The organism is Flavobacterium tibetense (genome assembly GCF_003293845.1).
Taxonomy (GTDB): Bacteria; Bacteroidota; Bacteroidia; order Flavobacteriales; family Flavobacteriaceae; genus Flavobacterium; species Flavobacterium tibetense.
Genome location: NZ_QLST01000010.1, coordinates 1 through 115343, shown reverse-complemented (window position 1 = coordinate 115343; position 115343 = coordinate 1). Strand labels below are relative to the sequence as shown.

Here is a 115343-nt window from a genome sequence, read left to right as displayed (position 1 = left end):
TTGGAACGCGCCAAGCAAATCCGTCGTTTCTTAATTTATAATGGCATTCCTATGGGCAGAGTAACAGTAACAGGTTTTGGTGTAACGCAACCTATTTATCCAATTCCAGAGGAGAATGAAGAACAAGCCGCAGCGAATCGCAGAGTGGAAATGGAAATTTTAAGTAAATAAAACAAATGAGAAAATTTGGTTACCTTTTATTAGCAGTAGTAACGTTTGTGAATTTCAGTTGTTCTGATAAATGTAGTGATGCCGATGCGCCACCATTAGCGTCGCTGTTTGTAACATTTGTTGATGAAGCTACCGATGAAAATGTTTTTGAAAACGAAAGATTTACTGCGAATCAAATTTCCATACTTTTAGAAGACGAACAAGAAGTTCCGTTTAATTTTTTGATCAATACCAATTCGATTCACATTGTTCCTTTGCGACCATTGGCAGAAGGAAACACCATTTTCATCATCCTAAATAATCCCGAAACGGATGATGCTGTGACGATAGAATTGCAATTTGATATTGAAACCCAAAATCAAGAATGTTTCACATTGAATAAAGTAGTGAACGTGCAAACACCAAATAACGATTCGGAAGTTGATAATGATATTTATCAAATAAAAATTTAACAAATTCTAAAATCAAACTTCTAAATTCTAAATTTTAGAACTATCTTTGCGCCACAACAACAACACACTACATTCATGAGTTCTGATACGAGCAAACGCTACAATTTAAGAGGAGTTTCGGCTTCTAAAGAAGATGTGCACCAAGCTATCAAAAACATCGACAAAGGCTTATTTCCACAAGCATTTTGTAAAATCATCCCTGATTATTTAACCAATGACGACCAATATTGCATCATTATGCATGCGGATGGCGCAGGAACTAAGTCTTCTTTAGCCTATATGTATTGGAAAGAAACAGGCGATATTTCAGTTTGGAAAGGAATTGCTCAAGATGCCTTAATCATGAATATTGATGATTTATTATGTGTTGGTGCAACGGATAATATTCTACTTTCCTCAACCATTGGAAGAAACAAAAATCTAATTCCAGGTGAAGTTATATCGGCTATTATCAACGGAACAGAAGAATTAATTTCAGAATTAAAAAATCACGGCGTTACCATTCATTCTACTGGTGGAGAAACGGCTGATGTAGGCGATTTAGTGCGAACTATCATCGTAGATTCAACCGTAACAGCTCGAATGAAACGTGCTGATGTAATTGATAATGCCAACATTCAAGCGGGTGATGTTATTGTAGGATTGGCTTCTTTTGGTCAAGCTACTTACGAAAAAGAATATAATGGCGGAATGGGAAGTAACGGTTTAACATCGGCACGTCATGATGTTTTTGCCAAATATTTAGCAGAAAAATATCCAGAAAGTTTTGATGCTTCAGTTCCCAATGAATTAGTGTATTCAGGTCAAACTAAATTGACAGATGCAGTAACTAATAGTCCAATTGACGCTGGAAAATTAGTGCTTTCTCCAACGAGAACATACGCTCCAGTTATCAAAACCATTTTATCAAAATACAATTCCAATCAAATTCACGGAATGGTACACTGCAGTGGTGGTGCGCAAACAAAAGTGCTTCACTTTGTAGATAACGTTCACGTGATTAAAGATAATTTATTTCCAGTACCACCATTGTTCCAATTAATTCAAGAACAATCCAAAACCGATTGGAAAGAAATGTACCAAGTATTCAATTGTGGTCACCGCATGGAAATATACGTTCCTGCAGAAGTAGCGCAAGACATCATCGAAATTTCGAAAACATTCAATATCGATGCACAAATCGTAGGAAGAGTGGAGAAATCAGATAGTAAGAAATTAACAATTACATCCGAATACGGAACGTTTGAATATTAATCTGTAGAGACAAGTCATGACTTGTCTTTCTGTTTTTAATAAAATTAAAATTTACAACACAACAACAATAAAATGCAACACAACGTATTAATTTTAGATTTCGGTTCGCAATACACCCAATTAATTGCACGAAGAGTTAGAGAGTTAAACATTTTCTGCGAGATTTTTCCATTCGATAAAATTCCAGCAGATTTATCATCATACAAAGCCGTAATTTTAGGAGGAAGTCCATGTTCGGTGCGTTCAGAAGAAGCATTGCATCCTGATTTATCTCAAATTAGAGGGAAAATGCCATTGTTAGCCGTTTGTTACGGAGCGCAATATTTAGCGCATTTTTCAGGTGGAGAAGTAGCAGCTTCCAACACAAGAGAATACGGTAGAGCGAATTTGTCTTACATCAAAGAAAACGAAGTGTTTTTGGAAGGTGTGAGTCCAAACAGCCAAGTTTGGATGAGTCATTCTGATTCAATCAAACAATTACCAACAAACGGAGTTAAAATTGCTAGTACCAAAGACGTAGAAAATGCAGCCTACAAAATCGAAGGCGAAACAACTTACGCCATTCAATTTCACCCAGAAGTATATCATTCTGTGGATGGAAAACAGATGTTGGAGAATTTCTTAGTAAAAATTGCCCAAGTGCCTCAAAATTTCACACCAAATGCCTTCGTAGAAGAAGTGGTTGCGGAATTGAAAGAAAAAATTGGAAACGATAAAGTGGTTTTAGGACTTTCTGGTGGAGTAGATTCCACAGTAGCAGCGGTTTTATTACATAAAGCTATTGGTAGTAATTTATATTGTATTTTCGTAAACAACGGATTGTTGCGTAAAAATGAATTCCAAAATGTACTAGACCAATACAAAGGAATGGGATTAAATGTAAAAGGTGTTGACGCTTCCAAACGTTTTTATGACGCATTAGCAGGATTGGATGATCCAGAAGCGAAACGTAAAGCTATTGGAAAAGCTTTTATCGAAGTTTTTGATGATGAAGCACACCAATTAACCGATGTAAAATGGTTAGGTCAGGGTACTATTTATCCTGATGTTATTGAATCGGTTTCAGCTACGGGCGGACCTTCGGCAACAATCAAATCGCATCACAATGTGGGTGGATTACCTGATTTCATGAAATTGCAAGTGGTAGAGCCTTTACGAATGTTATTTAAAGATGAGGTTCGTAGAGTAGGAAGAACTTTAGGAATTGATGATGAATTATTAGGTCGTCATCCGTTTCCTGGACCAGGATTAGCGATTCGTATTTTAGGCGATATTACACCAGAAAAAGTAGCTATTCTACAAGAAGTAGACGCCGTTTTCATCAACGGATTAAAAGAACACGGTTTGTACGATAAAGTTTGGCAAGCAGGAGCTATTTTATTACCAGTAAATAGCGTAGGAGTAATGGGAGATGAGCGTACTTATGAAAAAGTAGTTGCTTTACGCGCTGTAGAATCAACAGATGGAATGACCGCAGATTGGGTACATTTACCGTATGAGTTTTTAATGAAAATTTCCAATGAAATTATCAATAACGTTCGTGGTGTGAACCGAGTTGTTTACGATATCAGCTCAAAACCACCAGCAACTATTGAGTGGGAATAAGATAATAAAAGAATAAATTTCAATGCCAAAGGCAACTTTCCGAATTTCTTGTTTAAATTTGTAATACCACTTCTGCTTTGTGATTATTGTAAAAGAAAAGGATGATTTTTTTCTTTATACAACTTAGAAAAATAAAGCATAGCCTTAGCTATGGTTTATTTTTATAGGGAAGTAGAAAGGGAAAAAGTGCGTTTTATTGCAGTAATCTCAAAGCAGAAGTGGTATATAGTTGAATTTGGCATTGTTATTGAAATAAACTTTGAAAATTGTAGTTTATGAGACTAGTTAAGATTGTATTTTTAGTTTTCGCCTTGTGGAGTTCGTTTTTTGTAACCGCACAAAACAATGGAAAACATACTGTAAAAAAAGGAGAAACCGTGTTTTCGATTGCTAAGCAATACCAAATCACGCCTTTTGATATTTATCGTTTGAATCCAGACGCTAAAAATGGTATTCAAGAAAATACAGTATTGTTACTTCCTCAAAAATCAACAGCAACAAAGCAAGTAAAAGAAGAAGTTACCACGCATGTTGTGGCTCCAAAAGAAACTTTATTTAGTTTAGCTAAAAAGTATGAGGTTTCTGTGGCTGATTTGAAAGAATGGAATCCAACGATTGCCAAAAACGGACTAAAAATTGGAGAAGAAATTATCGTTAGAAAAGACGAAGTGGTTCAAGAAACCGGTTATGTTGAAGTAGCCGCTGTAAAAAGTAAGACAGAAACCTTTTCTTATAAAGTGCTTCCACAGGAAACCAAATACGGAATAGCAAAAAAATTCAACATTACGATTGAAGAATTAGAAAAAGCCAATCCGCAAATCAAAGAATCGCTAAGTGAAGGTGAAATTCTTACCATCAAACGTGCCGTTGTAAAAGAAGTGACCAAAGTTAACGATCAAGAAAATTTTTATACGGTAAAACCGCAAGAAACGCTATTCGGACTTTCCAAAGAATTGAATCTTTCTCAAGACGAATTAATTCGATTGAATCCTGAATTACAAGAGGGTTTGAAAGAAGGAATGGTTTTGAAATTACCAAAGCGCGTAACTTCAAGCGGATTTACTTTATCCAATAAACCTTTGGCAGATTTAACCAAATCGGTGAATAAAAGCCAGACTAAAGATTTGGTATTGCTGTTACCATTTGGGTTAAATAAAATCCAATCGGATTCCACAAAAACGCAAACGGAAATTTTAAAAACCAATAAGTTTTTGAACATGACGCTAGATTTTTACGCTGGAGCCATGATGGCAATTGATTCTGCAAAAGTATTGGGATTACCAGTAAACGTGAAAATTTTAGATATTGAAAGTACCAAAAACACGTCAAATGTAGCGTCTGTGATTGCTAAAAACGATTTTTCTACGGTTTCGGCTGTAATTGGTCCTTTTCAAACTTCTCATACTGAAACGGCAGCACAATTACTTTCCAAATACAACACGCCAGTAATTTCGCCATTGTCAAAAGAAGTTGGTAGAATGTTGCCTAATTTGTATTATTCTGTGCCTTCGCAAAAACATATTACTCAAATGTTATTTACGCATTTTGAAAAAAATAATGGGAATGTTATAGCTATTATAAGTGCTAAAAAAGGCAGTTCAAAAGATCATATCAGTGCCAATTATCCAAACGCAAAATTCGCTTCATACAATGAAAAAGGCGGTTTGGATTTCGAATATTTACGAACACTTTTTGTGAAAGGACAGAAGAATTTCGTGGTTTTAGATTCAGAAAATAGAGGATTTGTATTGAATGTGACCAACCATTTGATAAAATTAAAATCTGAATTTGATTTGCAATTAGCGGTATTGGAATTATATGATACGTTAGATTTTGAAGAAATTCCAATTACGAATTTAACCGAATTGAACATGTTGTTTCCTTCTACCAAAAAAGAAGTAAATACACCAGAAGGTTTTATTTTTGAGAGTAAATTTAAAAAAGCAAATGGCGTTTCTTCTAATTCAATTGTAAACAGAGGATTTGATGTAACATTCGACACCTTATTACGCATTTGCCAAGAAGACGGATTTACTATCACTACAACCAAGTTCAGAACCGAACATGTAGAAAGTAGTTTTGATTATACCAATGAAAACGGAGCAAATGTAAACACAGCAGGATATTTATTATATTACGATACTGATTTAACGATTAAACAAGTACAATAATGGCAACTTCCAAAGTAACTTATTTAGGTGATTTACGTACCTCTTCTATACATTTACAATCGGGTTCAGAAATTATTTCTGATGCACCACTTGACAACAACGGAAAAGGAGAAGCATTCTCTCCAACCGACAGCGTTGCCAACGGATTAGCCAGTTGCATGTTTACCGTAATGGGAATCAAAGCACACGATTTAGACGTAGATTTCTCAGGTTCAACAGCAGAAGTAACTAAGGTTATGGGAACAGAACCAAGAAGAATCACAGAAATTCACGTAACTTTTAATTTCTCCATCAATCCCGACGAGAAAACAAAAAATATCCTAGAAAGAACCGCAATGACTTGCCCAGTTTTCTATAGTTTGCATCCGGAAATTAAAAAGGAAATTGTTTTTAATTGGAAGTAATAGATAAAAGAATATAGACGGTTTTAAAAAGTCTTTCTTCTTTTATCTTATTTCTATCCTCTCAAAAAAAAAATGACCAACCAAGAACTCCTAATCAAACTTGCTCATACCAAAATGCCATTTGGCAAATACGAAGGCTATTACTTAATCGACCTTCCGGAGTATTATGTGGTTTGGTATGCCAATAAAGGTTTCCCAAAAGGACAATTAGGCGAACAATTAAAATTGGTTCACGAACTCAAGTTAAACGGCTTAGAAGAACTGGTTCGAAACATCCGCAGAAACTTTCCAAAAAAGTAATTCTTAAAAACACAAAATCATCTTTATTAACATTGTGTAAATCGGTATAAAATTTCTAAATTCTAATTTCTGAATTCTAATTTTAAAACCTATCTTTGCACGATTTTATTACAGATAAATCATATTTATCGCAACAACAACACAACAACAACACAATGAACCAAACTAAGTACATTTTTGTTACCGGAGGTGTGACTTCTTCTTTAGGAAAAGGAATTATCGCAGCTTCGTTAGCCAAATTATTGCAAGCCAGAGGATACCGAACAACCATTCAAAAGTTTGATCCATACATCAACGTAGATCCAGGAACATTAAATCCTTACGAACACGGCGAGTGTTATGTAACAGACGATGGAGCAGAAACCGATTTGGATTTAGGTCACTATGAGCGTTTTTTAAACGTTCCTACTTCTCAAGCGAACAACGTAACTACAGGAAGAGTCTATCTTTCGGTTATTGAAAAAGAGCGTAGAGGAGAATTTTTAGGAAAAACGGTTCAGGTAGTGCCTCATATCACAAACGAAATCAAGGAACGCATGCAGTTACTTGGAAAATCGGGTGATTTTGATATTGTAATTACTGAGATTGGTGGAACTGTTGGAGATATTGAATCATTACCTTATATCGAATCCGTTAGACAATTGATTTGGGAATTAGGTGAAAATAACGGAATCGTAATTCATTTAACGTTAGTGCCATATTTGGCTGCTGCCGGAGAATTAAAAACGAAACCAACCCAACATTCAGTAAAAACCTTAATGGAAAGCGGAATCAAAGCTGATATTTTAGTTTGTAGAACTGAACATGAAATTTCGCAAGATTTACGTCAGAAATTAGCGTTATTCTGTAATGTGAAAAAAGAAGCGGTAATTCAATCTATTGATGCTTCCACTATTTATGAAGTTCCCAATTTAATGTTGGAAGAAGGATTGGATAGAGTAGCGTTGAAAAAATTAGATTTACCAGAAAAAAATACACCAGATTTAACCAACTGGAACGAGTTCTTATTCAGATTGAAAAATCCAAAACATGAAGTAAACATAGGTTTGGTTGGAAAATATGTGGAATTACAAGATTCTTACAAATCGATTTTAGAAGCGTTTATTCATGCTGGAGCGGCAAATGAGACAAAAGTGAATGTCATTTCAATTCATTCTGAATATTTAGATGCCAATTCGGCAGCAAGTCAGTTAAAAGATTTAGATGGTATACTTGTTGCACCAGGTTTTGGCGGTCGTGGAATTGAAGGTAAAATCGACACCGTTCGTTATGCAAGAGAAAATAACATTCCGTTTTTCGGAATTTGTTTGGGAATGCAAATGGCTGTAATTGAATATTCGCGTAATGTTTTAGGTTATACTGATGCGAATTCAACCGAAATGAATGAAAATACAACTCATCCAGTAATTAATTTAATGGAAGAGCAAAAAAACATTGAAAACAAAGGAGGAACTATGCGTTTAGGCGCATGGAAATGTAGTATAAAAGAAAATACGTTGGCACAAAAAATCTATGGTAAAACAGAGATTATGGAGCGCCACCGTCACCGTTACGAATTCAATGGTGCGTATTTAAACGAATTAGAAAAAGCAGGATTAGTAGCTTCTGGAGTAAATCCAGATACGAAGTTGGTAGAAATTGTTGAAATTCCTACACATCCTTTCTTTATCGGCGTGCAATACCATCCTGAATATAAAAGTACAGTTGCTAATCCGCACCCACTTTTTGTGAGTTTTGTTGCCGCAGCCGTACAACACAAGAATAAATAAACCGTTCACAAAGTACTGAATACTTAAAACTGAACACTGAACACTATTTTAGATGGAAGAAAAAAAATTAGACCTTAATTCGATTATTGGATTTGTATTAATCTCAGGATTATTAATTTGGATGTTGTATTCCAATGCACCAACTCCAGAAGAATTAGAAGCCGAAAAAGCCAAAAAAGAACAAGTAGAAAAAGCCAAAGAAGAAGAACCTGCAAAAATTGTAGCACCTTCATCTCCAACTGAAATTGTAGCTGTAGATTCATTGAAACAAAATGCGTTACAAGCGCAATTGGGTTCTTTTGCTTACTCAGCTTCTTTACCATCAGCAACAAATGAGGTTACTGAATTAAACAACGGTTTATTAACTTTAAAAATTGCTAATAAAGGTGGTTATATTGTTTCGGCAATTGTAAATGATTTTGAGCAATTCAAAAAAGGATCTGGTGAAACCATCGAACTAATTAAAGATAACAATGCTAAGTTCAACCTGACTTTAAATACGAAAGACAATAGAACTTTGGAAACCAAAGACTTGTATTTTGAACCAACTTTAACCAAAGAAGGTGAGAATCAAGTATTAACCATGCGTTTGAAAGCAAGCGACAACCAATTTTTGGAATACCGCTATGTTATGAAACCAAACGAATACATGTTGGATTTTGCTATTCGTTCGCAAGGATTAAATTCAGTTGTGAATAGCGAAAAACCAGTTGGTTTAGATTGGCAAATGAAAACTTTTAGAAATGAAAAAAGTGTGGTTTACGAAAACCGTTACACCGATATTCATTTTGAACACAAAGACGGAAAAACAGATTATTTAAGTGTTAATGGCGAAGATGATGAGGTTTTAGAAAACGCAACTTATATCGCTTATCACCAATTTTTCTTTGTTTCTATTTTATTGACAGATACGCCATTCAAAACGGTAAGTTTAAAATCAGAAAACTTAGTTAAAGATGAAACTGTTGATACGTTGTATACCAAAAATATGGCTGCTTTTATTCCATTGGAATTTAAAAATGGAGAGTTAGATTACAGCATGAATTGGTATTATGGACCAACAAAATATAAAGTTCTTAACGATTACAACCGTAATTTAGACGATATTCTTCCTTTAGGTTGGGGAATTTTCGGTTGGATAAACCGTTTTATTTTTATTCCTGTTTTCGGTTTTATCTCAGGATTTTTACCTTACGGAATTGCTATTATCGTATTTACAATTTTGGTTCGTATTGTGATGTCGCCAATTACGTATAAGTCGTATTTGTCACAAGCTAAGATGAAGGTTTTACGACCAGAAATTGCAGCATTGAACGAAAAGTACAAAGACAACCCAATGAAGAAACAACAAGAAACTATGAAGTTGTATTCAACAGCAGGCGTAAATCCTATGGCAGGATGTATTCCAGCGGTAATGCAAATTCCAATTTTCTATGCTTTGTTCCAATTCTTTCCATCGGTGTTTGATTTACGTCAAAAATCATTTTTATGGGCAGATGATTTATCTTCGTATGATAACATTTACCAATTGCCATTTACGATTCCATTTTATGGTGATCACGTAAGTTTATTCCCAATTTTGGCTTCTGTTGCTATTTTCTTCTATATGAAAATGACAACGGGTGACCAAGCTATGAGCACGCCACCACAAGAAGGAATGCCAGATATGGGGAAAATCATGAAAGTGATGATTTATATTTCTCCAATCATGATGTTGTTTTTCTTTAATAATTACGCTTCAGGTTTGAGTTTGTATTATTTTGTGTCTAACTTAATTACTATTGGTATTATGTTAGTTATTAAAAAATATATCGTTAAAGAAGATAAGATTTTAGCTAAAATTGAATCGAATAAATCAAACCCCAAGAAGGAAAGTAAATTCCAAAGAAAAATGCGTGAAATGATGGAGCAAGCAGAAGCTCAAAAAGCGCAACAAAAGAAAAAATAATTTTTTTAATAATTATATAGTAAACCCCATCTGCATAAGTTGGGGTTTCTTTTTAGTATATATGAAGATTTCAATCATTGGTTTTGGCAACATGGGGCAAACCTATGCCAATAGTTTTTTAAATTCAGGTTTTGTACAAGCAGATAGTGTTTTTGTTCTCAACAAAACTGAAGTGGAAAAGAAGAAAGTTTTTGGTATTCCAAAAGAGAATTATTTTATAGTTCCCAATGCCACATTTTTTGAATCAGATATTATTATAATTGCGGTTAAACCTCAAGATTTTTTCGAGTTAGCTGAAACAATTCAACCTTTTCTTTCATCTGAACACATTGTTTTGTCTGTAATGGCAGGAATTTCTATAGCTACAATTGAAGAGCAATTAAGTATTACTAAAATTGTGCGTTCTATGCCTAATATCCCAACACAAATTGGCGAAGGAATGACCGTTTTTTGTGCTTCTCAAGCCGTTGATAGAAAGGAATTATTCATTGTCCAAAATCTTATCAATACTACAGGAAAATCCATTTATGTGGAAAAAGAAACGATGTTGAATGCGGCAACAGCCATTTCAGGAAGCGGACCTGCTTACGTGTTTTATTTCATGCAGGCTATGATTGAATCGGCAATTCAATTGGGTTTTTCACCTTCTGAAGCAGAGTTTTTGGTAAATCAAACATTTGCTGGTTCTGTACAATTGCAAAAAAGAAGTAAAATTGGGAATGAAGAATGGATTGAAAAAGTAGCTTCCAAAGGAGGAACAACAGAAGCTGCATTGGAAGTATTTAGTAATTGGAATATGAAATCAATTATTGATACTGCTTTAAAAGCTGCTAATGAAAGAGCCATTGCATTAGGGGGAAAATAAAAAGCACCGATTTCTCGATGCTTCTTACTTTTCATAGCAATTTTTATATTTTAAAGTTTAATCAAATGCGGGTAATAAAACATTATTTACAACATGAATTACACCATTTGAAGCTTGTACATCAGTAGCAATTATGCCAGTTTGTCTATCACTTTCATCTGTAATTGTAGTCCCAGCAATTGTGAAAGTACCAGTTTCGAAAGTTGTTATTGGAGTTGTAGGTATTCCAGTAGATAATACATTAGCACCAGCAACAACATGGTAGGTTAAAACAGCTGTAACTTGAGCTGAAGTTAAACCTGCAAGCACACCTGGGTTTTGAGTTTCAAATGTAGTGAATGCGTCATTGTTTGGGGCAAAAACGGTAAATGGTGAACTTGCTGTACCATCTAAGGTTGAAACAAGATTTTGTTGTGTAAGTAAACTAACTAAAGTACTAAAACCTGGATTTGCGGCTGCATGTGTAACAACTGTTGGTAAGCCAATCACAGCATCAACAACGTGGATTACTCCGTTTGAAGCGACTATATCTGCTGTAGTAACACTTGCAACACCATTTAAGCGAACACCGCTAGTTGTGTTGATAAACATACTCAATGTGTTTGAATCAGAAGCACTACCTTTACCTAATGTTTTTACATAACCAGTAGATAAACTAGTTGATAGGTTAGTACCGTTAACAACATGATTTAATAAAACTTCTCTTAGTACATCAACAGGAATGTCGTTTAAAGAAGTAAAGCCGTTATCTGCTAAAAAGTCATTAAAAGCAGCATTTGTTGGAGCAAATACGGTAAACGGACCATTTTGGTCTAATGTTTGTACTAAACCTGCTCGGTCAAGTGCAGCAACTAATGTAGTAAAGTTTGGATTTCTTGATGCAATAGCAGCAATAGTATTGCTCTCTGGTGTTACATTGTCATCATCCGAACACGAAAACATTACAGTAGAAGTTGCCACTAGTAACGTTAATTTGATTAATTTTGCAAAGTTTTTCATAACAGTTAATTTTTTTGTTCAAGCAAATTTAAAAAAACATTAAACAAATAATAAAATTATTTATAGCTAAATTTAATAGAAATATAAAAGTTTAACTTTATAAAGAGTTTTGTTTAATCAAGTAATAATAAAAATAGCTTTTAACCTATAAATCAATAGACAAATGTTAAAAATTAAGTTTTTAATCCTTTTTTTAAGTGTAGTATTTGTTTCAAATGCTCAGGAAATCAATCAGTTGAATTCAAAAGGGAATCGAGAAGGATTGTGGAAAGGAATTCATGAGAAATCGAAACGACCACGTTATGAAGGTTTTTTTAAAGATGGAAAAGAAACTGGAGTTTTTAAGTATTTTGATGATACCAAAGCAGGAACTGTAATTGCCACAAGAGATTTTTCAAAAGGAGATGGTTCTTGTTACACCACTTTTTTTGATCAAAAAGGAAATAAAGTGAGTGAAGGCGTACTTTTGAATAGACTACCAGAAGGCGAGTGGAAGTATTATCATTTCCAAAGTAAAGACATTATGTCTATTGAAAATTATAAAAAAGGAAAACTACATGGTACAAAAAAGGTATTTTATAAAAATGGAACTTTAGCAGAAGTTTCCAATTATGCCAACGGAAAATTAGAGGGTTCTTATAAAAAATATGCCGAAAACGGAAATCTATTAGAAGAATCGGGTTATAAAGAAGGCGATTTACATGGAGAAGTTATTTATTATGACGGAGATAAAAATATTGTTTTCAAAGGCGAATATAAAAATGGTAGAAAAGTAGGTTATTGGGAAATCTATGAAAACGGAAAATTAGTTTCTAAAGAGAAAGTAACGCGTTTTACCAGAAAAACATTTAAAATTGAAAAATCTGAAGACGGAAAATTAATTCCATCAGAACCTAAAACAAAACACGAAAAAAAATAAATAAAATCAATGAAAAGAGTAGTAGTTGGTTTATCAGGTGGAGTTGATTCCAGTGTAGCAGCCTATTTATTAAAAGAACAAGGTTACGAAGTCATTGGCTTATTTATGAAAAATTGGCACGATGACTCGGTAACTATTTCCAATGAATGTCCGTGGTTAGAAGATAGTAACGATGCACTTTTGGTTGCAGAAAAATTAGGAATACCTTTCCAAACGGTTGATTTATCCGAACAATACAAAGAGAAAATCGTTGATTATATGTTTCACGAATACGAACAAGGACGAACTCCCAATCCTGACGTATTATGTAATCGTGAGATAAAATTTGATGTTTTTATGAAAATTGCTCTTTCATTAGGAGCGGATTATGTAGCAACCGGACATTATTGCAGAAGAGGAATCATCGAAGAAAACGGAAAAGAAATTTACCAATTATTAGCCGGTAAAGACGGAAATAAAGACCAATCGTATTTCTTATGCCAATTGTCACAAGAGCAATTAGCTAAAGCTTTATTCCCAATTGGTGAATTAACCAAACCTGAAGTTCGTGAAATTGCTTCCCAATTAGATTTAATCACAGCTGAAAAGAAAGATTCGCAAGGTTTATGTTTCATTGGAAAAGTGCGTTTACCTGAATTTCTCCAACAAAAATTACAACCAAAGGAAGGAATTATAGTTGAAATTCCAGCCGATGCACCAATTTATTCGGAAGAAAAACCAAATTTTTCGTCTGAAGAAGAAGCTTTTGCACACGAAGCCAGAAGAATTAATTATTTACAAGTTCCTGGTAAAGTCGTTGGCAAACACCAAGGCGCTCATTATTTCACTAAAGGACAAAGAAAAGGCTTGAATGTTGGTGGAACCAAAGAAGCGTTATTCGTTATAGAAACTGATGTGGATAAAAACATCATTTACACCGGTCAAGGAAACAATCATCCCGGACTTTTCAAAAAAGCATTATTCATCAAAAACGATGAAGTGCATTGGATTAGAGAAGATTTAGCTTTAAAAGTGGGAGAAAAAATGGGAGTAATGGCTAGAATTCGCTACCGCCAACCGTTGCAAAAAGCGACTTTGCACCAATTTGAAACTGGAATGTATGTAGTTTTCAACGAGCCTCAATCTGCCATAACAGAAGGTCAATTTGTAGCTTGGCATAAAGACGATGAAATTTTAGGAAGTGGCGTAATCACATAATTTTATGGATGTACTATTTATTGTTTTAGGTTTAGCATTATTGGTTTTAGGAGGAAATTGGTTATTGAAATCAGCTGTTGGTTTGTCTCTAAAACTCAATATTTCTAAAATTGTTATTGGTTTAACCGTAGTGTCATTTGCCACATCAGCTCCAGAATTAATCATTAGCGTGAAATCGGCTTTAGATGGATTTTCAGATATTGCTCTTGGAAATGTGGTAGGGTCAAACATTGCAAATATAGGTTTGGTTTTGGGAGCCGTTTTATTGATTAATGCGGTTAACGTTGAGCGAAGTTTCTATATTACAGATTGGCCAATGAAAATACTGGCTTCGTTTTTACTATTTGGTTTTTTGCTACTCAATAATGATATTAGTAGAAGCGAAGGAGTTATCTTTTTACTTATCTTGATTTTTTTCATAGTTTATATCATTAAGAAAAACAAACAAATAACAACGGAATTGCCTTCAGGAACTGAAAAAATATTGCCCAACCATTTAATTATTCTTTTCATGTTTTTAGGTGGATTTGCACTTTGGGCAGGTTCGGAATTATTAGTAAAAGGTGCTGTAAATTTAGCTGAAAGTTTTGGTGTAAGCGAGCGAATTATTGCGGTAACTGTAGTTTCTATTGGTACTAGTATTCCAGAATTAGCATCTTCTATTATTGCAGCGATTAAAAAAGAAGCGGATATTTCCATTGGTAATATTATTGGATCTAACATTTTTAATATACTGTGTGTTTTAGGAATTACAGCTATTATAAAACCAATAGAAAATATTGACGAAAAAATGCTTTCACAAGACATTTATTGGATGTTAGGTTTTGCTTTGCTTTTGATGCCATTGGTTATTTTACCCAAACGAGGTAGTTTGTTTTTTAAAGAAGGAATTTTACTTTTAGTAGCGTATGCCGCATTTTTGTATTTCACTTTAACTTAAATTTTCTTCCAATTTTAGCCAATAAATAGTAACTTGCCCAAGCTTAAAACAGAATTAGAATGAACAGAATTACCCAACTTTTCAACATACAATATCCCATTATCCAAGGCGGAATGATTTGGAATAGCGGTTATAAATTAGCAAGTGCCGTAAGTAATGCAGGCGGACTTGGTTTAATTGGTGCGGGTTCTATGTATCCAGAAGTATTGCGTGAACATATTCAAAAATGCAAAAAAGCTACTGATAAGCCTTTTGGTGTAAATATTCCAATGTTGTATCCCAATATTGAAGAAATCATGCAAATTGTGAAGGAAGAAGGTGTAAAAATTGTCTTCACTTCAGCAGGAAATCCAAAAACTTGGACACCGTTTTTAAAAGAAAATGGCATAACTGTTGTACATGTAGTAAGTAGCACAAAATTTGCCTTAAAAGCACAAGAAGCAGGAGTTGATGCTGTAGTAGCAGAAGGTTTTGAAGCTGGCGGACACAATGGAAGAGATGAAACCACTACGTTAACATTAATTCCAATGGTAAAAGAGCAAGTTACCATTCCATTAATCGCCGCTGGAGGAATTGCTTCTGGTAGAGGAATGTTAGCCGCAATGTGTTTGGGAGCCGATGGCGTTCAAATGGGAAGTCGTTTTGCTGCTTCAACGGAAAGTTCGGCACATGATAATTTTAAGAAAACAATTGTAGCAACCAAAGAAGGTGATACCCAATTAACATTGAAAGAATTAGCACCAGTACGATTGATTAAAAATAAATTCTACAACGACGTTCAAGAATTGTATGCCAAATGTCCTTCGAAAGAAGATTTAGAGAATTTACTAGGAAAGCGTAGAGCCAAAAGAGGCATGTTTGAAGGCGATTTAGTAGAAGGTGAATTGGAAATTGGTCAAATAGCAGGTATCATTCACGATATTTTACCGGTTCAAAACATTATGGAAAATGTGATTCAGGAATTCAATCAAGCGAAACAAGAAATGATTACATTTGAATTTTAATTTTACATTTATGAAAATATTTAAATACATCTTAATCCTTTTTTTCCTTTTTGGAGCAACTACTTATGCCCAACAATTTCGTTTTAAAACTACCAGTGTTTCGGTTTTACAACAAGGTACAAAAGGAAAATCGGCTAAATGGTCAAAACCAACACCAACAGAAATAATCATTTCATTGGACTACGATAAAGATAAAATTGTAATTTATTCTTCGGAAATTCAGCACTATAAAATTTTGGAATACTTACCAAAAGAAGTAACCAAAGTAGATGAAATCAATTCGTTCATCTGTAGAAATCATGAAGGAATTGCAGTGAAAATTGCTATCATTTTGCGCTTAGACGTTAAAAAAGCGCAATTATACGTGTATCATAAGGATTTTACTTTTGCGTATGATATTTTGGAGATGGAGTAGAAGACTTAATCTTTACAAAATTCCTCTTATGAAGTTTGTTTTCTTATCTCTATTTCTAATGTTGTTTTCTTTTACAAGAGGACAAATTCAAGTTAATGTTTTAAGTGAGGATTCCAATTTGCCAATTTCTTATGCAACTATTTGGTTATCAAACAAAGTTTATGCTACAACAGATTCATTAGGTGTTTTTTATGTAAATGAGTCAAATTTAAATTCTACTTTTAAGGTTGAAGCCACGGGATTTAATACACTTTATGAAGCTAAAGTCATTAAAAATAACACAATTTTTCTAAAAGAAAAATTAATTACTTTAGAAGAAGTAACTCTGAATTTAAAAAGAAAAAAAGTTATTAAAGAAACATTAGGTAAGCTCAAAAGCGGTAATGTTGGAATTGTAGCCACAAAAGACAAAGAAATTTCTAGGATTGGAAAATTTTTTCAAGACAATTCTAAATCGAATTTAATCATAGACAAATTTAGATTTAAAGCTTTTTCCTCAGAAAATAATCGTATTGTTTCGGTTTTATTGTATTCCGTTTCAGAAGATGGAGTGCCAAATGAGATTATAAATAATGAAACTATAATTTGTAAACTCAAAAAAGGAAGTCATACAAGTGAAGTTGATTTAAGTAAGTTTAATATTGAATTTCCTGAAAATGGAATATTTGTTATGGTTAATTATTTATTCTTAGATCAAAATAAAAAATTTTCAGAATATGACCCGAATTGGTTTTTTTACGAACCTTCTTTAGATGCAATCACTGTTAAAGAGTTTGTAGATACTTGGTATAATGTAAACAACGAATGGCAGAAAAATGAAAAGATTTCATTGAGCTTTCAATTATTACTTAGAAATTAGTTTTTTATCTTAAACCACATAGAAACATAGCTTATAAATTTTCAGAGACGTAATACTCAGGTTTAGAAAACATAGCTATGTGCAACAAATAATTTTGACTATTCTAATCTCTTTTTTCTATGTTTCTATGTGGTTTAAAAATGAAAGTTTTTTAAACTAAACATCTTTAAAATGGTTCATTTAAATTTTATTTACTTCATTATTTTTAAATTTTGCTTTTTCATCTTCCCTTAACATCATTTCCAATTCAAAACTGTATTTTTGTGATAAATACAATTCGAAATGAAAAAGATACTTTTTTGCCTGATTTCCTTATTAATTTTAGAAAGTTCAGCACAAGATAAACCCAAATTAGTTGTTGGTATCGTGGTAGATCAAATGAAAATGGAATATTTATACCGTTTTTCAGATGATTTTTCGGCTAATGGTTTCAAACGCTTAATGCAAGAAGGTTTTACTTATCATAACATGCATTACAACTACATGCCAACATACACTGCGCCTGGTCATGCTACGATTTACACTGGAGCCGTTCCTGCGGTTCATGGTATTGTGGGAAACGAATGGTTCAACAAAGCCACAGGAAAAGAATTGTATTGTACCGATGACGAACAAGTAAAAACCATAGGCGATGGCACGGAAAAAGAAGGCATGATGTCGCCAAGAAATTTGCAAAGTACTACCATTACTGATGAATTAAAATTGGCAACCAACTTCAAAGGGAAAGTCATTGGAATTAGTATCAAAGATAGAGGTGCCATTTTGCCAGCTGGACATTTTGCGGATTGGGCATTTTGGTACAGTAAAACTGGTGCTTTTATTTCAAGTACGTATTACGGTGAAAAATTACCAGATTGGGTAACACAATTCAACAACGAAAAAAACTATTTGACCTACTTAGAAAAAGGTTGGGATTTACTAAAACCTAAAGCAACCTACAACGAAAGTTTAAGCGATAACAATCCCTACGAAGGAAAATTGTTCAAGAAAACGCCATTTTTCCCTTATAACATGAAGGAAATGTATGAAAATAACGATGCTGGCGTGTTGCGTTCAAGTCCGTATGGAAATAATTTGTTGGCCGATTTTGCCAAAAGAACCATTGAAAACGAGAATTTAGGGGTCGACAACATTACCGATTTTCTAGCAGTAAGTTTCTCTTCAACTGATTATATTGGACATACAATGGGACCACGTTCGGTTGAAATTCAAGATACCTATTTGCGTTTGGATGAAACTATTGCTGATTTTTTAACGTATTTGGATAAGAAAATTGGAAAAGGAAATTATTTGGTTTTCCTAACAGCTGATCACGGAGGAGCAGAGAATGTCAAACATTTAAAAGACAGCCGTTATGATGTAGATAACATCAATAGAAAAAACTTCGAAAATGATTTAAGACGTTTTTCAGAGAAAATGTATGGTATTGACGTGTTGTTGGATTATTCCAATTTCAATTTGTTTTTCAATAAACCATTATTAACAGCAAATGGTATTGATTTGAACCAAGTAAAGCAAGATTTTAAAAACTATTTGTACCAACAAAAAGCGGTAAAACGCGTTTATACAGAAGAAGAAATTTTGGTAGGCTCAACAACTGATACGTATTTGAATTTTATTTCCAAAGGATATGATCCGGTTCAAAATGGAGAATTGGTTTTTACGTATAAACCTGGTTATATTGAATATTCAGCTGTTGGTACTTCACACGGAACGTCTTATACGTATGATACGCATGTGCCGCTAATTTTCTTTGGTTGGAAAATCCCAAAAGGAGCTTCTTATGCTAAAAAAGAAATTACTCAAATAGCACCAACATTAGCATTTCAATTAAAAACCACATTACCAAATGCAACCGATGCTGAGGTTTTGGAAGAAGTAATTAGATAATATGGAATTCGTAACTTTTAGAAAATATCCACAGTTAGGAAATACATTTTTTTGGTTCAATTGTCAGAAAGCAGATTAGCTTTTTTTATTGATTTTAACTGAATTTATTTTAAGAAGGAAATTTTCAACTTTTGTTCTAATATTGGAGTAATTTTCTGGTTCAATGGGTTTAGTTATAAATGCATTTGCATGATTGCTAATTGATAAATTAATATCTTCTTCGGATGAAGAGGTTGTTAGCATTATTACAGGGATTTGTTTAGTTTTTTCGTTATTTTTAATTATTTTTAGTACTTCATAACCATTTTTTAATGGAAGATTTACGTCTAATAAAATCAAATCAGGACGATTAGCCATTACGTAATTTCCTTCTTTCATAATAAAATCAACAGCATCTTTTCCGTTTTTAACAACATTTATATTTTTTATTAGTTTACTATCTTCTAATGATTCAATAGTAAGAACAATGTCCCCTTCATTATCCTCAGCTAATAAAATTTCAAATGTTTTCATAATTGATGAGATTAAGGTTAAGTTTTTGTATGAAAAGTGCTGTTGTTTTTCAAGCATGTTCTGTTTTTTATTGGAGTTTTTGCATATTAATAAAAGGTAATAAGTCTATCTGTTGCTCTAAACTAAAACGGGTTCTTCAATAGTAGAAGGAATCACCTGATTTTTCAAAATATCTTCAAAGGTTTCTCTTTGTCTAATTAAATGCGCTTCGCCGTTATGCCAAATTACTTCGGCTGGTTTTACTCTCGAATTGTAGTTAGACGCCATTGAAAAACAATAGGCTCCCGCATTTTTGAAACATAAAATATCACCTTCTGTAATTTCTGTAATTCTTCGGTTGGAAGCAAAGGTGTCGGTTTCACAGATGTAGCCCACAACCGAGTAAAAACGTTCTTTTCCATTGGGGTTAGAAATGTTTTCGATGTGATGTTGGGCTCCATATAACATCGGACGTATCAAATGATTAAATCCACTATCTACTCCAGCAAAAACAGTTGAAGTCGTTTGTTTTACCACATTGACTTTCGTTAGGAAATATCCAGCTTCACTTACTAGAAATTTTCCAGGCTCAAACGCTAACGTCAATTCGCGACCGTATTCTTTTTCGAAGGCTAGAAATCTTTTGGTTAATTTTTTACCAAATTCTTCTACATCCGTTTCAATATCACCTGCTTTGTACGGAACTTTAAATCCGCTTCCAAAGTCAATAAAATCTAATTCTTTGAAGTTTTTGGCTGTATCAAATAAGATTTCAGCAGCATATAAAAATACTTCTACATCCAAAATATCCGAACCGGTATGCATGTGAATACCGTTGATGTGCATTTTGGTATTTTCCACAATTCTCAAAATATGAGGCAATTGGTGAATAGAAATTCCAAATTTACTATCAATATGTCCCACAGAAATATTAGCGTTTCCACCAGCCATAACATGAGGATTAATACGAATACAAACCGGAATAGTAGGATGCTTAGTACCAAATTGCTCTAAAATCGACAGATTGTCAATATTGATTTGAACGCCCATGGCAGCTACTTGTTCAATTTCTTCCATCGAAACGCCATTAGGTGTATAAATAATTTCGCTTGGAGCAAAACCAGCATACAATCCTAGTTGAACTTCTTCAATAGAAACCGTATCTAAACCACCGCCTAAATTCTTTATGATTTTTAAAATACTAACATTTGACAATGCTTTAACCGCATAATGAATCTTAAAACGTGGAACCTTGGCAAACGCTTGAGTTAAACGGTTGTATTGACTCTCAATTTTTTCAGAATGGTACACATATAAAGGCAATCCAAATTGTGCAGCAGCAGTGTTTAAATTTTCAGTATTCATTTTTTAAAATTTTTTGCAAAGAAACATTGGGATTCATGCATAACCAAATAATTAACAGAATATAACAAAAAGTAACAAAATGTTATTTAAATAACAAAACGCCAATTTTAATCGAACTAAAAAACAAAGCTATGTATACCAAATAGCCAAATTAAATGAAAAAAAATAGTAGTTTTCAAAATATGTTTGTTATTTTTGTGGCACTTTTAAAAAAAGAAAAACGTATCAAATTATGAACTTACACGAATATCAAGGTAAAGAAATATTAGCTAGTTACGGCGTTCGCGTTCAACGTGGTTATGTTGCTAATAATGCTGAAGAAGCAGTAGCAAAAGCAAAACAATTAACTTCTGAAACAGGAACTGGTTGGCATGTAATCAAAGCTCAAATTCACGCAGGTGGTCGTGGAAAAGGCGGTGGCGTTAAATTAGCTAAGAATTTAGATCAAGTAGCTGAAATTGCTGGTCAAATTATTGGAATGGACTTAATTACACCTCAAACTCCTCCACAAGGAAAAAGAGTTCATAAAGTGTTAGTAGCAGAAGATGTTTACTATCCAGGTGAAAGTGAAACGAAAGAGTTTTATATGTCTGTTTTGTTAAATAGAGGTGCTGGTCGTAACATGATTATGTATTCTACTGAAGGTGGAATGGATATTGAAGAAGTTGCTGAACACACGCCACATTTAATTTTTACTGAAGAAATTGACCCAGCTGTTGGTTTACAAGGTTTCCAAGCAAGAAGAATTGCTTTCAACTTAGGACTTTCAGGTGATGCTTTTAAAGAAATGTTGAAATTCGTTGACGCATTATACAAAGCTTACGTAGGTTCAGATGCTTCCATGTTTGAAATTAATCCAGTTTTAAAAACTTCAGATAATAAAATTATTGCAGTTGATGCTAAAGTAGATTTAGATGACAACGCTTTATTCCGTCACAAAGATTTAGCTGAAATGCGTGATATCCGTGAGGAAAACCCAATCGAAGTTGAAGCTAAAGAAGTAGGATTAAACTACGTTGATTTAGATGGAACTGTAGGTTGTATGGTTAACGGTGCTGGTTTAGCAATGGCAACTATGGATTTAATTAAGTACGCTGGTTTTGAACCTGCAAACTTCTTAGACGTAGGTGGAACTGCTGATGCAAAACGTGTAGAAACTGCTTTCCGTATTATCTTAAAAGATCCTAATGTAAAAGCTATTTTAATTAACATTTTTGGTGGAATCGTTCGTTGTGACCGTGTTGCTCAGGGTGTTGTTGATGCTTACAAAAACATGGGTGACGCTATTAAAGTGCCAATCATTGTGCGTTTACAAGGAACAAATGCTGAAATCGCTAAAGATTTAATCGATAATTCAGGAATGCCAATTTTATCTGCTGTTCAATTCCAAGAAGCAGCTGACCAAGTAAAAGCGGCTTTGTCTTAATTAGAACATTTTAGTTTATATATAAAAAACTCCTAAGTTAACCGCTTAGGAGTTTTTCGTTTAACCAATTATAAACAAACTAAACTAAAAATTAATGGATAAAATTGTGCGCCTCTGTTTGTGCCAATTTTATATTTTCTAATCGGTTGAAGAATTTGTAATTCCTTTGAAAATTCTTATCCAATTTTATTTTGACAAACATACCATTGGCATGAATGCTTAAGGTTTTACTTTTATAAATCACCAGTTGGTAATAGGGTATCGCCCAAGTGTAGTTAGCCAAACCCTTATTAATATGTAACAAAACACCATTTGGTCTAAGTTCTAAATTACAATATTGCGTATCAGCAACTTGATTTAAACAGTGTTCAAAATGTTTACTTGCTTCGCTTATTATCATACGATGTGAACCAGTTCCGCCTAATTTTATGCTTTGAACGAAATTATAAGGCTTGCCAGTAATTTCACTAATTCTATTACTAATTTTATCATCTTTATAAGTGGTGTTAAAAAGCATTTTACTACTAATTAAAATTATTAATTTTTATATCTTTAGCTTTTAAATCGTGCATTAAATTATACAAACCAAAGAAGGTTCGGTTTATATAAATAAAATGCTGAGAACCTCTGTTTCCATTCATTTTTCGCAATTCTGTGTTTTTAGAATAGCGCTCTCCCAAATCAGCAATTCTTCCAAAAAATGTAGCATCTGAAAAATCAAATATTTCCGAATGAAGTGGTTCAGTGAAAATACTTAATAATTCGTGAAACATTTCATAGAAAAATGCTTGTTCTTCTTTAGTATCTTCTGGTTTTAGAACTTCTAATTCATATAATCTTTGTTTAAAATATGCCGGATTTTCTAAGCTTTCTTTTTTTGCCAATTCAAAATACGGAATGTAAAATTCCTCTGGAACTACTTTAATACAACCAAAATCTAATGCAACTAACTTCTCATCTTTTGAAATTAGAAAATTTCCTGGGTGCGGATCAGCATGCACTTTTTTCAATCGGTGCATTTGGAACATATAAAAATCCCAAAGTGCTTGCCCTATTTTATTGCTTAATTCCTGATTCGTATTGTGAGCTGTAAATTCAGATAAATGTTCGCCTTCCATCCAATCCATAGTGATGATTCTATCAGAAGACAATTCTTTGTAATACTTTGGAAATGCCAAATTAGGTAAATGTTTACAAGCTTCAGCCATGGCGATACTTTGCTCTACTTCATTGATATAATTGGTTTCCTCAATTAACTTATTTTCAACTTCTTTGAAATATTTATCCGAATCTTTACCTTTAATGTTGAACATTTTTATGGCAATCGGTTTAACCAAAGCCAAATCTGATGAAATACTTTCCGCAACGCCTGGATATTGGATTTTTACTGCCAATTTCTTTCCGTCTTTTGTAGCTAAATGTACTTGACCAATACTAGCCGCATTTACTGAATTGGGATTGAATGTATCGTAAATTTCATTCGGACTTTTACCAAAATAATTCTTGAAAGTTTTAGTAACCAATGGGGCAGAAAGCGGCGGAACCGAAAATTGTGCTAACGAGAATTTATCTACATACGCTTGCGGCAAAATGCTTTTTTCCATGCTCAACATTTGTGCTACTTTTAAAGCGCTTCCTTTTAATTGCTTTAGTCCATCGTAAATGTCTTCTGCATTGGAAGCGTTTAAGTTTTCTTTGGCTTCTTCTTCCGTTTTGGTGATTTTTTCACCGTAATATTTCAGGTAATTTACCCCAACTTTAGCACCCGTTTGAATCAATTTTGAAGCACGTTGTATTTTGGAAGTTGGAATAGAATCTATAGTTTTCATAGTGTTTTTTTATAAGGTTTTGAACCTACATTTTCATGCTTACTTTTTCTTTCCACATGAATTTTCCTAAATCAAATAAGCTTTTTAAAGGTTTTATATCCATTAAATCGAAGCTAGCATTTACTGATTTTTCAATAAAAATATCTGTTTTTTCAAAAGAGGAAGAAGTATCGTCTATCCAAAATTTTAGTAGTAAAGCAAATTGAATCCAAGCCATTTCATTCATGCTTTTTTCTTGTAATTCAATCAACTTTTCTTGTTGTAAATCTAATTTCTCAATTTCGAGTGATTGGAAGAAATTCTTGAAATGTTTGCGCAACAAATCTAATTTCTTCATGTTTTTTAATTGGTTTTTATCATGATTGAGAATCGCTACTACAAAACTTCTATTGGCAGTTAAAATTTCGAAAAAAGTATAGTAAAAGCTCAATAATTTGGTTTTGGCATCATACGTTTCATATTCGTCACTCTTTTGAAGCAATTGCAAGGTTTGCTCAAAAAACACTTCAAAAATGGTTTCGTCAATGGTTTCAAAATTGGTGAAATGTTTGTAGAATTCCGCTTCTCCAAAATTGTTCAATTTGGCGAATTGGTATACGGTATTTGGTTTTTTGTTGTGTTCCAAAAAATAATCCATGTAAAACCCGATTACATTTTCTTTAGTAATATTTTTCTTCTTTGCCATGATGTTTTAATTTTTATCAAAAGTACAAAATTTGTTTAACACAAATAGGATTTAATTAAACAAAATTATGTTAAAGTTTAAAAAAAATCCTCACAATCAAATGACTATGAGGATTTAGTATAATTTAAAAGGACTTAACTTTTCTGCTCTTTATTAAAATAAACCAAGTAATAATACATTTGTTTTTCTTCGTCCCAACCTTTTTCAACGAATTTCTCAGCGCTTTCTGGATTGATAAAATCCAATTTAATTTGAATATTGGTATCCAACTGAATGGTGTTTTTTAATGTTCTACGCACATCGGTAACTGCTGCATTGGCAATTGGAAAACTAGAAACATCTTCAATGCTGTATTTGGCACCTTTATCTACTTTATAGTTTTTAAATTCGGGAATGAACTCTGGATTTTGCATCACTTCGTTCAAGAAAGCCGTTTCTTCAAATTCATCGTTTTTAGCGAAGTGATTGATTGCTCGGTTCATGAACAACACTTCTTGTTGTTTGTCTTCGGCGGGTAAAACTACTTCTTTAGCAAAATCTTGGCAAAATTTCAAATACTTTTTGGTCATGAAATTTTCGTCTTGAAACACATCAACCGAAAGGAAATGTTCTAACCAATAACGCGCATCGTAACGATTGCTGTCAACCGTTAAAATTTTGTAACCTTCTTCTTTTTTGTAGTTGAAAATGATGCAACCTTTATCTTGCTTGTTTAAGTTGATTCCTTGTTGAAGAATCATTTCTAGGTTGTTTCCGTTTTCTTCAAATTGTAGGAAATCGGTTTTAATTTCACTTTTGAAAACGCCAATTGCATCTACTACATTGTTATCAATAGAAACATTGGTAAAATACGTTACATAAACTTCACCATTTTTGATATGCGGATGATTCGATTGCTCAAACAAATGCTTTGTGATTTTTTTAGAAACATTGTGAATTTCGCTTGGATTGGTAAAAACCTCTGTTGCTAAATTGAACATTTCATTGTATTCTAAATCAACTTCATGGGCAAATTGGAAGTAATTTTCTTCTTTCTCACGAAAAGGTTTGAAGAAATATTCTTTGAGCAATGGCATAATTTCATCGTTCAAAGTATACGGATTATCCGAAAGGAAAATAGCTTCATTTCGGCTTTTGTTTCCAACTCTATGAATCGAAAGGTTTTCTATATGGGCGTTGAATAAGTTGATCATTTTTTTAAGAATAAAGAACAAAGACTTTAGAATAAAGACTTTATGTTCTGGTTATTTGATTGTAAGAAGTCTAATTTCTAACTTCTAATATCTATTTTCTTGATAATTAATTCCAATTTTCTTCGAAACCGAAATCTTCGAAACTGTCGTCTCCATCAAACATATCGTAATCTTCATCATCGATATCGTCTTCGAAATCGCCATAAATATCGTCGTTTGAAATATCGCCTCTTAATCCACTTGAGCCTGCTTCGGCTGGTAAAACGCCATGAGAGAATAAAAGTTCAGGATAAGTAACACCAATTTGTTTTTCTTCAATAGCTGCTAATTCTACGAAGAATGTCCACATACTAAAGAAGTCGTAAATGTATACTAATTTGGTATTGTCTTGGTGAACCAAATCATCGATTTTAAAATCGGGCATGGTTTTCATTTCACCAGGAACTTCACCTATGTCGAAAAGCGGAATTTCATCTTCTTCGTTCCATGTCCAATCGTCTTCACAAGTAAAAAAAGAGCCAGTTTCCGTACCATCAAAACCAAAAGCGTTCACTATGGCATTGTGAAATTCTTCTAAAGTGTTGTCGCTTTCAATGGCAATATCTCTAAAAATATCTTCTTCTGCATCGAGTATCACTCTGAATTTATAAATCATAATCTTGAAATTTTAAGAAAAGCAAAAGTAAGCAATATTTTAGACTTTATTTTGGACTGTTTATAAGTTTATTTCTCATAAAACTCAATTGGCAGACTATCAGGATTTGTAAAGAAAAAAAGAATTTAACTCTTTGAGAAAAACTTCAATTTAGTATGGTAAATTGTAAAATTTTGTTTGAATTTTTATAGAGGAACAAATAAGAACTATTTGATGGATTTTATATAATTGAGATACAAGTATTAAATATCAAAATTATGATGCAAAGATAACATGATTCGTGGTTTTGCATCATTTTCTAGCAATTGATTCATTACGCCCAATTGCAGTGCTAAGTTTTTTTGTAATTTGTAACCCGTTCCAATGTAAATACGATTCCTATCAAATAGGGAAGAGGAAGCTTCATTTATTTCACCATTGATGAAAAGTTCGTTATAAAAAGCAGCATACAATTTTGTTAGGTCATTTTGCTTTGTAATAGGAACATCAACTGCAAACATGTAACGAAAACGAGTTCTGAAATCTATATTTTCTGTAAAGCGTTGTTCGTATCTAAAACGATGTCTTATTGGAAGTTTACTAATCTTTTGGGCTAATAAAACTTCCTGGTACAAACGATTTTCAATTTTTGGGGAATCAAATTCACCAACTTGTTCCGATTGTATGAAACCATAGCCACCAGTAAAGGTTACGTTCTCTACTGGATTATATTGCAAACCTGTTCGGATAAGCAATTGCTCTAAATCGTTTGCGATGTTGTGGTAACGATCTTGAACTTCGAAATGAACTTTAAAATCTGAGTTTTTGATGTTGAAAGTACCAAAATACATATACCAGCCACCATAATTTTTAGTTTGCGCTTGAATGAATAGTGTGGAGAATAAGAAAAGTGCTAATACAAATTGTTTTTTCATGAGCTTTTAGTTTAAAAAGTAACAACAAAATGCATGCCTTAATGCCTGTTGATTTGTTAAACTTTCATGTTTTTACAGTTCGTCCTAAAAAAATGACAGTTGGGTTAGTTTCAATTTTACAAGATGACTTTATAGCTGACATTTGTACTATAAATCAATTAAAAAAAAATTATGTTAAAACTAATCACAACTTTAGCTCTGTTTGTTGCCACTGTAGTAAGTGGACAAACATCTTTTGAAAAAGACATGAGTAAAGCCGTCCATTTTTGGAATGAAGGAAAGTCTTCAGAAGCTTTGACTGCATTGGACAAAATTACTAGGAATGAGAAAGAAAATTGGTTGCCGTATTATTACATAGCATTCATTCATACAGTAAATGCTTATGAAAATTCAAGTGATAAAATTAAAATGAAAACCAGTTTAGAACAAGCTCAAAAAGCACAAGATAAGGCAAATGCATTGGCACTGGAAAATCCAGAAGTTTTAGTTGTGCAAGCGATGATTCACACAGCATGGATTGTTTTTGATCCAATGATTAACGGACAAAAATTATCGGGTGATGTTCTGTATATTTTAAATAAAGCATACAAAATTGCTCCTGAAAATCCTCGGGTAGTGTTTCAAAAAGCCGATTTTGAAAAAGGAATGGCAGCTTATTTTGGACAAGATACTGCTGCAATGTGTGTAGAATTTGAAAAAGCAATCAAACTTTTTGCTACATTTAAACCTGAAACCCCGTTGCACCCTAATTGGGGATTAGATAGAGCAGAAGAAGCTTTAAAACAATGTAAATAAACTAAAAATGAATTATCTAAAAGAAATAGGCAAGGCTTTATTGATTTCAATCATCATTTTTTTTGTAATTGTTGTAATCAATTTTATACTTGGTAATCCTCAATTAAATTATGAATGGCTGAAGTTGCAATTTATATACATCTTGGTTTATACGGTAACTATTTATTTTGCAAACGCATTTGTTTTTATTCAGTTAGATAAAATTTTTGAAAAGAATCGGTTTCATATTAAGCGTTTGTTAATTGGATTTTTAGCTTCATTTTTTGTTTCCATTTTTATAATTTTTTGCTTGCGAATGCTAGAGCAGGTTGGAATTGAAAATAAAACGATAGTAGCGTTTTTACAACATGAAAAACCAGCTAATTATATGGTAGCTTTAGTTATTACCTTGATTGTTTCGTTGTTCATTCATTTGGTTTATTTTTATAAATCCTTTCAAGAAAATAAAGTAAAAGAGCAAAAAATCATTGCTAATGTGGCTTCAGCGCAATTTGAAAGTTTAAAAAATCAAATTGATCCCCATTTTCTTTTTAATAGTTTAAATGTATTGAGTTCTTTGATTGAGGAAAATCCAGAAAATGCGCAAAAGTTCACAACCTCACTTTCAAAAGTATATCGTTATGTTTTGGAACAAAAAAATAAAGAATTGGTGTCGGTTGCAGAAGAATTGCAATTTGCCAAAACGTACATGAATTTGCTAAAAATGCGATTTGAAAACAGTATCACTTTTGAAATCCCAGAACATTCTGAAAATGAGGATGCCAAAGTTGTTCCGTTATCGTTACAACTTATTTTAGAGAATTGCATCAAGCACAATGTGGTTAGCGCAACAAAACCACTTCATATCAAAATTTATGTTGCCAATAACGAATTAATAATAACAAATAATTTACAAAAAAAGGAAGTTTTACAAGATAGAAAAGGTGTTGGTTTGCAAAATATAGTCAATCGATATGCCATTTTATCTGATAGAAAAGTAAAAATTCAAGAATCAAATGATTTATTTTCTGTCCAACTTCCCATTTTAACTAAACAAATTTCAACTATGGAAAATACAACCACATACAACGAACAACAAGCTTACGAAAGAGCACTAAAACGTGTAAAAGACATTAAAGAATTCTATGGGAATTTAATTTCCTATGCAATTGTAATCCCTGTTTTGATTATTATTAATCTTAAAACATATTCAAAATTTCAATGGTTTTGGTTTCCAATGTTTGGCTGGGGATTAGGATTGTTATTTCACGGATTGGGCGTTTTTGGTTACGGAAAATCTTGGGAAGAACGCAAAATTCAAGAAATTTTAGACAAAGAAAAACATACACAAAACAAATGGCAATAAACTAATAATTAAAATATCATGGAAACAAATTATATTGAAAAAGAACGTTACGAAAGAGCTGTAAAAAGAGTAAAACAAATCAAAGGATTTTACACACATGCTTTAGTATATTTAGTAGTTAATATTGCTATTGTCATACTTAACGTCCAAAACTTGAAACCAGGAGAAAGTTACTTCCAAATTCAGAATTTTTTCACTGCCTTCTTTTGGGGGATTGGTTTAACAGCTCACGGATTATCAACTTTCATGCCCGAATGGATTATGGGAAAAAATTGGGAAGAACGTAAAATCAAGGAATTCATGGAGAAAGAAAAAAACAAGTGGGAATAATTAGTCGCAGTTTTCAGTTTCAGTATTCAGTACTCAACTTTAAACCTTAAACTTGAAACAAAAAACAAAAAATAATGAACATATTAATCATCGAAGACGAAAAACCAGCAGCACGATTGTTGCAACGAAAAGTAGAAAAATTAGGCTTGCATGTAAATACTATGTTGCATTCTGTAGAAGAAGCTCTTACATGGTTTCATAATAATCAGCATCCCGATTTGATTTTTCTTGATATCCAATTGTCTGATGGTTTATCGTTTGAGATATTTGAGCAAATCGATATCAAAAGTGCAGTAATTTTTACCACAGCTTATGATGAATATGCGTTACGTGCTTTCAAACTGAACAGTATTGATTATTTATTAAAACCTATTGATGAAGACGAATTAGAAATAGCCATTTCAAAATTCAAAAATCAATTTCAAAAAAACACAATTTCTAATCTAGATTTTGAAGCCATTAAAAGAATGTTGGTTAACCCAGTTGAAAAAGAGTACAAAAAGCGCTTTTCGGTTAAAATTGGTCACCAATTAAAAGTTATTCCTATTGAAGAAGTAGAATGTTTTTACAGTGAAAACAAGGGAACTTATCTGCATACTTTGGATAATCGAGATTATTTGTTGGATACGACATTAGAAATTTTGGAAAACGAAATCAATCCAAAAGATTTTTTTCGTATCAATAGAAAATTCATTATTCCTTTAAAGTCAATTAAAGAAATTCAGGTTTATACGAATTCTCGTTTAAAAATAGTTTTACCAAGCTATAAAGACGATGAAGTTATTGTTGCTCGAGAACGCGTAAGTGATTTTAAAGAGTGGATTGGTTAATTTACTAATTACAATTTTGTTCAAACAAATCAACAATATGAATTATACCTTTATCTTTAATGACTTTTTTATCTAATGTTTCATGAAATTTTGGACAATCATCAATAAATATTTTTTCAACATTAGTTTTTAAAAAACTAAACCAATTAACAGGTTCAGAATCATGTAATAATATAACAAAATTTTCATTAGGTCTGTTTACAAAGTACAAGCCGCTTTCTTGATTCATTGGAGTTCCTAATGCACCATAACCTGAAGAAACAAACCATCCATAGTATAAATTTATTTTACCTTCTTTCACTACTCGTACACAAGATAAATTTTTATCTATTTTTATTTCATTTGTTTTGCTAAATGGTTTAAATTTTGCTAAATAAGTTATAATAAATTTACTTGTTTGTCTTTTATCATTCACAATGCTAAAAAAAATAATTTCTTCTAACTCAATTTTTTCTGATTTACTTTTTTTAGATTCTTTAAATTTAATATATTTATCTGTAGAACTATCAGGAAGTTCTATAAGTCCTTTTTTTACTGATTTATCTTTCAAAGTAATTTCACCAGAATAAAATTTAGAAAAAGATAAAAATGGGAGTAATAATAAAAGATAAAAATATTTTTTCATGATGATTTAAGTTAAAAAATTTGCATTTAGTTTTACAAATATAAATAATTTAGTATCAAAAAAAAGACCTATTTTTTTAATTTAGTTTTTAATAATAGTTTATTAGTATAATGTATCAATTATAAAATTTCATAAGATTGGTTAGGATATAAACTGTTTTCTAATTCCAATTAAGACCAAAATTAAAAGAGAATACCAAATAAAAAAAGGTAACACAAATTCTATCCATCCAAAGGTCAACATAAAAGCAATTACTAGTAATTGAAAGCCTAATCCATAAACAGAAAGTAAAGTCATGAACCAGTTTGGAAATGTCTTAACTTTATAAGCCATTGGATCTAAAAAATGAATAACTTTATCAAAAACGCCATAAACTAAAGTGTAAATTTCAAATAAAATATTGACTGCTTGTTGAGATTCACCAGGTAAAGCAGTTGGAGTTTTGTATTCAAAAACTTTACTAGTAGTATCGCCACCTATGGATTTATTTCTTAAAATTACGTAGTAATAATTATAAAGTGTGCCTTGTAATTGTATGCAAACGAAAGCACCAAGTATCAAAAAAAACGAAGATGATGTAGCATAACCTATTGCAGCTAGAAAGAAAAAATTTAGAATAATATCGAAAATACTATCCAAATATCTTCCAGTGTAAGAAGGCATTTTTTTTAATCGGGCTAGTTCACCATCGGCGGCATCAATTCCAGATTTTAGTATAATGAAAAATGAAGCTACAATGTAATGTTGATTCAGGATGCAATAAATGGCAATAAGTCCAGAAATTCCAAAGAGTAATGTAACATGAATAGCTGTAAAGCGGGTTTCTTTAAGTTGCTCGGCAAAGAATCTTCCAAACGATCTTCCGTAATCTGATAAATCTAAAAACTTATCATTAGCATTTAATTTTGACATTTAAATTGGTAACAAAGAACTGTGACAATATAGTCGGGCAACAAAAGTACGTTTTTGTTTTGGATTGTACTTGCAAATACAAAATAATGGTATTGTAAATTGATTTTTAAAATTCATCATTACAATAATCATTATAAAAATAAATCATTTCAGGAATAGTAGATTTGGTAAATGTTTTATTATTTACTTTTTCAATTAATTCTGGGCAATCCGAAAAATACCTTAAAACCCTTTTCTTAAAACTAAAAACGATGTCAATAGCTATTTCGTTAGTAGGGAATTTTATGAAATATTCAACTATTAATTTAGTTTTGTAATTAGAAACGGGAAAACCATTAACTTGATTGGAACTATAATTATCTATAGTTCTAATTTCTGAAAATGCGTATAAATTAACTTTCCCTTTTTCAATAAGTTCCATTATTTTAGGCTTCTTGTATTTATCTGACTTTACATATTCATATTTTTCAATAAAACCATATCCAACAAAGTGAATCGCATGAACTGAATTATAATCAAATACAGTTGGCTTGTCTTTTTGTTCAAGTTTGAAATAAATTTTATCATTTTTTACTTCTCCAAATCCATCCAATGAAGTAGAATCATTGAAAAAAACTACAACTTCTCTATGTTGGGCTTTTAGGATATTAAGACACAAAAAAATAAAAAAAGGGAGAATTGATTTTTTCATTACTTATTAAATCGATGCAAAACAAAAGTCATAGCAGTTAATAAAATAAAAGCAACCAATTGATGTGCTAATCCCAACCAAAGCGGCACATGATACAACAAAGTAAATACTCCCAAAGCAAATTGAACAAAAACAACTACTACCAAAATGTTTAATCCATTTTTTTGAGTAGATGTCAAGGCAAATTTTCTACTTCTGAAATACAACCAAAGTATAGCTGCAACTACAACATAAGCAAAAGTTCGGTGAAAAAATTGAATACCACTTTTTCCTTCTATAAATGCTTTTAAAAGAGTTGATTCTTCTAACAGAATGCTTTCATGAAAAAATTGACCATCGCTCATTAATGGCCAATGATTGTGAATTAATCCGGCGTTTAATCCAGCAACAAAACCACCATAAATAATTTGGATAATTAAAACAACTAAAGCAATTCTGGCAATTTTTCTTAGAATAAGGTTAGGTTGCGCTTTTTCAGGATAAATTAAGTCCAATGCTACCCAAAACGTGTAAGCAAACGTAATAAAAGCAAACGTTAAGTGCAAAGCCAAACGATAATGACTCACATCAGGATTATCAACCAAACCACTTTTCACCATGAACCAACCCAAAAATCCTTGGAAGCCACCCATGAAAAGCAGAATGATGCATTTTTTTATGGTTTCATTGTCCAATTTCTTTTTAATCAAGAAATACACAAATGGAATGATAAAAACGATTCCAATTATTCTTCCAATGAAACGGTGAAACCATTCCCAAAAGTAGATGAATTTGTAATCCTCTAAAGTAAATCCACCGGATTGGAATTGGTTAATTTTTTGGTATTCAGGAAATTTCTTGTATTCTTCAAAGGCTTCCACCCATTTTTCTTCGCTTGTTGGTGGAAAAGTATCGGTTATCAAATGCCAATCGGTCATGGATAATCCAGAATTGGTTAATCGGGTGATTCCACCAACCATAACCATAATAAATAACAACACACAACCAGAAAGTAGCCAATAAATGACTGATTTATTTGTTTTCATTTTCTCGATATTCAAAAAGCACTTCAAATTTAGCTAATGATTGCCTGAAAAGTGCCTTAACAAATTATAAAATTATGCTTTTTTTAATCCCATTTTCTCTGCTTTCATGAAAACAAAAGCTTTTGCTGCTTCGTATTCGTTTGGAATTTCGCCTTCTAAAATGGCTTCTTTTACAGCTTCTTTCAAAACACCAACTTCTCTACAAGGCTTTAAATCAAACAATTCCATGATTTCTTCCCCCGTAATTGGCGGTTGAAACACTCGAACGCGATCTTTTTCTTCTACTTCCACAATTTTCTGTTTTACAATGTCGAAGTTCTTGTGGTATTTCTGAAATTTCTTAGGATTTTTAGTGGTAATGTCCGCTTTGCACAAAGTCATTAAACTATCAATATCTTCCCCAGCATCAAAAACCAAACGACGAACAGCACTATCCGTTACGATTTCTTCTGAAATTACAATAGGTCGCGAACTCATCATTACCATTTTCTGCACAAATTTCATTTTGTGATTCAATGGCATATGCAAACGTTCAAATATTTTTTTGACCATTTTTCCACCCAAAAATTCATGTCCGTGGAAAGTCCAACCTTGTTTTTTATTGAATCTTTTGGTTGGTGCTTTACCAATGTCGTGCAATAAGGCAGCCCAACGCAACCAAACATCATCCGTGTTTGGACAAATATTATCGACTACTTCTAATGTATGGTAAAAGTTATTTTTATGGGTGTGACCTTCGACTTCTTCCACATTGTTCAGAGCAGTTAATTCGGGTAAAATGATCTCTAATAAACCCGTTTGGTATAAATGTAAAAATCCGATGGAAGGTTTGTTGGAAGCTAAAATTTTATGCAGTTCATCTACAATGCGTTCGCCTGAAATGATTTTTATTCTCTCGTTATTTCTTGAAATTGCTTCTAATGATTCCGATTCAATTTCGAAATTCAATTGGGTTGCAAAACGAATGGCTCTCATCATGCGTAATGGGTCATCCGAATAGGTAATATCAGGATTCAAAGGTGTTTTGATGATTTTATTTTTCAAATCTTCTACACCATTGAACGGATCGACTAAATCACCAAAGTTTTCAGAATTTAATGAAAAAGCTAAGGCGTTTATAGTGAAATCTCTTCGCTCTTGATCGTCTTTTAGCGTTCCGTTTTCAACTATTGGATTACGGCTATCGTGTGTGTAGGATTCTTTTCGAGCTCCAACGAACTCCACATCAATATCATCATAACGCAACATTGCGGTTCCATAGTTTTTGAAAACTTGTACTTTTGGATGGAAAGGAATCAATTCAGAAACCTTTAAAGCCAGTTCGATTCCGCTACCTACAGCAACAATATCGATGTCTTTTTTATGATCTCGATTTAATAAAGTATCGCGTACAAAACCACCAATTACGTAGCATTCCAAGTTGAGTTCTTGAGTTGCTTGTGAGATAATTTTGAAGATGTTATGTTCTAAATGTTGTTTGTAATTCATGATGATACCGCAGATTCGCAGATTTTTATTTTTTTGAAAGTGCAACTCTTTTGTGTTCAAGCGATACAGAATTAAAATTAACTAAAAGAGCTAATTCATTTCCTGAAACTTTCAAATAATTTAAACATTGATTGTAATGAGCGTTGTTAAAACAATCAACAGTTTTTATTTCTAATATAATTTCGTTAAAAACTACAAAATCAGCATAAAACTTATGTTTCAATATGGTGTTTTTATAGTTTACTACATATTCTTTTTCTCTTTCGTATGGAATGTTTGCTTGTTGTAATTCAAATTCAATAGCGTCTTTATATACAATTTCAGAAAATCCTTTCCCTAAATTTTTATGGACTTCAAATAGAACTCCAATAATTTGGTATGTTTTATCTTTATATAAAAAATGATCCATAATGCTATATTAATCTGCGAATCTGCGGTATGTTTTTATTATTTACGAATTACTTTAACTTGGCTATCTAGTGTTAATTTGATAATGGTTGAAGGTTTGTCGCAAATTTTTTCGTGGTGCAAATTTACTACATAGTCTACACCTTTTATAATTTCTGGACTAATTTCTTTGAAAGATTTTGGTGTAAACATTCCTGAAATATTAGCAGAAGTAGAAACTAATGGTTTTTTCATGCGTTCCATTAATTTAAAGCAAAAAGGTTCATTTACCATTCTAACAGCCAAAGAATTATCTTCTGCAATAAGGTTTTTGGCTACATTTTTTGGTTTATCAAGTATTAAAGTAGTTGGGTTTTCGGCAAAATCTAAGATTTGCCAAGCCACTTCTGGAATTTCATTAAACACTTGATGCATCATACGTTCGCCGTTAACTAAAACAATCATACTTTTCGATTCTTCTCGTTTTTTTAAAGCATAGATTTTTTTTACTGCTTCTTCATTGGTTGCATCACAGCCAATTCCCCAAACAGTATCGGTAGGGTAAAGAATGATTCCGCCATTTTTTATGACTTCGTATGCGTTGTGTATTTCGGTATTGATGTCCATAATTTAGCTTATTGAATGCAAATTTATTTAAACTTATTCAAATCATTACTTTTTTAATGAGATTATCTAAAATATTATACATTTGTTCAAGCTCTTGCTGATTTAAATTATTATAAATTCCTTTAACTACTTTTAGAATTAAAAAAGATGAATTTTTTCAAGAGAAAATACTATAAATCATACATAGGCTTGCTGAAGTTTTTTGGAGCAAGTGATAAACAAATTTCTATATATCATTATTTATTAAAAAATGGTATAAAACCAGATTTAAAAAATCCAAAAGAATTTATGGAGAAAATTTTATGGCTTAAACTTTATTACTATAAAGAAAGTTATGGGAAATTTGTTGATAAATATGAGGTTAGAAGTTATGTTGAAAATAAAATAGGTAAAGAATATTTAAATGAATTTTTTGGAGTTTATGATTCGGTAGATAGTATTGATTTTAATGGTTTACCTAATCAATTTGTGTTAAAAGGAACTCATGGTTCGGGATATAATATTATTGTCAAAAATAAAAATGAACTTAATATAAACAAGACTAAAAGGAGATTGAGTCAATTTTTGAATAGCAATTACTATTACAAATTTCGTGAAATAATTTATAAGGATGTTAAACCAAGAATTTTAGTTGAAAAATACATTTCTGAAATAGATAATGATTCACTAATTGATTATAAGTTTCATTGTTTTCATGGAAAACCAAAATATGTTTTTGTACAAAAGAATAAATCAAAAGATTTGAGAAAATGTTTTTATGATTTGGATTGGAACCAAGTTCTTCCAGAGCAATACATTTCATCTTTTTATAAGGCCAACTTTAAAAAACCTGAGAATTTTGATGTAATGTTGAGAGTTGCAGAAAAATTATCAGAGGGGTTTATTTTTTTGCGTGTAGATTTGTATTCTATAGGAAATAAAGTTGTTTTTGGTGAGCTTACTTTTTTTTCAAATGGTGGACTTGTAAGAAGTTCAGTCGAAAGATTTAATAAAGAATTTGGAGATTTGATACATTTGCCCAATAATTAAATTTAAGTAACAAACGATATGAATTTTTTAAAAAGAAAATATTATAAATTATTAATTAAGTTACTAAGACTAAGAGAAGGTAATGATGAGAAAATTACAATTTTACAATATCTAATAAAGAACAATCATAGACCCAATCTGAAAAATCCAAAAGAGCTTACAGAAAAATTACTTTGGCTTAAACTGAATTATTATAAAGAAAACTATGGTGACTTTGTAGATAAGTACGAAGTGCGAAATTATGTAGAAAAAAAAATTGGGAAAGAATATCTAAATGAGCTTTATGGGGTTTATGATTCAGTATCTCAAATAAATTTTGAGACCTTACCTAATCAATTTGTATTAAAAGGAACTCATGGTTCTGGGTATAACATTATTGTTGAAGATAAAAGCAAATTAAATATCAAACAAACAAAGAGAAAATTGAATCATTTTTTATCTCAAAATTATTACAATAAGTTCCAAGAGGCAATTTATAAAAATGTAAAGCCACGCATTGTTACTGAAAAATACATATCTAAAATTGATGATAACCCTGTGGTAGAATACAAAATTTTTTGCTATCATGGAGAGCCTAAATACATATTCGCTGAAAAAAAAGAATCAAATAGTATTCAAAAATGTTTTTATGATTTAGAATGGAATAAAATTTTACCACAAAAAGAGAGTCCTATTTTTACAAAATCTAACTTCATGAAGCCTAATAATTTAGAAAAGATCCTAGAAGTGGCTACAAAATTATCAGAAGGTTTTATTTTTATGCGCGTAGATTTATATTCGGTAGGCAATAAAATTACTTTTGGAGAGCTTACTTTTTTCTCAAGTGCAGGATTAATAAAAAGCAAAATAGAAAGATTTAATACAGAATACGCTAAACTTATTCAATTGCCTAATTTATGATATTTTAAACATTATTTTTTATAATTCTATATCTGATAAGTCCCCAATTCACTTCAATTCCTGTTTTAGTGTATTCTAAGCCTAAAATATCATGAATACCATCAAAGATAACAATGTCATTGGCTTTGTCTAATCCAAAAAATAGTTTAAAAAATAAAATCATTTCTTCTTTGGTGTTAAAAACAAATGGGTATTCATTGTATATACATTCTACAATATTTTTTTGGATGTTTGGGTGATTTTTAAAATAAGCTTCATAAAAGAAATTGCCTTTATGACCTAGAGAATTGTATTCATTTACAAATTGATTTAAAAATACATCAACTGAAGACCCTTTCTTAACATCTGCAAAAATAAAATCTCGATTACTTTTTACTACTCTTAAACATTCTTCTATAAAAAGAGGTACATTTTTTAAATGATGCATACCGCTAAGAGAAAAAACAGCATCAAAAGTATTTGATTCAAATGGCAATTTTTCTGGTGAAACAAGTTTAATGTTTTCATTTGAAAATCCTTCAGAAAAATCTGTTGAAATAACATTTACATTATTTGGTACAAATTTTTTCAAATAACCTCCTCCTGCTGGAACATCTAAGATAGTATGAACAGTAGAAAAATCTGTGGACATAATCAATTGGTTAAATTCATTAGATCTTGCATTAGGAAATTGTTGCATAGCAAAATGATAGTCCTTGGCTCTCTCTTGAAATATTACTCTGTAATCATTCATTAGATATTTTTTTGATTATAATATTCTTAATTCTATTTGTTTTTTTTGTAAATGTACTTTTTTTCATTTTAGTTTATATTTCTATTAAATACTTTTTTTGATTAGAATATCAATTAAATTTAGAGTAAATTGGGACTTTTAATCAGGTTAACTATTTTAAAAAATGAAATTATAATATAAATATTTTTTATGAATTTTATTTATGTTTATGGAATAATATACATTTGTTGCGAAATTTTCCAATAATGAGATTAATACAAATTACCGCTTCCAATGTATGGAGGGGGCACGAGCAAAAAATTATATATCTTTATGAAGCTTTTAGAGACTTTGGTTTAGTGGATGATCAATGGATTGTATGTCCGAAGAATTCGGAGATATTTAAAGTTGCTTCAGAAAGAAATATGCAGGTAATACCTATTGAGTTTCGTTCGGAATATGATTTCAAATTAGCTAAAGAAATTAAAAAAATTGCTGATGATAAAAAGGCAAACATTATTTTTATTCATAATAGCCAATCTCATACTCAAACAGTCTTGTCGTCCTTGTTTTTTGGATTATCCATTCCTTTAGTTTTATGTCGCACATTAATTAAAAGAGTGGATACTAATTTTTTTAGAAAATGGAAATATAATTACAAAGGCATTAATAAAATTATTTGTGTTTCTTATCCTGTGGTTGATGTCCTTAAATATGCGGTTAAAGATCATGATAAATTATGTGTTGTAGGTAGTGTAACTGATATTCACAAATTTAAAAAAACAGAACGTGCCGGAATTTTACATCAAGAGTTTAATATTCCAAAAGACTATAAAATTATTGGAAATATTGCTGCATTTACTGGATTTAAAGATCACAAAACATGGGTAAATACGGTTGCAGAATTAGTAAGGAGAGAGGTGAAAGCTAAATTTATTTTGGTTGGAGAAGGAAAATTAGAGGCTGAAATAAAACAACAAGTTAAAGATTTAGGAATAGAAGATGCGATAATTTTTGCTGGTTTTAGAAAAGATATCCCAGAAATTTTACCTGAATTCGATTTGTTTTTATTCACTTCAAATAATGAGCCTACGGGTGGCGTTTTATTAGAATCGTATGCTTGCAGAGTTCCCATTGTAGCTGCGAATGCTGGAGGAATTCCTGAAGTAGTGAAAGATAATGAAACTGGATTATTGGCTGAAGTTGGAAATCCAATTGATTTTGCAGATAAAGTGATACTCCTTTTAGAAAATAACGAACTGCAGAAGAAATTTACAGATAACGGATATGAATTTTTAAAGCAAAATTTCACAAAAGAAGTAATCGCTAAGAAAATGTTTGACGAATTGAATGAAGTGTTAATTAAAAGCCGAAATTAATTGAATTTTTTTAAAAAGAAATACTACCAACTTTATTTGAAATTTCTTCAAAGATTTTCAAAAAACGATGTATTGTTCTGTAAAACCAAATATTATTATTATAATAAACGTTCGTTAAATCTTGAACAGCCAGTTGAGTTTATGGAAAAAATTCAATGGTTAAAATTATATCATTATAAAGAACAATTAGGAAATTTAGTTGATAAATACGAAGTAAGACATTTTGTTGAAAGTAAAATAGGAGCTTCTTATTTAAATCCTATCATTGGAATTTATAACTCTGTTGAAGACATCGATTTTGAAAATTTACCTAATCAATTCGTAATAAAAGGAACTCATGGTTCTGGATATAATTGTATTGTAAATGATAAAAGCAAAGTGAATCAAAATAAATTGGAGCATAAGTTAGCTTCGTTTTTAAAAGCGAATTACTTCAATGAAAATAGAGAGTATATTTATAAAAATGTAGCGCCAAGACTTTTGGTAGAAGAATATATTTCGGAGTTTGATTCTAGTCAATTAATTGATTACAAGTTTTATACCGTTCATGGTGTTCCTAAATATGTATTGGTTAAAGTAATCGAAAACGGAAAGGATAAAAAATGTTTTTATGATTTAAATTGGAATAAAATTTATCCAGACGTAATTTCATCAGACTTTTTACAAACTGACATTTCTCGCCCAAGTAATTTTAATGAAATGTTAGAGGTTGTAAAAAAGCTATCTTCTGATTTTATTTTTGTTAGAGTTGATTTGTATTCTTTGCAACATAAAATTATTTTTGGAGAACTTACTTTTTTCCCAACAGCCGGTGTAAAACGTTTTAAAATAGAATGTTTTAATAAAGAATTGGGGGACACAATTACGTTACCCCTTTAATTTGTTTTTATAGATTTTTATATAACCTAAAATTCTATTTGTTAACGGAACACGATAACTTAATCCTTTTTCAATGGTAGCCATGCAAGGATTACATTTGCCACATGGTAAATTGTTTTTTGGTTTATGGCAAAACCAAGTTAAATTCATAATGTTTAACCAATTGTTTTCTTTTGCTATACTAAGCATTTTCGTTTTTAATAAATAAATAACTGGGAAATGAAAATATTTAAACACCGTGTCTATTGTGTAATAGAGTTTTTTGTCGCTACATTCTGAAGGATTTACTTCTAAGTAATTTTGTTTTATAAAATTGCCAAATGAATTTAAATCTAAGTTTTTTTCAACGCTAATTTCAACGTTTTTTAAATCATAATGGTGAGAAAATTGTGCTAGCCATTCGTACTGACTTCCAATTTTTCTCATTGATGAAAGTTGCTGAAAGGCAAAACCAATTTCATCATTTTCTGTCAGATTTTCCTTTTCAACAAACCAAATAGGTTGAATCAAATCAATCGCCTCAGGAAATTCATCTTTTATTTTATCTTGAATTTTCTGAATAGCTTCTAATTCGTTTTTTAAAGATTTTCTATTTTTATCAACTATATAAATGGGTTGAACACTTTTCTTTTCCATTAAAATGATTTGAAGAAGTCGGAATGTAGAATCCCATCCGCTGGTCCATAAAAGCAGATTTACATTTTTTTTGTCTATTTCCATTTGGAAGGCTTCTAAAAATTAAAGATTCAAATAGTTAAATACTTTCTCAGAAAAATTCATGTTAATCTCTCGACATTCTTCTAATAGTCCACTAAAAGTTTCGCCTTTATTTAAATGATTTAAAGCATCATCGAAATTAGAAATAATGGGTTGGTATTTGAAATCAAAAAACTTTGAAGAATTTGGAATTGTAATAACTTTTTTTTCCATTAACATTGCCCAGTACATTGTATGGTAACTATCGGTTATTATATTTTCTGATTCCCCAATGAACTCAATTAAATCTTCTAAATTGCTTGTATTGGATGAGGTTGCAAAATTTTGATATTTTTTTGTGATGTTTTCTTTTTTTAGTGTGTCTTTGTGAAAGACAATACCAACCTCTTTTTTTGTATCAAATTTTTGGTCAAAAATTGGATGTAAACAACTTACACAAGGTACAAATTCCCCCGGCATGCTATAATCTCTTGTTCCAACAAGCCCAAATTTGTTAATATCGATATTGTATTTTGAAACTTTGCCATAGTTTTCTTTTGATTTTTCATTGTGGCCTACACCCCAAAGCACTATTTTTTTTCCTTTTTCAGATATTTTTTCAAACAATTTCATTTGCATTTCAAACCCACCTCGGTTTAATAAGCCGCCACCTCCAACAATTATAGATTTATTACAAACATCTTCAATATAATTACTGCGAATTTTTTCATTCTCATTTTTGTAATCAAATATGTCAAGATATTTTCCTCTTAAGCGTTCAAAGTAATGATGAGGTGCGCAATAATAATCTCCAATATTTTTGGTATCGATTCGATGAATATTAACAACACTTTCGTTAAAATAGTTACCATTTAAAATTTTTCTGGTTACATCATAACGATTCCATTTTCTTTTTAGTGAATTAATTAAATTTAAACTCATATAATTGATTTGTAAATTTTTAAATAAGAATTTGCAGTATTTTCCCAACTAAATTCATTAGACCTTTGTATTAATAAGTCTTTCATATTTGGATTGTTATTGTGGGTGTTTAATCCTTTTTTAACAATGTTTGCCATGTATTCAGAATCATAATTATCCCAATAAAATGATAGATTTCCACCAATTTCAGGCAAACATGTGTTATTCGATAAAAAACAAGGTTTTCCAAATGACATAGCTTCAATAATTGGTAAACCAAATCCTTCTCGCAACGATGGGAATAATAATCCTAAAGAGTTATTATATAAGAATTGTTTATCTAGTTCAGAAATTTTACCTATTAAAAATACATTTTTAAGATTATTCTTTTTAATATATTCTTTTAATTTAACAGCTTCACTTGTGGTGTTTTTTCCAGCGATTATAAGATTGTATTCTGGAAAAAAAGACATCATTTTTACAATTGAGATAAAATTTTTCCTCTCAGTAATTTCGCCTATTGTAAAAAAATAAGGTTTATCTTTTGTAATTTCTAATCTATAATTTTCAGGAATTTCAATTTTTTCAATGGTATTGCCATTGTAAACTATATACTCTGGAATATCTGGAACTTCAAAATATTGATGAGTAGATTGCTTTGCGTATCCTGAAATATAAACAATTGCATTACTTTTATTTATTTTATTTTGGAAACTAATATGATTAGGTAAATTTTTATAGTTTCTCACGTCTTTAATGTGTGAAATATTATGAATTGTCAGCAAGTAGGGCGTATTATAAAATGGCTCAATTTTAGAATTTTGATTCATCGAATGCCATAAATCAAATTTTTTCTTAATTCTGGAGATTTTATATCTGTGAAAAGAGTAGTATTTTTTTATTTTATAAAAATTATTAAATTCAGTCTCATATTTTTTTGTATAAGTGCAATACATATGCATTTCAAATGAGTGATCATTTGAATGAGCTAATGATTTTAAAAGGTGATAATTAAATTGTCCAAAACCGAAATTTAAGTTATTAATATGATGCGATTCTAAGAATATTTTTTTCATTAAAGATGATTTGTAAACAAATGTAAGAATAAATTTTTATATTGTTTTTGTAAGCATATTTATTAATTTAGCATGATGAAATTTAAATTAAATAAAAAATATAATATACTAAGTAATCAAATTTTAAACTTTATTACTAATTTCAAAAATGAAGGAAAGTATTTTGTATCTGGTAAACGAAATACAATTAAACTTTTTGAATTAGAAAATGAGGTTATTAGTATAAAATCTTTTAAGAAACCTAACATATTCAATAAGATAGTATATTGCTATTTTAGAAAATCAAAAGCACGTCGTTCGTTTGAGTTTGCTTCAAAATTGATTGAATTCAAAATTGGAACACCTCAGCCAGTTGCTTTTTACGAAAATTATGATTGTATTGGATTAAAAGAAAGTTACTACGCTTGTGAACATCTAGAAAATGTTTTCGAATTTAGAGAAATTGTGCAAGATGAAGCTTTTGAAAACAGGGATTTTATCATTCGAAAATTTATACAATTTACCTTTGAAATGCATCAAAAAGGAATCGAATTCTTAGATCATTCTCCAGGAAACACACTAATTAAAAATGAAGGTAATGGTAATTATTCTTTTTATTTGGTGGATTTAAATCGGATGAAATTTCACAACGCGATAGATTTTCAAACCCGAATGAAAAATTTATCTCGCTTAACACCTAAAAAAGAAATGATTGCTACAATGAGCAATGAATACGCAAAACTTTCTGGTGAAGATGAAAATACTGTTTTTGAAACCATGTGGAAATTTACGGCCGATTTTCAATTTCGTTTTCAAAGAAAAAAAAGAATCAAAAAGAAATTAAAGTTCTGGAAAAAGTAGTATTTTCACTTTTTTATACCTTAGATGAAATTATCTGTAATCATTACAACATACAATTCGGAAGATTGGTTACGTAAAGTGCTAATCGGTTACAGCGTACAAACTGAAACTGATTTCGAATTGGTAATTGCAGATGATGGTTCTACTGAAAAAACTAAACATCTATTAGAAGAATTTAAGTCTTCTTTTAAATATCCAATCGTACATGTATGGCATGAAGATAATGGATTTCGTAAATCAGAAATTCTTAATAAAGCCATTTTGAAAACAAGTGCAGATTATCTTCTTTTTACGGATGGCGATTGTATTCCAAGAAATGATTTTGTAAAAATGCACTTAAAGCACCAACAAAAAGGATATTTTTTATCAGGTGGATATTTTAAATTACCTTTGCAGTTGTCAACTCTTATTTCGGTAAATGATATTGTAAATCAAAATTGTTTTTCAATTAAGTGGTTGGTTAATAATGGTTTGAAGGCTAATTTTAAAATTTCAAAACTCACAAAGAATAGTTATTTCGCTAGTTTTATGAATTGGATTACACCAACGAAAAAAACATTCAACGGACATAATTCTTCGGTTTTTAAAGAAGATTTATTGGCAATAAATGGTTTTAATCAAGACATGCATTATGGTGGATTGGATAGGGAAGTAGGAGAACGTTTGTTTAATTTTGGAATATTATCAAAACAGATAAGATACGACGCAATTTGCTTACATTTGCATCATGAAAGAGGGTATGCAGATCCTCAAAAAATTCAAGCTAATTTAAAAATTAGACGATACAATATAAAACACAATATCATTAGAATAAAAAACGGAATCGTTTCAGAGTAGATCCGTTTCAAACAAAAATAAAAATGAAAATATCAGTAGTAGTAAGTACATATAACGCAGAAGAATGGTTAGAAAAAGTCTTAATTGGTTATAGCGTACAAACTTATAAAGATTTTGAATTAATAGTTGCCGATGATGGTTCCCGACCTTCAACAAAAGAGTTGATTGATTCATATGCAAAAGACTATCCTGTTCCAGTGCGTCATTTGTGGCATGAAGATTTCGGATACAGAAGACAAGAAATATTAAATGTAGCAATAGTTGAAGCTGCTCACGAATATATCATAATGACAGATGGTGATTGTATTCCAAGAGCTGATTTCGTAGAAGTGCATGCAAAGCAAGCTGAAAAAAGAAAATTTTTATCAGGTGGATATTGCAAACTTCCAATGAAAACTAGTAAAGCTATTACGAAAGAAGATATTCTTACACAAAGATGTTTTGATGTAAAATGGCTAAATAAAATTGAGAAATTAGATTTTTCAAATACTTTAAAATTAGGTTCAGATGGAATTATCGCTAAAATTTTAGATGTTATTTCACCTACAACATCATCTTTTAACAATTGTAATTCTTCTGGATTTAAAGATGATATGATTGCAATCAATGGTTATGATGAAAGAATGAAATATGGTGGACCGGATAGAGAATTTGGAGAGCGTTTAGAAAATTACGGAGTAAAAGGAAAACAAATCCGCCACAAAGCGATTGTTTTACACTTAGATCATGCACGTGGTTATAAAACACCAGAATCGTTAGCAGCTAATCTAGCCATTAGAAAAGATGTACGTGATAAAAAAATTAAATGGACACCTTTCGGAATTAAGAAAGAAGAAAAATAAAAAGTATGCGAATATTAGTAACAGGAGCAGCAGGATTTATAGCTTCACATTTATGTGAAAAATTAGTAGCATTTGGTCACGAAGTGGTAGGATTAGATAATTTTAATGATTATTATAGTCCAGATTTAAAGGAAATGAATGCTAAAGATTTAGAAGCAAAAGGGGTTTTCATCTTTAGAGTAGATTTGAACGATGACTTATCAAAAGTATTCGAAAAACGTTATGATTATATATATCATTTGGCAGCCCAACCTGGAATTTCATCCGATACTACTTTAGAAGAATATGTTATAAATAACATTTATGCAACTCAAAATTTGTTAGATGCAGTTTTGGCTTATAATCCAAATCTAAAATCTTTTGTAAACATTGCTACTTCTTCAGTTTATGGAATTGAAGCTACTGTTGATGAAACGATTCCAGCGCAACCTGTTTCTTTTTATGGTTCTACTAAATTAGCAGCCGAACAACTAGTGTTAGGATTACAACGTCTAGGGAAACTGAAAGCATGTTCTATTCGTTTATATTCAGTTTTTGGACCAAGGGAACGCCCAGAAAAATTATATACAAAATTAATTGAAAATCTTTACAAGGATAAACCATTTCCATTGTTTGAAGGAAGTGTAAAACACGAGAGAAGTTTTACTTATGTAGGCGATATTGTTGATGGATTAGCTGCAATTATCAGCAAAGAAGATTTGGTGGATGGTGAAATCATCAATTTGGGTACTGATGAGGTAAATACAACTCAAGAAGGAATTACCGCTGTAGAGCAAATCATGAATAAAACCCTGATTATAGATAATAAGCCACCAAGAAAAGGAGATCAGCAACGCACCGCCGCAGTTATTGATAAAGCAAAAAAACTATTGAATTACGAACCTAAAGTTACCTTAAAAAAAGGACTTGAGGAACAAGTAAGATGGTACAAAGAGAAATTTATTGACTAATCTTTTTTACAAATTGCTGTAATTTATCAGCAAATAGTTTAGGATTCAATTTATCATACCACTCCAAAGCTTTTTCTTTAAAGTTTTTGGGGTGTTTGTTTTTATATAAGTCTGGAAAATAATCGGATAAGTGTACAATTTCATGCAACCCCGTTTCTTCAAAAATATTCCATGAAGTTCTATTAATCCATGGTGCATAAATAGTAAATGTTGGAATATTTAAAGCTTTTGACATATTTGTAGCACCACCTTCATTCCCAACCAAAGCATCACATTGCGACAATACTGCTAAAAATCCACGTAACCCTTTTACGTAAAAATCAAAAATAATTTTAGTTTTAGTTTCGGTATTACATAACTCAAAAATTGCTTTGGCTTCCTCTTGTTGGTTAGGCATATAATTAAAGACCAATTGCACATCAGCAGTAGAAGCAATGTTATTTAACACTTCAGCCATATATGCATTAGGTAAGCTTTTGTTTTTACCGCTTCCTAAAACACTAATCATGATTGTTTTTTTCGAAACATCTAATTGACTTGCGATTTGATTTTTAGCAGTTTCAATTTCAGATGAAGTTAAATGAATTTTTGGAAAAATCTGCTGCACTTCTTTTTTTATAGCCGTTTTGGCTAATAAAATTCTAAAAGCATTTGCTGTTCCATTACACTCCGTATCAGGAATAATGGTTTCTGTTAAGAAGAGTTTGGAATACCATTTGTAAGTTCCAACTCGTTTTTTTGCACCACTTAAATAAGTAGGAAGTAAACTTTGAAACTTCCCATAAACATCAATTACGGTATCGTATTTTTCTAGTTTTAATTCTGTTCCTAAACGGAATAATCCTTTTAACCCTTTGTATTTTTCTTCTTCAAATAACAGAATTTTGTTAATAAAAGGATTGTTTTCCACAACAGGGAAAGTATTTTTTTGAATTAAATAATGCACTTCACAGTTGGGATGTTCTCTTTTTATAGTTTCACAAATGACAGTACTTGCCAGTACGTCACCAATCATCTTAATTTGTATGACAAGTACTTTCATTTATTTATACCGCTACGTTGTATTCTCTCAATGCATCATTTAAAGAAGTCTTCAAATCTGTTGAAGGTTTTCTTTGCCCAATGATAATGGCACAAGGCACTTGATAATCACCCGCAGGGAATTTCTTTGTATAACTTCCAGGAATTACTACCGAACGAGCCGGAACAACTCCTTTATATTCAACAGGTTCATCACCAGTAACATCAATAATTTTAGTCGAACCTGTCAAACACACATTCGCACCTAAAACCGCTTCTTTTCCTACGTGAACACCTTCCACCACAATACATCTTGAACCAATGAAAGCACCGTCTTCAATAATTACAGGAGCGGCTTGTAATGGTTCTAAAACACCACCAATTCCAACACCACCAGAAAGGTGAACATGTTTTCCAATTTGGGCACAACTTCCTACGGTTGCCCAAGTGTCCACCATCGTACCTTCATCTACATAAGCACCAATGTTTACATAACTTGGCATCAAAATTACACCAGAAGAAATATAAGCACCGTATCTCGCAACAGCATTTGGAACTACACGAATTCCTTTTTCAGCGTAATTGCGTTTCAACAACATTTTATCGTGATATTCAAAAATACCCGATTCCCAAGTTTCCATTTTTTGAATAGGGAAGTACATTACCACTGCTTTTTTAACCCATTCGTTTACTTGCCAACCGTTTGCTGTTGGCTCAGCCACACGAAGTTTTCCGCTATCTAATAATTCAATAACTTCTCTAATGGCTTTTTGTGTTGTATCTTCTTGAAGTAAAGCACGGTTTTCCCACGCTTGTTCTATTGTTGCTTGTAAATTGGTCATATTTTTCATAATTTGTGTAGCAAAGATAGCATTTTCTCAATTTTGGAATTGTTTTTGATTACAGAAAAAGCAGTAATTTTATAGATATAACAAAAAATAGTATTATCATGAAAAAAAGTTTTTTGATTTTAGGAATAATAGCCTTTGGTTTTACTTCTTGCAAGAATGACACTGAAAAACAAACAGAAATCACACCTATTGACTCAACAGTAGTTCAAATCGATGAGCATAATGCAAAAAGCAGTTTAGACTATACAGGAACATACAAAGGAAATTTGCCATGTGCTGATTGTGAAACGATTGAAACTACAATTTCACTAAAAGAAAATTCGTATACCAAAGAGACGGTTTATAAAGGAAAATCGAAAGAAGTTTTCAAAGAAACAGGCAACTATTCATGGAATGAAGCAGGAAACACTATTACACTTTTGAATTCGGAAGCTCCCAATCAATATTTTGTGGGCGAAAATGTATTGTTTCATTTGGATGCTAATGGAAAACGTACTGAAGGCGATTTGGCATCAAATTATCAATTATCAAAAATTGAAATTACTGAAGTTGTTCCAAATCCTAAAGAAGAAGTAAAAACCAAAGAAGCAGCTAAAGTAGAATTGAAAAATTCAAAATGGCGTTTGGTGAAATTAAACGGAAAAACAATTCAGAAAAGTAAAGATGCTAAAAGAGAGTATGGAATTACGTTCAATACCGATGGAAGATTTTCCGCTTTTGCAGGCTGTAATAATATGGCAGGAAGTTACGAATTGAGAGAAGAAGTAAGTAGAGTTGTATTCTCAAAAGTAGCATCTACCATGATGGCTTGTGAAGATATGCTAACGGAACAAGAGTTTGCAAAAGTTTTAGAAATCGTTGATAATTACAACTTCGATGGCAAAACTTTAAAATTGAACAAAGCCAGAATGGCGCCACTTGCCGAGTTTGAAATTATTAAATAATTGACCGTATATTTGTTGAAAATAATTAAGTAATGCGAATTTTAGCCATAGATTACGGAATCAAACGAACAGGAATTGCCGTTACTGATGAAATGCAGATGATAGCTTTTGGGTTAACCACAATTCCGTCTGAAACGGCAATTGCTTTTTTGAAAGATTATTTTTCCAAAGAAAAAGTGGAGCGTATCATCGTTGGAGAACCAAGACAAATGGACGGAACACCATCGCAAAGTGCCGAAATCATCAATGCTTTCGTAGCTAAATTTAAAGAAGCTTTTCCTGAAATGCAGGTGGAACGAGTGGATGAACGTTTTACATCCAAAATGGCATTTCAAACCATGATTGACAGTGGATTAAAAAAGAAACAACGTCAAAATAAAGCTTTGGTTGACGAAATTGCCGCAACAATTCTACTTCAAGATTATTTACAATATAAAAAATAGTATTTTTGCGTTTTTAAAATTAATACGATTATCATGATTTTACCAATATATGGATACGGAGAACCCGTTTTACGCAAAGTAGGAGAGGACATCACTCCAGAATATCCAAATCTTAAAGAAACAATTGCTAATATGTATGAAACTATGTATCATGCACATGGCGTTGGTTTAGCGGCTCCGCAAGTTGGGTTGCCAATTCGTTTGTTTATTGTAGATACAGAACCTTTTAGCGATAGTGATGATGTTTCCAAAGAAGAAGCTGCTTTAATGAAAGAGTTCAAGAAAACATTCATTAATGCTAAAATCATCAAAGAAGAAGGTAATATTTGGGGATTCAATGAAGGTTGTTTGAGTATTCCAGATGTACGCGAAGATGTTTTTCGTCATGATACTATAACTATTGAATATTTTGATGAAGATTTCAATAAGAAAACAGAAGTCTATAATGGTTTGATTGCACGCGTAATTCAACACGAGTACGATCACATCGAAGGAATTTTATTTACCGATCATTTGTCGATGTTGAAGAAAAAATTAATTGGGAAAAAATTAATGAATATTATGGAAGGTAAAGCTTTTCCTGATTATAGAATGAAATTTCTTAGCAAAAAAGGAAGATAAGAGTGAAATTCCAATAGCAAAATTTCAAATTCCAATACTTGAAGTAAAATTTAAGAGTTTTTTGGAATTTGGAATTTGAAATTTGAAATTTAAAAATATATATTTGCCAACCTTAATAAAAACAAGTTATGAGTATTCAAAAAATATTAGCCATTTCTGGCAAACCAGGATTATATGAATTAAAAATTCAAACACGTACAGGTTTCGTAGCGGAATCTTTATTAGATGGAAAAAAAATCACGGTGGGTTTAAGAAGTAATGTGAGTTTATTATCTGAAATCGCGGTGTACACTTACACTGAAGAAGTGCGTTTATCTGAAGTTTTGAAAGCTATTGCTACCAAAGAAAATGATGGTCCAGCTTTATCTCATAAAGAAGACGAAGCGAAAATCAGAACCTATTTCCGTGAGATACTTCCAGAGTTTGATGAAGATAGAGTATACACTTCTGATATTAAAAAAATATTGAATTGGTATAATATTTTACAACCAAAAGGTTTTGTAACATTAGAAGCTTTATCTAAAGAAGAAAAAGAAGAGACTCCAGCGGCTGAATAAGCCAAAAGAAATTTATATACCAATCCTGCGTTTTCCACGTGGGATTTTTTATTTTTACGTATTAAATCAATTTTGTATAGACAAGCCATTGGCTTGTCTATACGTCAAATAATTAAAACGAAAATGAACACACGCCAACAGCAACTACAAGCTTTCAACCGACTTTTAGATATCATGGACGATTTACGCGAAAAATGTCCTTGGGATAAAAAGCAAACGCTAGAAAGTCTGCGTCATTTGACGATTGAAGAAACTTACGAATTAGGTGATGCTATTTTAGACAACGATTTGCAGGAAATCAAGAAAGAGTTGGGCGATGTATTGTTGCATATTGTTTTTTATGCAAAAATTGGTAGCGAAACTAATGCTTTTGACATTGCTGATGTTGCCAATTCTATTTGTGATAAATTAATTGATCGTCATCCGCATATTTATGGTGATGTGGTGGTGGCAGACGAAGAAGAAGTTAAGCAAAATTGGGAAAAACTAAAACTAAAAGAAGGCAAAAAATCGGTTTTGGAAGGTGTCCCAAAAAGTTTGCCAGCGTTAGTAAAAGCAAGTCGCATTCAAGATAAAGTTAAAGGCGTTGGATTTGATTGGGAAGAACCGCACCAAGTTTGGGAAAAAGTACAAGAAGAGTTAAACGAACTCCAAGCTGAGGTACAATCGGGTAATCAAGATAAAATAGAAGCCGAATTTGGGGATGTTTTATTCTCCATGATCAATTACGCCAGATTCTTAAAAGTAAACCCAGAAGACGCTTTAGAACACACTAATAAAAAATTTATCAAACGTTTCCAATATTTAGAAAGCAAAGCCAACGAATTAGGCAAACCCTTAATGCATATGACATTGGCAGAAATGGATGTTTTTTGGGAAGAAGCGAAGAAGTTGTAGTTTTCAGTCTCAGTCTCAGTTTTTGCGTTTAGTATGTCATGCTGGAAGCATCTCTTTTAACCACAAGGAACACAAAGAAGGCACTAAGTACACAAAGTTTTTCCACTCAGTTTGTCATGCTGAAATCGAAGATTCAACGAAGTTATTAAATTCAAAGCTGCTAAATATTTCAAAACATAAAAGCTTTGAAGAAAAAATTTTACGTTTTTTTGTTTGTAATTCCTTAAAACTATTTTGACGATTCGATTAGTAGAAAATCAAATGTTACTTACCAAAATTTCCACCAAGGTTTAATTTCTTGAAAATTTTCATTAAACGACTTTTCAGAATAGATGTCTGTTATGAAATGATAATCATCAATGTAAAAAACATCTTTTTTAAATAGCCCGTTTCCTAAATTGTTTATTTGACCTCCAAAATCATATTCAAATAATTGATTTTGTTCGTTAATGAAATGTACTACATTATATTTAGAATCATTTTCAGGAACAAATACTTGAAACCATTCTCCGATTTTAAAATCACCTGATTCACGAATTAAACTTTTATGAATGTATCCTTTTACTTTTGGATTCAATTCTTTTATCGATTCGGGATAGCGTAAATAATTAATAAAATAACAGAATCTTTCAAAATCAGGAGATTCACTAAATATGAGCGAGTAAATTTCTGGATTACCTTTTTTTCGGTAAATGCTGATAGTTTTGGTAAATCCTGAGTCTTGATATAAGTTTGCTAAATCTGAAATAATGGTAATTAAATCACTTTCAGTTATATCTGTTATTTTAATGTGATGAGTTGTTGACATATTAATTAGTTTTCATCAACAATTAATTCAATCTCTCTGATTTCAACTGTTTGTTCGTCGCCTAAATTAATATCAACAATATGAGAGGAATAAATTGGCCAACCTGTATTGTGCATAGAAGTAGCCATCCGTATTTCGTTTTTTAATTCTTCTAATATATAGTCACCTTTATAACCTCTAGTTTTTTTAAGGAACTCTATTACAGATTTTTTCAATTCTACACTATTTACAACTTGTTCCATTCTTAAAACTGCAAATTCATATTCCGAATTGATATCAGTCATTTCAAATGTTATGTCTGCATCAAAAGGTTTTCCTCCCAAAAGGTTTGGTACTTCCATTTTAGCACTTTGACTTTCATTTAATTCAAATGCAACCCCATGAAAATAATGAAATTGGTTAATATCTTTAGCAAATAAATTTTCCAACGAATTTTTATTTTTAAGAAAAAATTCCAACTTAGTGAAATCAGAACCTAAATCTGAAAGTGATTTGTTTTCTTTTTTAATGTTATCCAATTTCTTTTGAATTTGTTTTCTAACGGATTCTAAATTAGTTATTTTTTCAAATACACCTAATTCATCAGTCTTGTATTTAATTTTTATTCCTTCATAAATTTTATCAATTTCTTGTTTTATTTTACTATTACTTGTAGTAACGAAATTTTTAAAGTGCCACTCTATTTCATAATTTTTAGCTGTTGAATCTATAACTATAATTTCAACCTGATATTTGATTTTATTTTTTAAGATAGAATCGTTTTTTACAATTCTATATTGAGAAATTGTTATATCATAATTTTGTTTTTCTTTTAAATCCCAAAATGTAATTGCTTGAAATGTAGATTCTTCATAATTGATTTGTCCAAATGAGTAATTGATAATTACAAAAAATAAAATAGATAGTGCTTTTTTCATAAAATAATTAAATCCCAAGCTTTCACTCGGGATTATTTAGGTTAATTTTTATATTTCTCTTAATTTGCTTAATTTTTCTTTCCACAATTTCAAGTCTTCTTTGTGGCGTTCGATGTTTTTCTGAACTTCTTTGATGAATGGATTCTCGCCTTTCGAACTACTGCTAATGAACTGAATGTTGTTTTCTAATTGGAAAATTTCATTTTGAACTTCGTCAATTTTCTTTCTGATAAAGAATTGCTCTTTTTCAATGGATCTTCCGTCTTCGTTTTCAACCCATTGGTCAATTTTAGCACTAAAACGCATCATTTCAGTGTCTTTTTTAGATAAACTCAACTTGTCAAATAATGCATCTAATATTTTGTTGAATTTCCCTTCAATATGACGACGATTAAATGGCACTCTTCCAATAGCTTTCCACGCTTCAATATGACCTTTAATAGCATCTAAATCAGTTTTGTGGTCGCCAGATAACGTGAAGTCTTTCAATTGGTCTAAAAATTCTTTTTTCTTGTCAAAAGCTGCAATTTCTTCATTGCTTTCCGAATTTCTAACCGCATGCATTCTATCGAAATAGTGGTTGCAAGCATCTTTGAATTCTTTCCAAATCTTATCCGAATTTTTCCTTGGAACGTGACCAATTTTCTTCCAATCTTCTTGAATTTGCTTCATGATTGGCGTTGTCGCTTGAAAATCTTCGTTATCTTTTAATGCATTGGCTTTTTCTACCAACGCCATTTTCTTTGTTAAATTCTCGTGTTGCTCGTGTTTGATGTCTTTGTAAAACGCATTTTTATTGCTGTTGAACGAACGCACCGCATTTTTAAAGTTAGCCCAAGTAGCTTCGTTTACTTCAGAAGGCACTTTTCCAGCTTTGAAGAACGAGTCTCTTAAAGCTTCCATTTTTTTAATTTGTCCTTGCCAACCGTTATGCGAATTGATTTTTTCTTCGCCCAATGCAATAATTTGAGCAATAATTTGATTTTTCTTCGCTAAATTTTCATTTTCACGTTCTTTCGCTTGTCCGAAATAGGCTTCGCGTTTGTCGTGCATTTGCTTGGTAATTTCACTGAATTCATTCCAAATGGTTTCACGATGTTCTCTATCAACAGGACCAATTTCTTCTTTCCAAACGCGGTGTAACAATTGCAATTCACGGAATGCTTTCATTACATCTTCTTCGTTCAATAAAATTTTGGCACGTTCAATAATCGCTAGTTTTTGGTCTAAATTATTTTTTAAATCCAAATCACGGGCTTCTTTGTCCAAATGCATTAAATCGTAAAAACGCTCAATGTGAAAATGGTAATTGTTCCAAACAATATTGTATTTATCACGTGGAATAGCACCTGCATTTTTCCAACGTTCTCTAATGTCGTTTGCTTTTTTGAACATATCGTTGATGCTCAGTGTTTCATCTGTTCCATCAACAAGGTTTTTCAACTCTTCAATTAACTCACTACGGTAAGTCAAATTGTTTTTTAAGTTTTTTTGTAATTGGTTGTAATGCTGATTACGTTGCGTTTTATATTCATCGTAAATAGCATCAAATTTATTTTTTAGCGGGAAATGGTATTCAAATTCCGCATTTTCATCGGTATTGTTTTCGTTGAATTCTTCACGTTTTTCATCCATAAAGTGGTGAAAGTGATTTAAAAACGCTTTTTTAATTTCTTCCACATGGTCTTTAATGGCCATGACTTTGTGTTGTTGGACTAACTTTTGTAATTCATCAGCTAGTTCTTCCATCGAAAGCGTTTCGTAATCCAACATTGGGATTTCGTGTTTGTCTTGTACAGAGTCGTCTTCACTTTCTTCTGCATTGGAATGATCAATAGCATCTTGTGCCGATTGATTTTCAACTACAACTTGTTCCATTTCCGACTCTTGAATTTGTCCATCTGCTTCTTGCAGGTTATCATGCTTTTCTTCTAACATTGTGTAAAATGCTTAAGGTTACTATTATTTGCGTTCGAAGATACTAAAGCATGACCAAAATTCAAAGAAAATCGGTTAAATGTGCATTTTTTTATTTGAAATGAGTTAAAAAAACACTTTGTAGTAGTAAATAATGAGACAGTTTTACTTTTTATTCCAAATACGCCAAGCTTTTTCCGCTTGAAAAACTAGCATTTCGTAACCGTTTTTGGTCGAAGCGCCATTGGCTTTGGCACGTTTTAAAAATTCGGTTTCTTCTGGATTGTAAACCAAATCAAAGGCAAGATGCTTGGAAGTAAATAAGCTATAATCTAAATTGGGAAAAGTCTCTGTATTGGGATGCGTTCCAAGTGGTGTAGTGTTGATGATAATTTGGTAATCCTCAAAAACTTCTTGCGTAATTTCTTCATAGCTCAACTCAAATTCATTAGGGTTTCTAGAAACGAAATCGAATTCAATTTTTAATTTTCGCAACGCAAATGCAACGGCTTTACTAGCGCCACCAGTTCCTAAAATTAGCGCTCTTTGATGGTGTTCTTCCAATAAAGGCAACAATGCTTTTTTGAAACCATAATGATCGGTGTTGTAGCCTTTTAATTTTTTACTTTTGGAAATTGAAATAGCGTTTACAGCACCAATTTTTTCAGCGTTTTTGGATAATTCGTCTAAATAAGGAATGATTTCTTCTTTGTAAGGAATAGTAACATTTAATCCGCGTAAACCTTTAGTTTCTGCAAAGATTTCAGGAAATTTTTTTATGGAATCGATATCAAAATTCAAGTACTCACAATTATCGAAATGCAATAATTTGAATTTCTCTGTGAAATATTTTTTGGAAAACGAATGACTGATGTTTCGACCAATCAGTCCGTATTTCACTTGTTTTTTGTCTTTTTTTTTCTTTGCCATGACATCTTAGTTTTTACCTAGTTTCGCTGCGATTTTTTCTAATCCAACAATTAAAATAAATCCGAAAAATACCATTACAACAGCTCCAATAATTTGTGGATTTCCTTCAAAATGCTGTGGTAATATACTTTTTTCTAAAAACGGGACCACTTCCCCATGACTATTCAATCGGGTTTCTAAGACTTGTTTCCAAGGCCAAATTTTATTCAAAGAACCTATCATGAATCCAATTAACACGGCTAAAGTGGTGTTTTTATGATGCGCAAACATCCAATGCAAGATTTTTGAAAATAATTTTAATCCTAAAATGGCTCCAACTGCAAAAGTCATTAATTTAATCATGGCTTGACCTAAAATTTCCATGTTAAATGATGCAATTCCTTCTCTAAATTGGTTGATAGTTCCAATTACAGTTTGGTATGAACCCATTAAAAGCAAGATGAAAGCGCCAGAAACGCCAGGTAAAATCATAGCTATAATGGCTACAAATCCGGATAAAAATAAATAGGGTAAACTATCGGGAGAAGCTACTGGTTTTGCAATGGTAATATAATAAGAAACAAAAGTTCCTAAAAGTAAAGCGAATAGTGAATAGTATTTCCAATGTGTTATTTGCTTCCAAATCAACAAAATACTTGCTAAAACCAATCCAAAAAAGAACGACCAAACTAAAATAGGATGATTATCTAATAAAAAGGTAATTACTTTAGAAAAAGTTAAAATACTAATGAAAATTCCGCTAATTAATGCTAATAGAAAGTTACCATTTAAGGCTGCCCAAGTAGCTTTAATTCCATTTTTTCTTACGGAAAGAATCGTTTTTAAATCAAATTTATTGATGCTATCAATTAGTTCTTGGTAAATTCCAGAAATAAATGCAATGGTTCCTCCTGAAACTCCAGGAACAACATCTGCAGCGCCCATGGCAATTCCTTTTAAGCTAATTAGTAGATAATCTGGAAAAAGTTTTCTCATGGTAATAAAAAAATCATTCGAACTAAAAACGGTTGGTTTTCAATTGGAATGATTTTATGATTTTAAATTTATTCGCTATATTTTTTGATAATATTTTGTACTGATTTTTTATTCCAAATACTTGGGAAAAGTTCTTGAATCAGCGTATGATTTTTGAAATTCATTCGCAGACCATTATTCAAATGAAAGTTTCCTTTTCTGGTTTGTCCCATTAAATAATACAATCCAGCTAAACGATATTCAATCTCATATTCGTCAGGAAAAACTTCAGTAGCTTGTAATAAAATCTCGATAGCTTCTTCGTTTTCACCAATTACTTGAAGCATATTGGTCCACAATAAAAAAGTATCTAAATTAATATCACCATGCTCAAAAGATTTTTTATAGCCTAATTCTGCTTCTTCAAAATGATGTAATGCTTCGTTGATTACGGCATATCGTTTCCAATATTCGCTATTGTCTCCATCAATCCCTAAGGCTTTGTTCGCATAGTACAAGGCTTTTTGGTAGTTTTTTTGACGAATATAAAAATCGGTAATTGCAATCCAAGCTTTGTCTAGCAACGGGTCTTCATGAACGGTTTTGTGATAATATTTTAGTGCTAATTCAATATTTCCAAGCTTTTCGTAGCATTTTCCCACGCGCAATAAAGCAAATGAAGTAGCATCGTCTAACTCCATTGTGGTTTTGTAGCAATCAATGGCTTCTTGGTATTTTTTTAATTTTTCTAAAGACTTTGCTTTTTCCAAATATGCACCCAAAAAACTCTCATCAATTAATGTAGCATAATCATAAGCCCAAACCGCTTTTTCGTAGTTTTTTAACGAATAGAATTGGCGACCTAATTGATGCCAAGCGACTTCACTATACGGATTTTTATCAATAAATTGCTCTAAATACGCTACCGCTTCTTCATTTTGGTCAAGAAAATCGAAACAATATACTACATTGTATAACGCAGAATAATCTTCGGTATCACTTTCCAAACATTTAATGAAATAGGTTTTGGCTTGTTCTAAATCGTCCATAAACAAATATTCCATTCCAATCATCGAATACACATCCGCTAAATCATCGGTATAAGTTAAAGCAATTTGAAGTTGCTCAACGGCTTTTTCGTGTTGATCGCGTTTGGATAAAATATTGGCTTTTTGGATGTAAATTTCTTCGTTGGTAGGCTCAATAGCGAATAATTCATTTAGAATTTTTTCAGCTATGTCCAATTTGTCTTCGTAAACCAACAGTTCTACTTGAACCAATTGCAAGCCTGTAGATTTGGGATGTTGTTCCAAACCTAATTTTAAAGCTTTCTTTGCTAGGTTCATTCGTCCTGTATCCATGTAATGAAGAATAATATCTTCAAACTCCTCCGAATCGAAAAAGAAAACCTTGTTTGTCTTCAACATCGACTCAAATTTAGATAAGGAACGGTTGCTTTCTTCTTCATCGTGACTCAATCTCATAGCTTTTCTTTTTATGGTTTTGTCCTTATATAAAATTAAGGAATTAATTGGGGCGCTTCGTTTCTACTTGTATTTGTTTTGAACAATTTAATTAACAATTTCAAAAGTCAAATTCAAGTTCAAAAATCAATTTCAAAAGTCTAATCTCTAACTTCTAACCTCTATTTTCTTTTTTGGAACACAGATTTAAGAAATTTTATAAATTTTAGAAATTTTTGCGACTTAGCGTCTTGGTGGCAAAAAACTGAAAATCCAATATCTAAACTCTAACTTCTAACCTCTATTCTCTAATACCTCATTCATCACTTCAAGAATAATGCCACAACCTTCTTTAATTTCTTCATTTGAAAGGGTAAGTGGCGGTGTGATACGAATGGCGCAACCTTCGAAGAGTAACCAAAATAAGATTAAACCTTTATCTTGGCATTTGAGAATGACTTCATTGGTAATTTCCGGACTTTCTGTCATGGCGGCTAGCATTAATCCTTTGCCTCTAATTTCTTTGATTAGTGGATGAACCAATAAACTTCGGAACAATTGTTCTTTTTCCAAAGCTTCTTGCATTAAATTAGTTTCCGTTAGTTCTTGCAAAGTCGCTAATGAAGCTGCAGCAATTACGGGATGACCGCCAAAAGTGGTTATATGTCCTAATTTAGGATCGTGACTCAATAAATCCATCATTTCAGGGGAAGCTGTGAAAGCACCAACAGGCATTCCGCCGCCCATTCCTTTTCCCATAACCACAACATCAGGAACGATATCGTAATTTTGGAAACCAAATAATTTTCCTGTTCGTCCAAAACCGGGTTGGATTTCGTCCAAAATCATAATAGCACCAACATCAGTACAACGTTGGCGTACTTTTTTAAGGAAATCGTTTTCAGGTTGGATGAATCCAGCGCCACCTTGAATGGTTTCTAATAAAACGCCAGCAGTTTTGGTAGTTATTTTTTCTAAATCCGCTTCATTATTGAACGTAATAAAATCTACATCGGGAATTAATGGACGGAAAATTTGCTTTCTTTCTTCAAATCCCATTACACTCATGCTTCCCATGGTATTGCCGTGATATGCATTATGACAAGAAATCAACTGACTTCTTCCTGTAACTCTTCGGGCTAATTTTAAAGCACCTTCAATGGCTTCTGTTCCTGAATTTACCAAATACGTTTTGGTAAGTGGATAGGGAAGATGCTCGGCTAATAAACGACAGAATTCGGTAGCTGGATGTTGGGCATATTCGCCATAAACCATCACGTGCGAATACGTATCCAATTGTTTTTTAATAGCGTCATTCACGCGTTTGGGTTGGTGACCTAAAGTATTGGCTGAAACCCCAGCAACGAAATCTAAATATTTTTTTCCTTTGGTATCGTAAATATAAGAACCTTTAGCGTGAGAAACTTCCATTGCCAAAGGATGTTCTGTGGTTTGCGCTTGGTATTTAAAAAAATCAGTTAACATGTTTTGGGACATTTTTTGTTTAAAATACAATCCAATGTTATTTTTTCTCTTTTTTAGCTTGAGTTTGCTTTTTTTCCGAAGTTTTTGAATTAGATTTTGCTTCATTCTTGTCGTAATCCAAAGTTTCTGGCAAAGTTTCCATTGGAACATCAATTTCTTCCGCTTTTTTCTTGCTTTCGATTAGAATTTTCTCATGAATTTCGTTTTCTTCATCTGGAAAAATATCGTCTTTGGTTTTTATTCGTTCGTCCCCACGCCAAATGAATCCTCTCAGTTTTCTAGCATTTTCAGGAAAATCAGCATCGGGATAAGTGAAACTGTCAACATTAGTAAAAGAAGTAATCGTTTGAATTTTGTTATCTTCAATTTCCAAGTGAATTTTACTACACACTTTCTTATCAATACCAATTAATTCGTTTTGGTCATTGTAAGAGTAATAAATCACTTCTGCATTTTTGATAATATCGACTTCACTTAGTTTGTTATCTTTGAATTTTCCGAAGAGATTTTGTCCTTTGATTTGGTTGTAACCATTGGCACTCAATGTGTCTTTTTGGATTAAAAAAGCATTGTTTAATACTTTTAGGGAATCTAATTTTTCGGTTTGGTTGTTACCAATTAAATGCATCAAATCGCCAGTCATTTGGTTTTCATTGTTCCAAATTACGGGTCTTCCAATCAGTTTGGTGATTCCTGTTTTATTACTCGAATGTAGTGAATCACATTTTCCACTCATATCAATTTTATAAAAACGAACGTTGTTGAACGCACGCACAATTCTATCTTCAGGCGGACCATTTACCAGAATTTTCTTTCCATGCATGTACAAAGAATCGTTTTCTACTTTGGTAATTACAACGGCTCTTTTGGTTAAAATGATAGAGTCGTTTCGAGTTTGCGTATTTCGGTACATTTCGGCATAATGTCCTTTGGCAACCATGTTGTTTATAGTATCCGTAATTTTGACATTATTAATTGCTTTTGAGAAGTTTTTGGCTTGATCATAAAATAAATCATCGCCTTCAATAATTTTATTATCGTAAGTGATTTTTGAGTTTTTCTTTAATTTTCCAATGTTATTTTTGGTGTCGTAAAAACCATTTTCGGTGTAAATAACATTGTCTTTGTTGGTGATAGTTGATGGTCCAAAGACATAAGCATGACCCGAATTTTCATAGAAATCCAAATGATTGGTTTTGATTACACTTTCTGGATTAGTTACGGTTACTGCTGTTTTGAATTGGTATTTTTTTTGGTCAATGAAATAACGACCGGATTTACTTTTTAAGGTGTTTTCTTTGTTTACAATAGTTCCGTAGCTATTATAAGAAGCAATTTGATTCTTTTTATCAAAAAAAATGGTATCTGTTGTAAGTGTAGATTCTGGTGAACGTAAATAAACATCGCCAGTGGCAAAGGCAAATTCGGTTGCGCCGTTGTATTCTGCGTAGCGACTATTCATAAAAATAGTATCACCTTGGTTGATGACTACATTCCCAAAAGCTTTTACGTAATTTTCGTCTGTAAAATGATACGCTTTGTTGCAATTAATTTTAGTTCCATTGTGCAAAACACGAACATTTCCTGTAAAAACAATAGCGCCAGGAATTTCGTTTTGGTTCATATCTACAAAATCCGAATTTTCAATAATAATTTTCTTGGATTCTTGTGCAAATGAATAGGTTACTAAAAGAAGTAAAAAGGCAATATATAGGTGTAAATTTTTCAACGCGACTTTATTTTGAGCCAAATTTAAGTAAAAACTCGAAAAGCCATTGCTTATTAAGAATATTTTATCAGTTTAATGTTTTTCAAAAACGTGTAATAATGAAAAACGAAAAGCTTAATATTAAAAAAACTCGCTAAAACAGTATGAATTAGCGAGTTTTAAGTTTTGAAATCAGTTATTTCATTATCGTTTGTTTTCTGTCAGGTCCAACAGAAATTACTTTGATTGGCACTTCAACTTCTTTTTCAATGAATTCGATATATTCTTTCAATTCTTGAGGTAATTGGTCGTATGTTGTCATTCCTGTTAAATCGGCTTTCCAACCTTTCATTTCTGTAAAAATTGGAGTTACATTTTCTGGCTCAATGTTGTATGGCAAATGTTTGATTGTTTCTCCTTTGTATTTATAAGCAGTACAAACTTGTAACGTATCAAAACCTGAAAGTACATCGCCTTTCATCATGTATAATTGAGTTACGCCATTAACTTCAACGGCATATTTTAATGCTACTAAATCTAACCAACCACAACGACGCGCGCGACCAGTAACTGAACCAAATTCATTACCAACTTTTGCCATTGTTTGTCCAGCTTCGTTGAAATCTTCTGTTGGAAATGGTCCGCTTCCTACGCGAGTGGTGTAAGCTTTAAAAATACCAAAAACATCTTTTACACGATTTGGTGCAATTCCTAAACCAGTACAAGCTCCAGCAGCTGTTGTGTTTGAAGAAGTTACAAAAGGATAAGTTCCAAAATCAACATCTAATAATGAACCTTGTGCGCCTTCTGCTAAGATGGATTTACCTTCTTTTAAAGCTTTATTCAAATACGCTTCACTATCAATGAAAGTTAGTTTTTTCAAATCTTCAATGGCAGCGAAAAACTCGTCTTCCATTTCTTTTAGGTTGTATTGTAAATCCACATCGTAGAAAGCAATCATAGCTTCATGTTTGTCAGCTAAAGCTCTGTAACGTGCTTCGAAATCTTCTAATTCTACATCACCAACTCTTAATCCATTTCTACCTGTTTTGTCCATGTATGTTGGTCCAATACCTTTTAATGTAGAACCAATTTTTGCTTTTCCTTTTGATGCTTCAGAAGCCGCATCAAGTAAACGATGTGTTGGTAAAATTAAATGTGCTTTTCTTGAAATAAATAATTTAGCAGTTACATCCATATTGAATTTTGCTAAACCTTCAATTTCTTTTTGGAAAACTACAGGGTCAATTACAACGCCATTTCCAATAATATTGATAGCGTTTTTGTGGAAAATTCCAGAAGGAATGGTTCTTAAAACGTGTTTGATTCCGTCGAATTCTAAAGTATGTCCAGCGTTTGGTCCACCTTGAAATCTTGCAATAATGTCGTATTTTGAGGTTAGAACGTCAACGATTTTTCCTTTTCCTTCGTCGCCCCATTGTAATCCAAGTAGTAAATCTACAGTCATTGTGTTTTTATTGTTTGTAGTTAGTTGTTTATTGTTGAGACAAGCCAATGACTTGTCTGTACTGATTATATCAATTTTTCGAATCGTAAATTATTGTTGTTTTTTAGTTCCGTAAAAATAAAGTGAATGGTTTTGTATATCAACGCCAAACATTTCTTCCATAGTTTGTTTGATTTGTTGGATTCTTGGGTCACAAAATTCAATTACTTCACCCGTATCGGTTAAGATGATATGATCGTGTTGTTTATCGAAATACGATTTTTCATAGTGCGCTTGATTTTGTCCAAATTGGTGACGACGCACTAAGCCGCATTCCAAAAGCAATTCAATCGTATTGTAAAGCGTTGCTCTACTTACACGATAGTTTTTGTTTTTCATTTTGATGTACAAGGATTCGATATCAAAATGTTCGGTTGCGTTGTAAATTTCTTGAAGAATAGCGTAGCGTTCAGGTGTTTTACGATGTCCTTTGTCTTCTAAGTACTTCGTAAATACATTTTTAACTACTTCTTGATTGTTGTTTTCCATATCGGATTTCCTAATAAAGTCACAAAGATAATGAAAGTTAGAAGTTGGAAGTTAGAAGTTCGATTTTTTTTTAAACAGAGTTATTAAGAGTCAACTCAATAAATCAATTGTTATTCACCCTTGTTACTTTATCAATTCCATCTACTTTCTTGATGTTTTCTATTAATTTTTTCAAAATCGTATTGTTTTGAACCACTACTGTTACTTGTCCGTTGAAAATTCCTGCTTCACTGCTCAATGCTATACTTTGAATGTTCACGTGCATTTGGTTGGAAATAACTTTAGTTAATTCATTTGTTAAACCAAGTGTGTCCATTCCAGTTATTTTTAATATAGCTTTAAACTCTTCTTGTGAAGAATCTATCCATTTGGCCTGAATGATTCGATACGCATAGTTTGATTGTAAGCTAATGGCATTTGGACAGTCTTTTCGGTGTACTTTAATACCTTCGTTAATTGTAATAAAGCCAAACACATCGTCACCTGGAATTGGATTACAACAAGGAGAAAGTACATAATCTAATTTGTCTTGTTCAGCACCAAAAACCAGCATGTCAAACTTTTTGCTAATTTCGTTTTTACTGATTTGTTCGGGTTGGGCTGTTGGTGTTCTTTTAATTGTTTTCTTAAAGAAATTAACTAATGTATTGCTCTTTTGAGCGGCAAAATCCTTTAGTTGTTGGTTTTCAATTGTTCCAATTCCAGCGCGGTAGAACAAGTCTAAACTGGTTTGTAATTTGAAGAAATTAACCAATTCATTGACTGTAGTTTCGTTCAGCGTAACTTTTAAATGACGCAACTTTCGGGTCAAAATTTCTTTTCCTTCTTCCGCAATTTTCTTTGTATTTTCGTTTAAAACGTTTTTTATTTTATTTTTTGCTCTTGAAGTGGTAACATAATCCAACCATTGGGAAGTTGGTTTTTGATTGGCTGAAGTAATAATTTCAACTTGATCGCCGCTGCTTAATATATGATTGAGTGGGACTAATTTTCCGTTAACTCTTGTTCCTCTAGTTTTTACGCCAATTTCGGAGTGAATGCTAAATGCAAAATCTAATGAAGTGGCTCCTTTTGGAAGCGATTTGATTTCTCCTTTTGGAGTGAAAACATAAATTTCTTTGGAATATAAATTCAGTTTAAAATCTTCTACAAAATCTACAGCATTGCTTGCTGAACTTTCAAGCGCTTCTTTTAATTGGTTCAACCAAATTTCCAAACCGTGTTCTTCAGTTGCTCCGTTTTTGTATTTGTAATGTGCTGCGTAACCTTTTTCTGCGATTTCGTCCATTCGTTCACTACGAACTTGAATTTCTACCCAACGGCCTTTTGGTCCCATAACGGTAATATGTAAGGCTTCATAACCCGATGATTTTGGGGATGAAATCCAATCACGTAAGCGACTTGGTGATGGGCGATAGTGATCGGTTACAACAGAATATATTTTCCAGGCAATAAATTTTTCATCATGTTGACTCGCTTTGTAGATAATTCGAAGCGCAAATTTGTCGTATACTTCATCGAAAGTAACCCCTTGTACTTTCATTTTTCTACGGATAGAATAAATCGATTTTGGACGGCCTTTGATTGTGAATTCGATGCCTTCATCAGTCATTGATTTACTCAATACATCAGAAATGGTTTTGATGTATTCGTCTTGTTCTTCTTTGGTTTCTTTTATTTTACTAACAATATCATTATAAACTTCAGGTTCGGTGTATTTTAACCCTAAATCTTCTAATTGTGTTTTGATATTGTATAATCCCAATCTATGTGCTAGAGGCGCATAAATGTAAAGTGTTTCGGAAGCAATTTTGGCTTGTTTGTAATCCACCATGCTTCCCATAGTTTGCATGTTGTGCAATCTATCTGCTATTTTAATCAAAATTACCCGAACATCATCGTTTAAAGTCAATAGCATTTTACGGAAATTTTCCGCTTGAACGGAAATTTCTTGATCGGTTTTAACTTTAGCGATTTTGGTCAAACCTTCTACCAATTGAGCAATCTTCGGATTGAACATTTTCTCAATATCTTGAACTGTAATATCGGTATCTTCAACTACATCGTGCATCAATGCAGCAGCAATTGAAGTAGCGCCCAAACCAATGTCTCGAGCTACAATTTTAGCCACAGCTATGGGATGGAAAATATAAGCTTCTCCTGATTTTCTTCTTTGGTCTTTATGTGCATCAACAGCCACATCAAACGCTTTTCGAATGATTTTTTTGTCGTCTTCGGTTAGTGTTTGATAACTTATGCGAAGTAATTCTTTGTATTCTTGCGCAATGGCTTTGTTTTCGGCTTCTAATTCAATCTCTGTCATACATTTTCTTTAACCAACTAAAAGTAAGGTATTTTTTCCAATTGTGCAAATGTAGAAAATAGAAAATTGAGAATAGAAAATAGACTAAAAATTTGATTCTTGAGATTGTACTTGTTATTGAAATTGTCTTTGTCTTTTGGCTTCAAACAATAGAATAGCAGCTGCAACCGAAACATTCATGGAATCGATTTCGCCTTGCATTGGAATTATGATGTTTTTTGTACTTTCAGTTCGCCATTTTTCAGATAAACCTGTGGCTTCTGTTCCAACGACTAATGCAGTTGGAGTAGTGTAATCTTGGGTATGATATTCGGCTGAATCTTGCAAAGTTGCGGAATAAATATTGATGTTATTCTTTTTCAAATAAGCAATAACTTCCTCCGTAGTTCCAACAGCAATTTGTCGGGTAAATAAACAACCTACGCTAGAACGAACTATATTTGGATTGTATAAATCGCTTTTTGGGTTGGCAATTATTACAGCGTCAATATTCGCAGCATCAGCCGTTCTTAAAATGGCACCAACATTTCCTGGTTTTTCCAATGATTCACCAACTAAAATCAATGGATTTTTGGATAATTTTAAATCAGATAAAGCTAATGACTTTGTTTTGGCAATAGCTAAAATACCTTCGGTAGTATCGCGGTACGCTAATTTTTGATAGACTTCTTTGGAAATTTCGATTATGTTTAACTGTTTAGTCGTTAAATCGTTTAGTTGTTTTTCTGAAATGATTTCAGGTAAAAACAGAATGGTTTCTAATTCATAACCGCCTTTTAGTGCCAATTCAATTTCGCGTTGGCCTTCAATTAAAAATGTGCCCGTTTGTTTTCGAACTTTTGCTTTTTCCTGCAATTGAACTAACGATTTGATAAACGGATTTTGAACTGAAGTTATTTGTTTCATGTTTGGAGGCGCTATTTTTTTCTTGCCACTAAGACGCAAAGTTTTTGCAAAGATATTGTTTTGTTGGTTATTATCAACTAATAAAAAAAGCCACAAAGTTGTTTAATTCTTTGTGGCTTTGAGTCTTTGTGGCAAAAACTATTTTTTTTGTTGTTCGAATTTTCCTTTGTATCGTTGGTACAATTCGGTATGATGGCTATCTAAGCTGATTTGTCTTCCATCAATAAATGCTAATGAAATTACATTGGTTTTCATATCTAAAGCATCACCTTCAGATATAAATAAGGTAGCACTTTTTCCTGATTCTAAAGTTCCGTACATATTATCAATTCCTAAAATTTTAGCTGAATTTCCAGTGATTAATTGTAACGCTTGTTCTTTGTTTAATCCCCAAGCGGCACAAGTTCCGGCATAAAATGGTAAGTTTCTCGTTTGCATACGTTCCATATCGCCTGCATTTTGTAAACCAACCAAAACACCTGCATCAACTAATAATTTCGCGTTTTTATAGGGTAAATTTACATCTTGGTCTTCCAATAAAGGTAAACTATGCACACGGTTTAATAAAACAGCGACATTATTTTCTTTTAGTAATGGCGCTACTTTGAAAGCATAGAATCCGCCAACAATAACCATTTTTTTGATGTCGTTTTTCTTTTTGAAAAGAACAGCGTCGATGATTTCTTTTTCACCATTTGCGTTAATAAATAAGGTTTTCTCACCTGATTGTAAACCTTTCATCGCTTCGTAAGGAATGTCTTTTTTGGAGTTTTTACTTCCCAAATAAGCAAAAGCATTATCAAAATATTCTTGAATCGCTTTTACTTGCGGATCGTAATTTTTGTTCATTTCAATTCCACCTGGTTCTGCCCACCAACCAGCTCTAGAGTAACTTCTCGGCCAGTTTAAGTGAATTCCATCGTTCTCTTTGATAGTTGCATCTTCCCAAGTCCAAGCGTCTAATTGAACGATAGATGAAGTTCCAGGAATTCTGCCGCCTCTAGGAGTAATTTGAGCTAATAAAACGCCATTTGGACGCGTAGTTTCGACTAATTTAGACTCTGAATTGTAAGCAATAATACTTCTAACATGCGGATTAAATTCACCAATTTCACTTTCGTCATCAGAAGCTCTAACAGCATCAATTTCTACTAAACCTAAAGTTGAATTCGGAGCAATGAATCCCGGATAAACGTGTTTTCCTGAAGCATCAATCCAGATATCGTGTTTTCCAGGTTTCATAATTGTCGCATCACCAATAGCGGCAATTTTTCCGTCAACAATTGAAATCATACTGTTTTCAATTACTTTTCCGTTTCCTAAATGCGCTTTGGCACCTAAGATTAATATACTCTTTGTTTGTTTTGGAGCCGGAGTTTGTTGGGCAAAACCAAACAAAGAGATGAATAAAAGAACTATATATTTTTTCATGATTAGTTGTATTTATAGTGAGACTCTTTGCAATATTCTCCTAAAGTGTCACAGTGGTAGTGACCGTTTTCTTTTTTCTTAGGTAATTGCGTTTTCATTCCTTTGTTTTTAGCGTCTAACATCAAATTGATTAGCTCTGCACGTTCTTTTTGAATTAAGGCTAAAGTCTCTGCTTCTTTTTCTAAATCGTAGAAAATGATTCCATCTACCAATGTTTTTTCAGCTCTGGTATAAATCGATAATGGGCTATCTGACCAAAGAACTACATCAGCATCTTTTCCTACTTTAATACTTCCAACTTTGTTGTCTACTTGAAGAATTTTAGCTGGATTTAAGGTTACAAAATTCCAAGCTTCTTCTTCTGTAACGTTTCCATATTTAACTGTTTTTGCAGCTTCTTGATTCAAACGTCTCGACATTTCAGCATCATCAGAGTTGATAGATACTTGAACGCCTTCGTTCATCATGATTGCTGCATTATATGGAATCGCATCGTTAACCTCATATTTATAAGCCCACCAATCCGCAAATGTAGAACCCGCTACGCCATGAGCCGACATTTTATCTGCCAATTTATATCCTTCCAAAATATGTGTAAACGTTTGAATTTTGAAATTATAACGTTCCGCCAATTTCATCAACATGTTGATTTCTGATTGTACATAAGAGTGACAAGTGATGAAACGTTTTTTAGCCAAAATTTCACCAATAACTTCCAACTCAATATCAAATCTTGGCATTACTTTGTTTTTTCCTTTGCCCGATTTGTAAGCATCCCATTCGTTTTTGTATTCGATAGCTCTGGTGAAATAGTCTTCATACACTTGTTCCACACCCATACGAGATTGTGGGAAACGGTTACGAGAAAAATCGCCCCAATTCGATTGTTTTACGTTTTCTCCCAATGCAAATTTGATGTATTTTGGTGCATCGTTAACTAACATTTCATCTGGAGAATAACCCCATTTTAATTTGATGAATGCCGCACGACCACCAATAGGATTTGCCGAACCATGTAATAAATTAGCCGAAGTTACACCACCAGCTAAATTTCTGTAAATGTTGATATCATCAGAATTTACAACATCTTCAATCGTAACTTCTGCTGATGAATTTTGTCCGCCTTCGTTTACACCGTTTGAAATGGCAATGTGTGAATGTTCATCAATGATTCCGGCGGTTAAGTGTTTGCCAGTTCCGTCAACTACTTTTGCTCCAGTTGAAGGTAAGTTTTTACCAATTCTTGCAATTTTTCCGTTTTGGATTAAAACATCAGTTTCTTTTAAGATGCCGTCTTTTTCTCCTGTCCAAACCGTTGTGTTCTTTATTAAAATAGTTTCTTGTTTCGGTTTTTCAGCTGTTCCGAAAGAGATATTTGGGAAAGTTACCGCATACATTGACGGTACTTTTGGTTCGTCTTTTTTGTCGTCTTTCTTTTTATCTTCCTTAACTTCAGTTGTTCTTTTAGTTGCTGTCCAAGTGGTTTCGTTTCCGTTTTCTAGAACCGCTTTTCCTTGCATCATATCTTTAACGAAAGTTCCTGAAAGTCGCACGAAATTCGCTTTGGTAGTATCTTGATTTTTGATAACCAAATTCACCCAAGGATCATTGAATTGAATTTTTGTTCCAAAGTTAACACTGTCTTTAACTGCTTTTGCTTCGAATTTTGAAGTTTCACCTTCGATTTTTAATTCGAATTTATGGTTGTCGAATGTTAAATCGTAAGTTCCTCTAATGTCTGTTGGGTTGATTTTGTCGATGATATTTCTGTTTCCTTGCACCCAGTTTTCTAAGATATTGCTTTTGTCTTCAAAAATATCGCCTGAAACAATGATGAAATTCGCTAGTTTTCCTTTGGCAATAGAACCTACTTTATCAAATTGGTTAACTAATTTCGCTGGAGTTTCTGTTAAGGCTAATAAAGCTTTGTCTTTTGGTAAACCGTAAGTTACTGCTTTTCTTAAATTGGATAAAAACGATTTGGTTTCTTTTAAATCAGCAGTTGAAAGTACAAATGGAACATTGTTTTCCGCTAAAATTTTCAAGTTAAATGGTGCTTGGTTCCAAAATTTCATATCGCTCAAACTTACTTGTTGGGCCAAATAAGGATCAGAAACATCATAAGCATCAGGAAAATTCAATGGAATAATGAAAGTGGCTCCCGTTTTTTTGATTTCGTTGATACTTTCAAATTCGTTTCCGCTTCCTTTGATTAGGTATTTCACACCAAATTCATTACCAATTTTTGCAGCTCTTAACGCATTTAATTTATCGCCAGCATTGAAAATTTGGATTAAATTTTTATTGGTATTAAAAGCTTCTAATGATAAATCTTTGTTTGAAGCATTACCTTGTCCATACCATTTTGCATCGTGATACACTTGACGAATTAACGCCATACTTCCCATTAATGAAGATGGATACGTTTGTTTGGTAAATCTACTTCTGTTGAAAGTAAAATGTTGGGAAACTTTGTCTTTCAACATTCTATCGGCATTGCTTCCGAAGTCGTTTAATGTCCAAAGTAAACCAGTTCCAGCGATTACGCCATCACTATGGTGACTTAAAACGGTTCCAAAACCAGCTTCTCTTAAACTTCCGGCTGCTTTTGTATCGTAGCTTAAGTTTTCGTAAGCGTTGTATTCTGGTTTTACGTGGTCGTTCCAGTAATAACCTTCACGACTTGATTCGTATTGTGGTGTGAAGTTGCCGCTTGGTCTTGGCGTGGGTTTGTTAATTCCAAATTCGCTGTATAATTCTACGAATGATGGATAGATAGTTTTTCCTTTGGCATCAATGATTTGAGCGCCTTTTGGAATGTTTACTGATGTTCCCACATCAATAATCTTGTTTTCTTTGATTAGCAACGTGGCATTTTCAATTTTCTGCGTTGCCGAAACGTAAATAGTAGCATTTTGAATTGCTGTAAAGTTTTTGAAACTTTGCTTTACGCCATCATTTTTTGGAAAGTATTCTTGCGCTTGGGTTGTGAGCGACAAAAAGAATACCATCACTAATGAAAAGTATCTCATAGTTTATTTGGTTTAGTAAAGGCTAAAGATAAAAATTATCTCTAGTATTTACACAGCGAAAGTGATTTTTGGTTTTTTTTAACGTTTGCTATGGTTTTGAATGAAATATGTAATTGTAGTAAAACTCATGAAAATTACTGTTTTAACTAACCAATCAATGATTAACCAATTATAATCATTTTGATACATAGTCCAAGAACTTGGAAGATAATCTCTATGTAAAGAAGTTATTATTATTACAAATCTTTCCAAATTAAATAAGAAAAGAAATCCAATGAATAAACGTAGTATGAGGTATTTTCTAACGAATTTTAACAGGAAAAAGAAGCAAGCTGAAAAATACAATACTTGTTGAAAATATACTGAAAAACCGTAAGGACCATTTAAACGCTCAAAAACGGCAATACTACTTTCAGATTCTCTGTTATTTAGTATTATGATCCAATCGTATGTCCAGTTTATTAAATAGATAGCACCACAAATTAAAACAGTTGTAATTGCTGCTTTATCAATTTCTGAAAACTTAATTTTTTCTTGTAATCTTTTACTTTTTTTTAAAACAATGTACGCTAAATTATAAACACCAAAGCCAAAAAAACAATATTGTATAAAATGATATATTGTCATATTTACAAAATCCCTCTAGCTTTAATTTCTAGATATTTATTTATGGTATCTAACGTAAGTTCTTCGGGTTGTGTTAAAACGGAATAAATTCCATATTTTCTTAGTTCGTTTACAATTAAACGTTTTTCGAAGGCAAATTTTTCGGCGATAACTTTATCGTAGATTTCTTGAATGTTTGATGCTTTTTTATGAATCAACTCGTTCAGTTCAGTGTTGTTGAAAAATACTACTACCAATAAATGATTTTTTGCAATTCCTTTTAAATAGGGAAGTTGGCGATACAAACCATCGACTGTTTCAAAATTGGTATACAACATGATTAAACTGCGTTGGTTGATATTTTTCTTCACATCTACATACAAGCGACTGAAATCACTTTCAAAGAAATCGGTTTTGATGTTGTAGAGGTTTTCCATGATTTGTTGCATCTGACTTTGGCGTTTTTCGGCAACTACTCGGTTTTCTACTTTTTTGGAAAAGGTAAACATTCCCGCTTTATCTTGTTTTTTTAGAATTACATTGGATAATACCAAAGTGGCATTAATAGCATAATCCAATAAACTCAAACCGTTGAAAGGCATTTTCATCACTCTGCCTTTGTCGATAATCATGTACACGTTTTGCGATTTTTCGTCTTGGAATTGGTTGACCATTAATTGGTTTTTCTTAGCAGTAGCTTTCCAGTTGATGGTTCGTAAATCGTCGCCTTGTACGTATTCTTTGATTTGTTCAAATTCCATGGTGTGACCAATTCGTCTGATTTTTTTCAAACCGTATTGGAATAAATTATTGGAAAAAGCCATTAAATCGTACTTTCTCAATTGGATAAATGATGGATACGTTGGCACCATTTTGCCATTGTCATAAGTAAATCTTCGGCTGACTAATTGCAAAGGCGATTTCACATAAACGTTCAAATTACCAAAGAAATATTCGCCACGTTTTGTAGGTCGTAAATAGTAATTGAAATTGTCTTTTCCTTGCGCTTTTAGTTTTCGTTTGACTTCAAAATTGCGCTGTTGAAATTGAAATGGAATTTCGTCAATAATGGTTAATTGCACCGGAAATGTGAATTGATTGTTTAGTGTGATTGTGATTCCGTTTTCATCGCCGTTCGAAAGTTTTTCGGGAGTGTTTCTAATACCAATTACTTTTTTATTTCCAATGAAAAGCAGTGCGACATCAATTACTGTGAAACTCAGAAAAATATAAAACAAATACCAAGTGGCATTGTACAACACTGGAAAAAAATACGCTATGATAAATAGCAATATGATTCCCATGAAAATATAGAAAAAGAAGTTGTTGAGGTACAATTGCTTGAAGATTTGTTTCATTTTCGGCTGAAATTGGTTGTTCTTATCTCGGAATTTCTACTGAATCGATAATTTGTTTGATGATGGCTGCGCTTGTAATTCCTTCCATTTCGCGCTCTGGTGTTACTACTACTCGGTGTTGCATTACTGGAATTGCAGCTTCTTTAATATCATCTGGCGTAACAAAATCTCTTCCTTTTAGTGCGGCAAAACCTTTGGCAGCGTTTAAAATAGCAATAGAAGCTCTTGGCGAAGCACCTAGATACAAAAAGGCATTTTCACGAGTATTCATGACAATTTTCGCAATGTATTCAATCAAATTTTGTTCGATTAGTACTTGTTTTACCAAACTTTGGAACGCACCAATATCACTTTTTGAAATAATGGTTGCAATTGCACCTAATTTATCCTGACTTTGTAATTCGTTTTCTTTTTGGATAATGGTGATTTCTTCACTCAAATTTGGATAATCAATGGTGATTTTGAATAAAAAACGATCCAATTGCGCTTCTGGCAAACGATACGTTCCTTCTTGTTCGATTGGGTTTTGCGTAGCAATTACCAAAAATGGTTTGTCTAAAATATAAGTAGTTCCATCGGCGGTAATTTGGCGTTCTTCCATTACTTCGAATAAAGCGGCTTGCGTTTTTGCTGGCGCACGGTTGATTTCATCGATAAGTACAAAATTGGAGAAAATTGGCCCTTTTTTGAACTCAAATGTCGACTTTGACAAATCGAATACAGAAGTTCCAATGATATCCGATGGCATCAAATCTGGCGTAAATTGAATTCTGCTGAAATCTAACGACAACGTTTTTGCCAATAATTTAGCACTAATAGTTTTTGCTACACCAGGAACGCCTTCCAATAGCACGTGACCATTCGATAAAATAGCAACCAGTAATTGATCAATCATTTTTTCTTGACCCACGATTACTTTGGCAATTTCTTGTTTGATTTGCTGAATTTGCGTTTGTAACGGTTGTAAGTTCAAGCGTGTTTCAAAACTTACATTTTCAGTTTCATTTTGGTTTTCGTTTGTTTCATTGGTTGCAACGGTTTCATTACCAATAGTATTTGGAATAATCTCGTTGTTTTCGTTGGTGTTTTCGAATGTATTTTCCATAGTTTTCTAATTATAAGTTGAGCTTTTCAATTAAAGCGTTAAAGTCGATAAGTTGTTTTTCTGTGATGTTGTTTTGGTTTCTTAAAAATTTGATTTGGGTTACCAATTGGGTTAAATCCTCTTTATTACGATTGGTTTTTTGGTGCAAACGATTGATAAAAGTTTCGTCTAAATAAAACGTGTCAATGTAATATTCGTTTCTAATTTTTTCTAATAGAAATTGAATTTTCTTTTCGGCAATGAGTAAATGATTTTTCTCTTGAAAGTATAAATTTCCAATGGTTTTTGTGAAATCAATAGTGGTATTTTTTAATGATTCTTCAATTGGAATGATGCGTTGTCTTCGTTTGGCATTGAAGAACATAAAAACAACTAAAGCAATTAATGCCAAATACCAAGCCCATTTTAAAGCGGGTTGACTTAAAATATAACGCATTGGTGAACCTGATTCGATACCCATTTCGTAGCGTTTGACTTTCCAAAATATTTCTTTTTTATTTGGAAGGAAACCTAAAGCATCTTCAACATAAGAAGCATGCTCTTTTAATAAATAATAATTGGTAAATGCAGCCGGTTGTAAATGCAAATAGAAAAATCCTTTTTTATGAGCTATTCTAATATAGTTGGCATGTTCGGCTCCAGAACTTGATTTTTGTGTTCCTAAAACCACTGTTTTGGTTGAATCTATTTCGTCAAAATAGGCAGTTGAAATGCCTTTGTTGTAATAGGCTTTATGTTTGTTTTTTGTTTTTGAAATATCCAATTGGATGGAATCTCTGAATTTAGTATTGTATTCAATTGTGAATTTTAAAGAATCGGCTAGTTCTGTTGGAAAATCAACGCTACTCAAAAAAATGTGATTGCCGTGACCAGCAAAGTAGAAAAGTTCGTCAATAGAAGATGGGTCAATAGTAAATGCATCATCAATATAAAGCATTGTTCCTGAAATTTCGTAGCTCGAATCGGCATAGTTGTATTGTTCGTCGAAAAATTCAAAAGGTGTTTTTCCAAATTTTGTTATTTTTTGGTCTTTGAATAAGTTTTCGCTTTCTTGATCAAAAACATATAATCCAAATGGAATTTTATCTTTAGTTGCGTACGTTGGTCTCCAATCAATTGGCTTGGCTTTATTGGCATCAATAGCGAGAATAGCTATGAAAATTAGCACAAGAATGAAAAGATATATTTTTAAACTTTTAGGCATGTTACGAATGAGAAATTAGTTTTAAAAATGCGGTTTCGGCTTTAGAAAAATCGGTTTCATTTAATTCAAATTCGCCGTACCAACTGTATTCAAAAATGTACGATAAAAACTGAAAATCTTGTTTGAGTTTGTTGTCTTTGATTTCTCTGATGTAATCGCTATTTGTTTTTTCAATATCCCATTCGATGGTGTTTTTATCGGAAAGTGATTTTAGCAACCACAAATAGTAATAACGAATTACTAATCGGTTATTTTTGTTGTTTTTGGCTTGAGCTATTATGGTTTGGAAGTTCAGTGTATGAATATTTTCTTCTACATTTTCAACAGGGATAATTTTTTTCGCCGATTTACTAAAAATCCAGCCACCTTCTTTATTGATGATTACTTTAACGATTAGATAAACGACTATAACAACAATAATGACAGCAATTATTTTCATCAAAATTTCCAAAGCGCTCATAGTCTCTCCAGAACCTCCAAAATTGAATAAAGATTCGAAAAATCGTTGTACAGCTGCCCAAAAACGATCCCAAGCGTTTAATTCTTTGATTTGAATAACGGCTTCATATTGGAACTCATCACTTTGGTAATTGTCTCGAAAGTTTTCTTGTAATTTTCTAGATTCAAAAGGAATAGAATCCACAGAAGTTTGACTCCAAATAGAAACGCTTACGAATGAAAATAGTAGGTATAATTTATTCTTCATGAGTTCCTATTGAATCGATATCGTTTAGAATGCTAACATTGCCTTCGGTTTCTTTAATACTATAAAAAATAATGCCTTGATTTACTAATAATAAATTTTGCATGACATAATTAAGAATAATCGAAAGAATAAAAATAGTTGTCATCAAAATCGTTATAGTTGAAACGTAACCATTTGGATCAGCTTCAATATTTTGAGGGTTTGTCATCAACGAAAAAATTCCAATAAAATAAGGAATCATTGTTAAAACTCCCATGATTACTTGCATGATTACAAAAATTATTAAGGTACTTCCAATAATAGACCAAAATTTAGCTTTTACCATTTCGAATGCTTTTCCAATAGCTTTGAAATAATCATCTTCAGAGGTAATGTATTGGTAATAAGTTAGTGTGACCCAACTCGTAACAGCAGGAACTAAAATGATAATAATAGGAATACCAATGAGTATAAATACCAAAAAGAAAGTTATTCCAAAAACAATAAGCAAAAGCGGAAATATTACTACCAATGAAAGTAAATAGAAGATGATGGCTTTCCCGAATTTCTGTTTTAGTAAACTAAAAATAGCTTCTGTAGTTCTTTCTTTTTTGTCTTCTATTAATTTGAAATACAAAATAGGGTAGGAGTAATTGATTAAACTGGCTAATGAAATTAGTATAACGAAAAATATTCCAAACAATACAAAGTTTGTCATATTGGAATACATCATATCATTTATATAATTAGAATTTCCAGTTTGTGTTGCTGCGAATGTTCCATCAATGAACGCTTTCATGAAAAAGTACAAGATGACAACTAGTAACAACAAAATACCGCCATTTATAATAAAATAGCTTTTGAAATAGTTTTTTCCTTCTAATTTAAAGAATGAAAATGTATCACCTATAAGCTGACTAAAATCGCGTTTTTTATAAAGTTGAAACATACTTTTTTATTTTTTTATTAACGACAAATGGATAAACCAAATAGTAATAACCAATTAAGAATAATGTAGTTAGAATTATACCAACACTCAAATAATTAGGCATTTCTATAGAATATCTAGTAATGTAACCTTCTAAAAACCCTGCGGCAAATGTAAATGGCATGGTGCTTAAAAAGATTTTAAAACTATTTTTAAAACCTATTTTAAACGAATGAAGGCGTGAGTATGTTTTTGGAAATAGAATACTTGCTCCTAAAATAAAACCGGCTGCAGCTTCAATAACTATTGCAAAAATTTCCATTGAACCATGAATCCAAATACCACGAACACTTTCCCAAAAAACACCTTGTTGGTAAAAAAAGTATTGGAAGGAACCTAACATGATGCAGTTTTGCAACAAAATATAAAGCGTTCCGAGTCCAAGAAAAATCCCCCAAAAATAAGCGGTTGCACCTACTCTCAAGTTGTTTAATGTAATTCCAATGAAACTTCCCCAATTACTTCCACTTTTATAAACCGCAACGGGATTGCCGTCTTCAATGTTTTGCAAAGTCATATTTACGTATTGGTCGCCTAAAATTAAACGAACAAAAGTTTCATCATTTTGAGCAGAAACAACTCCAATAGATGTGAGTATCCCAAAAATAAGAAATGCGTATAAAATGTATCTTCGGTATTCATAAACAATCAAAGGAACTTCTGTTTTGAAAAAATAAACCAATCGATTGGTGTCGGTTCTTTTGGTTTTATAAATTTTTTGGTAGGTTTGCGATGCCAGATAATTTAAATAAACAACTGTCTTACTTTTAGGGTAATACGTTTGTGCATAAGACAAATCATTAACTAAATGTATGTACAAATTAGCTAAATCATCAGGATTTTTTTTAGTTTTACCAAAAATAGCTTGTTCAAATTCAAGCCATTTTTCTTTATTTTGCTTAATAAATGCTACTTCTCTCATGAAGTGCTAAAATATAAAATATGACACAATTATCCATAAATACTACGCAAAATGTAAATATAAATTTTACAGCGGCTTCTGTTGGAGATCGAATTTTAGCGCAACTAATTGATTTACTGGTTAAAATCGCTTACATCATAGTTGTAATCGTAATAATTAATCTTTTTGATTTAGAACGTTATTTCAATGGAATGGATCAATGGTCTGTAATGGGAATTTTTTCATTGATTGGTTTGCCATTTATGTTTTATACTTTGGCTCAAGAAAGTTTATGGGAAGGACAAACCATTGGAAAAAAATTGATGAAAATGAAAGTAATTAAGCTAGATGGTTATCAAGCGAGTTTTGGTGATTATTTGATTCGATGGTTGTTCAGAATCATTGAAATCTCAATTGGAAGCGGTATCATTGGTTTAATTGCAATTATTTCAAGTAAAAAAAGTCAGCGTTTAGGCGATATGGCTGCTGGTACTGCTGTAATTACATTGAAAAATAATATTAATATCAATCACACTATTCTTCAGGAAGTTAATGCGGATTATGTGCCAACGTATCCATTGGTAATTAAACTTTCAGATAATGATGTTCGAATTATAAAAGAAACTTTTGAAACTGCTGTTGTTTCCAGAGATTATGCCACTTTAATTAAGTTGCGTGATAAAATTATTCAAGTTACAGGAATTAAAAATCAATCGGGGAACGATCAGGATTTCATTCGAACTTTATTGAAAGACTACAATTTTTACACCCAAAACATGTGATTTTTATCGGGTCAAATACAAATAACCTGTTAATGGCTCGGTATAATCAGGGTCGTTTAAGTACAAAATGTAGTAGTAAGTTCCTTCCGGAGCTTGTTTTGAACCAACACCTTCCGAAACATAACCATCCCAATCGGGTTTGTTGTTGTTTCCTGTCCAAAGATGTTTGCCCCAACGGTTGAAAATTAACAGCTCAAAATTGGTAAAAACATCGCGCAAGCCATCGATGAAAAATCCGTCATTCATTCCGTCATTATTGGCAGAAACAGCGTTGTAAACCGTTGGTGGACAATTGTAAGTTTCCAATAAAAATTGAGTTATGGCATAACAACCGCCATTGTCTATTCGCACATAAATCTCTTTTGGAGTTGTAATGGCTTCATAATTGGAAGGATTAAAAATAGGGTTTATGTTTTGGTTCGCATCATCCCAATTTTCATGAAAACTTACTTCATGTAACGAATTTGTTTTTACTAATTCTTCATAAGATGAAAAATCAAAAATGCCTCGGGTTAGTCCTAAGTTGCAATTTCTAATATTAGGTAACGTGTTGAAATCTGGAGAAACATTGAAATCGATTTCAATTTCAAAAGTATTGTTGTTTTCGTTTAATTCTATTACTATACCGACACCTGATCCATCATCATCAACATTAGCAATTAAAGAAAAGTTTAAACCAAAACTTTCGGGGATGTTTAAAATAATACTTCCATTTTCATTTCCCCCAATTGGTATAATCCCTTGAGTAAATGTTGTGCCAATGGGTTGTGATTCGATATAAAAGGTTATTGGAGTTGCCGCTGGTAAAAATTCAGTACTATTGAGATTAGAGACGGTAAAATCTATAAGAATTTCTCTAGAATCACATTCAGTTGATGGAGGTGTCAATACTATTGTGGCATCAGGTAATTGACTGTTTAGCTTCGTTATAACCGTGTTTATCATTATGAAATCTTGAAAGGAAGTTAGAGCAATTGAAGCATTTGTATCTCCAATTGAAATATAATCATCAATTTCATAAATATCTAAATCCATATTATATAATTGGTTAGAACCAGTTACAGAATTCGTACTATTAAAAACGTTATTTGGTGGATTAAATGGATTACTAATTATTGTTCCGTTTACAGTAAAAGTTTCTGTTGGTAATTGTGAATCGCCTTCCCAAGCAATAAATCCAGCTTTTGCATTGGTGTTATTAAGAACATATAAATCAGTAAGTTCAATTTGTAATGCATCTGGAACACCTTGTAAGCCATCATAAATATTTAATTGATTCAAAGGCAAATTGGGATTTTCATAAACTATCAATATAGCCCAACCAGAAAAATTGGTTCGATATGTAAAATGTTGAGCCAAATCAGTTGCAATATCTAAATCAGAAAAAGTATAGTCACCATTTCCTGTAACTTGTACTAAATTAGTAACATCTGCAAAGGCACTAAAAAAATTAAAAAGTGTACCACCAATAAATCTTGAATGAGAAAATGTTCTTTCCGCTGAAATTTCATTATCATTTAATTTTATTTCAAAATCTCCAGTTCCTGAACCCGCCCAATATAAATAGGCGCGTTGAACAACATCCTCTGAATCAAGATTTAGATTTGCTGTTGATGAAGTTAGATAAGATAAAGTAGCTTGAACATTATTTTCACCTGTATTTAAAGTATTTCCAACAAAAGTGAAATCATAACGACCATTAATTTGTTCAAGAAGTGTAACATTCTGACTCATCACAGTAAATGAAAAAAAGAATGCAGATATTAAGAAAAGAGGAGTAAATTTTTTTATCATACTAATTAACTGAAAATCACGTCCAATATAATAATAATTTTAATAAAAAGTATGAAATCACATGTAGAAGAATTAAAATTTTAGTAATTTTCCAAAATAATTGACTCAAGATGCCTTTTACGATTGAAAAATATACTAAAAACCATTATCAATTATGGAATGAATTTGTAGCACAAGCTAAAAATGCTACTTTTTTGTTTCATCGTGATTTCATGGAATATCATCAAGACCGATTTGAAGATTTTTCGTTATTGATTTTTGATGAAAGCCAAAAATTACAAGCTATTTTGCCAGCAAATGTTGTTGGCACTACCGTTTTTTCGCATCAAGGTTTGACTTACGGCGGAATTGTAACTAATGAAACTACCAAATTAGCGGATTTCATTGCGATTACTAAAACGATTTTAATATTCTTAAAATCTCAAGAAAAAGAAAAGCTTCAATTCAAAGAAATACCTTCAATTTATTGCCACAAACCAGCCGATGAGTTGCAATATTTGCTGTTTTTGCTGCAAGGAAGTTTGGTTAGAAGAGATGTTTTATCGGTTTTAGATTTGAAAACCCAATACACTTTTTCTCGCGATAGAAAAAATGGGATCAAACGAGGTATTAAAAATAATTTAGTGGTAAAAGAAGAATCTAATTTTGAAGCTTTTTGGAACGAAATTTTAATTCCCAATTTAGCCGAAAAACACCAAGCTAAACCCGTTCATTCATTGGAAGAAATTCAATTTTTACATAGTAAATTTCCAAAAAGCATCCGACAATTTAATGTTTACCAAAACAATAAAATTGTTGCTGGAACTACCATTTTTGAAACCGATTTGGTAGCGCATTCGCAGTATATTTCTGGAAATTCCGATAAAAATGAATTGGGAAGTTTAGATTTTTTACACGATTATTTAATTTCCAACGTTTTTAAAGACAAAAAATACTTCGATTTCGGAATTTCCAATGAAAATCAAGGGAAAAACATTAACGAAGGTTTGTTGTATTGGAAAGAGAGTTTTGGAGCACGAGCGATTACACAAGACTTTTATGAAGTTCAAATTCAAAATCACACCTTTTTAGATACCGTTTTGATATGATTCCATTTCTAAATTTAAAAAAGTTAAATCAACCTTTTGAAGCCGCTTTTCAAGAAAAAATGAAGCAGTTTCTAGATAGTGGTTGGTATATTTTAGGAAATGAAGTCAAGCAATTTGAAACCGATTTTGCAACTTATTGTGGAACGAAACATTGCATTGGAGTAGGGAATGGTTTAGATGCTTTGGTGTTAATTTTCAAAGCTTACATTCAATTAGGAAAACTACAAAAAGGCGATGAAGTAATTGTTCCAGCAAATACGTATATTGCTAGTATTCTTGCAGTCTTACAAGCTGATTTAGTTCCGGTGTTAGTCGAACCAAGATTGGAAACGTACAACATCAATCCAGAGGAAATTGAAGCTAAAATAACATCAAAAGCCAAAGCCATTTTACCTGTTCATTTATACGGACAATTGTGTGAAATGAAAGCCATAAATGCAATTGCTCAAAAGCATAATTTGTTGGTTATTGAAGATGCTGCTCAAGCGCATGGAAGTCAGTTTTCAGAAAATGAAAGAGCAGGAAATTTATCAAATGCTGCTGCTTTTAGCTTTTATCCAGGGAAAAATCTAGGAGCACTTGGTGATGGTGGTGCAATCACAACTAATGATGATGAACTCGCTGAGGTGCTATTTTCTTTACGAAATTATGGTTCAAAAGTAAAATATGAAAACGAAATCATTGGAGTAAATTCAAGATTAGATGAATTGCAAGCGGCTTTTTTGAATATCAAATTAGGTCATTTGGATGCTGAAAATGAATCAAGAAGAACCATTGCCAAACGCTATCTTTCTGGAATTAAAAATGATAAAATTGTATTGCCAAATTGGGATTTTTCTCAAAATCATGTATTCCATTTGTTTGTAATTCGAACAGCAAATCGAACAGCATTACAAAATTATCTCAAAGAAAACGGTATTGAAACGATGATTCATTACCCAATTCCACCACATAAACAAAAAGCAATGGCGAGTTGGAATCAATTATCATTTCCAATTACGGAGAAAATACATGATGAGGTTTTGAGTATTCCATTGTATTCGGGGTTAGATGTAGCCGAAATTCAACAAATAATAACGGTTTTAAATCAGTATTGATTATATTGGATGTTTTTAAAAAAATAACTCAAAATCAATTATTTAAAGTTACTTCAATGAGTAGCTTTAGCATTCTTGTTCGATTAATTACGGGTTTTTTATCGTCAAAAGTCATTGCGTATTTTGTTGGCCCTTCTGGTATGGCTTTAATGGGAAATTTAAGAAGTTTTACCTCGTTATTAGAATCCGTGGGAACACTTGGAATTCAAAATGGAGTATTACAAAATGTGGCTAAAAATCATCAAGATAGAGCACAACTAAATCATTTTATTCGACTCATTTTTTGGACACTTTTATTGTTTTCGCTGCTAATTTCAACTATGCTATTTTTTGGAAATTCGTACTTTGGAAAAATGATTTTCAATACACAATCGGAGTATAACTTTATTTTAAATTTTGTTGCTTTTTTTCTTCCTTTTCAAGTTTTACATCTTTTTTTTATTACAGTTTTAAATGGTTTTAGTTATTACAAAAAAGTAACTTTAATTTCGATTTATGGATACGTCGTAAGTTTACTGATTTCATTTACTTTTATTTGGTATTATGGGATTTTTGGTGCTTTGGTTTCTGTTTCTGTAACTTCACTTTTGTTGTTTTTGTTTTCAAGCTTTTATTTTTTCAAAGAATTTTCGTTTAAAATTATTTTTAGTCGAGTTCAGATTGATTTTGCTACTTTAAAAGGATTAATTCCTTTTGGTATTATGTCGCTTTTTACAGCTGTTTTAACTCCAATTTTATACATTTTTGTTCGAAATTTAATTGCAAAAGAAGTTTCTATTGAAGCTTCTGGTTGGTTTGAAGCTATGCAGCGAATTTCAGGTTTTTATTTTATGTTTATTTCAACTTTGGTCAGTTTTTATTTTCTTCCTGAATTAATCAAAACCAATTCAGAGTCTGAAAAAATAGCCATTACCACAAAGTTCTATAAACGTGTTATTCCTACTTTTGCGTTAGTTTTAATTGGAATATATTTTACAAAAGATTTTGTGATTCAAATATTGTTAACTTCTGATTTTTATCAAGTTAGAGAATTGTTTGCTTGGCAATTGTTAGGTGATTTTTTCAAAGGAATGTCACTAATTTTAGGAATCCGATTTTATGTAGTTAAAGATTTAAAGGGTTATCTGCTTACTGAAAGTATTTCCTTTTTAGTCTTTTTTATTGCTTCTTGGTTTTTGATTCCAATTTTTGGAGCAACAGGAGCTGTCATTAGTTATGCTACCACTTATTTCATTTACTTTTTGGCCTTGGTTTTCTATTTCCGAAAAGCAATTTTTAATTCTTAAATGCTCTTCAAACGAACTTTTATTTCCAATAAAAAAAGCTGAAAAAGTAAATTGAAATTTCGGGCTTTGATGAATTTATACATTTCAAATCGAATCCTTCTAATTAAAGCTTTATGTTCATCTTTTGTTCTATTCAATTGAAGCGCTTTAATTAAAATTTGTAACGTTGAAACATTTAATTTTTTTGATCTAGAATTGTTTTTAATCAAAAAATGGGAACTTAGAGAATGCGAAAGCACTCTTTTCTTCGCTAAAATTTCTGGAATGTATTCAAATTCATAGTCTCTCGAAGTTCGAATCCATAAATCCAAATCTTCGTAAGCCAAATTTTCATCATAATACCCTAATTTTTCTAGGACCGATTTTTTAATCATGGATGAAACCGAACATATTTTGGTCGTTCTTCCCACAACCATTTTATAAATATCTCCGCTTTCTGGATGGTCTACTTCGGTGTAATAATTTCCAAAAAAACTTCCGTTTTCATCAATTTCGATTAAATTTCCATAAACAATTCCAAGATTTTTGTAGTTTGAATTTTGAAATGTTTTTATCTGGTTTTCAATGCAATTGGGTAGTAATATATCATCAGCTGCTAAATCGATAATAAATTCGCCTTTAGCTTTTTTCGCTAGTTGATTAAATGTTTTGGTGTTGCCCAAATTCTTTTCGTTAGCCAAAAAAAAGACATTCAGATGATTTTCCAACCATTTTTGAATTATTCCAACCGAATGATCAGTACTATAATCATCAGCAATCAGCAATTCAATATTTGGATACGTTTGATTGATGACAGAATTTAATGATTCCACTACGTAGGCTTCGTGATTGTAAGACAAACAAATGACACTAACTAGCGGAAAATTTTGCATATTGAGTTTTTAAATCTATTTTTATGCTAAATTAAGAAACTAATCGAATCGAAATGACAAACCCTCCAAAAAAACCACTAAAAGTAGCCGTAATTGGTTATAAATTGGCTGAAGGTGGTTTAGAACGTGTTTTTGGAACCACAACAAAAATGCTTCACGATGCTGGAATTGAAGTGCATACTTTGGTTTTAGAGGACAAGATCGATTATGAGTTTGGAGGGAAATTAGTAGCTTTTGGACAATATTTGAAGTTTGTTAAGTATTTTAAATTACGAAATTACCTAAAAAACCAGAAATTTGACTGCGTAATCGATTTTCGTCATCGTATCAATCCTAGGATGGAGTGGGTGTTTCTGAATTTTATTTATCGCAATTTGAAATTTATCTACACGGTTCATAGCAGTAGATTAGAAACGTATTTAACGGATAATAATTGGGTTGCCAAGCAAATGATTCGAAAATCATATAAAATAGTTGCAGTTTCTCATTTCATCAAGCAAAAAATCGAATCTGAATTTAATGCTAAATTGGTTAAAGTTATTCCGAACTCGGTTTCCATTCATTCGGTTTCAACTACTGAAAAATTACCTTTTGATTACATAATCGCTGTTGGAAGATTAGTTCCTTTAAAACAATTTGATCAACTAATTGAAAGTTATTCGAATTCTGTTTTGCCTGAAAAAAATATTCATTTGGTAGTTTTAGGAACTGGTGAAGAACAAACTTTATTAGAAAATAGAATTGCCAATTTGAATTTAGAAGATAAAGTTCATTTATTAGGTTTCAAAGAAAACGTTTGGGGTTATATTTCCAATGCGAAGTTTTTAGTTTTATCTAGTCAATACGAAGGTTTTCCAATGACAATTTTAGAAGCTTTAAGTTTAGGAATTCCCGTAATTTCCTTCGATTGTGAAAGTGGTCCAAACGAAATGATAATCAATCATCACAACGGAATTTTAGTAGAAAATCAAAATTTTACTGAATTAACTCACAAAATGAATATCTTTGTGGAAGACGAGGTTTTGTATCAAAATTGTAAAACTAATGCGATTTCAAGTGTTGCAAAATTTCAGTCGGAAGTTGTAATTAACCAATGGTTACAGGTGTTGAATTATGGAAATTAAGATTGTAAATATCCCAAAAATAGAAGATCCTAGAGGTAATTTATCTGTTATCGAAAAGGAAGTAGTGCCGTTTGAAATTAAACGCGTTTACTATTTGTACGATGTTCCAGCAGGAGCAGAACGTGGTGGACATGCACATAAAAAGTTACAACAGTTTTTAGTAGCACTTTCAGGGAGTTTTGATGTTGTTTTAAATGACGGAAAACAAGAAAAAACAGTTACTTTAAATAAACCCTACGAAGGTTTGTTAATTACCAATGGCATTTGGAGAGAATTGAAAAACTTTTCTTCTGGCTCAGTTTGTTTGGTTGTGGCCTCCGATGTTTTTGAAGAAGCAGATTATATTAGAGATTTTGAAGATTTTTTAGCGATTTCTACTCAGTAAGTATTCATAAATACTTGACAAATCTTTAAAATGTTTTGAAAATGTTTTGGTTGCTAGATAACTTGGAATGTTGTTTTCTAGTTCTGTTTTTAAATTAGAATTGGAAAGAAGTTCAATTATTTTTTCTTCTAATGCTTTCTGATTTTTGAAGGAATAAGTTAGTCCAATATTATTTTGCTCAATTTCATTCTTTATCCCAACTAAATCACTTGTAATTACCGTTTTTCCAAAAGAGAGACTCTCTAAAATGACATTACCATAGGCTTCTAAATATTCGCTAGGAACTACTGAAAATTTAGAATTAGCATAAATTTCTTGCAATTCTTCACGTGATTTATTTCCTAAAAATGAAACGTTTTTTAACTCATTATTTACAGTGAAATTCTGAAGTTCTTCTAATTGATTTCCTTCTCCAACAATCCACAATTTTTCGTTTGGAAATTGCTTGGAAATCTGCTGAAACGCTTTTAATAAAGTTAAAACTCCTTTTTCTGGAACCAATCGTCCAACAAACAAAATATAATTTCCTTCCGAATTAGAATTTTGATTTTGATCGATTAAAATTGGGTTTGGTAATGTTTTTCCTTTTTTTCGAAAATGTTCTGAAACAAATTGTGTTAAATTTTCAGATGGCGTTAAAAAATAAGAAATGTATTTCTTAATGATTTTTTTGTGATACGATTGCTTTAAATGCAACAAAGAATCAAACAAAATATTTCGTTTCGGTTGATGATGTAAAATGCATTCTATAGCGTTTTCATGTTTTTGAAGGACTTCGTTTTTATCATTCAGCATGTAATTTTTTGGACAGATGTAATAATAATCGCGAAAGGAAAATACAATCGAAATTCCTTTAGATTTTGCAAATTCCATGAAATGAGGAGTTACAGGAGCGCCAATGCTAAAACAGTGAATTACATCAGGTTGAAAACTTTCAATTTCTCGAATAATTTCCTGAGTAATTTTTTTATGATAAAATTTCTCTACCCAATTGGTTTTTATTTTATCCTTTCCAAACCATTTGAAGATGAAATTAGAATTACTTTTTTCAGCATACTGAATCAATTCATACAAATAGTGTTCGACTCCGCCAACGCAATTTTCACTATTAAAATTATTGATAATCAGTATTTTCATCCAATATAAATTTTACTAAAGTAAGTCAATCGAAACACATTAAATACAAATAAAGAGGGATTGTTTTCTTTAAGTTGATTTTCTAAAAGTTTACCAAAAATAGTATAAAAAATAGCTAATAAATAGGTTGTTTTGAAAGAATGTAATCTCGAAACTAAGTTAACCATTTTGCTGTATTCTTTTGTAATTAGTTGTTTTTTATAGAGTTGGTATAAATTATCTAATGAGTTTTTTGTTTTTTCAACATAAACAGCATTGGTATCAATATCATCATGTTGAACAGGATTGTGAATATGTTTGATTTTAGCCTTCATTTTTTGAAGTTCAAATGAAAAAAGCGTGTCGTCATGACCATATTTTTTGAAAGAACTATCAAATTTAATTCGATTAAAAACCGTTTTTTTTATCAAAGTGTTATTAAACAAAGTGGCTCGATACACATTTTCATTTCTTTGGTCAACTGTTTGGTCTTCCATGAATTTGCCATATTTCCAGCGAAGTAATTGTTGTTTAGAAGGTGCTTTTTCAGCGTGAATTCTTCCACCATAAACTACTTCATAATCAGAAATTTGCTCTACATAATTTTTTATGAAATTGGGAAAAGGCAAAATACAATCACCATCTAAAATCAATAAATTTTCATATTTCGATTGACTAACTAAAATGTTTTTGTTTTCACGATAGCCAACATTTTTCTCCAATGAAACATAGCTGCAATTCGATAATAAATTAATTTTCTCGTTTTCTAAATTATGAATGGAATTGGAAGCATCATCTTGAGTTAATATTTCAAAAGTTATTCCTAAATCAAGACATTGTTGGTGAATGTCTTCTACCAATGGTAAAAGATTGTAATTGTATATCGTTATTAAAATCGATAACATTTACACCGTTCTTTGTACTACTTCAAACACTTTTCCTTCTTCAAATTTCAAAGTTTTTGAAGGATATTTTAATAATAAGGCATAATCATGTGTTGCCATAACAATTGTTTTGCCATTATCATTGATTTTACGTAAAACTTCCATCACTTCCACACTAGTTTGAGGGTCTAGATTTCCAGTTGGTTCATCTGCTAAAATCAATTCTGGGTCGTTTAATAAGGCTCTTGCAATTGCAATACGTTGTTGTTCTCCACCAGAAAGTTGGTGCGGCATTTTGGTTTGGTGGTTTTTCATTCCAACTTTATCCAAAACTTCATCAATTTGTACATCCATTTCTTCTTTAATGGTCCAACCTGTTGCTTTTAAGACAAACAAAAGGTTTTCTTTTACGTTTCTGTCTGGAAGTAATTTAAAATCTTGAAAAACAACGCCTAATTTTCTTCTCAAATAAGGAATGTCATTTTCTTTCAACGCTTTTAAGTCAAATTCTACAATGTTTCCTTCACCATCAGTTAAAGGTAAATCAGCATACAACGTCTTTAAAAAACTACTTTTTCCAGAACCTGTTTTACCAATTAAATAAATAAACTCACCACGATTAACTTCCAAATTAACATTTGTTAAAACTGGATTTTTCTCTTGATAAATGGTAACATTTTGTAAGGATAGAATAGGTGTTGACATAGTTGTTATAAGAATTTATGATGTAAAAGTAATAACTTAATGAACGCTTTCAAAATTTTAGTCTAAAATCAAGCGTTTTTTTAATTTTCGTTGAAAACTTTGTTTACAAATTGTTGCAATAAACTAGTATTTCTTTTCGTTAATACAGTAAGTAAAACGTATCTTTGAGACCAAATAAACATTCGTAAACGATGATTAAAGTAGTAAGTTATTCCCTTTGTATGTTGTTAGCAAGTATTTCTTATGTTAGCGCTCAACAAACAGCTATTTATTCCCACGATTTAAAAGAATTTGACAGAGCTATTGCTTTGTACAAAGATAAACAATACCAATCTGCCCAAATTTTATTTGATAAAGTGCAATCGCAAGCAACCAATCAAGAAGTGCAAGCCGATTGTGCTTATTATATTGCCAATTGTGCTATCCGACTAAATCAAGTAGGAGCTGATGCAATGATTGAAAAATTTGTTGCGGATTATCCAACAAGTACGAAACAAAACCAAGCTTATATTGAAGTCGCTCATTATTATTTCGATCAAGGAAGCTATCCACAAGCATTACAATGGTTTGACAAAGCAAATACCGATTCTATGTCGGCTGCGGATAAGGAAAAATACAACTTCCAAAAAGGGTATGCTTATTTCACCGCAAAAAACAATAAAGAAGCAACAAAATTCTTTAATCAAGTGGTTAATTCGCCAACATACGGAAGTCAAGCGAAATATTATCTTGGTTATATGTCTTATGAAACGGATGATTACAACAGTGCTAACCAGTATTTTGATCAAGTACAAGATAAAGACAAGTACAAAGAAAAAATGGGCTACTTTCAAGCCGATATGAACTTTAAATTGGGGAACTTCCAAAAAGCTATCGATTTAGGTTTGGAACAATTGCCAAAATCAAACGCAGAAGAAAAAAGCGAATTGTCTAAAATCATTGGAGAAAGTTATTTCAATTTGAACCAATACGAAAAAGCGTTGCCTTATTTACAAGCTTACAAAGGAAAAAAAGGAAAATGGAATAATACCGATTTTTACCAATTGGGTTACACGTATTACAAGCAAAATGATTTTGAAAATGCCATTGCACAATTCAATAAAATCATCGATGGAAAAGATCATGTGGCTCAAAACGCCTACTATCATTTAGGAGAATGTTATCTAAAAACCGATAAAAAACAACAAGCTTTAAATGCATTCAAAACCGCTTCTGAAATGAGTTTTGAGAAAAAAATTCAAGAAGATGCTTATTTGAATTATGCTAAATTGAGTTACGAAATCGGAAATCCATACCAGTCGGTTCCTTCGGTGTTGAATGGTTATTTGGATAAATATCCGAATTCACCTTTCAAGCAAGAAATTAATAATTTATTGATTGATTCGTATATCAGTTCAAAAAATTATAAAGAAGCATTGGTCTTGTTGGAAAAAAATAAAGCACCAGAAAACCGTTTGGCGTATCAAAAAGTTACATTCTACAGAGGTTTGGAATTGTATACTGATGGCAACTTTCAAGAAGCTTACGCTTTATTCAAGAAATCAATTGCAGAAAATAAAGATGCCAAGTTTTCAGCGAGAGCTACTTTTTGGAAAGCAGAAACCGAATACAATTTGGACCAATACAACGAAGCCATGTTAAGTTTTAAACAATTTTTGAATTTAAACGAAGCTTCAACTACTCCAGAATTTAAAAATGTGCATTACAATTTAGGTTACAGCTATTTCAAATTAAAAGAATATGAAAATGCTATTAAACATTTTTCAGATTATATTGCCGTTGGAAAAGACGATAAAGTGCGATTAACCGATGCTTATTTGCGTTTGGGTGATTGTAATTTTATTTCGGCAAAATACTGGCCAGCAATGGATGCTTACAACAAAACAATTGAGTTGAAAAGTGTAAATTCTGATTATGCGGCTTACCAAAAAGGAATTAGTTACGGTTTCGTGGGAAGAAATGATAGAAAAATTGAAGATTTAGAAAAGTTTGCAGTTACCTATCCAAAATCACAATATGCGGATGATGCTTTGTATGAATTGGGAAATACTTATGTAAATGAAAACAACGAGCAAAAAGCTGTTGCAACCTATGATAAATTAATTGCAACTTACAAAACGAGTTCGTATGTAGCCAAAACCATTTTAAAACAAGGATTAATTTATTACAACAACAATAAAAGTGAACCTGCTTTAGGAAAATTCAAAAAAGTAGCTGCTGAATTTCCAAATTCTCCAGAATCATTGGAAGCTGTAGCAACCGCTCGTTTGATTTATGTAGATACGGGTAGAGTAGAAGAATATGCGGATTGGGTAAAAACCTTATCCTTCGTTGAAGTTTCAGATTCAGAATTAGATAATACGATGTACGAATCAGCGGAAAAGCAATATTTGATGAATAATGCCAAACAAGCTATTTCAGGATTTAGCAGTTATTTGGCTAAGTTTCCAAATGGTTTACATGCATTGAAATCGAATTTTTATTTAGCCCAATTGTATTTTGCAGATGGTTTAGAAAGCAACGCGGTGAAACATTACGAATTTGTGGTTGGAAAATCTAGAAGCGAGTTCACCGAACAATCATTGGCGCGTTTGAGCCAAATTCATTTAAAAGCGAAAGATTATACCAAAGCAGTTCCAATGTTGAAGCGTTTGGAAACAGAAGCAGATTTCCCGCAAAACAAAACGTATGCGCAATCCAATTTAATGAAAGCGTATTACGAACAAGAAGATTTCAATAATGCAGAAATGTATGCTACAATCGTACTAGCCAATACCAAAGTAGACGACAGAATTAAAAGTGATGCGCAAATTATCGTTGCGCGTTCGGCAATAAAAACCAATAACGAAGCCAAAGCCAAATTAGCCTATGCAGAATTATTAAAAATTGCCAAAGGCGAATTAGCAGCAGAAGCTTTGTATTACGATGCGTATTTCAAAAACAAAGAAGGGAAATTTGAAGCTTCAAATACAGCGGTTCAAAAAATAGCGAAAGATTATTCGGGATATAAGTTTTTTGGAGCCAAAGGTTTAGTGCTTATGGCGAAAAACTTCTACGGATTGAAAGACAGCTTCCAAGCAACCTACATTTTGGAAAGTGTAATTAAAAATTTCACCGAATTCCCAGAAGTAGTACAAGAAGCACAAACCGAATTGGATTTCATCAAAACCGAAGAAGCAAAACGAAATTCATCAATTACTAATTAATGAAGAAGATATTATTCTTTATAATACTTTTTACAACTTTTAAAGCTTCTGCTCACAAAGACAGAATGTTTTTAGAAAGTGAAGGTACTGTCATCATGTATATGAAATCACCTTTTGACTATGCTGAGTCTGAAAAAGTGAAAATAATTACAAAATTAGCTAGTGAGCTCGCTAAATCATTGAATGAAAAAGATACTATTTTAATTAGATATAATCATAATCAGTTTCCAAAGTCTTTTGTGCCTACTTATTTATTAGAATACAAGAAAACGACTTTTATTAGTAATGGAAAGAATAGATTAATCTATTTGCAAATTGAAAACGATAATGTTGATATTGAGGAGATTTTGTATTTAATCGATTTTGGTATTAAAAATAAATATAAACTAAAGAAGTATCTAGATAAAGTAAGTGACTATTCATATGAAACTCTAAAAAAAACAAATTCTTATAAAATTACAAGTAATAGTTTTATTACAAGTTTATTTATTTACGAGAAAGGTTCTAATGATTTTGTAAAAAAATTACTAACTATTGGTTTCGATGTATTTGAGGACGAAAATTTTAAAATTTCATGGAAGAATAAAATGTATTCAATTACTCCAAAAAACAAAAAGGATAAATTCGAGGTTTTGATACGTGATGATGAATTTTATTCTTATCAAGTAATAAATGAAGGGCTGATTTTTTTTAAAAACAATTCTACATTTAGTTTTTTTACCAATGAAGGTGTTTTATTGGATGAAAAAATCATACAAAGAACAAACAAAGTTTATTTTGCTTATAAAGATAAAAAATCAGATGATTTTTATGTAATGAGCACTTATTATGGTAAAGAAAAATACTTATTTAAAATTAAAGAAGATATAGTAATAGAAAAAGAATAATATGAAAAACATAAAATATATAATCATAGGAATTTTTGCTTTTGCAACACAGTTTATTTTCTCACAAAAGAAAGACGAAAACATTGGTTCGGAAGTTGTAAACATTGTGAAACCTTATACGCCAACCATTTCTGATGCTTTCAAAGTAAAAGAAACGCCCGTTTTGGATGATGATGATAATGCGAAAAAAGAAGTGATTCAGTATAACATTTTCTCATTTCCAGTAGCGTCAACTTTTACACCTAATAAAGGAAAAGCAGCTGGTGTGGATAAACAAGAAAGAGAAAAACTATACAAAAATTACGCAACTTTAGGTTTTGGTAATTATGGAACAGCTAATGCAGAATTATTCATTACCGAAAACATCAATAAAAATAGCTATGTTGGTGGAATGATTCGTCATTTGTCGTCGCAAGGAGGTATTGATGGCGTAGTGTTGGATGACAAATTTTACAACACAAGTTTAGATGTAACCTACGGTGTTCGTGAACGTGATATGAATTGGAATGTAGATTTAGGCGTGAAAAACCAAATTTTCAATTGGTATGGTTTGCCAACATCCACTATTTTCTTCGATGAAACAACTATAAATGCAATTGATGCCAAGCAAACTTATAATACCATTGCACTTGGTTCAAAAATGAGTACTAAAGACGGACTTTTCAGCGAAGGAAGTCTTTTGTTTAAACGTTTTTCAGATGGTTTTGGATCGGGTGAAAATAGATTCAACATCAAACCAGCTTTCGATATCGATGTAATGGATCAAAAAATCAATGCTGATTTCTTAGTTGATTATGTAGGCGGTTCTTTCGAAAGACAATACGAAGCCGATGAAGAGTTGAAATACAGCAACGTTATTTTTGGAACAAAACCAAGTATTTTATACCAACAAGACGATTTGTCAGTGCAAATTGGAGCAGGAATTTTCTACACAACAGGAAAGTTCAACGGAACAAGTGATAGCAAGTTGTTTGTGTATCCAAACGTAAAAGCTTCGTATAGAATTGTTGGTGATTTGTTAATTGGTTACGCAGGAGCTGAAGGAGGTTTGAATCAAAATTCATACGCCGATTTTGTAGACCAAAATCCATTTGTTTCTCCAACTATGTTTGTTGCACCAACAGATAATAAATACGATATTTATGTTGGTTTAAAAGGAAAATTAGCCAATGTAGTTGCGTTTAATGTTAGAGGTTCTTACAACAACGAAGACAACAAAGCACTTTTTGTGAGTAATGAATTTAATACAATGTATGCCAATACAGAAGGTTATGCTTTCGGAAACTCATTTGGTGTAGTGTATGACAATGTTAAAACCATGAGCATTTTCGGAGAATTAAAAGCGGATTTTTCAAAAAGCACTACTTTTGGAATTAGCGGAACTTACAATAATTTCTCCTCCGATACACAAGCGGAAGCATGGAATTTACCACAATTGAAAATTGCTTCTACCTTAGATATTGACATTACTGAAAAATGGTATGCTGGCGCTTCTATTTTCTTTGTAGGAGAAAGAAAAGACAGAATTACCGTTCAAGATGATTTATTGGTAAATCCTGGCACGTTCTCTACTCAAGAGGTAACTTTGGATAGCTTTTTCGATTTGAATGCGCATTTGGGCTATAAATACAACAAACGATTAACAGCATTCTTAAAAGGAAACAATTTAGCGAACCAACAATACAACCGTTGGGCAAATTTCCCAGTACAAGGAATTCAAGTGTTGTTAGGAGCTAATTATAAGTTTGATTTTTAATTATTCGCCACGAAGGCACAAAGTCACTAAGAAGTTTTTTAATTATATGATTTTTGTGTTTTAGCTTATTAAAATAATTTATTTAATCTTCGCGACTTTGTGCCTTCGTGGCTTTATATAATGACTTTCAAACAAAAAATAAAATCCCATTACACCCAACTTCTAGAAGCTAAAATACTTACGCTTCAGATTCAAATTGCAGATTTAACAACAGATGCACAAAATGACGCCAAAGGTTCTGCTGGAGACAAGCATGAAACGGCATTGGCTATGATGCATTTGGAACAAGAAAAACTCAATCAAAAATTAGCCGAAAATTTAAATCAAAAAAATATTTTAGAAGCTATTGATTGTGGTGTTTTGCATAAAGTAATTGCGCTAGGAAGTTTGGTAAAAGCGAATGAAATGTATTTTTTCATAGCAACTGCTTTGCCTCAAATAACGCTAGATGAAGCAACTATTTTTGGTGTTTCACCACAAGCACCCATTGGAATACAGTTTATGGGTAAAAAAGCGGGAGATTGCATTCAAGTCAATGCAATAACGTATAAAATTGACTCGGTTTTTTAATCGAAAATTTCACAATACTTCAAGACTCTTGGAATAATAGTAAAATTTACTTCAAAATTGTTCAAAAAAACGAACATTTGTTAATAACTTCCCTATAAAACATAACGAAATCGCCTTAAATTTTTATGAGAATACTTATATTTGTCTGTTTAACAAAAATGAGTATTTAAGCGAAAGTCATATGAGCGAAGAAGTAAAGAAAAATAATTATTCTGCCGATAGTATCCAGGCGTTAGAAGGGATGGAGCACGTAAGAATGCGTCCGTCTATGTATATTGGCGATACGGGTGTTAGAGGTTTACATCACTTGGTTTATGAAGTAGTAGATAACTCAATTGATGAGGCGTTAGCCGGACATTGTGATACTATTGCGGTAATTATAAACGAAGATAATTCTGTTTCTGTTGAAGATAACGGACGTGGAATTCCAGTAGATATTCATAAAAAAGAAGGTATTTCTGCTCTTGAGGTTGTAATGACTAAAATTGGGGCAGGAGGTAAGTTTGATAAAGATTCATATAAAGTTTCTGGAGGATTACACGGAGTAGGAGTTTCTTGTGTGAATGCATTGTCAGATCATTTAAGAGCTACCGTTCACAGAGATGGTAAGGTATACGAACAAGAATACGAAAAAGGAAAATCATTATATCCAGTAAAACAAATTGGAACTACAGATAAAAGAGGAACAATTGTAACTTTTAAGCCTGATGCAACAATTTTTACACAAACTTTAGAGTATTCGTATGATACTTTGGCGGCTCGTATGCGCGAATTGTCTTTCCTGAACAAAGGAATTACAATTACCATGACCGACAAAAGAGATATTGATGATAAAGGGGAAGCGAGAAAAGAAGTTTTTCATTCCAAAGAAGGTTTAAAAGAATTTATTCGTTTTTTAGATGGAAATCGTATGCCAATTATCGGGCATGTTATTTCAATGGAAAATGAGAAAAGTGAAATTCCTGTTGAGGTTGCATTAATATACAACGATAGTTATTCTGAAAATATTTTTTCTTACGTAAACAATATCAATACGCACGAAGGAGGAACGCACTTGCAAGGTTTCCGTATGGGATTAACACGTACGTTAAAAAAATATGCAGATGCCTCTGGTTTATTGGATAAGTTGAAATTCGAAATTTCGGGTGATGATTTCCGTGAAGGATTAACGGCTATTATTTCTGTAAAAGTTCAAGAGCCACAATTTGAAGGACAAACCAAAACCAAATTAGGAAATAGAGAAGTGGTTTCACCAGTTTCTCAAGCCGTAGCGGAAATGCTAGAAACCTATTTGGAAGAAAATCCAAACGATGCTAAAATCATTGTTCAAAAAGTAATCTTAGCTGCGCAAGCACGTCACGCTGCCAAAAAAGCACGTGAAATGGTACAGCGTAAAACCGTTATGGGCGGTGGTGGTTTACCTGGGAAATTATCTGATTGTTCAGAGCAAGATCCACAAAAATGTGAAATTTTCCTTGTAGAGGGAGATTCGGCAGGTGGAACAGCAAAACAAGGTAGAGATAGAGCGTTTCAAGCGATTTTGCCATTAAGAGGTAAAATTTTGAACGTGGAAAAAGCAATGCAACACAAAGTATTCGAAAATGAAGAAATTCGAAATATTTTTACAGCACTTGGAGTTACCATTGGAACAGAAGAAGATAGCAAAGCATTGAATTTATCGAAGTTGCGTTACCATAAAGTAGTAATTATGTGTGATGCCGATGTCGATGGTAGTCACATTGCTACTTTGATTTTAACATTCTTCTTTAGATACATGAAAGAGTTGATTGAAAACGGTCACGTTTATATCGCAACACCACCTTTATATTTAGTGAAGAAAGGAAACAAAAAAGAATATGCTTGGAATGATGATCAACGTGATTTAGCCAACGAAAGAATGGGTGGAAATGCAGCTATTCAACGTTATAAAGGTCTTGGGGAAATGAACGCGGAGCAATTATGGGATACCACAATGAATCCAGATTTCAGAACTTTACGCCAAGTAACAATCGATAGCTTAGCAGAAGCCGATAGAATTTTTTCTATGTTAATGGGAGATGAAGTACCACCACGTAGAGAGTTTATTGAGAAAAATGCCGCTTACGCAAAAATCGATGCGTAAAAAGTTTTTAGTCATACAGTTCGTTTTTGCCTTGTTTTTAAGTTCTAAAAGCAACGCTCAAACGGCTGACGATATTCAAAATATTGCATTGCTTTTGGGCGATGCATTATTTTTTTCAGAGCAATACATTCAACCTGCTACTGATGCAGCTATTTATCAATCTTCTTCAGGATGGATTGTTTCTCCTAAGAAAAAGGAACGTTGGAAAGTTACTTTAGGACTTCACGCAAACGCATTTTTTGTGCCTAAAAATGATAGAGAGTTTACTATTCAGAACAGTGACTTTAGTTTTTTCGAAATTGAAGGAGCCGCTTTAGCAGTAGTGCCAACCGCTATGGGCAATTCTAATCAAGTCTATTTAATAGGTGAAATTGGTGGAGAACAAGTGCGTTTAGAAACACCAAGAGGTGTGAATCAGGAATCTATTGTTTATCCTTATTTGCAAGGAACAATCGAGTTGCCTTATGGATTTGAATTCATTGGAAGATATTCGACCAAAACCAAATTGAAAAAAGGCTATTACCAAGTGTATGGTTTTGGGTTAAAACATAATTTTAGTCAATATTTTTCCAAACTAGAAGCTAAAAAAATCAATTTTGCATTAGCTACAATTTATTCCAATGAGGAAATAAGTTTTGATTTTTTGGATATTAATACGGCTTATGGAAATTTAGGAATCAATAAATTAACGAGTACGGTTGATACGTTTCATTTTATTTTTAGTGCTTCCAAAGAATTTAAAAAATTTGAACTGATTTCTAATCTAATTGTGAATACTAGTAATTTCGAATACATTGTTTCTGGGCAAAAAGGAGAAATTGAAGAAATTATTCCGTTACAACAAACCATTAATTCCTTATTAGAAACTATTGCGGAAAGAAAAACGAATGTAATAGGGGAGATTTCTGGTAGATATCAATTTGATAAATTTTATTTACAAAGTTCATTTGCATTTGGTAAATTTGCAAATCTTAATTTAGGAGTTCAATATCAATTTTAATAAATATAAACTTTTTTAAATACAACAACATGAAAGTAACAATAGTTGGAGCAGGTAACGTAGGAGCCACTTGTGCAGACGTTATTTCGTACAGAGGAATTGCTAGCGGAGTAGTATTATTAGATATCAAAGAAGGTTTTGCTGAAGGTAAAGCTATGGATATTATGCAATGTGCTACTACGACCGGTTTTAATACCAAAGTTTCAGGAAGTACAAACGATTATTCAAAAACTGCAGGAAGTGATGTAGTAGTAATTACATCAGGAATTCCAAGAAAACCAGGAATGACTCGTGAAGAACTTATCGGAATCAACGCTGGAATTGTTAAAACGGTTGCGGATAATGTATTACAACATTCTCCAAACGCAATTATCGTAGTAGTTTCTAATCCAATGGATACGATGACCTATTTAACTTTAAAAGCAACTGGATTACCAAAGAACAGAGTAATTGGTATGGGCGGCGCTTTAGATAGTTCTCGTTTCAAATATTATTTATCACAAGCTTTAGGGAAACCAGCAAACGATATTCAAGGAATGGTTATTGGTGGTCACGGTGATACTACAATGATTCCATTAACAAGATTAGCTTCTTACAATGGTGCACCAATTGCTAACTTCATGAGTCAAGACGAAATGGATAAAGTAGCAGCTGCAACTATGGTTGGTGGTGCTACATTAACTGGTTTATTAGGAACTTCAGCTTGGTATGCTCCAGGAGCTTCTGTTGCTTTTTTAGTTGATAGTATCTTAAATGACCAAAAACGTATGATTCCTTGTTCAGTAATGTTAGATGGTGAATACGGTCAAAGCGATATCTGTATTGGTGTGCCGTGTATCATTGGTAAAAACGGAATTGAGCAAATTGTAGACATTCAATTAAATGATGCTGAAAAGGCTTTATTTGCTAAGAGTGCAGACGCTGTTCGTAATATGAACGCTGATTTAAAAGCAGTTTTATAATACAGTAATAATAACAATGAAAACTGTCAATACCAATTGGCAGTTTTTTTGTGGACAATATATAGAAGCAACAAATATAAAAAACCAATTTTATTCCAAAATAAAATTGGTTAATCCTATTGTAAATTATATATTTGTCCGTTTTTATAAAAAATACATAATTAATATTTAGTAATAATGCAGAATAAAGGACTGATTAAATTTTTCGCAATTCTTTTTGCTTTGGTATGTGTATACCAATTAACGTTTACTTTTGTAGCAAACGGTATCGCGAAAGACGCAAAAACTTTTGCAAATGGAGATTTCTCTAAAGAATTAAGGTATTTAGATTCTATCGGAAACGAGAAAGTTTTTTTAGGAAAAACCTACAATGAGGTTAGAGATAACCAATTGCAAAAAGGTCTTGACTTAGAAGGTGGAATCAATGTAATTCTTCAAATCTCAGTAAGAGATATCTTAAAAGGATTAGCAAACAACACTACAAATCCAGCTTTCAACAAAGCTTTGGCAGATGCTAAAAATAACCAAAGAGGAAATCAAGATTATTTTGATGCTTTTATGGTTGAAGCGAATGCAGCTAACTTGAAATTAGCAGATGCAGATGTTTTTGGTAACCGTAACTTAGATGAGGTGATTAAATTCAACATGACTAATGCGCAAGTTGAACCAATCATCAAGCAAAAAGTTTTGGAATCAGTAGAAAGTGCTTTCAAAGTATTGAGAGAACGTATTGATAAATTCGGAGTTACACAACCAAATATCCAACTTTTAGGAAATTCAGGAAGAATTTTAGTAGAATTACCAGGAGCTAAAGATGTTGACCGTATTAAGAAATTATTACAAAGTACAGCGCAATTAGAGTTTTGGGAAACTTACAAAGTTGAAGAAATTGGGAACTTTTTAGTAGAAGCTAATGAAGCTTTGAAAAAAACAGAAGTTAACGTTAAAGAAGAAGTAAAAGAAGTTGCTGCAACTTCAGGAATTGATTCTTTGTTAACTGATAAAGCAGATTCAACAAAAACACAAGTGAATCCATTATTTGATAGTATGGTAGCTGGTGGACAACCAGGAACTCCATACATTGCTATGTTCTTAACAAAAGATACAGCTAAAATTGGTGGATATTTAAGAAGAAACGATATTAAAGCTTTATTGCCAGCACAATTTTCAAATGCTAAATTTTGTTGGGGTAAAATCAACGAAAAATCACCTGAAGTTGTTGAATTATACGCTTTAAAAGGAAATAGAGAAAACAAAGCGCCTATTAGTGGTGGTGTTATCGTTGATGCAAGAGATACTTTTGATCAAATGGGTAAGCCTGCTGTTTCAATGCAAATGAACGGTCAAGGTGCTAGAGAGTGGGAAAAAATAACTGGAGCAGTTTCTCAACAAGGAAACGCTATTGCTATTGTTTTAGATAATGTTGTTTATTCTGCACCAGGTGTAAGTAGAGGAGCTATTACTGGAGGACAATCTGAAATTTCAGGAAGTTTTTCAATCAATGAAACTAAAGATTTAGCTAACATCTTAAGAGCAGGAAAATTACCAGCGGCTGCAGAAATTGTGCAGTCAGATGTGGTTGGACCATCTTTAGGAGCTGAAGCTGTAAATAGTGGTATGATTTCATTCATTATTGGTTTTGCTTTGGTATTGTTATGGATGATTTTCTACTACGGAAAAACAGGTTTCTATGCTAACTTAGCTTTATTAGTAAACATTTTATTCATCTTTGGAGCTTTAGCTAGTTTTGGTGCTGTATTGACATTACCTGGTATCGCTGGTATTGTATTAACAATTGGTATGGCGGTTGATGCTAACGTAATTATTTTCGAAAGAGCAAAAGAAGAATTAGATTCTGGTAAAACAGTTGAAGAAGCAGTTAATTATTCATATACTTGGAAAGGAGCAATGTCTTCTATTGTTGATGCGAATATTACAACAGCTTTAACAGCAATCATCTTATTAGTTTTTGGAACTGGACCAATTAAAGGTTTCGCAACTACTTTATTGATAGGTATTTTAACTTCGTTATTTACTGCAATTTTCATCACAAGAATTTTCTTGGATTGGAGTTTGTCTAGAAACGAAGGAATTACTTTCTCAACTTCAATTACTAAAAATTGGTTTAAGAATATGAACTTCGATTTCTTAGGAAAACGTAAGTTAGCGTACACTATTTCAGCAATTTTAATTGTATTGAGTTTAGTTTCTTTATTTACTAAAGGATTAAATCAAGGTGTGGATTTCAAAGGAGGAAGAACATTCCAAGTTCGTTTTGATAAAACAGTTTCTGCTCCAGAAGTTACTTCAGATTTGGTAGCTGTTTTTGAAAGTGCTGAAGCGAAAGTTTTTGGTAGCGACAACCAGTTGAAAATTACAACTAAATACAAAGTTGATGAAGAAGGCGAAGGTGTTGATAAAGAAGTAAACGAGAAATTGTATGAAGGATTGAAAAAATACTTACCAGCTGACATGACTTACGACCAATTTGTAACTTCTTATGAAGGAAAACAATACGGTGTAATGCAAGCTTCTAAAGTATCTGGAACAATCTCTAAAGATATTAAAACCAACTCTATTTGGGCAGTTTTAGGTTCGTTGTTAGTGGTGTTCATTTACTTAATGATTTCGTTTAGAAAATGGCAGTTTGGTTTAGGTGCTGTTGCTGCTGTTGCGCATGACGTAATTATTGTATTAGGTATTTTCTCTTTCGGTAATTCGTTCTTACCATTTAACATGGAAATTGATCAAGCGTTTATCGCTGCAATTCTAACGGTTATTGGTTACTCGTTGAATGATACCGTAATTGTATTTGACCGTGTTAGAGAGTTCTTAAATTACAATTCATCTAAAGATTTCAAAGGATTGGTTAATAAAGCGTTGAATTCTACATTAAGTAGAACCATCAATACTTCTGCTACAACTTTAGTGGTATTATTAGCAATTTTCATCTTTGGTGGAGAAACTATTCGCGGATTTGTATTCGCTATTTTAGTGGGTATTTTGGTAGGAACTTACTCTTCGTTATTCATCGCAACTCCTGTTATGAATGATACCATGAGCAAAGACGAAGCTGAAAAATTAGCTATGGATATTAAAGAGTAATTCCTTTAATAAATTATATTTTAGAAAGTCCTGACGAAAGTCGGGACTTTTTTGTTATTTTAGTAAAACTAAATCTAGTATTATGCTGAAAAAAACTTGTTTGTTATTGTTAAGTTTAACCTTGTTTTCATGTGATTCCAATGTGGTTTATGATTCTTTTTCAAACGATTTTAAAGATAATCGTTGGGTAAGTGAAGATTATCGCGAGTTTGATTTTATAATTGAAAAGGAAGGGAATTATGAAGTGCAATTGCATTTTGGTCATATTGACAAATACCAAATTCCAAAAGTGGATGTACAAATAGAAATAACTACTCCAGATGGAACGGTGAAAACTATTCCAAAGGTTTTAGAAATGCAATCAGAAACAATAAAAAGTGATTGTATGGGCGATATCTGTGATTTGTTCGTTCCAATTGTATCTGATAACATGATTCAAGGAAAACACAAGATAGTCGTTAAAAACACTTCAAAATATCCTTATTTGCCGGATGTGTTGGGTATTGGTGTAAAAGTAACTAAGAAATAAAAAAAATCTCGATTAATTCGGGATTTTTGCTTTTATCATAAACCATAAACCAATAAAGATAAACGGAATACTCAACCATTGACCAGTAGAGAAAATTCCCCAAGAAGTTTCAAAACCACCTTGACTTCCCTTAACATATTCTACAACAAATCGGATGCTCCAAAGCAAAACTAAAAAGGTACCAAACAGTAAACCTTGTTTTTCTCTAGCGTTAGTTTTCCAATACATATAAAATAAGATGGTAAATACAAAAACATAACCAATGGCTTCATACAATTGCGCCGGATGTTTAGCAGGAACTAACTGTAATAATTCACTAAACTGTGGGTTGGTTTCTATTGCTTTATACGCTTGATTTACATTAGGAATTTGTGTTTTTTCAACAGCATCTCTACCCGAATAAAAATCACGAATGAATTTCATTCCAAAAGAAGAAGTAGTTTCTGTTCCTACGATTTCAGAATTCATAAAATTACCCAAACGCACAAAAATAGCTCCACTAGCAACAGGAATAACAATTCTATCTAATATCCATAATAAAGGTTTTTCAATTATTTTTTTTCGCTTTATTATTATCATTGCAATGATAATAACTATTGCGGCTCCATGACTAGCTAACCCTGCAAAACCAGTGAATTCCCAGCCTTCAATAAAACCAAACAAGTTTTCATTTGGATTTTCTCTAATAGGAAGTAATATTTCTAATTTGTGGCTTTTAAAATATTCCCAATCATAGAAAAATACTTGACCTAATCTTGCTCCAAGAAGTGTTGCAATAACTGTATAAACAAAAACGCTATCAAGCTTTTCTATATCTAAACCTTCTCTCTCGAAAATATGTTTCATAATATACCAGCCTAATCCAAAGGCTACAACAAACATCAAACTGTAATAACGTAACATGAAAAAACCTAAATCAATTCCTTCCGAAGGATTCCAAACTATATTGAGTGCGTGAATCATAATTTTTATATCTGATTAAAGCGTAAAAATAAATATTATTATTGGTAAACCTGTTAAAATTGCGATAAGAAATTTACAAAGGCAATATCAATTTCAAAAATCAACTTCAAACTTGAAACTTGCAACAAAAAATTAGGAACACAGATTGAAAAAAATTAAATAATTTAAAAATTAGATAAGTGAAACGCTCTGTGTCGCTCTACTCAACACAATCAAAATCAAAAAAACTCTGTGTATCTCTGTGTAATTTTATCGTAATACATTTAAAGAAGCAAAGTGATACGCTCTGTGAAACTCTATTCAACACAATCTAAATCAAAAAAAACTCTGTGTAAAAACCTTAAGGAACCGGATCATACCCACTTTTACCCCAAGGATGACAACTAAAAATGCGCTTTATTGCCAACCAACTTCCCTTAAATATCCCATGTTTTTGTAATGCTTGAATGGTATAAGTAGAACAAGTAGGTTCAAACCGACAAGTAGCAGGAGTAAAAGGAGAGATGCCAACTTGGTAAAAACGTACAAGTAGCACCAAAGGAAAAACAATCCATTGTTTCAGGGTTTTTGGATAAATGGATTTTGGTTTACTACACATAATAAGAAAAAAGAACCTCTAGGAGATTCTTTATTTTATGATTAAATACTAAATGTTGTTCCTTCTTTTCCGTCTTTTAATTGGATGTTTAAAGCTAGTAATCGGTCTCTAATTTCATCTGATAAAGCCCAGTTTTTATTAGCTCTAGCTTCGTTTCGCATTTCGATTAGCATGTTAACAACACCTTCTAATTTACTGGTGGAATCTGAAGCCACTCTTTCACTTCTAATGCCCAATACATCAAAAACGAAAGCATAAAGAGTCGTTTTTAATAAATCAATAGCTTCCTGCGTTAAAGTTTCTTTACCATCGTTAACCAAATTAATAAAACGAACACCTTCAAATAAATTCGCAATTAAAATGGGCGTATTGAAATCATCATTCATGGCATTGTAGCAACTTTGTCTCCAGTTTTCAATATCTAAAGTCGATTGGTTACTACTTGGTAAACGGTTTAAAAGTGTAATACCATCCATCAAACGTTGGAATCCTTTTTCACTGGCTAACATCGCATCATTGGAAATATCCAAAACACTTCTATAATGTGCTTGTAAAAAACAAAAACGTACAATATTAGGAGCAAATGGCTTCTCAAAGAACGAATTTTCACCTGTAACCAATTCCATTGGAAGAATATAATTTCCTGTCGATTTACTCATACGTAAACCGTTCATCGTTAACATATTGGTATGCATCCAATACTTCACTGGCGAATGTCCGTTACACGCTTTTCCTTGCGCTACTTCACATTCATGATGTGGAAATTTCAAATCCATTCCACCACCGTGAATATCGAAAGTTTCGCCTAAATATTTGGTGCTCATTGCGGTACATTCTAAATGCCAACCTGGAAATCCTTCACCCCAAGGCGAATTCCATCGCATAATGTGAGCCGGAGAAGCATTTTTCCAAAGCGCAAAATCTTGCGGATTCTTCTTCTCGCTTTGTCCGTCTAAATCGCGTGTATTGGCAAAAAGTTCATCGATATTTCGGTTACTCAATTCGCCGTAATTCATCCCTTTTTGGTTGTAAGCAAACACATCAAAATACACCGAACCATTGCTTTCGTAAGCAAAACCTAAATCAATTAACTTTTGAGTCAATTCAATTTGTTCTAAAATATGTCCAGTCGCCGTCGGTTCAATCGTTGGCGGTAAAAAATTAAAAGTATCTAAAACCTTATGAAAATCCACCGTATATTTCTGTACGATTTCCATAGGTTCTAATTTTTCTAATCGGGATTGCTTCACAAAACGGTCGTTATCTACATCGCCATCATCGGTTAAATGTCCGGCATCCGTAATATTTCTAACGTATCTAACTTTATAATCTAAATGTTGTAAATAGCGGAAAATCACATCAAAACTCATAAAAGTACGCACGTTTCCAAGATGCACATTGCTGTAAACCGTTGGTCCACAAACATACATGCCAATATTTCCTTCATGAATAGGGGTAAAGGCTTCCTTTTCTCCCGAAAGCGTATTGTAAACTTTTAATTGTTGTGTTTTGTATAATTCCATAATATTATAAACTTTTTTTGGAGCTACTTCCTGCTATCCATTACAAGTCCTCACATAAAAATTTGTTTTTCTAAGTGGTAAGAAGTGCTTCTTAGGTCGCATTTTTACCACAACAAAAACTAAATTTTTCTTGCTCCGGGCTTTTCATTCCTATCAGGGCTAGTTTATTAGTTTCAAGTTTCAAGTTTCAAGTTTCAAGTTTGTTGTTTATGGTTTATTGTTAGTTGTTTAAGTTTTAACTTCCATCATCCCACTTCCATCTTCCATCATCCAGCATCCAGCATCCAACATCCTTCATTTGTCATTCCGAGCTTGCGAGGAATCTCCTAACCTTGGTAACCGCTAAACGAAGTTTAGCCAAAACCTATCACCCATCACCAAACACCCATCACCCAAACTAAAACTGCGTATCCAACTTAATATAATCCAAAAACTCTCTTCTTACTTTTTCTTCTTTGAATCTTCCACCAAATTCAGCTGTAACCGTGCTACTTTCAATATCGCGAATGCCTCTTGAATTCACGCATAAATGTTTGGCATCAATCACACAAGCCACATCTTCTGTTCCTAAAACTTTTTGTAATTCTTGTACAATTTGAATATTCAAACGTTCTTGCACTTGAGGTCTTTTGGCATAATAATCCACAATGCGGTTCATTTTTGATAAACCAACAACCGTTCCATTCGAAATATAAGCCACGTGAGCGCGACCTACAATAGGAAGCAAATGGTGTTCACAAGTAGAATAAACCACAATGTTTTTTTCCACTAGCATTTCATTGTATTTGTATTTATTATCAAAAGTAGAACTTCCAGGTTTTTTGTTTGGATTTAGTCCTCCAAAAATTTCTTTCACAAACATTTTTGCTACTCGGTTTGGAGTTCCTTTTAAACTATCGTCAGTTAAATCCATTCCTAAAGTGTTCAGAATGCTTTCAACGTCTTTTTTAATCAGTTCAATTTTTTGGTCATCCGTTAATTGAAAAGCATCTTTTCTCAAAGGAGTTTCTGCACTAGTAGCAACATGATTATTGCCTATTTCGTCGTGTAAATCTTCGTTTGTATTCATTGTTTTTTGTGTGAAGCAATTTTAAAGGTGCAAAGATAAGTATTTAAGTTTTATAAAAAATTTCAAATGTTAAATATTAGAAAAACAAATGCTAAAATTTAATTAATTGTTAAATTTGTGCAGTTGTAAACCAAAATCATAACAATAATGAAAAAATGTTTCCTTACAATGCTTTTTGTTTTGAGTACCTTTTTGAGTAATTCTCAAGAACAAAATAGTAATTGTGACTTTAATTACCAAATAAATGTTTCTCCAGCTAAGAGTGACTTATTAGAATCGCTTCAAGAAGCGCAAATGAAATGGGATTTTTCAAAACTTAAATTAAACAAAGATTTAACAGTGACTATTGAAGTAGTCCCTATTTTTGATTGTTTTAATGGTGAAACAGCTACAGATTTTAAGGAAACTATAATTATAAGTTCCGATAAGTCTGATTTTAAAAGTAAAGGAAGTTTTTTGTTTAATCTTGATAATATGATGGCCAAGTGTTTTAAATGGAGAGTTATTGTAAAATCAAAGAGTTGTACTGAAGCGTCAAATTGGAAGCATTTTTCCTATCTAAAATAGTAAGATGAAGAAATTATACTTTTACATATTTTTAATATTTTCAAGTTTTGCATTGGCGCAATCACCTACTTGTGAAAATGCAGCTGCAATGTGTTCTGGGAATCAAGGTCCATTTGTTAATACTACTGGAGTACCGAGTTTTGGGTCTTTGGGTTGTTTGGGCTCAACACCTAATCCTGCTTGGTTTTATCTTCAAGTTGGTACTTCTGGAAATATTGATATGACTTTGTTTCAAACTTCTAATGCAACTGGGGGAGGTATTGATGTTGACTTTATTCTTTGGGGACCTTTTAACTCACTTAGTAATATTTGTAATAACTTGGCAATTTATTCACCAGGTTATACAGGACCTAATAATGTTGTTGATTGTAGTTTTTCTGCTGCAGCAACAGAACAAGTTAATATACCAGGTGCAATTGCGGGTCAATATTACATGCTATTAGTTACAAATTTTTCTAATCAAGCGGGTACATATACTTTAAATCAAACTGGAGGTTCTGGCGCATTGAGTTGTTCAATAGTTTGTGGTGTTACTTTAGGTCCCGATTTACCATTTTGCGGCTCAACAACAAGTACAACATTAACTGCTAATTTTTTACAAGCACCAACAGCTGCAGGTTCTCCTGTGTATTCATGGTTTTTTAATGGAGTTTTTCAATATACAACAACTACTAATACCACAGTTGTTAATCAGAGTGGAACTTGGTCTGTTGAAGTTACAAGACCGGGATGTTCAGATGTAGCAACCGATGATGTTGAAGTGCAATTTAGTGTTGCAGTTCCATCTAACCCTGTAGGTCCTTTAGTAGGCCCACCTGGTGAGTGTAATCCTGTTTTTAATTTAAACGATGTTTTAGCGGCTATCGTAGCACCATATGATCCTGCATCATTTACTTTTGTAGTTGTTGATGAAAATTTTGATCCAATTACTGATTTAGCTAATTTTTCTCCCACAGCAACTACTTTTATTGGAGTTGAGCCTACTCTAGGAACTTGTGGAGGTGATTTTCAGGTAATCAACGTTATAGTCGATTGTGTAGTTCCTACTTGTCAATTAGATTTAACATCAGCTACAGAGACTACTAATCAAACGATTTGCTTAGGGGAAACAATCACAGATATTACGTATACTTTTGGTGGTGATGCCACGAATGTAACAGTTGTGGATTTGCCAGCAGGGGTTACAACAACAATTGCATCAGGAATTTTAACCATAAGCGGAACACCTTCAACAACTGGTTCGTTTACTTATACGGTTTCTTCAGTGGGTTGTTCACCAGAATTAACACTTCAAGGAACTATTACTATTGCCGATGCGCCAACTTTTACAAATTTAAGTGCAATTACCCCTATTTGCGAAGGTGAAGACGCTGTTTTTACCCTAGAAGGTAGTGCAGGAGCAACGGTTGAATACACTATTAATGGTGGAGCAATTCAAACAGAAACATTTAATGCATCAGGGGAAGTAATAATTACAATTCCAGCTGTAACAGCAGATACCACCATAGAAGTATCTGAAATCGCCATCGGTAGCTGTATTGTTGTATTAAATGAAACAATTACAGTTGTTGTTAGTGTTATACCTGATGTTTCAACAATTGATGTAACAGCCCCAACTTGTGTATTAGCAGGATTTGCAACAATAACGAATTACGATGCTACATTAACTTATACCTTCACACCAGCGGGACCAACCATTACGGCAGCTGGGTTGATAGAGAATGTTGTATTTGGGACAAGCTATGTGGTTAATGCAGACAATGGAAATTGTACATCGGCAGACTCAACACCATTCACGGTTCAAGATATTTTAGCAGTTCCTGATGTTCCAACCATTACAATCACGGCACCAACGTGTTTAGCCGCTGGATTTGCGACCATTACGAATTACGTTGCAGGAATGACTTATGATTTCACCACAACAGGACCAACAGTTGATGGTACGGGATTGATTTCAGGAATGACTTTTGGCACCAGTTATGAAGTAGCGGCGAATAACGGCAGTTGTTCATCAGTGAATACAGCGCCATTTAGTATTGAAGATATTTTAGTAACACCAGCAGTACCAACGGTGGCTACAACAGCACCAACTTGTACAGCAGACGGTTTTACAGAAATAACCAATTACGATGCTATATTAACGTATACTTTCACACCAGCAGGACCAACCATTACGGCAACAGGATTGATAGAAAATGTTGTATTTGGGACAAGTTATGTGGTGAATGCAGATAACGGAGATTGTACATCGGCAGACTCAACACCTTTCACGGTTCAAGATATTTTAGCAGTTCCTGATGTTCCAACCATTACAATCACAGCACCAACATGCTTAGCTGCAGGCTTTGCAACGATTACGAATTACGTTGCAGGAATGACTTATGATTTCACGCCAGTAGGACCAACAGTTGATGGTACGGGATTGATTTCAGGAATGATTTTTGGTACGAGTTATGAAGTAGCGGCGAATAACGGCAGTTGTTCATCAGTGAATACAGCGCCATTTAGTATTGAAGATATTTTAGTAACGCCAGCAGTACCAACAGTAGCTACAACAGCACCAACTTGTACAGCAGACGGTTTTACAGAAATAACCAATTACGATGCAACATTAACGTATACTTTCACACCAGCAGGACCAACCATTACGGCAGCAGGATTGATAGAGAATATGGTTGTTGGAACGAGTTACACTGTAACAGTAGGAAATACAACTTGTACATCAGCGGATTCTGCAGCGTTTAGCAATGCAGCCCAACTAGTAACACCAGATATTCCAACCATTACAATCACCGCACCAACATGTTTAGCGAATGGATTTGCGACCATTACGAATTACGTTGCAGGAATGACTTATGATTTCACGCCAGTAGGACCAACAGTTGATGGCACGGGATTAATTTCAGGAATGGCTTTTGGCACCAGTTATGAAGTAGCGGCGAATAACGGCAGTTGTTCATCAGTAAATACAGCACCATTTAGTATCGAAGATATTTTAGTAACGCCAGCAGTACCAACGGTGGCTACAACAGCACCAACTTGTACGGCAGACGGTTTTACAGAAATAACCAATTACGATGCTACATTAACGTATACTTTCACACCAGCAGGACCAACCATTACGGCAGCCGGATTGATAGAGAATATGGTTGTTGGAACGAGTTATACTGTTACAGCAGAAAATACAACTTGTACATCAGCGGATTCTGCAGCGTTTAGCAATGCAGCTCAACTAGTAACACCAGATATTCCAACCATTACAATCACTGCACCAACATGTTTAGCCGCTGGATTTGCAACCATTACGAATTACGTTGCAGGAATGACTTATGATTTCACGCCAGTAGGACCAACAGTTGATGGCACGGGATTGATTTCAGGAATGACTTTTGGCACCAGTTATGAAGTAGCGGCGAATAACGGCAGTTGTTCATCTATAAATACTGCACCATTTAGTATTGAAAATATTTTAGTAACGCCAGCAGTACCAACGGTGACTACAACAGCACCAACTTGTACGGCAGACGGTTTTACGGAGATAACCAATTACGATGCTGCATTAACGTATACTTTCACACCAGCAGGACCAACCATTACGGCAGCCGGATTGATAGAGAATATGGTTGTTGGAACGAGTTATACTGTTACAGCAGAAAATACAACTTGTACATCAGCGGATTCTGCAGCGTTTAGCAATGCAGCTCAACTAGTAACACCTGATGTTCCAACCATTACAATCACCGCACCAACATGTTTAGTTGCTGGATTTGCAACCATTACGAATTACGTTGCAGGAATGACTTATGATTTCACCCCAGCAGGACCAACAGTTGATGGTACGGGATTGATTTTAGGAATGACTTTTGGCACTAGTTATGAAGTAGCGGCGAATAACGGCAGTTGTTCATCTATAAATACAGCACCATTTAGTATTGAAAATATTTTAGTAACGCCAGCAGTACCAACAGTAGCTACAACAGCACCAACTTGTACGGCAGACGGTTTTACAGAAATAACCAATTATGATGCAACATTAACGTATACTTTCACACCAGTAGGACCAACCATTACGGCAGCCGGATTGATAGAGAATATGGTTGTTGGAACGAGTTACACTGTAACAGCAGAAAATACAACTTGTACATCAGCGGATTCTGCAGCATTTAGCAATGCAGCTCAACTAGTAACACCAGATGTTCCAACCATTGCAATCACCGCACCAACATGTTTAGCTGCTGGATTTGCGACCATTACGAATTACGTTGCAGGAATGACTTATGATTTCACGCCAGTAGGACCAACAGTTGATGGTACGGGATTGATTTTAGGAATGACTTTTGGCACTAGTTATGAAGTAGCGGCGAATAACGGCAGTTGTTCATCTATAAATACAGCACCATTTAGTATTGAAAATATTTTAGTAACGCCAGCAGTACCAACAGTAGCTACAACAGCACCAACTTGTACGGCAGACGGTTTTACAGAAATAACCAATTATGATGCAACATTAACGTATACTTTCACACCAGTAGGACCAACCATTACGGCAGCCGGATTGATAGAGAATATGGTTGTTGGAACGAGTTACACTGTTACAGCAGGAAATACAACTTGTACATCAGTGGCATCAGCATCATTTATTAATGCAGCCCAATTGATAACACCAGCAGTTCCAACGATTTCAACAACAGCACCTACGTGTTCTTCAAATGGTGCGTCAACCATTACGAATTACAACGGAGCATTAACGTATACTTTTACCCCAACAGGACCAACAGTTGGAGCAGGAGGGTTAATTTCAGGAATGACAGTTGGAACATCTTATACAGTAACGGCAGGTAACGCAACATGTACTTCATTAGCATCTACTTCATTTAGTAATGCAGCACAATTACCAGCGCCAGTTGTGACAAGTGTAACGAATAACGGGCCAATTTGTGAAGGTGGAAATATTGTTGTGTTTACAATAATAGGAACACCAAATGCGGTTGTATCTTATTCAGGAGTTGTTGGAGTTCCAGCCAGTACAGTAACCTTAAATGCTAGTGGACAAGCTACCGTTACAGTAGCAGGAGCAACAAGCAACCAAACTATAACATTAAATACAGTTACTAATTCTATAACAGGTTGTAGTGCTACAATAAGTAATACCAGTACAGCTACTGTTTTACCATTGCCAACAGCAAACCTAAGTTCCGCTAATCCAGCTACTTGTTCAGGAGGTTCTGTGGTATTGAATTTCACAGGAACACCTAATGCAATTGTTTCATTCACAGACGGAACGAACAATTATAATGTAACTTTAGATGGTACAGGAGTTAATAATTATACGACACCACCTATTTCAAGTACAACAACTTTTACACTAACAAGTGTGGCTACAACAGCTACGCCATCATGTTCACAACTAGTAGGAGATAGTGTGACGGTTGTTATTACCCCACGTCCAATAATGACCGCTTCACC

At 32.5% G+C, this 115343-nt stretch carries 104 protein-coding genes (1 of these 104 running past the window's edge); 52 read left to right on the top strand and 52 right to left on the bottom strand.

From position 1 onward, the window contains the following. From DPN68_RS09250 to proC, 10 genes are all read left to right on the top strand, one after another. On the top strand, positions 1-171 hold the 3' end of the coding sequence (locus tag DPN68_RS09250; RefSeq protein WP_239987068.1) for an OmpA family protein. It extends 657 nt beyond the left edge of the window; 171 of the gene's 828 nt are visible here — the last part of the coding sequence; its start codon lies off the left edge, out of view; the stop codon is at positions 169-171. Positions 172-176: 5 nt separating this feature from the next. Next, a complete protein-coding gene (locus DPN68_RS09245; protein ID WP_113989370.1) occupies positions 177-623 on the top strand; it encodes a hypothetical protein in 447 nt (148 codons plus the stop codon). Between the two features lie 75 nt (positions 624-698). Beyond that, a complete protein-coding gene (locus tag DPN68_RS09240) occupies positions 699-1877 on the top strand; it encodes an AIR synthase related protein (RefSeq protein WP_113989369.1) in 1179 nt (392 codons plus the stop codon). Positions 1878-1949: 72 nt separating this feature from the next. Further along, positions 1950-3482 carry a glutamine-hydrolyzing GMP synthase gene (gene guaA / locus DPN68_RS09235; RefSeq protein WP_113989368.1) on the top strand — a complete coding sequence of 511 codons (1533 nt, stop codon included), beginning with the start codon at positions 1950-1952 and terminating at the stop codon, positions 3480-3482. Between the two features lie 275 nt (positions 3483-3757). Continuing rightward, positions 3758-5653: a LysM peptidoglycan-binding domain-containing protein gene (locus DPN68_RS09230; RefSeq protein ID WP_113989367.1), complete on the top strand. Its 1896-nt coding sequence runs from the start codon at positions 3758-3760 to the stop codon at positions 5651-5653. Continuing rightward, on the top strand, positions 5653-6057 hold the full coding sequence (locus DPN68_RS09225; RefSeq protein WP_113989366.1) for an OsmC family protein: 405 nt from the start codon (positions 5653-5655) through the stop codon (positions 6055-6057). The genes DPN68_RS09230 and DPN68_RS09225 overlap by 1 nt, the downstream gene beginning before the upstream one ends. Before the next feature lie 72 nt (positions 6058-6129). Then, positions 6130-6357, top strand: coding sequence for a DUF3820 family protein (locus DPN68_RS09220; protein WP_113989365.1), 228 nt, complete (start codon positions 6130-6132; stop codon positions 6355-6357). A gap of 155 nt (positions 6358-6512) precedes the next feature. Next, positions 6513-8126, top strand: a complete 1614-nt coding sequence (locus DPN68_RS09215) for a CTP synthase (RefSeq protein ID WP_113989380.1) — start codon at positions 6513-6515, stop codon at positions 8124-8126. Positions 8127-8178: 52 nt separating this feature from the next. Beyond that, complete coding sequence (gene yidC / locus DPN68_RS09210) at positions 8179-10074, top strand: membrane protein insertase YidC (RefSeq protein WP_113989364.1); 1896 nt, start codon at positions 8179-8181, stop codon at positions 10072-10074. A 61-nt stretch (positions 10075-10135) separates the two neighbouring features. After that, the gene (gene proC, locus DPN68_RS09205; RefSeq protein WP_113989363.1) at positions 10136-10939 is read left to right on the top strand and encodes a pyrroline-5-carboxylate reductase; all 804 of its coding nucleotides are present in this window, start codon (positions 10136-10138) and stop codon (positions 10937-10939) included. 57 nt (positions 10940-10996) lie between these two features. Here proC and DPN68_RS09200 read toward each other — a convergent pair whose 3' ends face one another. Then, positions 10997-11938 (bottom strand): fasciclin domain-containing protein, encoded by a 942-nt coding sequence (locus DPN68_RS09200; protein WP_113989362.1) that lies wholly within the window; start codon positions 11936-11938, stop codon positions 10997-10999. A 163-nt stretch (positions 11939-12101) separates the two neighbouring features. Here DPN68_RS09200 and DPN68_RS09195 point away from each other — a divergent pair, with 163 nt between their 5' ends. The 7 genes from DPN68_RS09195 (at position 12102) to pafA (ending at position 19162) form a co-directional block, all read left to right on the top strand. Continuing rightward, a complete protein-coding gene (locus DPN68_RS09195) occupies positions 12102-12857 on the top strand; it encodes a toxin-antitoxin system YwqK family antitoxin (protein ID WP_113989361.1) in 756 nt (251 codons plus the stop codon). A gap of 9 nt (positions 12858-12866) precedes the next feature. Next, complete coding sequence (gene mnmA / locus DPN68_RS09190) at positions 12867-14054, top strand: tRNA 2-thiouridine(34) synthase MnmA (protein ID WP_113989360.1); 1188 nt, start codon at positions 12867-12869, stop codon at positions 14052-14054. A gap of 4 nt (positions 14055-14058) precedes the next feature. Continuing rightward, the gene (locus tag DPN68_RS09185) at positions 14059-14994 is read left to right on the top strand and encodes a calcium/sodium antiporter (protein ID WP_113989359.1); all 936 of its coding nucleotides are present in this window, start codon (positions 14059-14061) and stop codon (positions 14992-14994) included. A 59-nt stretch (positions 14995-15053) separates the two neighbouring features. Next, positions 15054-15998, top strand: coding sequence for an NAD(P)H-dependent flavin oxidoreductase (locus tag DPN68_RS09180; RefSeq protein ID WP_113989358.1), 945 nt, complete (start codon positions 15054-15056; stop codon positions 15996-15998). Between the two features lie 10 nt (positions 15999-16008). Further along, positions 16009-16413: a hypothetical protein gene (locus DPN68_RS09175; RefSeq protein ID WP_113989357.1), complete on the top strand. Its 405-nt coding sequence runs from the start codon at positions 16009-16011 to the stop codon at positions 16411-16413. A gap of 28 nt (positions 16414-16441) precedes the next feature. Further along, positions 16442-17272 (top strand): hypothetical protein, encoded by an 831-nt coding sequence (locus tag DPN68_RS09170; protein ID WP_133256589.1) that lies wholly within the window; start codon positions 16442-16444, stop codon positions 17270-17272. Positions 17273-17554: 282 nt separating this feature from the next. After that, positions 17555-19162 (top strand): alkaline phosphatase PafA, encoded by a 1608-nt coding sequence (pafA, locus tag DPN68_RS09165; protein ID WP_113989355.1) that lies wholly within the window; start codon positions 17555-17557, stop codon positions 19160-19162. A 75-nt stretch (positions 19163-19237) separates the two neighbouring features. Here the strand turns inward: pafA and DPN68_RS09160 are convergent, their stop codons facing one another. Both DPN68_RS09160 and lysA read right to left on the bottom strand, forming a co-directional pair. Beyond that, entirely contained in the window at positions 19238-19732 is a 495-nt protein-coding gene (locus tag DPN68_RS09160) for a response regulator (protein WP_239987067.1), read from the bottom strand. Positions 19733-19792: 60 nt separating this feature from the next. Then, entirely contained in the window at positions 19793-21019 is a 1227-nt protein-coding gene (lysA, locus tag DPN68_RS09155; protein WP_113989353.1) for a diaminopimelate decarboxylase, read from the bottom strand. Between the two features lie 232 nt (positions 21020-21251). On the opposite strand from lysA, the gene sucC reads away from it, so the two are divergent. Further along, positions 21252-22445, top strand: a complete 1194-nt coding sequence (sucC, locus tag DPN68_RS09150; RefSeq protein WP_113989352.1) for an ADP-forming succinate--CoA ligase subunit beta — start codon at positions 21252-21254, stop codon at positions 22443-22445. A 91-nt stretch (positions 22446-22536) separates the two neighbouring features. Here the strand turns inward: sucC and DPN68_RS09145 are convergent, their stop codons facing one another. The 6 genes from DPN68_RS09145 to DPN68_RS09120 all read right to left on the bottom strand — a co-directional run bounded on the left by DPN68_RS09145 (position 22537) and on the right by DPN68_RS09120 (position 27721). Beyond that, a complete protein-coding gene (locus DPN68_RS09145) occupies positions 22537-22962 on the bottom strand; it encodes a hypothetical protein (protein WP_113989351.1) in 426 nt (141 codons plus the stop codon). Between the two features lie 7 nt (positions 22963-22969). Then, complete coding sequence (locus DPN68_RS09140; protein WP_113989350.1) at positions 22970-24274, bottom strand: ABC1 kinase family protein; 1305 nt, start codon at positions 24272-24274, stop codon at positions 22970-22972. Between the two features lie 25 nt (positions 24275-24299). Beyond that, on the bottom strand, positions 24300-24959 hold the full coding sequence (locus tag DPN68_RS09135) for a TetR family transcriptional regulator C-terminal domain-containing protein (RefSeq protein WP_113989349.1): 660 nt from the start codon (positions 24957-24959) through the stop codon (positions 24300-24302). Positions 24960-25093: 134 nt separating this feature from the next. Further along, positions 25094-26152, bottom strand: a complete 1059-nt coding sequence (locus tag DPN68_RS09130; RefSeq protein WP_113989348.1) for a nucleoid-associated protein — start codon at positions 26150-26152, stop codon at positions 25094-25096. Positions 26153-26258: 106 nt separating this feature from the next. Then, the gene (locus DPN68_RS09125) at positions 26259-26807 is read right to left on the bottom strand and encodes an IS1096 element passenger TnpR family protein (protein ID WP_113989347.1); all 549 of its coding nucleotides are present in this window, start codon (positions 26805-26807) and stop codon (positions 26259-26261) included. Between the two features lie 242 nt (positions 26808-27049). Further along, positions 27050-27721, bottom strand: a complete 672-nt coding sequence (locus DPN68_RS09120) for a DUF2490 domain-containing protein (RefSeq protein WP_113989346.1) — start codon at positions 27719-27721, stop codon at positions 27050-27052. A 171-nt stretch (positions 27722-27892) separates the two neighbouring features. Between DPN68_RS09120 and DPN68_RS09115 the strand changes: the two genes are divergently transcribed. The 4 genes from DPN68_RS09115 (at position 27893) to DPN68_RS09100 (ending at position 31021) form a co-directional block, all read left to right on the top strand. Beyond that, positions 27893-28516: a tetratricopeptide repeat protein gene (locus DPN68_RS09115; RefSeq protein WP_113989345.1), complete on the top strand. Its 624-nt coding sequence runs from the start codon at positions 27893-27895 to the stop codon at positions 28514-28516. A 7-nt stretch (positions 28517-28523) separates the two neighbouring features. After that, positions 28524-29861, top strand: a complete 1338-nt coding sequence (locus DPN68_RS09110) for a 2TM domain-containing protein (protein ID WP_113989344.1) — start codon at positions 28524-28526, stop codon at positions 29859-29861. An 18-nt stretch (positions 29862-29879) separates the two neighbouring features. Then, positions 29880-30191, top strand: coding sequence for a 2TM domain-containing protein (locus tag DPN68_RS09105; RefSeq protein WP_113989343.1), 312 nt, complete (start codon positions 29880-29882; stop codon positions 30189-30191). A 74-nt stretch (positions 30192-30265) separates the two neighbouring features. Beyond that, positions 30266-31021 carry a LytR/AlgR family response regulator transcription factor gene (locus DPN68_RS09100; protein WP_113989342.1) on the top strand — a complete coding sequence of 252 codons (756 nt, stop codon included), beginning with the start codon at positions 30266-30268 and terminating at the stop codon, positions 31019-31021. A gap of 4 nt (positions 31022-31025) precedes the next feature. Here the strand turns inward: DPN68_RS09100 and DPN68_RS09095 are convergent, their stop codons facing one another. The 7 genes from DPN68_RS09095 to DPN68_RS09065 all read right to left on the bottom strand — a co-directional run bounded on the left by DPN68_RS09095 (position 31026) and on the right by DPN68_RS09065 (position 36776). Beyond that, entirely contained in the window at positions 31026-31646 is a 621-nt protein-coding gene (locus tag DPN68_RS09095; RefSeq protein ID WP_113989341.1) for a hypothetical protein, read from the bottom strand. A gap of 141 nt (positions 31647-31787) precedes the next feature. Continuing rightward, positions 31788-32558, bottom strand: coding sequence for a CDP-alcohol phosphatidyltransferase family protein (locus tag DPN68_RS09090; protein ID WP_113989340.1), 771 nt, complete (start codon positions 32556-32558; stop codon positions 31788-31790). 106 nt (positions 32559-32664) lie between these two features. Beyond that, on the bottom strand, positions 32665-33249 hold the full coding sequence (locus DPN68_RS09085; protein WP_113989339.1) for a hypothetical protein: 585 nt from the start codon (positions 33247-33249) through the stop codon (positions 32665-32667). Further along, on the bottom strand, positions 33249-34274 hold the full coding sequence (locus tag DPN68_RS09080) for a COX15/CtaA family protein (protein ID WP_113989338.1): 1026 nt from the start codon (positions 34272-34274) through the stop codon (positions 33249-33251). Before DPN68_RS09080 ends, DPN68_RS09085 begins: the two co-directional genes overlap by 1 nt. A gap of 72 nt (positions 34275-34346) precedes the next feature. Continuing rightward, the gene (locus DPN68_RS09075; protein ID WP_113989337.1) at positions 34347-35762 is read right to left on the bottom strand and encodes a CCA tRNA nucleotidyltransferase; all 1416 of its coding nucleotides are present in this window, start codon (positions 35760-35762) and stop codon (positions 34347-34349) included. A gap of 25 nt (positions 35763-35787) precedes the next feature. Continuing rightward, entirely contained in the window at positions 35788-36171 is a 384-nt protein-coding gene (locus tag DPN68_RS09070; RefSeq protein ID WP_113989336.1) for a GxxExxY protein, read from the bottom strand. Between the two features lie 38 nt (positions 36172-36209). Further along, entirely contained in the window at positions 36210-36776 is a 567-nt protein-coding gene (locus DPN68_RS09065; protein WP_113989335.1) for an L-threonylcarbamoyladenylate synthase, read from the bottom strand. A 147-nt stretch (positions 36777-36923) separates the two neighbouring features. Here DPN68_RS09065 and DPN68_RS09060 point away from each other — a divergent pair, with 147 nt between their 5' ends. Together DPN68_RS09060 and DPN68_RS09055 are read left to right on the top strand one after the other, a co-directional pair. Further along, on the top strand, positions 36924-37805 hold the full coding sequence (locus DPN68_RS09060) for an ATP-grasp fold amidoligase family protein (RefSeq protein ID WP_113989334.1): 882 nt from the start codon (positions 36924-36926) through the stop codon (positions 37803-37805). Positions 37806-37823: 18 nt separating this feature from the next. Further along, complete coding sequence (locus DPN68_RS09055) at positions 37824-38705, top strand: ATP-grasp fold amidoligase family protein (RefSeq protein ID WP_113989333.1); 882 nt, start codon at positions 37824-37826, stop codon at positions 38703-38705. A 4-nt stretch (positions 38706-38709) separates the two neighbouring features. Here the strand turns inward: DPN68_RS09055 and DPN68_RS09050 are convergent, their stop codons facing one another. Beyond that, positions 38710-39438, bottom strand: coding sequence for a class I SAM-dependent methyltransferase (locus DPN68_RS09050; RefSeq protein WP_113989332.1), 729 nt, complete (start codon positions 39436-39438; stop codon positions 38710-38712). Positions 39439-39683: 245 nt separating this feature from the next. Here DPN68_RS09050 and DPN68_RS09045 point away from each other — a divergent pair, with 245 nt between their 5' ends. Continuing rightward, positions 39684-40796 carry a glycosyltransferase family 4 protein gene (locus tag DPN68_RS09045; RefSeq protein ID WP_113989331.1) on the top strand — a complete coding sequence of 371 codons (1113 nt, stop codon included), beginning with the start codon at positions 39684-39686 and terminating at the stop codon, positions 40794-40796. Between the two features lie 141 nt (positions 40797-40937). Next, a complete protein-coding gene (locus tag DPN68_RS09040; protein ID WP_133256588.1) occupies positions 40938-41675 on the top strand; it encodes an ATP-grasp fold amidoligase family protein in 738 nt (245 codons plus the stop codon). Here the strand turns inward: DPN68_RS09040 and DPN68_RS09035 are convergent. The 3 genes from DPN68_RS09035 to DPN68_RS09025 are packed head-to-tail and all read right to left on the bottom strand — an operon-like array spanning position 41664 to position 44368. After that, the gene (locus DPN68_RS09035) at positions 41664-42395 is read right to left on the bottom strand and encodes a 7-cyano-7-deazaguanine synthase (protein WP_113989329.1); all 732 of its coding nucleotides are present in this window, start codon (positions 42393-42395) and stop codon (positions 41664-41666) included. The genes DPN68_RS09040 and DPN68_RS09035 overlap by 12 nt on opposite strands. 18 nt (positions 42396-42413) lie before the next feature. Further along, entirely contained in the window at positions 42414-43313 is a 900-nt protein-coding gene (locus DPN68_RS09030; protein ID WP_113989328.1) for a polysaccharide pyruvyl transferase family protein, read from the bottom strand. After that, positions 43310-44368 (bottom strand): glycosyltransferase family 4 protein, encoded by a 1059-nt coding sequence (locus tag DPN68_RS09025; RefSeq protein ID WP_113989327.1) that lies wholly within the window; start codon positions 44366-44368, stop codon positions 43310-43312. Before DPN68_RS09025 ends, DPN68_RS09030 begins: the two co-directional genes overlap by 4 nt. A gap of 72 nt (positions 44369-44440) precedes the next feature. Between DPN68_RS09025 and DPN68_RS09020 the strand changes: the two genes are divergently transcribed. From DPN68_RS09020 to DPN68_RS09005, 4 genes are read left to right on the top strand one after another with little or no spacing between them, the layout of a single operon-like run. Continuing rightward, positions 44441-45208 (top strand): lipopolysaccharide kinase InaA family protein, encoded by a 768-nt coding sequence (locus DPN68_RS09020; RefSeq protein WP_113989326.1) that lies wholly within the window; start codon positions 44441-44443, stop codon positions 45206-45208. Positions 45209-45232: 24 nt separating this feature from the next. After that, on the top strand, positions 45233-46045 hold the full coding sequence (locus tag DPN68_RS09015) for a glycosyltransferase (RefSeq protein ID WP_113989325.1): 813 nt from the start codon (positions 45233-45235) through the stop codon (positions 46043-46045). A gap of 23 nt (positions 46046-46068) precedes the next feature. Next, the gene (locus DPN68_RS09010) at positions 46069-46887 is read left to right on the top strand and encodes a glycosyltransferase family 2 protein (protein WP_113989324.1); all 819 of its coding nucleotides are present in this window, start codon (positions 46069-46071) and stop codon (positions 46885-46887) included. 5 nt (positions 46888-46892) lie between these two features. Next, positions 46893-47837 (top strand): NAD-dependent epimerase/dehydratase family protein, encoded by a 945-nt coding sequence (locus tag DPN68_RS09005; protein ID WP_113989323.1) that lies wholly within the window; start codon positions 46893-46895, stop codon positions 47835-47837. Here the strand turns inward: DPN68_RS09005 and DPN68_RS09000 are convergent. After that, positions 47827-48879, bottom strand: coding sequence for a glycosyltransferase family 9 protein (locus tag DPN68_RS09000; protein WP_113989322.1), 1053 nt, complete (start codon positions 48877-48879; stop codon positions 47827-47829). The two genes, DPN68_RS09005 and DPN68_RS09000, sit on opposite strands and share 11 nt — an antisense overlap. Positions 48880-48883: 4 nt before the next feature. Further along, on the bottom strand, positions 48884-49699 hold the full coding sequence (locus tag DPN68_RS08995; protein ID WP_113989321.1) for a 2,3,4,5-tetrahydropyridine-2,6-dicarboxylate N-succinyltransferase: 816 nt from the start codon (positions 49697-49699) through the stop codon (positions 48884-48886). A gap of 107 nt (positions 49700-49806) precedes the next feature. Between DPN68_RS08995 and DPN68_RS08990 the strand changes: the two genes are divergently transcribed. From DPN68_RS08990 to mazG, 5 genes are all read left to right on the top strand, one after another. After that, positions 49807-50652 carry an META domain-containing protein gene (locus tag DPN68_RS08990; RefSeq protein WP_113989320.1) on the top strand — a complete coding sequence of 282 codons (846 nt, stop codon included), beginning with the start codon at positions 49807-49809 and terminating at the stop codon, positions 50650-50652. A 32-nt stretch (positions 50653-50684) separates the two neighbouring features. Continuing rightward, positions 50685-51095: a Holliday junction resolvase RuvX gene (ruvX, locus tag DPN68_RS08985; protein ID WP_113989319.1), complete on the top strand. Its 411-nt coding sequence runs from the start codon at positions 50685-50687 to the stop codon at positions 51093-51095. A 33-nt stretch (positions 51096-51128) separates the two neighbouring features. After that, entirely contained in the window at positions 51129-51716 is a 588-nt protein-coding gene (gene def, locus DPN68_RS08980) for a peptide deformylase (RefSeq protein WP_113989318.1), read from the top strand. A 128-nt stretch (positions 51717-51844) separates the two neighbouring features. Further along, entirely contained in the window at positions 51845-52273 is a 429-nt protein-coding gene (locus DPN68_RS08975; RefSeq protein ID WP_113989317.1) for a DUF5606 family protein, read from the top strand. Between the two features lie 123 nt (positions 52274-52396). Next, on the top strand, positions 52397-53170 hold the full coding sequence (mazG, locus tag DPN68_RS08970; protein ID WP_113989379.1) for a nucleoside triphosphate pyrophosphohydrolase: 774 nt from the start codon (positions 52397-52399) through the stop codon (positions 53168-53170). 268 nt (positions 53171-53438) lie between these two features. On the opposite strand, the gene DPN68_RS08965 is transcribed toward mazG, so the two are convergent. From DPN68_RS08965 to DPN68_RS08865, 21 genes are all read right to left on the bottom strand, one after another. Next, entirely contained in the window at positions 53439-53978 is a 540-nt protein-coding gene (locus DPN68_RS08965; protein WP_113989316.1) for a hypothetical protein, read from the bottom strand. A 5-nt stretch (positions 53979-53983) separates the two neighbouring features. After that, positions 53984-54895 (bottom strand): hypothetical protein, encoded by a 912-nt coding sequence (locus tag DPN68_RS08960; RefSeq protein ID WP_113989315.1) that lies wholly within the window; start codon positions 54893-54895, stop codon positions 53984-53986. A gap of 48 nt (positions 54896-54943) precedes the next feature. Beyond that, positions 54944-56833, bottom strand: a complete 1890-nt coding sequence (locus DPN68_RS08955) for a DUF349 domain-containing protein (protein ID WP_113989314.1) — start codon at positions 56831-56833, stop codon at positions 54944-54946. Positions 56834-56977: 144 nt separating this feature from the next. Then, the gene (locus tag DPN68_RS08950) at positions 56978-57742 is read right to left on the bottom strand and encodes a shikimate dehydrogenase family protein (protein WP_113989313.1); all 765 of its coding nucleotides are present in this window, start codon (positions 57740-57742) and stop codon (positions 56978-56980) included. Positions 57743-57748: 6 nt separating this feature from the next. Then, the gene (locus tag DPN68_RS08945) at positions 57749-58717 is read right to left on the bottom strand and encodes a DUF368 domain-containing protein (RefSeq protein ID WP_113989312.1); all 969 of its coding nucleotides are present in this window, start codon (positions 58715-58717) and stop codon (positions 57749-57751) included. A 68-nt stretch (positions 58718-58785) separates the two neighbouring features. Further along, entirely contained in the window at positions 58786-60180 is a 1395-nt protein-coding gene (locus tag DPN68_RS08940; RefSeq protein ID WP_113989311.1) for a tetratricopeptide repeat protein, read from the bottom strand. 273 nt (positions 60181-60453) lie between these two features. Beyond that, the gene (locus tag DPN68_RS08935; RefSeq protein ID WP_113989378.1) at positions 60454-61644 is read right to left on the bottom strand and encodes an aspartate aminotransferase family protein; all 1191 of its coding nucleotides are present in this window, start codon (positions 61642-61644) and stop codon (positions 60454-60456) included. 37 nt (positions 61645-61681) lie between these two features. Continuing rightward, on the bottom strand, positions 61682-63373 hold the full coding sequence (locus tag DPN68_RS08930; RefSeq protein ID WP_113989377.1) for an OstA-like protein: 1692 nt from the start codon (positions 63371-63373) through the stop codon (positions 61682-61684). A gap of 175 nt (positions 63374-63548) precedes the next feature. Further along, positions 63549-64820 carry an adenylosuccinate synthase gene (locus DPN68_RS08925; RefSeq protein WP_113989376.1) on the bottom strand — a complete coding sequence of 424 codons (1272 nt, stop codon included), beginning with the start codon at positions 64818-64820 and terminating at the stop codon, positions 63549-63551. Positions 64821-64910: 90 nt separating this feature from the next. Further along, a complete protein-coding gene (locus DPN68_RS08920) occupies positions 64911-65348 on the bottom strand; it encodes a Fur family transcriptional regulator (RefSeq protein WP_113989310.1) in 438 nt (145 codons plus the stop codon). A 103-nt stretch (positions 65349-65451) separates the two neighbouring features. After that, on the bottom strand, positions 65452-67671 hold the full coding sequence (locus DPN68_RS08915) for a RelA/SpoT family protein (protein WP_113989309.1): 2220 nt from the start codon (positions 67669-67671) through the stop codon (positions 65452-65454). Between the two features lie 114 nt (positions 67672-67785). Further along, positions 67786-68577 carry a TrmH family RNA methyltransferase gene (locus tag DPN68_RS08910; protein ID WP_113989375.1) on the bottom strand — a complete coding sequence of 264 codons (792 nt, stop codon included), beginning with the start codon at positions 68575-68577 and terminating at the stop codon, positions 67786-67788. Between the two features lie 138 nt (positions 68578-68715). Further along, positions 68716-70008 carry an amidohydrolase family protein gene (locus tag DPN68_RS08905; protein WP_113989308.1) on the bottom strand — a complete coding sequence of 431 codons (1293 nt, stop codon included), beginning with the start codon at positions 70006-70008 and terminating at the stop codon, positions 68716-68718. A 2-nt stretch (positions 70009-70010) separates the two neighbouring features. Further along, positions 70011-73040: an amidohydrolase family protein gene (locus tag DPN68_RS08900; RefSeq protein WP_113989307.1), complete on the bottom strand. Its 3030-nt coding sequence runs from the start codon at positions 73038-73040 to the stop codon at positions 70011-70013. Positions 73041-73118: 78 nt separating this feature from the next. Further along, a complete protein-coding gene (locus DPN68_RS08895; RefSeq protein WP_113989306.1) occupies positions 73119-73667 on the bottom strand; it encodes a hypothetical protein in 549 nt (182 codons plus the stop codon). Between the two features lie 2 nt (positions 73668-73669). Beyond that, the gene (locus tag DPN68_RS08890) at positions 73670-75004 is read right to left on the bottom strand and encodes a DUF58 domain-containing protein (protein ID WP_113989305.1); all 1335 of its coding nucleotides are present in this window, start codon (positions 75002-75004) and stop codon (positions 73670-73672) included. A 22-nt stretch (positions 75005-75026) separates the two neighbouring features. Beyond that, entirely contained in the window at positions 75027-76109 is a 1083-nt protein-coding gene (locus tag DPN68_RS08885; RefSeq protein WP_113989304.1) for an AAA family ATPase, read from the bottom strand. Positions 76110-76119: 10 nt separating this feature from the next. Further along, positions 76120-77313, bottom strand: coding sequence for a DUF4350 domain-containing protein (locus DPN68_RS08880; protein ID WP_113989303.1), 1194 nt, complete (start codon positions 77311-77313; stop codon positions 76120-76122). 1 nt (position 77314) lies between these two features. Continuing rightward, on the bottom strand, positions 77315-78019 hold the full coding sequence (locus tag DPN68_RS08875) for a DUF4129 domain-containing protein (RefSeq protein WP_113989302.1): 705 nt from the start codon (positions 78017-78019) through the stop codon (positions 77315-77317). Further along, the gene (locus tag DPN68_RS08870; RefSeq protein WP_113989301.1) at positions 78009-78947 is read right to left on the bottom strand and encodes a hypothetical protein; all 939 of its coding nucleotides are present in this window, start codon (positions 78945-78947) and stop codon (positions 78009-78011) included. Before DPN68_RS08870 ends, DPN68_RS08875 begins: the two co-directional genes overlap by 11 nt. Continuing rightward, the gene (locus DPN68_RS08865) at positions 78931-79908 is read right to left on the bottom strand and encodes a stage II sporulation protein M (RefSeq protein ID WP_113989300.1); all 978 of its coding nucleotides are present in this window, start codon (positions 79906-79908) and stop codon (positions 78931-78933) included. Before DPN68_RS08865 ends, DPN68_RS08870 begins: the two co-directional genes overlap by 17 nt. Positions 79909-79928: 20 nt before the next feature. Here DPN68_RS08865 and DPN68_RS08860 point away from each other — a divergent pair, with 20 nt between their 5' ends. Then, positions 79929-80669, top strand: coding sequence for an RDD family protein (locus DPN68_RS08860; protein WP_113989299.1), 741 nt, complete (start codon positions 79929-79931; stop codon positions 80667-80669). Between the two features lie 3 nt (positions 80670-80672). On the opposite strand, the gene DPN68_RS08855 is transcribed toward DPN68_RS08860, so the two are convergent. Next, a complete protein-coding gene (locus tag DPN68_RS08855; RefSeq protein ID WP_239987066.1) occupies positions 80673-82463 on the bottom strand; it encodes a gliding motility-associated C-terminal domain-containing protein in 1791 nt (596 codons plus the stop codon). Between the two features lie 110 nt (positions 82464-82573). On the opposite strand from DPN68_RS08855, the gene DPN68_RS08850 reads away from it, so the two are divergent. The 3 genes from DPN68_RS08850 to DPN68_RS08840 are packed head-to-tail and all read left to right on the top strand — an operon-like array spanning position 82574 to position 85934. Then, on the top strand, positions 82574-83551 hold the full coding sequence (locus DPN68_RS08850) for a GNAT family N-acetyltransferase (protein ID WP_113989297.1): 978 nt from the start codon (positions 82574-82576) through the stop codon (positions 83549-83551). Continuing rightward, on the top strand, positions 83548-84648 hold the full coding sequence (locus DPN68_RS08845) for a DegT/DnrJ/EryC1/StrS family aminotransferase (RefSeq protein WP_113989296.1): 1101 nt from the start codon (positions 83548-83550) through the stop codon (positions 84646-84648). Before DPN68_RS08850 ends, DPN68_RS08845 begins: the two co-directional genes overlap by 4 nt. Before the next feature lie 56 nt (positions 84649-84704). Further along, positions 84705-85934 carry an O-antigen translocase gene (locus DPN68_RS08840; RefSeq protein WP_133256587.1) on the top strand — a complete coding sequence of 410 codons (1230 nt, stop codon included), beginning with the start codon at positions 84705-84707 and terminating at the stop codon, positions 85932-85934. Here the strand turns inward: DPN68_RS08840 and DPN68_RS08835 are convergent. Beyond that, the gene (locus DPN68_RS08835) at positions 85931-86806 is read right to left on the bottom strand and encodes a glycosyltransferase (protein WP_113989294.1); all 876 of its coding nucleotides are present in this window, start codon (positions 86804-86806) and stop codon (positions 85931-85933) included. The genes DPN68_RS08840 and DPN68_RS08835 overlap by 4 nt on opposite strands. Before the next feature lie 53 nt (positions 86807-86859). On the opposite strand from DPN68_RS08835, the gene DPN68_RS08830 reads away from it, so the two are divergent. Both DPN68_RS08830 and DPN68_RS08825 read left to right on the top strand, forming a co-directional pair. Then, a complete protein-coding gene (locus DPN68_RS08830; RefSeq protein WP_113989293.1) occupies positions 86860-87930 on the top strand; it encodes a glycosyltransferase in 1071 nt (356 codons plus the stop codon). Further along, on the top strand, positions 87920-88315 hold the full coding sequence (locus tag DPN68_RS08825; RefSeq protein ID WP_113989292.1) for a sugar 3,4-ketoisomerase: 396 nt from the start codon (positions 87920-87922) through the stop codon (positions 88313-88315). The genes DPN68_RS08830 and DPN68_RS08825 overlap by 11 nt, the downstream gene beginning before the upstream one ends. On the opposite strand, the gene DPN68_RS08820 is transcribed toward DPN68_RS08825, so the two are convergent. The 3 genes from DPN68_RS08820 to DPN68_RS08810 are packed head-to-tail and all read right to left on the bottom strand — an operon-like array spanning position 88295 to position 91020. Beyond that, entirely contained in the window at positions 88295-89452 is a 1158-nt protein-coding gene (locus tag DPN68_RS08820; protein WP_113989291.1) for a glycosyltransferase family 4 protein, read from the bottom strand. The two genes, DPN68_RS08825 and DPN68_RS08820, sit on opposite strands and share 21 nt — an antisense overlap. Next, positions 89449-90336, bottom strand: a complete 888-nt coding sequence (locus DPN68_RS08815; protein ID WP_113989290.1) for a glycosyltransferase family 2 protein — start codon at positions 90334-90336, stop codon at positions 89449-89451. The genes DPN68_RS08820 and DPN68_RS08815 overlap by 4 nt, the downstream gene beginning before the upstream one ends. After that, positions 90337-91020: a cell division ATP-binding protein FtsE gene (locus tag DPN68_RS08810; RefSeq protein WP_113989289.1), complete on the bottom strand. Its 684-nt coding sequence runs from the start codon at positions 91018-91020 to the stop codon at positions 90337-90339. A gap of 191 nt (positions 91021-91211) precedes the next feature. Between DPN68_RS08810 and DPN68_RS08805 the strand changes: the two genes are divergently transcribed. From DPN68_RS08805 to DPN68_RS08765, 9 genes are all read left to right on the top strand, one after another. Then, positions 91212-94226: a tetratricopeptide repeat protein gene (locus DPN68_RS08805; RefSeq protein ID WP_113989288.1), complete on the top strand. Its 3015-nt coding sequence runs from the start codon at positions 91212-91214 to the stop codon at positions 94224-94226. Further along, on the top strand, positions 94226-95113 hold the full coding sequence (locus tag DPN68_RS08800) for a hypothetical protein (RefSeq protein WP_133256586.1): 888 nt from the start codon (positions 94226-94228) through the stop codon (positions 95111-95113). Before DPN68_RS08805 ends, DPN68_RS08800 begins: the two co-directional genes overlap by 1 nt. Before the next feature lies 1 nt (position 95114). Then, complete coding sequence (locus tag DPN68_RS08795) at positions 95115-96869, top strand: porin family protein (protein WP_113989286.1); 1755 nt, start codon at positions 95115-95117, stop codon at positions 96867-96869. A 120-nt stretch (positions 96870-96989) separates the two neighbouring features. Continuing rightward, positions 96990-97439: a hypothetical protein gene (locus tag DPN68_RS08790; protein WP_113989285.1), complete on the top strand. Its 450-nt coding sequence runs from the start codon at positions 96990-96992 to the stop codon at positions 97437-97439. Between the two features lie 181 nt (positions 97440-97620). Next, positions 97621-99561, top strand: a complete 1941-nt coding sequence (gene gyrB / locus DPN68_RS08785; protein WP_113989284.1) for a DNA topoisomerase (ATP-hydrolyzing) subunit B — start codon at positions 97621-97623, stop codon at positions 99559-99561. Further along, complete coding sequence (locus DPN68_RS08780) at positions 99533-100561, top strand: DUF6588 family protein (protein ID WP_239987065.1); 1029 nt, start codon at positions 99533-99535, stop codon at positions 100559-100561. The genes gyrB and DPN68_RS08780 overlap by 29 nt, the downstream gene beginning before the upstream one ends. A gap of 29 nt (positions 100562-100590) precedes the next feature. Then, the gene (gene mdh, locus DPN68_RS08775) at positions 100591-101523 is read left to right on the top strand and encodes a malate dehydrogenase (protein WP_113989282.1); all 933 of its coding nucleotides are present in this window, start codon (positions 100591-100593) and stop codon (positions 101521-101523) included. Between the two features lie 177 nt (positions 101524-101700). Next, the gene (secDF, locus tag DPN68_RS08770) at positions 101701-104628 is read left to right on the top strand and encodes a protein translocase subunit SecDF (RefSeq protein WP_113989281.1); all 2928 of its coding nucleotides are present in this window, start codon (positions 101701-101703) and stop codon (positions 104626-104628) included. Positions 104629-104710: 82 nt separating this feature from the next. Then, positions 104711-105157, top strand: a complete 447-nt coding sequence (locus tag DPN68_RS08765) for a gliding motility lipoprotein GldH family protein (protein ID WP_113989280.1) — start codon at positions 104711-104713, stop codon at positions 105155-105157. A gap of 12 nt (positions 105158-105169) precedes the next feature. Here DPN68_RS08765 and lgt read toward each other — a convergent pair whose 3' ends face one another. The 4 genes from lgt to folE all read right to left on the bottom strand — a co-directional run bounded on the left by lgt (position 105170) and on the right by folE (position 109310). Further along, complete coding sequence (gene lgt, locus DPN68_RS08760; protein ID WP_113989279.1) at positions 105170-106120, bottom strand: prolipoprotein diacylglyceryl transferase; 951 nt, start codon at positions 106118-106120, stop codon at positions 105170-105172. Positions 106121-106460: 340 nt separating this feature from the next. After that, on the bottom strand, positions 106461-106718 hold the full coding sequence (yidD, locus tag DPN68_RS08755) for a membrane protein insertion efficiency factor YidD (protein WP_113989278.1): 258 nt from the start codon (positions 106716-106718) through the stop codon (positions 106461-106463). 41 nt (positions 106719-106759) lie between these two features. Then, positions 106760-108241 carry a cysteine--tRNA ligase gene (gene cysS / locus DPN68_RS08750; RefSeq protein ID WP_113989277.1) on the bottom strand — a complete coding sequence of 494 codons (1482 nt, stop codon included), beginning with the start codon at positions 108239-108241 and terminating at the stop codon, positions 106760-106762. A 397-nt stretch (positions 108242-108638) separates the two neighbouring features. Continuing rightward, positions 108639-109310 carry a GTP cyclohydrolase I FolE gene (gene folE, locus DPN68_RS08745; RefSeq protein ID WP_113989276.1) on the bottom strand — a complete coding sequence of 224 codons (672 nt, stop codon included), beginning with the start codon at positions 109308-109310 and terminating at the stop codon, positions 108639-108641. Between the two features lie 147 nt (positions 109311-109457). Here folE and DPN68_RS08740 point away from each other — a divergent pair, with 147 nt between their 5' ends. Continuing rightward, positions 109458-109877, top strand: a complete 420-nt coding sequence (locus tag DPN68_RS08740) for a hypothetical protein (RefSeq protein ID WP_113989275.1) — start codon at positions 109458-109460, stop codon at positions 109875-109877. 4 nt (positions 109878-109881) lie between these two features. After that, the coding region (locus DPN68_RS08735) for a beta strand repeat-containing protein (RefSeq protein ID WP_113989274.1) at positions 109882-115343 on the top strand (5462 nt) is incomplete at its 3' end.

What these genes read in the sequence shown, in the direction of transcription:
- DPN68_RS09110 (WP_113989344.1), top strand. Translation starts at nt 28,524, where the DNA reads ATGAATTATCTAAAAGAAATAGGCAAGGCTTTATTGATTTCAATCATC.
- folE (WP_113989276.1), bottom strand. Translation starts at nt 109,310, where the DNA reads ATGAATACAAACGAAGATTTACACGACGAAATAGGCAATAATCATGTT.
- DPN68_RS08810 (WP_113989289.1), bottom strand. Translation starts at nt 91,020, where the DNA reads ATGTCAACACCTATTCTATCCTTACAAAATGTTACCATTTATCAAGAG.
- DPN68_RS08975 (WP_113989317.1), top strand. Translation starts at nt 51,845, where the DNA reads ATGAGTATTCAAAAAATATTAGCCATTTCTGGCAAACCAGGATTATAT.
- DPN68_RS08850 (WP_113989297.1), top strand. Translation starts at nt 82,574, where the DNA reads ATGCCTTTTACGATTGAAAAATATACTAAAAACCATTATCAATTATGG.
- DPN68_RS09070 (WP_113989336.1), bottom strand. Translation starts at nt 36,171, where the DNA reads ATGGATCATTTTTTATATAAAGATAAAACATACCAAATTATTGGAGTT.
- DPN68_RS09125 (WP_113989347.1), bottom strand. Translation starts at nt 26,807, where the DNA reads ATGATTTATAAATTCAGAGTGATACTCGATGCAGAAGAAGATATTTTT.
- DPN68_RS09025 (WP_113989327.1), bottom strand. Translation starts at nt 44,368, where the DNA reads ATGAAAAAAATATTCTTAGAATCGCATCATATTAATAACTTAAATTTC.
- DPN68_RS08740 (WP_113989275.1), top strand. Translation starts at nt 109,458, where the DNA reads ATGAAAAAATGTTTCCTTACAATGCTTTTTGTTTTGAGTACCTTTTTG.
- DPN68_RS09120 (WP_113989346.1), bottom strand. Translation starts at nt 27,721, where the DNA reads ATGAAAAAACAATTTGTATTAGCACTTTTCTTATTCTCCACACTATTC.
- DPN68_RS09180 (WP_113989358.1), top strand. Translation starts at nt 15,054, where the DNA reads ATGAACAGAATTACCCAACTTTTCAACATACAATATCCCATTATCCAA.
- DPN68_RS08940 (WP_113989311.1), bottom strand. Translation starts at nt 60,180, where the DNA reads ATGAGATTGAGTCACGATGAAGAAGAAAGCAACCGTTCCTTATCTAAA.
- DPN68_RS09225 (WP_113989366.1), top strand. Translation starts at nt 5,653, where the DNA reads ATGGCAACTTCCAAAGTAACTTATTTAGGTGATTTACGTACCTCTTCT.
- DPN68_RS09175 (WP_113989357.1), top strand. Translation starts at nt 16,009, where the DNA reads ATGAAAATATTTAAATACATCTTAATCCTTTTTTTCCTTTTTGGAGCA.
- DPN68_RS09245 (WP_113989370.1), top strand. Translation starts at nt 177, where the DNA reads ATGAGAAAATTTGGTTACCTTTTATTAGCAGTAGTAACGTTTGTGAAT.
- yidD (WP_113989278.1), bottom strand. Translation starts at nt 106,718, where the DNA reads ATGTGTAGTAAACCAAAATCCATTTATCCAAAAACCCTGAAACAATGG.
- ruvX (WP_113989319.1), top strand. Translation starts at nt 50,685, where the DNA reads ATGCGAATTTTAGCCATAGATTACGGAATCAAACGAACAGGAATTGCC.
- DPN68_RS09095 (WP_113989341.1), bottom strand. Translation starts at nt 31,646, where the DNA reads ATGAAAAAATATTTTTATCTTTTATTATTACTCCCATTTTTATCTTTT.
- def (WP_113989318.1), top strand. Translation starts at nt 51,129, where the DNA reads ATGATTTTACCAATATATGGATACGGAGAACCCGTTTTACGCAAAGTA.
- DPN68_RS08880 (WP_113989303.1), bottom strand. Translation starts at nt 77,313, where the DNA reads ATGCCTAAAAGTTTAAAAATATATCTTTTCATTCTTGTGCTAATTTTC.
- DPN68_RS09010 (WP_113989324.1), top strand. Translation starts at nt 46,069, where the DNA reads ATGAAAATATCAGTAGTAGTAAGTACATATAACGCAGAAGAATGGTTA.
- DPN68_RS09055 (WP_113989333.1), top strand. Translation starts at nt 37,824, where the DNA reads ATGAATTTTTTAAAAAGAAAATATTATAAATTATTAATTAAGTTACTA.
- DPN68_RS09195 (WP_113989361.1), top strand. Translation starts at nt 12,102, where the DNA reads ATGTTAAAAATTAAGTTTTTAATCCTTTTTTTAAGTGTAGTATTTGTT.
- cysS (WP_113989277.1), bottom strand. Translation starts at nt 108,241, where the DNA reads ATGGAATTATACAAAACACAACAATTAAAAGTTTACAATACGCTTTCG.
- DPN68_RS08895 (WP_113989306.1), bottom strand. Translation starts at nt 73,667, where the DNA reads ATGACAATATATCATTTTATACAATATTGTTTTTTTGGCTTTGGTGTT.
- DPN68_RS09105 (WP_113989343.1), top strand. Translation starts at nt 29,880, where the DNA reads ATGGAAACAAATTATATTGAAAAAGAACGTTACGAAAGAGCTGTAAAA.
- DPN68_RS08805 (WP_113989288.1), top strand. Translation starts at nt 91,212, where the DNA reads ATGATTAAAGTAGTAAGTTATTCCCTTTGTATGTTGTTAGCAAGTATT.
- mdh (WP_113989282.1), top strand. Translation starts at nt 100,591, where the DNA reads ATGAAAGTAACAATAGTTGGAGCAGGTAACGTAGGAGCCACTTGTGCA.
- DPN68_RS08820 (WP_113989291.1), bottom strand. Translation starts at nt 89,452, where the DNA reads ATGAAAATACTGATTATCAATAATTTTAATAGTGAAAATTGCGTTGGC.
- DPN68_RS09065 (WP_113989335.1), bottom strand. Translation starts at nt 36,776, where the DNA reads ATGGACATCAATACCGAAATACACAACGCATACGAAGTCATAAAAAAT.
- DPN68_RS09050 (WP_113989332.1), bottom strand. Translation starts at nt 39,438, where the DNA reads ATGAATGATTACAGAGTAATATTTCAAGAGAGAGCCAAGGACTATCAT.
- DPN68_RS09040 (WP_133256588.1), top strand. Translation starts at nt 40,938, where the DNA reads ATGGAAAAAATTCAATGGTTAAAATTATATCATTATAAAGAACAATTA.
- DPN68_RS09115 (WP_113989345.1), top strand. Translation starts at nt 27,893, where the DNA reads ATGTTAAAACTAATCACAACTTTAGCTCTGTTTGTTGCCACTGTAGTA.
- DPN68_RS09030 (WP_113989328.1), bottom strand. Translation starts at nt 43,313, where the DNA reads ATGAGTTTAAATTTAATTAATTCACTAAAAAGAAAATGGAATCGTTAT.
- DPN68_RS08825 (WP_113989292.1), top strand. Translation starts at nt 87,920, where the DNA reads ATGGAAATTAAGATTGTAAATATCCCAAAAATAGAAGATCCTAGAGGT.
- sucC (WP_113989352.1), top strand. Translation starts at nt 21,252, where the DNA reads ATGAACTTACACGAATATCAAGGTAAAGAAATATTAGCTAGTTACGGC.
- DPN68_RS09145 (WP_113989351.1), bottom strand. Translation starts at nt 22,962, where the DNA reads ATGCTTTTTAACACCACTTATAAAGATGATAAAATTAGTAATAGAATT.
- lysA (WP_113989353.1), bottom strand. Translation starts at nt 21,019, where the DNA reads ATGAATACTGAAAATTTAAACACTGCTGCTGCACAATTTGGATTGCCT.
- DPN68_RS08900 (WP_113989307.1), bottom strand. Translation starts at nt 73,040, where the DNA reads ATGAGATACTTTTCATTAGTGATGGTATTCTTTTTGTCGCTCACAACC.
- DPN68_RS08955 (WP_113989314.1), bottom strand. Translation starts at nt 56,833, where the DNA reads ATGTTAGAAGAAAAGCATGATAACCTGCAAGAAGCAGATGGACAAATT.
- DPN68_RS09090 (WP_113989340.1), bottom strand. Translation starts at nt 32,558, where the DNA reads ATGTCAAAATTAAATGCTAATGATAAGTTTTTAGATTTATCAGATTAC.
- DPN68_RS08845 (WP_113989296.1), top strand. Translation starts at nt 83,548, where the DNA reads ATGATTCCATTTCTAAATTTAAAAAAGTTAAATCAACCTTTTGAAGCC.
- DPN68_RS08840 (WP_133256587.1), top strand. Translation starts at nt 84,705, where the DNA reads ATGAGTAGCTTTAGCATTCTTGTTCGATTAATTACGGGTTTTTTATCG.
- DPN68_RS08815 (WP_113989290.1), bottom strand. Translation starts at nt 90,336, where the DNA reads ATGTTATCGATTTTAATAACGATATACAATTACAATCTTTTACCATTG.
- DPN68_RS09220 (WP_113989365.1), top strand. Translation starts at nt 6,130, where the DNA reads ATGACCAACCAAGAACTCCTAATCAAACTTGCTCATACCAAAATGCCA.
- guaA (WP_113989368.1), top strand. Translation starts at nt 1,950, where the DNA reads ATGCAACACAACGTATTAATTTTAGATTTCGGTTCGCAATACACCCAA.
- DPN68_RS09080 (WP_113989338.1), bottom strand. Translation starts at nt 34,274, where the DNA reads ATGAAAACAAATAAATCAGTCATTTATTGGCTACTTTCTGGTTGTGTG.
- DPN68_RS08780 (WP_239987065.1), top strand. Translation starts at nt 99,533, where the DNA reads ATGCCGCTTACGCAAAAATCGATGCGTAAAAAGTTTTTAGTCATACAG.
- DPN68_RS08835 (WP_113989294.1), bottom strand. Translation starts at nt 86,806, where the DNA reads ATGCAAAATTTTCCGCTAGTTAGTGTCATTTGTTTGTCTTACAATCAC.
- DPN68_RS08795 (WP_113989286.1), top strand. Translation starts at nt 95,115, where the DNA reads ATGAAAAACATAAAATATATAATCATAGGAATTTTTGCTTTTGCAACA.
- DPN68_RS08890 (WP_113989305.1), bottom strand. Translation starts at nt 75,004, where the DNA reads ATGAAACAAATCTTCAAGCAATTGTACCTCAACAACTTCTTTTTCTAT.
- DPN68_RS09140 (WP_113989350.1), bottom strand. Translation starts at nt 24,274, where the DNA reads ATGAAAACTATAGATTCTATTCCAACTTCCAAAATACAACGTGCTTCA.
- DPN68_RS08920 (WP_113989310.1), bottom strand. Translation starts at nt 65,348, where the DNA reads ATGGAAAACAACAATCAAGAAGTAGTTAAAAATGTATTTACGAAGTAC.
- DPN68_RS09075 (WP_113989337.1), bottom strand. Translation starts at nt 35,762, where the DNA reads ATGAATTACAAACAACATTTAGAACATAACATCTTCAAAATTATCTCA.
- DPN68_RS08860 (WP_113989299.1), top strand. Translation starts at nt 79,929, where the DNA reads ATGACACAATTATCCATAAATACTACGCAAAATGTAAATATAAATTTT.
- DPN68_RS08875 (WP_113989302.1), bottom strand. Translation starts at nt 78,019, where the DNA reads ATGAAGAATAAATTATACCTACTATTTTCATTCGTAAGCGTTTCTATT.
- DPN68_RS08935 (WP_113989378.1), bottom strand. Translation starts at nt 61,644, where the DNA reads ATGTTAACTGATTTTTTTAAATACCAAGCGCAAACCACAGAACATCCT.
- DPN68_RS09215 (WP_113989380.1), top strand. Translation starts at nt 6,513, where the DNA reads ATGAACCAAACTAAGTACATTTTTGTTACCGGAGGTGTGACTTCTTCT.
- DPN68_RS09020 (WP_113989326.1), top strand. Translation starts at nt 44,441, where the DNA reads ATGATGAAATTTAAATTAAATAAAAAATATAATATACTAAGTAATCAA.
- DPN68_RS09170 (WP_133256589.1), top strand. Translation starts at nt 16,442, where the DNA reads ATGAAGTTTGTTTTCTTATCTCTATTTCTAATGTTGTTTTCTTTTACA.
- DPN68_RS08990 (WP_113989320.1), top strand. Translation starts at nt 49,807, where the DNA reads ATGAAAAAAAGTTTTTTGATTTTAGGAATAATAGCCTTTGGTTTTACT.
- mnmA (WP_113989360.1), top strand. Translation starts at nt 12,867, where the DNA reads ATGAAAAGAGTAGTAGTTGGTTTATCAGGTGGAGTTGATTCCAGTGTA.
- DPN68_RS08830 (WP_113989293.1), top strand. Translation starts at nt 86,860, where the DNA reads ATGACAAACCCTCCAAAAAAACCACTAAAAGTAGCCGTAATTGGTTAT.
- DPN68_RS08885 (WP_113989304.1), bottom strand. Translation starts at nt 76,109, where the DNA reads ATGGAAAATACATTCGAAAACACCAACGAAAACAACGAGATTATTCCA.
- DPN68_RS09005 (WP_113989323.1), top strand. Translation starts at nt 46,893, where the DNA reads ATGCGAATATTAGTAACAGGAGCAGCAGGATTTATAGCTTCACATTTA.
- DPN68_RS09045 (WP_113989331.1), top strand. Translation starts at nt 39,684, where the DNA reads ATGAGATTAATACAAATTACCGCTTCCAATGTATGGAGGGGGCACGAG.
- DPN68_RS09230 (WP_113989367.1), top strand. Translation starts at nt 3,758, where the DNA reads ATGAGACTAGTTAAGATTGTATTTTTAGTTTTCGCCTTGTGGAGTTCG.
- DPN68_RS09240 (WP_113989369.1), top strand. Translation starts at nt 699, where the DNA reads ATGAGTTCTGATACGAGCAAACGCTACAATTTAAGAGGAGTTTCGGCT.
- proC (WP_113989363.1), top strand. Translation starts at nt 10,136, where the DNA reads ATGAAGATTTCAATCATTGGTTTTGGCAACATGGGGCAAACCTATGCC.
- DPN68_RS08995 (WP_113989321.1), bottom strand. Translation starts at nt 49,699, where the DNA reads ATGACCAATTTACAAGCAACAATAGAACAAGCGTGGGAAAACCGTGCT.
- DPN68_RS09130 (WP_113989348.1), bottom strand. Translation starts at nt 26,152, where the DNA reads ATGATCAACTTATTCAACGCCCATATAGAAAACCTTTCGATTCATAGA.
- mazG (WP_113989379.1), top strand. Translation starts at nt 52,397, where the DNA reads ATGAACACACGCCAACAGCAACTACAAGCTTTCAACCGACTTTTAGAT.
- DPN68_RS09015 (WP_113989325.1), top strand. Translation starts at nt 45,233, where the DNA reads ATGAAATTATCTGTAATCATTACAACATACAATTCGGAAGATTGGTTA.
- DPN68_RS09200 (WP_113989362.1), bottom strand. Translation starts at nt 11,938, where the DNA reads ATGAAAAACTTTGCAAAATTAATCAAATTAACGTTACTAGTGGCAACT.
- DPN68_RS09085 (WP_113989339.1), bottom strand. Translation starts at nt 33,249, where the DNA reads ATGAAAAAATCAATTCTCCCTTTTTTTATTTTTTTGTGTCTTAATATC.
- DPN68_RS08950 (WP_113989313.1), bottom strand. Translation starts at nt 57,742, where the DNA reads ATGGCAAAGAAAAAAAAAGACAAAAAACAAGTGAAATACGGACTGATT.
- DPN68_RS09000 (WP_113989322.1), bottom strand. Translation starts at nt 48,879, where the DNA reads ATGAAAGTACTTGTCATACAAATTAAGATGATTGGTGACGTACTGGCA.
- DPN68_RS09035 (WP_113989329.1), bottom strand. Translation starts at nt 42,395, where the DNA reads ATGGAAATAGACAAAAAAAATGTAAATCTGCTTTTATGGACCAGCGGA.
- DPN68_RS09100 (WP_113989342.1), top strand. Translation starts at nt 30,266, where the DNA reads ATGAACATATTAATCATCGAAGACGAAAAACCAGCAGCACGATTGTTG.
- DPN68_RS09135 (WP_113989349.1), bottom strand. Translation starts at nt 24,959, where the DNA reads ATGGCAAAGAAGAAAAATATTACTAAAGAAAATGTAATCGGGTTTTAC.
- DPN68_RS08790 (WP_113989285.1), top strand. Translation starts at nt 96,990, where the DNA reads ATGACTTTCAAACAAAAAATAAAATCCCATTACACCCAACTTCTAGAA.
- gyrB (WP_113989284.1), top strand. Translation starts at nt 97,621, where the DNA reads ATGAGCGAAGAAGTAAAGAAAAATAATTATTCTGCCGATAGTATCCAG.
- DPN68_RS08765 (WP_113989280.1), top strand. Translation starts at nt 104,711, where the DNA reads ATGCTGAAAAAAACTTGTTTGTTATTGTTAAGTTTAACCTTGTTTTCA.
- DPN68_RS09060 (WP_113989334.1), top strand. Translation starts at nt 36,924, where the DNA reads ATGAATTTTTTCAAGAGAAAATACTATAAATCATACATAGGCTTGCTG.
- yidC (WP_113989364.1), top strand. Translation starts at nt 8,179, where the DNA reads ATGGAAGAAAAAAAATTAGACCTTAATTCGATTATTGGATTTGTATTA.
- DPN68_RS08855 (WP_239987066.1), bottom strand. Translation starts at nt 82,463, where the DNA reads ATGATAAAAAAATTTACTCCTCTTTTCTTAATATCTGCATTCTTTTTT.
- secDF (WP_113989281.1), top strand. Translation starts at nt 101,701, where the DNA reads ATGCAGAATAAAGGACTGATTAAATTTTTCGCAATTCTTTTTGCTTTG.
- DPN68_RS08945 (WP_113989312.1), bottom strand. Translation starts at nt 58,717, where the DNA reads ATGAGAAAACTTTTTCCAGATTATCTACTAATTAGCTTAAAAGGAATT.
- DPN68_RS09160 (WP_239987067.1), bottom strand. Translation starts at nt 19,732, where the DNA reads ATGCTTGAAAAACAACAGCACTTTTCATACAAAAACTTAACCTTAATC.
- DPN68_RS08800 (WP_133256586.1), top strand. Translation starts at nt 94,226, where the DNA reads ATGAAGAAGATATTATTCTTTATAATACTTTTTACAACTTTTAAAGCT.
- DPN68_RS08870 (WP_113989301.1), bottom strand. Translation starts at nt 78,947, where the DNA reads ATGTTTCAACTTTATAAAAAACGCGATTTTAGTCAGCTTATAGGTGAT.
- DPN68_RS08905 (WP_113989308.1), bottom strand. Translation starts at nt 70,008, where the DNA reads ATGAAAAAATATATAGTTCTTTTATTCATCTCTTTGTTTGGTTTTGCC.
- DPN68_RS08925 (WP_113989376.1), bottom strand. Translation starts at nt 64,820, where the DNA reads ATGACTGTAGATTTACTACTTGGATTACAATGGGGCGACGAAGGAAAA.
- DPN68_RS08865 (WP_113989300.1), bottom strand. Translation starts at nt 79,908, where the DNA reads ATGAGAGAAGTAGCATTTATTAAGCAAAATAAAGAAAAATGGCTTGAA.
- DPN68_RS08965 (WP_113989316.1), bottom strand. Translation starts at nt 53,978, where the DNA reads ATGTCAACAACTCATCACATTAAAATAACAGATATAACTGAAAGTGAT.
- DPN68_RS08960 (WP_113989315.1), bottom strand. Translation starts at nt 54,895, where the DNA reads ATGAAAAAAGCACTATCTATTTTATTTTTTGTAATTATCAATTACTCA.
- DPN68_RS08915 (WP_113989309.1), bottom strand. Translation starts at nt 67,671, where the DNA reads ATGACAGAGATTGAATTAGAAGCCGAAAACAAAGCCATTGCGCAAGAA.
- DPN68_RS09185 (WP_113989359.1), top strand. Translation starts at nt 14,059, where the DNA reads ATGGATGTACTATTTATTGTTTTAGGTTTAGCATTATTGGTTTTAGGA.
- DPN68_RS08910 (WP_113989375.1), bottom strand. Translation starts at nt 68,577, where the DNA reads ATGAAACAAATAACTTCAGTTCAAAATCCGTTTATCAAATCGTTAGTT.
- pafA (WP_113989355.1), top strand. Translation starts at nt 17,555, where the DNA reads ATGAAAAAGATACTTTTTTGCCTGATTTCCTTATTAATTTTAGAAAGT.
- lgt (WP_113989279.1), bottom strand. Translation starts at nt 106,120, where the DNA reads ATGATTCACGCACTCAATATAGTTTGGAATCCTTCGGAAGGAATTGAT.